Genomic DNA, 115,343 nt, shown 5'->3' with positions numbered 1-115,343 from the left:
ATACATGAAACTTCATCTATATTATCTAGTTTTTTTTCAAGCATATATTCACTTACTGCAATCATCTGCCTTTCTAAAGTATCTGAACTCCCAATAACCTGATTATAATTCATTTTTAAAAACAACTTAAGCAGCTTATCTAAATACTTCAAATTAGGTTCTTGGCTAATTTCCGATAGGTACACATTAAGTTTTTCAATAGCCTCTGAATATGCTCTATTATTTGCTATAAAATCAAATGTAATTACGTGTTCATCATTACTAGCCTCAAGCCAACAATACTCATTATTTATACTTTCTATTAGTTCCACCGAATTATTATTCATTACAGAAAAGACGCTTGAGTATGTTCTGATAGGTATTTCAAATTCTCTACAAGCATCTTCAAGATTTATTAAATTGGATATCTGGCTCTTCTTAAACCACTTATCACCCACTACAAAAACTTTACTTTCATCAACAATACCATTATTTTCCTCTAAATACTCAACAATAGCATCTGGGCTAGAAGAGAAAAGAATCATACGTTTTTCAGTATTATTTGCATTAGCAGGGTACGATATTTCCATTGAATCTTTGAGATAACCCACACTACATATTTGCCCAATAGTGTACACACGTTTTCCTAAATCTATTTGAGCAGTTAATATTTCATTCAATATCTTCTTTTCAACTAAAATGATAACGGATTCTTCGTTTGTCCAGCTTAAATTTTTAATACCAAAATAATTCCCGAAATCTTGCCTGACTTCAGGTATTTTTCGGCGTTTTGTACGATTAACTTTACTAGCTCTGTTCTCTAAGATTTCCCTTGAGAATATTGAAGTTACACCATCTTGTTTTCCGTAAACTAATTTAATCCGATAACCCGCACCCAATTCATCCTTTCCAAGATATTGATAGTATTTATTTTTAAATTGAATTTCTTGCCCAACTTGCAATTTATCTATATCAAGCTTTCTGCCATTGGACATGTTATCTAAATAATTTTGCAAACAAATAGCGACAATTAATTCTTTGTAATAACTACTATTTAGATATTGATACGTATAAGAGTTATTATCTTCACATTCCTCTATAGCCAAGAAATCGGATATCACTCTTTTTTTGTTCTTTGATATGTATCCAAATGGACTACTTGAAAATAACAAACTTTTTATACTTTTCATACACGCTCTCCTTATGAATCTATTAATTATAATTGTACAATAAATTAGATATTTCTGGAACACGTATTACAAACTTGGTATAATCTTTAATGGGGTGGTGTAATGTTAAATATAATTGATTTATTCTCAGGCGCAGGTGGTCTAACAGAAGGATTTAGGAATCCTCTTTTTTTCAATTTACTCGCTCATGTTGAGATGGATAGGGCAGCATGTAAGACACTTAAAGTCCGTGATGCTTACTATTATTTAAAAAAGAGTAACAAGCTTGATTTCTATTACGATTATATCACTGGAAAAATAACCCACAAGGAATTTATTTCTAAAATTCCGACAGAAGAAACTGCCAAGGTTATTAATCTTGGTATCACTGAAGATACTATGGATGAAATTTTTTCTAGAATTGATACAAATGCCAACGGAATGAAAGTACACGGAATAATTGGAGGCCCTCCTTGCCAGGCTTACTCCACTATTGGTCGTGCACGAAATGATAGAAATAAAAGCCAAGACGAACGCATTTATCTTTACAAATATTACATAGAGTTTCTTGAAAAATATAATCCAGATTTTTTTGTGTTTGAGAATGTAAAAGGCTTGCTTTCTTTTACAGATTTAGACGGAAGCAAGTTAATCGATAAAATTTTAAATGAATTTTCAAATATTAAGGAAAGAGGACATTATAAAATCAATGTCAAATTAGTTAATTGTTCCGATTATGGTGTTCCTCAAAATCGAGAACGGCTCATTATTTTTGGACAGAAATCAAAATTGGGTACTGGTGATTTCTTTAACTGGTTAGAAGAATTTAAAGAAACTCCTCCTATTGTTAATGAGCTATTTCGTGATATGCCAAAAGTTAAACAAGGGGAAACAAATAACAAATACTCTAGCCTTCAACCAATCGAATACGTTACTAAAAATATTCGGACAAAAAATGTACCAGCTACACAAAATATTTGTCGTCGTAATAACAAAAATGACTTGGAAATATACAAAATTGTAGCGAAAGAAAAACAGAAAAACAGAAACGTAAAATATTCTGATTTGCCGCAGGAGCTAATTACTCATAAAAAATCTAACATTTTTCTTGATCGTTTCAAAGCTATTAATGGGAAAGGCTTTAGCCATACAATTGTTGCTCATATCGCAAAAGATGGTCATTATTATATCCACCCTGACGTATTACAAAATCGTTCCATAACTGTAAGAGAAGCTGCAAGAATACAAACTTTTCCTGACGATTTTTTCTTTGAAGATTCACGAACAGCAGCATTTAAACAAATTGGCAACGCTGTTCCTCCCCATTTTTCAAAAGTAATCGGTAAAGCTATAGTAGAAAACCTTTATGGACTAAAATTTTTGCAAACATAGTAACGAAGTTGAGAAAAGTGAAAATAATTATCAATCAAAGACAGTTCTAAGCGAGCTGCTGTATCTATATTTGGGATATAAATATTTTTTTGCGAATAACTAGTATTAGAAAAGTACTTCGTGGGGAGAGATGGTACTCACATTTCGTTCTATTCTTTTCACCATATCCCTTAACAGCAAATTTTATATATAAACAGCTATTTGTCCTTTTTCTCTTTTTAGTAAATATTCCTTCTTTCAAGTAAGAATTAGTTTGAGCCATCGTGAATGAACTCTGTATGTTTTGTGTTTTATTGACTTTAACTATAAGTGCATTCATTATGGCTTTCTATTTTTTGCTGTTACATTTCATTTTACAATAAACCTATTTTTCAATTGAATTAGTATTGTGTATGTGCAACCTCCCGAGAGACACCTAGCCATCCTCCAGACACATATAGTATAATACCCCTATAAACTACTCAGAAAATGGTGATAATATGAGCAGCAATTTTTATTTCTTAAAAGAGAATTGGAACGTGCTTGCGAATTTAGGAGAAACAGCTGAGAAGAATGTACACCAAGATCCCCATACTACAATTATGAAACTTCGTTTGTTTGCGGAAACATTAGCACAGATAGTGCTAGCATCTGAAAATATTAATGAAGATAGAGGAACAAAACAGATTGATAGAATTAATAGGTTAAAGCGTGAAGGACTACTTGAACCTGAACTTGTTGATATGTTTCATATGTTACGAAAAAAAGGGAATAATGCTGTACATAATGCTAAGTATGGAGAAACAGATGAAGCAAAAATGTTGCTACAACTTGCATACCGCTTAGCTGTTTGGTTTATGGAAGTTTACGGTGATGACTGGAGTTTTGAACCACCTGAATATGTAGAGCCAATAGATGAACCCGCTGTTGATTTAGATCAAATGCAGAGAGAGCATGATGAAGAAGTTCAAAAGCTAGAAAAACAACTTGAACAAGTACGCTTGAAAGCAGAATCAGAGGGTGACAATGTAAAACAGGAGCGAAAGAAAAGGACGAAGAAGTTTGTTAAGCGGCAACATTTAACAGAAGCAGAGACTCGATCAATTATTGATGAAAAATTACGTGAAGCTGGTTGGGAAGCAGACACTTCTGTTTTAAACTATCGGAATTATGGAACACTACCCGAGAAAAATAAAAATATGGCTATCGCTGAATGGAAAGTAGAAGGCGGGCGTGTTGATTATGCTCTATTTATTGGTTTGCAGTTAGTTGGTTTTATCGAGGCAAAAGCACTAAGAAAAACGATTCCAAGTGCTTTGGAAAGTCAGACAAAAGTGTATGCAAAAAGAGCTATTCAAATTGATCAAGAAGTGATTACGCCTACAACTGGAGATTATAAGGTTCCTTTCTTATATGCGACAAATGGTCGTCGTTATTTAAAACAGCTACAGGAGGAATCTGGAATTTGGTTTTGGGATTCGAGAAAACCTAAAGAGTTTGCAAGGCCACTGGAAGGATGGCATTCACCTGAGGATTTGAAGCTTTTATTAAGTCAAGATGATCAACGAGCCAATGAGCGGTTAGAAGAACAAGATATGACAAAATTTGACCTTAGACCGTATCAGCAGCGAGCAGTATTAGAAGTTGAAAGAGCTTTAATAGATGGTCAGCGTCGCATGCTTGTTGCAATGGCTACGGGTACAGGGAAAACAAGAACTGCAATTGCATTAATGTATCGGTTAATTAAATCTAGAAAGGTTAGAAGAATTTTATTTCTTGTTGATCGAAGTTCGCTTGGTCAGCAAACAGAGAATGCTTTAAAAGATACAAAAGTTGAGGAGTTGGCATTCTCCGATATTTATGATGTGAAAACGTTAGAAGATATGAGCCCTGAAGAGGCGACAAAAGTCCATATTGCTACAGTTCAAGGCATGGTGCGTCGCTTATTTTACAGTACAGAAGCAAATAATATGCCATCCGTTGGTCAGTATGATTTTATTATTGTCGATGAGGCACATCGTGGATATACCAGTGATAAAGAAATGACCGAAGATGAATTGGAATTTCGTGATCAAGACGAATATATCAGTCAATATCGTCGTGTAATTGATTATTTTGATGCTGCTGTGCTCGGGCTAACAGCAACGCCAGCATTACACACGACGGATATTTTTGGAGTGCCAATTTTTAAATACTCCTATAGTGAGGCAGTGCTAGATGGGTTTTTAATAGACCATGAACCTCCATATTTATTTCAAACAAAACTTACAGAAGAAGGAATTCATTTTGAAAAAGATGAAGATGTAGAGGTGTATGACGTTGATGCAGGTGAAATTTCTTTAGAAAAAGTACCAGACGCCATTCATTTTGAGGTAGAGCAATTCAATCGTAAAGTAATCACAGAGTCTTTTAATCGAGCCATTCTCAATGAACTTGTACAGTATATTGACCCTACAGGTAAAGAGAAAACGCTTATCTTTGCGGCGACGAATCAACACGCTGACTTAATTGTACGTCTATTAAAAGAAGCATATCAAGAACTTGGTGATGAAATTGAAGATGATGCAATTATGAAAATTACAGGCTCTATTTATAAGCCGTTAGATGCTATTAGACGGTTGAAAAATGAACGTCTGCCAAACGTGGTTGTAACAGTAGATTTATTGACAACAGGAATTGATGTACCTGCTATCACAAATCTAGTTTTCTTACGTCGTGTTCAATCGAGGATATTGTATGATCAAATGTTAGGGCGAGCAACTAGGTTAGATCCAGAGATTGGGAAAACGCATTTTAATATTTATGATGCTGTTGGTATTTATGATAAACTACAACAATACACTGAAATGAAGCCTGTAGTTAAAAAACAAACAATGAAAATCTCTGAATTAGTAGGTGGCTTTGCTCAAGCTGAATCTGAAAAAGAAACCAGTTATTATCAAGAACAGTTAACAGCAAAATTACAACGTAAAAAACAGCGTTTAAATGATGAGGCAAAGCAAAAATTTGAAGAGTTAACAGGCGGCCAAACAATAGATGAATGGGTTCAAGAAGTAAAAGAATATACCCCTACAGAAGTACAAAATAATAGTATTCTTTTTGATTTTATGGAATCTTATCAAGTAGGAAGTGAAAAGCGTTATATATCAAATGAAGAGGACGAAGTTATTTCCGTTGAACGAGGGTATGGTGAGGGGAATAATAGACCTGAAGATTATCTGGATGGGTTCACAAAGTTTATTCAAGAAAATATCAATGAAATTCCTGCTTTGCAAGTGGTGTGTACAAGACCTCGGGATTTGACAAAAGAAGATTTACGTGAATTAATAGCTATTTTAGAAACGAAAAATTTCAAACAATCACATTTACAGTCAGCTTGGAAACAAACGAAAAACGAAGAAATTGCAGCTGATATTATTAGTTTTATCCGTCAAGCAGCATTAGGTGAATCTTTGGTTGACCATGAAACACGTATTAAAAATGCAATGCAAAAGGTCTATTCACTACACGACTGGAAGCCAAGACAGAAAAAATGGCTAGAACGGATTGAAAAACAGTTAATTAAATTCCCTGTTCTTGCTCCGACTTCAAAAGAAGCTTTTTCAGAAGAACCTTTTGCAAGTCAAGGTGGTTATAAACAAATGAAAAAAGAATTTGGTGAAGATATTGATATTGTCGTAACTACAATCAATGAAAACTTATATATTAGCTAGAAGCACATTTAATCCAAGCTCCTTCTTTCAAGGAGCTCTTATTTTCATTTATACTTATAAAAGACAGAATACGTTTATGGAGGATATTATGAACAATCAAGAAATCGTACAAAAGTTATGGAATTTATGTAACGTGTTACGTGATGATGGTATTACCTATCAACAATATGTAACTGAATTAACATACCTACTCTTTTTAAAAATGATGAAAGAGAAGGGCGAAGAAATAGAAAAGGTGATACCAGAAGAGTATCGTTGGGATAAACTGGTTGAAAAAGAAGGGACAGAGTTAAAAAACTTTTATCAGCATCTCCTTTTGGATCTGGGAAGCAGTAACAACAAAAGTTTACGCCTTATTTATGGGGATTCTTCAACAAGTATTACCGAACCTAAGAACTTGGAAAAAATTGTGAAATCTATCGATGCCTTAGACTGGTATAGCGCCAAAGAAGAAGGTCTTGGCAATTTATATGAGGGTTTACTCGAGAAGAATGCAAGTGAAACCAAGTCAGGAGCAGGTCAATATTTCACCCCTCGTGTTTTAATTGATGTCATGGTTCAACTAGTAGATCCTAAAATTGGAGAGCGTTGTAATGATCCAGCAGCTGGAACATTTGGTTTTATGATTGCAGCTGATCAATACTTAAAAAATAAAACAGATGACTACTTTGATATTGATCCGCAAGAAGCGGAATTTCAAAAAGGGGAAGCATTTAGTGGGATGGAACTGGTAAAAGGAACGCATCGTTTAGCCCTTATGAATGCATTGCTTCACAATATGGAAGGCCGAATGGAGAACGGTGACTCATTATCAAGTAACGGAAAATGGATGAAAAATTATGATGTTATTTTAACGAATCCACCTTTTGGGACAAAAAGAGGTGGAGAGAGTGTATCACGTGACGACTTAACTTTTGAAACATCCAATAAACAATTAAACTTTTTACAACTTATTTATAATGCATTAAAAGATAATGGAGAAGCACGTGCAGCGGTGGTTTTACCAGATAACGTTTTGTTTGAAAGTGGTGTTGGTTCTCAAATTCGTCGTGATCTAATGGACAAGTGTAACCTACATACTATTTTACGTTTACCGACAGGAATTTTCTATGCTCAAGGTGTGAAAACAAATGTTTTATTTTTCACACGTGAAAAGACAGATAAAGGTAATACCAAAGATGTATGGGTATACGATATGCGTACGAATATGCCTTCATTTGGGAAACGTAATCAACTTACAATGGCCCATTTTGAAGGTTTTATGAAGGCTTATATTGCTGAAAATCGTGAAGAGGTAAAAGATGAACGATGGAATAAATTTGGTCGTGAGGATATTGCAAAAAAGGATGACAGCTTAGATATTGGGCTAATTGCTGATGAATCTCTTTCTTCTTACGAGAATTTGCCAGAGCCGATTGAATCAGGAGAGGAAGCAATTGCTAAGTTGCGAAAAGCTATGGAATTACTTGGAGAAGTAGTTGAAGAATTAAGAGAGACTGAAGAAGTTAAGGTGAAGAATTAATGGTTAGGAAAAAGAAGACGATGGAAGAATTGTTGAAAGAAGCGTTGGTGCCTAAAAAAGAACAACCTTACGAAGTGCCGGAGAATTGGGTTTGGACAAAACTCCCTTTTTTATTTGAAATAAAGATGGGGCAGTCTCCAAAAGGAGAATACACGACAAAAGATTCAGGCTATACTCCTTTAGTTGGAGGGCCAGCAGACATGGGCGAAGTATATCCAAAAGTAAGTAGATATACAAAAAAGGTTACAAAGTTATCTAATGATGGTGAGCTTATTGTTTCTATAAGAGCAACTATTGGTAAAACAAATATCGCAGACGGGGAGTATTGTTTGGGTAGAGGAGTTGCCAGTATAAAATCTAAGGTTATTAGTGCTAGGTTATTAATGCAATATTTTAGCACTATAGAAAGTTATTTAAATGACATAAGTACAGGGACGACCTTTAGACAAATTTCAAGAAAAGGTATTGAAACTATTCCCTTCCCTCTTTCGCCATTAAATGAACAAAAAAGAATTGCCAATAAGGTTGAACGCCTATTAAATAAAATTGACGAGGCAAAGCAATTAATTGAAGAAGCTAAGGGGTCCTTTGAATTACGAAGGGCTGCTATACTTGATAAGGCTTTTCGGGGGGAGTTAACCACTACTTGTCTAGTTAATAGTTCAAGTAATGAGCATCCTTATTCTTTACCAGAAGGATGGAACTGGGAAGAATTTGATAATATTGCAAAAGTCTGTTCAAATTTAGTTAATCCTAATGACTACTTGAATTACCCGCATATTGCACCGGATAATATAGAAAAGTTTACAGGGCGATTATTGGAATACAAAACGATTGAAGAGGCCAGAGTAAAGAGTTCCAAGCACTTGTTTAAAAGGAATCATATTTTATATTCAAAAATTCGACCATATTTATCAAAGGTAACACTGGTAGATTTTGAGGGGTTATGCAGTGCTGATATGTATCCCATTGAGACTAACATTAATACTGAGTATTTATATTTCTATATGTTGTCCCCTTATTTTATAGAAAAGGCGTCGACTGCTGGTTCTAGATCAGTTTTACCTAAGATTAATAAAAAAGAGCTCGGAAAGATTCTAGTTCCAGTTCCCAGTGATGAAAAACAGACTGAGGTTGTTAAATTTATAAAATTAGCATTATCTAAGGAAATAGAAGCCATTAGTTATATACAAACAGCCACAGATAGTATTGAGTTATTAAAACAATCCATTCTCTCCAAAGCTTTTAAAGGACAAATGGGAACGAATGATCCGTCTGAAGAAAACGCCGTCGAGCTTCTAACAGAAGTACTCCAAGAAAAACTTTAACTTATTTTTAAATCAAGATGAGAAACTAATATTATTTCTCATCTTTTTCTTTATTTTAGAAACTTAAATTGCATAAACGAATCTTAGTATACTCTTATAGGAACAGCTGTATCATAAATGAATGGAAGTCTTATCAAGCAACATTAATTCTAGATGGAGCTTATTTAAAAAAGACATTGATTAATAGTCTGGATAAGTCCACACGATCATGTTTCTTTAACCACCTAAATCCCAGACTTCCTCTCCCCAATCACTTCCAAAAAATGAGACAACAACTTAATCTCCTCATCCGTTAACTTCCTTGCACTCTCAATCAATTTTATAATCTCCGCTGGTAATTCCGGCACAGACCCGAAAAATTCACTCAATGAAATATCCAATGCTTCACAAATCAAAGTCAATTTATCCAAAGAAGGAGCAGTTCTTCCATTTTCAATGTCACTTAAATAAGATTGTGAAATATATGCTTTTTTAGCCAAGCCATTAACGCTTAGATCTTTTGCTAATCTGAGATTTCGAATTCTTTTTCCAATCTCCATACTGCTGCACCTCCTATTACTCCTATTATAAGGTGTATAAAATGGATAAAATCAGTAAAAATAAAAAATAATAACGTAAATATCTATTAATATTATTGACATTATACTTATTTACGTTATTATTAGGGGTAATAGAAGGAACAGAAAATTCATATCATTTAGTATATCTACTGTTTTTTCAAAAATAAATAAGGTAGGTGATGGATCAAGAAATAAAAAGTGATAGTAACAAGCTGCGAAGAAAATGAATAGTTAGTGGAACTATATTTATTTTTTAGACCTATATGAAACCGGTTACATATAGGGGGAGGCTGAAATAAAAATGTTATTTAATGGCTGAAACATGTAAAGACGCACTTAATTCATACAAAAAGATGTGTCTTATTAAATCAATGCATTGTGCAGTCAGATTCAATAGAGAAGAGGATAGCATTAATTTATTTTTAGGAGGAGGGTTTCTAATGAAAAAAGAAAAGACAGGTTTTATTGGAGGAATTAAAGCTGAGTTTTCCACGATGGCACTGGTGCTTATACCAATTTGTGCAGGTATCAATTTAGTAGGCGGTTCGATTGCTGCAGCGCTTAAATTACCTTTATTTTTCGATTTAATCGGGACGGTTTTGGCTGCTGCTTTAGCTGGTCCGTGGGTAGCCGCAATGGTAGGACTATTAACAAATGTTTTTCTGGCGTTAGTATCGAATCCAATCTATCTGCCTTATGCGTTAGTGGGAATTATTGTTGGTCTTGTAACGGGTTACATGATTAAAGCAGGATTCTTTAAAAACGTTTGGAAGATGATTATTACAAGCTTAGTTGCAACAGCTATTTCTGTCGTAGTTGCTTCAAGTATTACTGTGTTCGTATTTGGCGGGGCTACAGGAGCAACCGGATCTTCTATTATTACAGCTGGATTAGTTGCTACGATGGGAAGTATTTGGCAGGGGGTTCTTACATCGGCATTGATAAATAATCTGATTGATAGAGGTATTGCATTCATTATTGCTTATATGGTTCTTAAAAAAATTCCAAAGAGTTTTGTCAGTAAGTATCAGCAGCCGTCGCTGGAATAAAATATCTATCGTTTAAGGAGGTGAAAGGTAACAATGGCAAAGAAATCAGGAACTTTTTACGAGCCTTTAGATTCTCCGATAGAAAGGCTGGATCCAATTACTAAATTTGTAGCGATATTTGCCCTTGGCTTGAGTTCTGTAGTCTTTCCAAGTGTTTTTATTGGATATGTAATCCTTCTGGGACTGTTCTTTGTAGCTTACAAGGCAAAGATACTGAAGAAATTCGCTAAATTTATTATTGGTTTTGCTATTCCGATTATGGTGATGCTGTTCTTTATACAAGGATTCTATAATCCAGATAATGTAACAATTATTGCTGATTTGGGATTTGCTCAATTGGGACTGGAAGGCATCTTGAAGATGCTGAATATTGTCGGGTCTCTATTAGTATTTTTGGGTTCATTTTATATCACTACAAAGACGACAGATACAGGCAGGATGGTCGCTTCTTTTCAAAGAGTCGGTATAACAGGAAAGGCTGGATATTTAATTTTAGCTACTTTAAATGTCATTCCGCAAATGCAAAAAAAGGTTTCCGTTATTCAGGAAGCACAAAATTCAAGAGGGTTAGAAACAAGCGGCAGTTTAAAAACCAGGCTGAAGGCGATTGTTCCTCTAATTGGACCGCTAATTATGGGTTCTTTGATTGATGTACAGGAAAGAGGCATGACTCTGGAGGTAAGGGGATTTGGTATGAAGGGGATAAAGCAGACAAACTTTGTACAGGCAGAGGAAGCTCCTGTTGATAAGAAAATAAAGCGGCTTTTTCTAATATATTTTTTACTCATCATTGTAGCTTCCATCATTATCAGATTTAACCTCATATAGGAAGGGGAGAGAATACTTTGGATTCCATTCTGAAAGTAGAAGGCTTATCTTTCAAATATAGTAACAGCAAGGAATATGCAATTCGTGATATTAGCTTTGAGGCGAAGCAGGGAGAAATCCTTTGTGTAGTTGGCGCCAATGGATCAGGAAAGTCGACGATATGTAATGCCCTAGTTGGTTTAATCCCCCATTATATTGATGGAGAACGGGAAGGGACCGTGAAAATTTTTAATGAAAATACAGCGGGTCTGAAAATGGGAGAGCTGGTTACGAAAATTGGTCTGGTGTTTCAAAATCCCTTTAATCAATTGTCTTATACCACCAGTACAGTAGAACAGGAATTAGCCTATGGGCTTGGTAATATTGGTGTACCAAGGGATGAAATGGTCTTAAGAATCCAAAAAATAGCTAAGCGGATGCGAATTGATAAATTCTTGCATAAGAATCCGTTAGAGTTATCTGGTGGTCAGGTTCAACGGGTGGCGTTAGGATCTTCTATCGTTATGGATCCGGATATTATCGTATTAGATGAATGTACCTCTCAGTTAGATCCGATGGGGAGCGAAGAAATCTTTGATATTATCAAAGATTTAAATCAGGACGGCAAAACAATCATATTAGTAGATCATGATATGGAAAAGGTTGCTAGAATAGCAGATCGGGTAATGGTGCTGCATGAGGGGGAGCTGGCAGCTATTGATACGACTAAAAATATATTTGGAAACCTGGCAATGGAAAACTATGCTATAGCCGTTCCTGATTTCACGCAGATTGGACTATCGTTACAAGACAATCATTTATACAATGGCGAGCCCATTATGAATGAGCAGGAAGCTATAGCTGCTGCAAAGAAGGTGCTATATTCATGAAAATCGAGATAAAAGATTTAATACACACATATCCCACCGGCGATACTGCCTTAAAAGGGATAAGTACAATCATTGAAGGAACAGAACCAGTGGCGATAATAGGCCAAAATGGCTCAGGTAAAACAACATTTGTGAAGCATTTAAATGGCATTTTACAACCGACTGGCGGAGACATTCTAATTAATGGAGAAAGTATCAAGGATAAGACGACAGCACAATGGTCTAAGCAGGTTGGGTATGTTTTTCAAAATCCCGATGATCAATTGTTTTTAAATACTGTAAAAAATGAATTGGAATTTGGACCTAAACGGATTAATATGCCAGCTGAGGAAGTGGATAGAAATATTGCTTACGCTGCAGAGCTATGTAAACTGCAGGATAGTCTGGAGGTTCATCCATTTGATCTGAGGCAGACGGAAAAAAAGTTCTGTGCCATTGCTTCCATTATTGCGATGGACCCTGACGTCATCATTTTTGATGAACCGACGATGGGGCAGGATGTGGAAGGATCTGAACGATTGGCAAATATAATTGATGATTTACGAAATAGAGGGAAGCTATGTATAACCATCTCTCATGATATGAAATTTGTTGTGAAAGAGTTTAGTAGAATCATTGTTCTTTGTGAAGGTGAAATATTGCTGGATGGCGATAAATATGAAGTACTTTCTCAGCCAGAGATATTAAAGAAGAGTTTTGTTACTCCGCCGCCGGTGACAAGAGTAAGTCAGCAGGCGGGTATTCAAAAGCCGATTTTCACCGTAGATGCGTTGGTTCATGAAATTATGAAAACTAGAAAAAAGGAGCTGAGTTCATGATTATACAGATTTATGGAATAAGAACAGTGGAAGATGCCAGGATGGTCATCGAGGAAGGTGGACACCATATTGGTGTTTCATACGGTAAAATCATGCGGACGCCGGGGCAGATATCCTGTGAACAGGCAAAGGAAATATTTGAGGGTGTTCAGCCATCCGCTGTCAGAATCGGACTGACCGTTGCAGAGGATATTGAGGAGATTATTGAAAATCTGGTTGTAACTCTACCTGATGTGCTGCATCTTTCTGGTGATATTGAAGCAATTAAACCAGACCAGATAGAAATATTAAAAGCTACATTTCCTGACTTGAAGATTATGCAGGCATTGCCGGTCCTTGCAAATACACCATTGGAAGAACAAAAGGTTATGGAATATGTGAGAGATTATGAAGGAGTATCTGATTTCTTCTTGATTGATACAAAAAATCCCGATGCTGATGATATCGGAGCGACCGGATTAACGCATGATATATATATTGATAAAGCAATTATCGAAAGTACATCAGTCCCTTGTATTATTGCCGGAGGGCTGGATGCAGCCAATGTGGCAGATGCGATTCAGGTTACAAAACCGTATGGTGTAGATTCATTCACTTCTACAAATTTTGGTAAGTCCGTTCCTGGAAAAGGTATAAAAGACCGTGAAAAGGTAAGAGCATTTGTAGAGGCGGTTCAAAATGCGCATAGCAGGCAGTGAGAAGAAGGTAGTTGTTGTGGGGGATGCAGCTGTTGATATTATCGTGCATTTCCCAAAGTTTTTGGATGATGAAGAAACGAAGGCAGTGTATAAAACCCCTTATTTAATTGGCGGTGGTACGGCAGCCAACACTGCTGTTTCTTTATCTAGGCTCGGTATCGAAACTTTTTTCATTGGTACAATCGGCGATGATCAGTATGGTCATCATATTGTAAAAGATTTGCAGAATGAAAAAATTAATACGAAATATATGATTTTAGATGAAGCTGTGAATACAGTCGGTGTGTTTGCCTTTATTGATAAAAGAGGAGAAAGGCTTTTATGGGGCTGGCCGAGGGAGAAGCAGGCATTTAAGAAAATCGATAGAGATAAAATAGATTTTGAAATGATAAAAAATGCAGATTGGATACATTCTTCGGGAATGGCTATCGTTGAAGAAGGGTCCTCGAGGGACACGATTATTGAGATTTTTAAGACTGCCTTTGAAGCTGGTGTACCCACTTCTTTTGATTTAAATCTCAGAGTAAAAGATGAGAGTTTAAATGAAGAATACAGAAATGCTGTCTTAGAGGTTATTAAAAACTGTAATTATGTTTTAGGGTCGGGTGAGGAAGAATTTTATTATCTTCATCCGAATGAAGATTGGAAAAAGAGTGTTAAGTCCCTGGCAGATCCTAATCGAACCATTATCGCTAGAATGGGACCTGATGGTACAATGGCTTGCTCCTATGATGAAACAATCATTGAAAACGCCTTTCAGGTGGACGTGGTAGATACTGTAGGTGCCGGGGATGTTTTTAATGGAGGTTTTATTGTTTCGATATTAAGCGGAAATACTTTAAAAGAAAGTCTGGAGATTGCTAATGCAGTATCAGGGTATACAGTCAGTAGAGAGAGTGCAAGGTCATCCCCGAATCAACAACAGCTGGAGACATTTATGAAAACACATAAGAAATATAACGAAATAAATTTATGAAAGAGGTGACGGAATAACAATGAAAAAAGTAATTTTAGATTGTGATCCCGGTCACGATGATGCCTTTGCCATTATGCTGGCAGCGAAGCATCTTGATGTGCTGGGTATCACAACGATTGGTGGAAATGGGACATTGGAAAATGTATCAAGTAATGCTTTAAAGGTGCTGGAAGTTATTGATAGAGGAGAGATTCCGGTATATGCCGGCCATGAAGGACCGTTAGTAAATCCGTTAGTAACAGCTCCTCAATTTCATGGAGAAACTGGTATGGATGGCCCTATTCTGCCAGAGCCAACAATAAAACTGCAGGAGCAGCATGCCGTAGATTTTATTGTTGAAACAGTACTGGCAAATAAGGAAATTACCTTGATTGCTACAGGGCCGCTGACAAATATAGCAAGTGCAATCAATAAAAATCCGCAAATTCTTGAAAATATAAAAGAAATCTGTATTATGGGCGGCTCTGTGACATTTGGTAATTGGACTCCGGCGGCCGAATTTAATATTTATGTAGATCCGGAAGCTGCTTCTAAAGTGTTTAACTCAGGCGCATTAGTCAAGATGACCGGCGTTAACTTGACAAGGCAGTGCATTATAACGGAAAAGGAATTGAAGGATTTCCAGGATATAAATACAAAAGCAAGTATTTTTGCTGCAGAATTAGTGGATTATTTTATCGGTGCTACTTTGAAATCAGCCAATGTACATGGGGCAAACCTCCATGATGCCTGTGCAGTTGCCTGGATCATTAATCCAGAGCTTATAAAATCGGTGCCAATGCATATTGATATTGAATTACATGGCGAATTGACCCGGGGGATGACAGTTTGTGATTATCGGCATTTAAGAGGATCAGAACCAGGAGTTGACTTAACGAGAACGCCGACAATGGATTACCGGGGTAAGGAACCCAATGCAGAAGCTGCTCTTGAACTTGATTTCGAAGGCTTCCTTGATTTATTAAACGATACATTAAGGGATTACAACTAAAATAATTTGAATAAAATCACAAAGAATGATGCAAAAGGATAGTTAATGAATAGCTTTCGTTAAGGTAGGTGCATATTTAGATGCTGGATTTCAGCCATCAAATAAAGACAAAGTTTGTTTTTGGAAAAGAAGCGGAGTCCCAAGTTGGCAGAGAACTGCAGAAGCTAGGAGTGCAGAGAGTTTTATTACACCGCACAGATGGTTTTCATTTAAGGGGGTTAATAAAAAATATTAAAGAAAGTTTAGCAGCTCATGATATTTTCTGTTGCGAATTAGGAGGAGTAAAACCTAATCCCCGGCTAGAGGTTGTGAGAGAAGGAATTAAGCTCGTCCGTGATAAAGATATTGATTTTATTCTAGCAGTGGGCGGAGGAAGTGTGATTGATTCTGCAAAGGCAATTGCTGCAGGTGCCGTATATGCAGGTGATATATGGGAATTATTTACTAACAAATCTTCTGTTCAGGGCGCTTTGAAGACAGGGGTTGTACTTAGCTATCCTGCTGCTGGAAGCGAATCCAGTAATGTCACTGTGATTAATAATACGGATACAAATCAGAAGCTGCTGGTAAGCTCTGAATATTTGACACCGGCCATTGTCTTTATGAATCCGGAATTAACCTATACCTTACCAAAACGTTTAGTTGCTGCAGGTATTGTGGATATATTTTCGCATATATGTGAAAGATATTTTGCTCCTGACACATACATTGGTGTTATCGATCGAATGGAGGAAGCAGCATTAAAAACATTGGTGAGCATTGGCGCGAAAGCTTTAGACAATCCTGAGGAGTATCAGTATCGTTCTGAACTTATGTGGCTTGCCACAATCGCTCAAAATGATACGCTTGGAGTAGGGCGTGTCCATGATTGGGGAACCCATGTTATCGCGAATGAGTTAAGTGCACTTTATGATAAAACACATGGAGAAACATTATCGGCAATTATGATTTCCTGGATGCAATATGTTTATAAACAGGATATTCACAGATTTGCCAGGTATGCACGAAAGGTCTTTGATGTCACTGCTAAGCAGGATGTAGAAGCACAGGCTTTGGAAGGTATCCGAAGGACGAAAGAATTCTTCAGGGAATTAAATATGCCGACGAATATGAATGAATTGGATATTCAAATTTTAGATGTTCAAAAATTGGCAGACAAAGTACAGTATGATAAACATACGGGTACGATTGGGAAATTTGCTATGCTGGATAAAAGGGATGTTGTGAATATTTTAAATGATGCTGCGAAGTGTTAGTTTGAGTGTTATAGCCGGTCTTTACTGCCTTTTGCAGTGGAGACCGGCTATTTATGATGATTTTAGTTAGCGGAGCTACAGTATGAGGAACAGCAGACAATTTGCTATATAATGCTAAACAAAGAAATCCTTGTTCTATCAAGAGCATGTTAAAGCCTCTATTTTCTTCAAAATAAGAATACCCCTGATATTATAAGCCTCAAATAGATCTCCCCTGTTACTTGCTGTATTGGAGTATAAAGCAGTTGAAAGATAAAGGGATTTACAAATAAATTAATCTGTGATTTCAGATGCCTGACTATAACTTGATTAAATTGGTAATTAATGAGTCTTTCATAAGTGTTTTTCTGCATTTTAATGAAATTACTTTCATAAAAACACAGAAAAAAGATACTTAACACAGTATTCCTTGTAAGTATATACATAGTTTTGATATAAGAATATAATAAAACACAGATTCCTAAATTGTGATTTACTTTTTGTAACCGAAATCATTTTACGATAGAAGAAATAGGTGATGTACGAATAAATAACTGTATGGAATTAGCTATTAATAAAAGCAACCTACTTAATAATAAAAGAGGGAAAGAAAGGCGGGGTTTCAAATGTCCCAAAAGAAGATTGTTGGAGTAACAGCTTGTTCAGCTGGTATAGCACATACGTATATGGCTGCAGAATCACTTGAGAAAGCTGGAACTGAAAAAGGATACCAAATCAAGATAGAAACACAAGGGTCAATAGGAGTGGAAAATGCTCTGACGGATCAAGAGATTGAAGAAGCGGATGTTGTTATATTAGCTGTAGAAATAAATATTGATATGTCCCGTTTTAACGGAAAAAGAGTCATGCGGGTCAGGGCATCTGAGGCAATCAAAAATCCTGATGAACTAATTGAAAACGCTTTGAATGAAGCAACAATATATGGAGAAAAAGGAGCAAAGGCCGGCTCTGTGACAATGGGTAAAACAGAAGAAGGCGGTTTTTTCCAACATATTATGGCCGGGATTTCATATATGATTCCTATGGTTATAGCTTCAGGTCTTATTTTAGCTATAGCGAATGTTTATGCCTTTCAACGTGATGAAGCAGGAAGAATCATCGAATGGGGATTTGATACTTCGACAGTTATGGGAGAATTGATGTCTCATTTATTTGATGTTGGGCAAGTTGGATTCTTATTAATGATACCGCTCTTTGCTGGTTTCGTTGCCAATTCCATAGCAGGTAAGCCTGCCATTGCCGCAGCAATGATTGGAACGTATATTGCTAATGATGCAGAAATGCTTGGAGCTGAGGCTGGCGGCGGATTTTTAGGTGCGATACTTGTCGCTTTTGCGACTGGTTATCTGGTTAAATTGCTTAAAAAGATTCCATACCCTAAATTGATTCAGCCAATTGTTCCAATTATGCTGATTCCATTGGTAAGTACGCTTCTCATATCGTTATTTGTTTTGTATGTGGTCGGAAATCCAATGGCATCCATGATGAACTTCATGTATGACGGACTGACAACCTTAAACGAAAATTATGCAGCTGCTCCTGTTCTAGTGGGTGTTATTATCGGAGCGATGATCGGGATTGACTTAGGCGGTCCATTTAATAAGACAGCGCTTGTATTTGGTACAGCAGTTTTTACGGATACTGTAGCGAAATACGGCATTGAAGGAGCGAATTTCGTTCCACAGACCGCAACACAAGCAGCGATTTCTGTTGCACCGCTCGGAATATGGTTAGCATCTATCCTATTTAAGAAAAAGTTTTCGCCGACAGAAAAGGTATCTGCGCACAGTGCGTTTGGTATGGGAATTGTCGGCGTAACAGAAGGAGCAATTCCTTTTGCAGCACAGGATCCTGTTCGAATGATAACAGCTTTTGTTGCAGGTTCAGCAGTTGCTGGCGGGCTTGCTGCCGGATTGGGTATTAAGTTTTATGGAGGAATCGGCTCTCCAATAGGTACGTTTATCGGTTATATCGAACAACCCATTCCTTTTATAACTTGGATATTTAGCGTTATGATGGGAGTACTTGTTACAGCGTTAATAATCGGTTTTACTAAAAAAAAGGTGGAATAAATGATGATGAATGATATTTTTGATGTAAATAATATTGAATTTAATTCTAATACAAAAACAAAAGATGAAGCATTACAGTTTATTGCTTCGTTTGCGGAAAATGCAGGGATTGTTAAATCTGCTAAAGCATACTATAAGGGCTTGAAAAAGCGGGAAAAAGAAGTAACTACGGGATTTAAAGATGGAATAGCTATCCCGCATAGTAAGCATAAGACTGTAATAAAACCAGCGTTGATGCTTGTGAAATATGATCATCCGATTGAATGGGAATCAATGGACGATAAGCCGGTTCATATTACCTTTGCATTGGCAATTCCTGAAGGTAAAAATCAGGAACATTTAAAGGTACTGAGTACGATTTCCAGGGCTTTAATTGATGAAGATTTTACTAACTCTATTTTAGCTGCTTCATCAAAAGAAGACATGTATCAATTGGTTCAGGGGAAATTAAGCGATTTAAACGATTAGGTATAGAGTAGGCAGGGTGTTAAAATGACAAATAAAATTCATGTAATAGCACATACACATTGGGATTATGAGTGGTACTTTACAAGTAATGAGTCATTCATACAACTATGTTATCATGTGGACGAAGTGATTAAGGCGTTGGAAGAGAATATTTTAGATTATTATATGCTTGATGGACAGATGAGTATAGTAGAGGATTATTTAGAAGTAAATCCAGAAAAAAAAGACAGGTTAATGTCTCTTATTCAAAAAGGAAAATTAAAGGTAGGACCTTGGTATACGCAATCAGATCAAATGATTATTCGCGGAGAATCTTTGGTCCGTAATCTTCAGCTGGGCATCGAACTGGGTGATTCACTCGGAGGAGCAGATAGATTGGGATATATACCAGATGCATTTGGTCAATCTATTGACATGCCTAAGATTTTTTCTCAAATGGGAATAGATAAATCTGTTTTTTGGAGAGGATTATCATCAGATAAGATGGAGCAACGAGAATTCTTTTGGGAGTCTGAGGACGGAAGCCGCGTTGTTGCTTATAATATAAAGGATGGCTATTTTGTCGGTGTTCAATTGATTGAATCGGATGATAGTGAATCGTTAATCAATCAAATTAAGAAGGATACTACATCATCCCATATTGCTCTTCCTGTAGGGGGAGACCAGAGGTATGTAGATATTAACTTGAAAGAAAGAATAGCAGACTATAACCAGAACATGGCGCATGATCAATTCGTTGAAAGTAATTATGATAATTTATTTAGTGAAATAGTAAGTGAAGAACGAGAGTTACCCTCCATTCAGGGAGAATTTTTAAATGCAGAAGTATCAAAAATTCATCGTTCGATCTATTCATCAAGGTATGATCATAAATATTTAAATGATAAAGTGGAACGCCGGTTAATTTATCAAGTAGAACCTCTGATGGCAATAGCTGATCGAATAGGAATTCCTTATAAAAAAGAACTGGTTGATAAAATATGGAAGCTGAATTTAAGAAATCACGCTCATGATAGTGCTGGAAGCTGTAATAGTGATAAGACGAATCAAGCTATTTTACAACGCCTTATTGATGCTGATCAATTATCCTATTCCGTTGTCGACTATTTGACGCGAAAGATTAGTGAATCCAGAGCTGAAATCAAAGAAAATCAGATTACTGTATTTAATACATTGCCAGTACGCAGAGAACAGATGATAAAGCTGAAGGTATCCTTGGCGCATGCTGATTTTGCCATTTATCATAAAGGAAAGAAAATAGCTTATGAAATAATCAGCGTGGAGAAACATTCAAATGACCCGGTTCGCAAAAAGGAAAATCCGTCCCCTGAATCTTATTATTTTGAATCAGAAATAGTACTTCCTATCGAACTTCATGCAATGGGTTATGAGGTATTAGATATTGTGGAAGGTGAAAAAGGAGCCGGCAGCACGCAAACAGTGGATGAAAATCCTTTACATCATATTGAAAACGACTATTACAGAATTAACTGTGTTGATGGGAAACTAAATTTATATAACAAAGTGTCTAATGTATTGTATGAAAATTTCCTGTTAGTAGAAAATTCTGGCGACGATGGGGATAACTATGATTATTCACCTCCGGAAAAGGACAAAATTATTTGCCTTGATTTTTCAGAGGGTCAGGTTCAATATGTTCAGGGTAAACTGGAAAGCTCGTTAAAAATATCAGGTGTCTTTACTATTCCGGTAAATCAGGATGAACGGAATCAGGAAGAATATAACGGAGAGGTTCCGTATGAATGCTGTATCACTTTAAGACAGGGAGCAGAGGGTGTTGATTTTCAGCTGGACATGGAGAATAAAGCCTTTGATCACCGTATGCGGCTAATTATTAATGGAGATGTGAAAGCAGATCAAAGTATTGCGGATACCCCATTTGGAACTATTTCCCGTCCTGTTATCGATCCCAATTTAGAATCCTGGCAGGAAAATGGATGGAAGGAAGAACCGACTGGTATTTACCCGATGCTGAATTTTGTTCATTTGCATGATGAGCAAAAAAGTATCACTGCTTTTTCCAAAGGTATCAAAGAGTATGAGATAATAGGGTCCAGTTCAAAAGGTATTGCGCTGACACTATTCAGGGCTGTCGGATATCTTGGGAAACCAGATCTGCTTAGACGTCCCGGAGTTGCTTCAGGCAATCAATTTAAATATATAGAAACGCCAGATAGCCAGCTGCAAAAAAAGCTCAAATTCAAATTTTCTTTTGTTGTAGGAGATACTTTTTCAGAAGCTGCAGCATTCACATATTATCAAAATTACGCTGTTTCTGTGCCTTACTATCAACACCAATCATTAAATCAATTTACAACGACGTTAAAATATTTTGTGATGCAGCCGCTATCAGAGACTGTTCCAAATAGTATTTCTTTGTTTGATGCAGCTAAGGTGAAGGATGTTGTCTTCAGCTCATTCCATAAATCGAGAGATGGAAAAGGATTTGTTATTCGTTATTTCAATCCCGCTGACAAAAAGATTGATGATGGCGGAGAAATGATGTGTCTTAAAGCAATCCAATTCTGGGGATTTACGAATATGGCAGAAACATTGAATGAGAATGATACTTATCAAAGTGAAACGATACAGTTAGGTGCTTTTAAACCGAAAGAAATTAAAACAATTTATATCCAATTTTCATAAAGCAAGGTCTTCTTTATCTTATCAAATATTAAAAATGATGGGTGATGTCAATTGTTAAATAGTGATATATTCTTAATCATTGAAAGTTCTAAATTAAAATTTACCGAAGTTGATCAACAAATTGCCGATTATTTTTTGAGTGGTAACCCGTCAATCAAGCAATCTGAATTAGCAAAAAAAATAAATGTATCGACAGCTTCCATCACAAGGTTTTGTAAAAAAACAGGGTTTGGTAATTACAAGGAATTTATATATTGTTATCGGAAAACATTAGACGAGCATTCCAATGATAAAAATAATATCACAAGCAATTTATTAATTCGTTATAACGAATTAATTACCGAAATTGATAAAACAATTGATATAGAAGAAATAAAAGCCGTATGCAGGTTAATTCAGCTCCATAAAATCATTCATATATATGGGTTGGGATTAAGTGCTATTGCAGGAGAAGATTTTAAATTTCGATTTACAAGAATCGGGAAATATGTAGAGGTTGTTCAGGATTATGATTCGATAGAAATGATTTCGTCTCTATTAGATCAGGATAATCTAGTTATATATTTATCATTACGAGGGGAAAACCAATATGTTATCCGTTCATTAAAGCGGCTAAAACAAAAAGGGGCAACCATTATTGTCATAACCTCAAACCGGTCAAGCGTCATGGATGAACTTGCAGATGTTACCTTATTAACATCTCAAATTAAAAATACAAATGAAGTTGGGCAGGTTTCTGGCCAACTTCCCCTATTAATTATTATCGATATGATTTATTCACAATATATTAGCATGTACAGAGAAAATGTAAGTAAGTGGATTGGAACAGAATACGCTTATTTGCATGGTCATAAGCCTGGTGAAAATAAATAATACACTTTATTAACAGGGCAAAATACGAAACAAATCATAACATTCGGGTGTCGGTTTCGCAATTATGCTGGACACTAAATGTAATAAAGATAGGAATAAAGGGGTGAGGACAGCAATGTCGAAGTATTATACATTTCCAAATAATTTTAAGTGGGGTGCAGCAGCTTCTGCTACACAAACGGAAGGCGCTTCCCAACAAGAAGGAAAGGCAAAAAACATCTGGGATTATTGGTTTGAAATAGAACCAGAACGTTTTCATGAAGGAGTCGGTCCTATGATGACGTCTGATTTTTATCGTCAGTTTAAGGATGATATTCAACGTATGAAGGCTGTTCATTTTAATTCATTCCGTACGTCCATTTCCTGGTCCCGTTTGTTGCCAGATGGAATCAATGTTAATGAAAAAGCAGTTGATTTTTATAATAATGTTTTTGATGAGCTTCTGAAAAATGATATTGAGCCAATTATTAACCTTTTTCATTTCGACATGCCTTTACACCTGCAGGAAAAAGGCGGCTGGGAAAGCTTAGAGGTCGTTGAGGCATTTAATCATTATGCAAAGACAGCTTTTGAGCTTTTCGGTGAAAAAATTAAACGATGGACAACCTTTAACGAGCCTATTGTTCCTGTCGAGATGGGATATTTAAATCATTACCATTACCCATGTGTCGTAGATATGAAGCGGGCTGTCGTGGTTGCTTACCATTCTATGCTGGCAAGTGCCAAAGCAATTAAAAGCTACCGTCAGTTGAATTTAGAAGGTGAGATTGGGATTATTTTAAATTTAACGCCATCTTATCCGCGGAGTGACTCTGAAGGGGATGTGAAAGCGGCGAGGATCGCTGATCTATTCTTTAACAGGAGCTTTTTAGATCCATCCGTTTTAGGGAAATATCCTGAAGAGTTAATAGAATTATTGAGAGACTATGATCTGCTTCCTGCAGTAAATGAGGGTGACTTAGACTTAATTGAAGATAATACGGTTGATTTTTTAGGTGTTAATTATTATCAGCCTAGGCGGATTAAAGAAAAAGAAACGCAAGTGGATTCTAACAATCTATTACCAGAAAGCTTTTTTGATTCATACATTTGGCCAGAACGACGGATGAATCCGTATCGTGGTTGGGAAATTTATGAAAAAGGAATTTATGATATCGCAATTAATATCAAAGATAACTACGGAAACATACCATGGTATGTTGCAGAAAATGGCATGGGTGTTGAGCATGAAGAGCGTTTTCTGGATAAGACAGGTATGGTTCAGGATGATTACCGGATTGAATTTTATGAGGAACATTTAAAATGGCTGCATAAAGGAATTATGGAGGGATCAAACTGTTTTGGCTATCATGTTTGGACGTTTATGGATAACTGGTCATGGTTAAATGCTTATAAAAATAGATATGGTCTATATCGCGTTGACCTTGATACACAGGAGCGTTCTTTAAAAAAGAGCGGTCAATGGTTCAGTCAGGTTGCTGAGCAAAACGGATTTTAAGTATCATCCCGGTAAACGGATGTTGATGATTTGATATTAATTATAGAGGTGTAGCTGGTATGACGAATATTCTTTCGTTTGATTTTGGAGGAACAGATATAAAGTATGGTGTGGTTGATACAGATGGAAAGATATTAACTAAAGGAAAAAAGCATACTCCCAAAACGCTTGAAAGTTTAATAGTGTTCATTAAAAATCAACTAAAGCAGTACTCAAACGAAGGTATAGAGGGAATAGCCATCAGCTCTCCCGGTTCTGTTTCAGATGAAGGAATTATTTATGGCTTCAGTGCTATTCCGTATATACACGGGCCAAATATTAAAAAACATATTGAAGCGGAAACAGGATTGACAGTTCATATCGAAAATGATGCCAACTGTGCAGCTCTTGCTGAGGTATGGAGAGGAGCGGCAACGGGAAAGAAAGAAGTGGCCGTAGTCGTGGTAGGCACAGGAATTGGAGGGGCACTCATTAAAAATGGCGCCATTCATAAGGGCGATCATTTACATGGCGGAGAGTTCGGTTATATGATTCTTGATTCAAATAACTTAGGCAGCGGAATGAATACATTTAGCGAAACGGCTTCCACATTTTCTATTAGAAAGCGTGTCGCTCAACAAAAACAAATTGATATATCATCAATAACCGGAGAACAAGTCTTTTTAAAGGCAGAACAAGGTGATGAAGTATGCAAACAAGCCATTTCAGAATTCTATAATATGCTTGCGATTGGATTATATAATATTCAATATATCTATGATCCGGAATTGATTTTAATCGGTGGAGGAATTAGTACCAGGGAAGATTTAATCCATCAGTTAAATAAAGAATTAGAATGGATTGAACGTAAAATTGATGCTGCTACATTGATTCCGGCAATTGATCGATGCTATTTTAATGCGGATGCAAACCTGATAGGCGCGGTATATCATTACTTACAGCAAACAAGCTGAACAAAATGTTCGGCTTGTTGATACGAATTATCAGCAGCCTTTAACAGGTAATGTTATTTATGGAGGAAATCAAATGTATCATGAACCCATTTTTTTAACACCCGTTTTTCAAGAACGTATTTGGGGTGGCCAAAAATTAAATACAGAATATGGTTACGAGCTTTCATATGAGAGAACAGGGGAGGCATGGGTTATTTCTGCTCATCCCCATGGACCAAATATTATTCAAAATGGCTCCTTAGCTGGCAAAACATTAGCTTATTTATGGGAAAACCACGGTGACTTATTTAATAAAGATAGAAGCAAAAACGAAGAATACCCGTTACTTGTAAAGCTTTTAGATGCAAATGATGATTTATCAGTCCAAGTTCATCCGGATGATATATTTGCTCGTCATGTCGAAGAAGTTCCCTATGGTAAAACAGAATGCTGGTACATATTAAGTGCTGAAGCCGATAGTGAGATTATTTTAGGGCATAATGCACAGACGAAAGAAGAAATGGAACAGATGATGGATAATGGCAAATGGGGTGAGCTGCTCCAGCGAAAGAAAGTTAGAGCCGGAGATTTTTTCTATGTGGCAAGTGGTACAATCCATGCGATCGGCAAAGGAATGATGATTCTTGAAATTCAGCAAAGTTCAGATATTACTTATCGAGTTTACGACTATGACCGGATGGATGACGAGGGTAACAAGCGTCAATTACAATTAGAACAAGCTAAGAAAGTCACTACGGTACCTCACGTATTACCTCATAATGAGCGTACCAAAGAAAAAACGCAAGGCTTGGTGAGTGAAAAGTTAGTTGAAGCACAATATTTTTCTGTATATCATTGGACATTAAAAGGCATGGTATCACGCCAATTAACAGAGGATTTCTTACAGGTTAATGTCCTAAAAGGCAATGCAGAAATTAAAGTAGGCGGGCAATCATTTGCTTTAAAAAAAGGTAGTCACTTTATTCTGCCTCATGGTGTACAAACGTATGAATTATCTGGTGATGCTGAATTTGTAGTTTCTCATGTTTGATGCATGTTCAGTAAGAAGGCTGGTTATTCTCCTTCCTGTATTTAAGGGTACGAGGCATGTTACAGCTTCTAATGAACGAGTGTTATCATTTTGCTGGGGACTTTTGATAATTTCTATTTGTAACCTTGAAAGAGAATTAAGAACTGCCCTAAAAGAAATCAAGATTTATAAATAAAAAAGAAGTAGAAAAAATCTGAATCTGAATTGATTCAGATTTTTTTGTCTGTCAAATTTATTAAGAGAGTCGGGGGTTACACGGTTTTTTATGCTGTTAGCCAATTTTATTGTCTGAACAAAACAGGAAACTCAAGTGATTATCTCGTTTCTAAATAATTTCCACTTGTATTTTTATTCCAAATTTTATTAATTTATTCCTTTAAAAATTCCTTCAGAAGCCGATATAAAAAAAGGCACTATCACCTCTCTTGGTTAACGTACAATCATAGCACCTGCGTTATCAACGTACACAAACCAGCCATCTTCGCACGAGACATATTATTTGATTCTGATATAACAATCTTACCCCAAGCAGAAATAGATAGAATCTCCAGTGCACAGCTTGAAGATAACAGCGTAGTGTTCCATTTTTTATATAAAGAAGGAGAAGACAATGAGGAATATATTTAATTTTAAAAGCATCAAAAGCAAGATTATAGCGGCATTTTCAGTAGTTATTTTATTAGTGTTTCTACTAGGTATATATAATTACTCAGCAATTAAGCAGATTAATCAGGATACAACAAATATTGTAGAAAACGACCTTCAGCAATTAATCGCAAACAAGGGCATGGAAACAACGATGGCTAACCGGATATCAACAGCCCGTGGTTATATATTAAGCGGGGACAGTACAATGAAGGACCGCTTTGAAGAATATACGGAACAGGGAATCGAATTTGAAGAATTAGCAAGAAGTGTCGGTGTTACAAAAGAATTTGACGATTTAATTAACGAAACGGTTGAGTGGAGGACAGCAATTGCTGATGAAGTATTTGCGGTATATGAGAATGGCGATCAGATGGAAGCCGTAGAGAATCTCAATGAATTGACCCCGGTCGTCCGTGAAATCATGGCTGGGTATGAAAAGCTGGCAGCTGATTCAGAAGAAGAAATAAACAACCATGGTGAAGGGATTATTGACAATGGGGAGCGAACATTGACCATTGTTATTATTGCTTCGACCTTGATTCTTATTCTTAGTATTGCATCAGCACTTATTACGGCAGGAGTCATTACAAAGCCGATTAAAACTGTAATGCATCGGATGAAGCTTATTGCGGGCGGAGACTTAAGCCAGGATAACTTACAAACCAATCACAGAGATGAAATCGGACAGCTGGTTCACGCTGCTAATGAAATGGCAAACAATACACGCGATTTGCTCACACAAATAAATACTGTATCTGAAACGGTGACGAATCAAAGTGAAGAATTAACACAGGCAGCAAACGAAGTAAAGGCAGGCTCTGATCAGGTAGCTATCACGATGCGGGAGCTGGCTACAGGCTCGGAAACACAAGCAACCAGTGCCAGTGACTTAGCATCATTAATGGGGACATTCTCGGCTAAGGTACAGGAAGTAAATGATAATGGCGAACGTGTGCAGGAGTACTCGAATGAAGTATTGGATATGTCAAATAAGGGCAGTGACGCAATGACAGCTACCACGGAACAAATGTCTAAAATTGACCGGATTGTTCAAGGGACTGTTGCTAAGGTAGAAGGGTTAGATGAACAGTCGCAGCAAATATCAAACCTTGTTTCCATGATTAAAGACATCGCAGACCAGACGAATCTGCTTGCGTTAAATGCAGCAATTGAGGCAGCAAGAGCAGGAGAGCATGGAAAAGGCTTTGCTGTTGTAGCAGATGAAGTTAGAAAACTAGCAGAACAAGTAGCTGTTTCGGTGAAGGACATTACAGGTATCGTCATGAATATTCAAAGCGAAACAAGCGCTGTCGTAGAATCGTTAAAAGGCGGCTATACGGAAGTGGAACTGGGAACAGATCAAATCAGGACGACAGGAAAAACTTTTCATGAAATTAATGAATCAATATCAAAAATGGCTGAAAATATTAATATGGTATCCGGTAACCTAGCTGATATAGCAGCGAATACCAAGGAAATGAACGAATCCATTGCAGAAATAGCTTCCATTTCAGAAGAAGCAGCTGCAGGGGTGGAGCAAACTTCTGCTTCGACCCAGCAGACGAGCGGTGCAATGGATGAAGTAGCGGGGAGTTCGGAGCAATTATCGAAGCTTGCTGAAGAGTTGAATGGATTAGTGAGGCAGTTTAAGCTTTAGGTGTTTGGATTTTCAAAAGAACTAACATGTATCTAAGTGTTGTAAATAGAAGTTATAAAGAGGTACTTATAGAGCTGATAAGTACCTCTTCATTAAAGGAATTACGGGAGGGCAAGAGAAATTTCCTGTGATTCCTTTTTTTGAATATTGCCAACTAGTTAGTCTAATGATACGATTTTTTTAATCAAACCAACATAGTCTTCAACGGAAATGTTTTTGTCGTATCAGGATCATGACTATCTATTTTCCTATTTATTTAAAATATAGATAATATACTCCAAGAAGATAATACAAGCTCTTTCTGTAACAGAATTTGTTTTCGATTAACATAATATTAGTTTTCAATGCTTAGATTCTCAAACTTGTAGAGGAGGGTGAAAATATGGAGATCGAGAGTAGATTACAAAAAAGACTTAGAAGGAATTATTGGTTCCTTAAGTTAATATTGCCTGCCATAATTCCAATTATCATTATATATTTTTGGATAGATTATATAGAAAATGAAAAGCTTCAAGGATTGGCATACATACTGGTAACATTGGCTTTAGTATACTGTACGGTGCTTTTATATTATGTCCAATATCAGGCTATTGCTATAAAAACAAAGGAAAAATTATTATTTTTGAAGATAAAAAATATCGATTTTAAATATGGGTTTCCTCAAAATTTTATCAGCAATCTGTCTGAAGGAGCATTGGAAGGAGAAAACGTTGATGAGTTAATATGTTTAAATGAATCACTAGATAAACTAAATGAGGAAGAACTACAAATAGCATTAGTAAACATTAAAATGTTCAATAATCATTTAAAGTATTTTAGTAGTGGGATATTTGCTTTGTCAGGTATCTTGGCAGGTCTGTTTTCTTTGGTGACACTAAATTATATAGTTAATTATATCTTTGTGGTTCTTGTTCTTGTCACCTTTGTGATTTCGGTTATTGGTATTAACATAACTTTTTACATTAAACAAAGGAATCTTTACTTTGTAATCCAAAATCTTATAGAAAACAACATTGAAAAACAGGAAAAAGAAGCAAAAGACGATGTATTGATGAATCAGAAGGAGATTCAGAGGCTGCTTGAAATATCTAAATCCCAAAAATAATATAGAAACACTCTCCTACTACCTAAGAGACTAAAAACGATTAATTTGTTAGAATAGTATCTATGTTATAAATTTTAAAACCCGGAGGTAGGAGAGCATGGAAGAAAAGGGCTTATTGTATAAAAACTTAGATGATACCTATGAAGAAATTGTTGCTATGAGAAGGTATCTGCATCAACATCCGGAATTATCTTTCCAAGAGGTGAAGACCCCGGAATATATCGCAGCATACCACGAAAAACTGGGACACCGGGTACGAACCAATGTAGGAGGAAATGGCGTTGTAGCCTATTTAGAGGGAGCAAATCCAGGTCCTACTGTAGCACTGCGGGCCGACTTTGATGCTTTACCTATTCAGGAAGAAACGGATCTTCCTTTCCAATCTGAGAATCAAGGGGTTATGCACGCCTGTGGACATGACGGCCATACAGCGACACTGCTGGGCTTAGCAAAGGTATTAAATGGAATGAAAGAAGATTTTGCAGGGACGGTTGTGTTTATTCATCAGCATGCAGAGGAAATGATCCCGGGTGGTGCAAGATCAATGATTGAAGATGGCTGCTTAGATGGTGTCGATGTCATTTTTGGTACGCATTTACAAGCTCAGGTTCCCCTTGGAGAAATCCGTTACCGGGTAGGTCCTCTTCAGGCGGCTGCAGATTTCTTTGATATTCATATTCAAGGTAAGGGCGGGCATGGAGCTTCACCTCACCAGACAAAGGATAGTATTTTAATAGGAAGTCAGCTAGTAAATAATTTGCAGCAAATAGTCAGCAGAAGAGTAGATCCATTAGATTTGGCAGTTGTTTCTATCGGATCCTTTGAAGCGAAGAATGCGAATAATGTGATAGCTGACACAGCACTCTTAAAAGGAACTGTCCGTACTTTTGATAAAGAAGTACAGGATTTGATTGAAAATGAGATGCAGACAATTGTTTCTTCTACCTGCGCATTATCTGGCGCGGAAGGTGTTTTAAATTACCATAGAGGTTATCCGGCTCTTGTCAATCATGCAGAGGAAACAGCCTTTGTTGCCGAATTGGCGAAGGAAGTACCGGGAGTTGAAGAGGTAACAGAATCACCGAAAATCATGGGAGGAGAGGACTTTTCTTATTATCTCCAGCATGTGAAGGGTACATTTTTCTTTACAGGGGCAGAGGTTACAGACAAGCAATCTTATCCGCATCACCATCCTAAGTTTGATGTTGATGAGAGAGGTCTGCTTATTGCGGCTAAGGTGATGGGGACAGCGGTGTTAGATTATATGGCTAAAAATAAATAGATAAATTAATGATAGAAGCACTCAGATTGGTTGAAGCCGTTTCTGAGTGTTTTTATCATTGTTAATAGTTTATTATAGTTACTATTTCTTCATCGTCTATAAATGTATAAATTATGGTGTGTATTAGCTGCTTTTTACGGAAAAAGATTGTGTTATACTATTCAAAAGAAAAGCGATTCCATTTTTTTAAACAGATAGTGCTGCTTGGTTAATAAAGCATACGTTAAGGAGAGACAGCAAATGAATCTGGAGGCACTTATTAATAAACATTATGAAGAATTAAATGATAATGATTTACATGTCGTCAGTTTTATCAGCCAGAATATTGATTTATGTAAGGATAAAACTGTCACAGAGGTCGCAAAGTACTGCAATGTTTCCTCTTCTACGGTTATACGGACGACTAAAAAACTTGGCTTTTATGGCTACAGTGAATTTCGCTACTTCTTAAAAGAAGAGGCAGAGCGAATGAATAAAGCAAATGTACAAAGCAATAATCATTATTTTAACAGCTCTAATTTACTAAAAGATGTTACAGAAACGATTAAACTTTTTGAGGAGGATAAGAGTTTAGAGGAGATATACCGGCTTATATTTAATGCAAAGCGCATCTTTGCTTATGGAACAGGGTATGGGCAGGACTTAATGTTAAAAGAGTTCTCAAGATGTCTATGGAATCACAACATATATCTTAATATTATTCCAAGCAAAACGGAGCTGGAGCTGCTCTCGAAGACAATCAATTCAGATGATTTAATATTGGTCGTATCCCTTTCCGGAAATATGAAGTCTATTGATTCTATGATTAGAAATATAGCAGTGAAAAATGTGCCTATGATTTCTGTTACTGTATTTTCAAGGAATGAATTAGCCTATACTGCTGATTATAACTTATACTACCAGGTTTCTAATATCAATAAAGTCAATCAGCTGAATGATTCATCCTTTTGCACATTAAACCTTATTCTCAGCTTGCTGTACGAAGGGTTTACAAATTATATGAAAGCTTAAATCAACCCTGCTGTATAGAAAAGATGCTTATGCTGGAAAAAATTTCTCTTCCGCATAAGCATAATTAATCTATCACATTTTAGAGTTATTTACATATCTCCATTACTAAATGAAGCATGACATTGATACCTTTCTCCAAGTCCTCATAATCTGTCCATTCATCTGGGTGATGGGAAATGCCATCTTTACTTGGAACATAAATCATATTCGTTGGAACAAAATCAGCCATCATCATGGCATCATGCCCTGTACCATTATTAATAATAGTATATTTATAATGCAGTTCTTCGCATATCCTTTTCATAATCTCTACGTTTTCTTTCAGCATAATACTTGGCGGTGTAGGATTACTATAGCCGATTCTGGCCATTTCAATTAATTCAGTTTCTACATTTGTCCGCTCAGTAATATCATCTAATGCTACTATTAATTGATCTCGTAAGTTTATATCTTGAAGCGTGTCGACATCAAAGGTTCTGACCTCCACTTTTGCCTGCACAAAATCGGGAACAAATTGATGGGAATTAGGTGAGATATCTAATTCGCCCACCATTCCGGTAATGCCTTCTCCTAAGGATTCGATAATCTGATTTACAGCTGTAATAAATTGTGATGCTGCAAGCAGAGCATCTTTTCGGTTTGCCATTGGTGCAGTGGAATCTGCAACCTCTCCGTGGAAATTGACCTTGTATCTTCCTATCCCCGGAATATATTCAATAAGTCCAATTCCTGTATTGGTGTTATCAAGGACTGGCCCTTGTTCAATATGCAATTCTATAAAATTTCTAATGGACTCCTTGTCTCGTTTTGCGCTTTTTAAATCTGGAATCAAACCGTATTCTTTCATTGCTTCCCGCTTGGTTTGACCATGTCTATTTGTAACTGTATCCAATTCTTTTTCTGTTAATGTGCCAACAAGTGCTCTGGAATTGGAGACACCTGTACTTGGACCAAATGTTTCTCCTTCTTCAGCATTCATAGCAATCATTTCAATCGGAAATTCATTTTCGATATTGTTTTCGTGAAAAACACGTAAAACCTCTAATGCAGCTATGGTACCTGCTGTTCCGTCAAATGCCCCTCCGTTAACAACAGAATCATAGTGAGAACCAATCATAATGACTGGAGCATTTGGATTTTTCCCCTCTCTGCGTCCAAAAAGTGTGGAAAATCCATCTTCCCATACGTTCAGTCCGATCTTCTCCATTTCATTTTTTAAATAGTCTTTTGCCATCTGATCTTCTTTTGAATAGGAAGAGCGTGTAACTCCTTCACCTGGTGTAGAGGTAAAAGCAGCTAATGTCTCGATATCTTTTATGATTCTATCCAAATTTACTTTCATCGTATCTTCTCCTTGTAATTAGTGTAATATCACTATATCCGCGCTAATCGTATCACTAGAAAAAAGACAGTACAATATTTGGAAGAGAAGTAGATTGAGTAATCACATTTTGAATAATCATTTATCACCGGAAGAAATATACGATAGGTGTAAATATTGATATAACAGCCTTCTTTATGGTGAATTCCTATTTGAAAAGCTGATTCAAGGATTTATTTTCGGTTTTGAGTTTACAAAAAATCCTTAGGATAACATATTGTTGACTGGATTAATTTCTCTTCTCTACCCTTTTTAATCGGTGTCCAGACAGTCTTTCTTGCATCTTGAAACAGCTTTTTAATGTTACCTGAATATTTAATCCGAATTTGAATGAAAAATCAGAAACAGGTTATGAATTTAAAAAGGGAAAAGGATATTGTTCAGGTCATTCGACGGTGATACAATCACTCTTGAATCGCGATGAAAAGGCTTTCTGTAAGCGCAGTTTCTCTAGAGAAGATATTATACAAATTAACAACTTATTTGGAGGCGGTTAACTAAGTTAAATCAATTAAAATAGATAATATGATTTTATAAGTGCCAGCCAGATAAACGGAGGTGTAGAATGTGAGAACAAAGATTCAAAAGTTTGGAAAGACATTAATGGGTCCTTTATCCATTATTATTGCTTCAGGATTATTATTAGGTATCGTTTCCATTTTGCAAAATCCATCACTTGTTGGTGAGACTTTTGCTAACGCTGCCATCATTCAAAACATTATTGGCGGGGTTCAGGCGATTGTTTCCATGATGTTTGCGCTGCTGCCAATTTTATTTGCTATTTCTGTAGCTACTGGAATGGCAAGAGAAGATAAAGAGATAGCTGGTTTTTCTGTAGTCATTGCATTTGTAATTTTCCATGTTGTTATTGGCTATTTCTTGAAGCTGAATGGCCTGACAGCAGAAACAACATCTGTTGAACACCTATTACAAGAAGGTATGAATCAGGTTCGGGCAGTGGAAATATCAAACGCTTATGAATTAATGCTTGGTGTATTTACCTATCGGATGGGCGTTTTTGGAGGTATTCTTGTTGGTTTATGGACTGCTTTTATTCATAATCGATACCATACGAAACAATTGCCTACTGCTTTCAGCTTTTTTAGCGGTAACCGTTTTGTTCCGATTATGATTATTGTAACGATTCCATTTATTTCATTCGCTGCTTATTTAATCTGGCCATACTTTAATACGGCTATCAATGGTTTAGGCGGATTAATCGGGCGGTCGGGTGCAATTGGAACATTTTTATACGGCTTTTCCGAGAGATTGCTTATTCCTACAGGGCTGCACCATGTTTTAAACCAATTAATCCGGTTCACTCCAATTGGCGGTACGGCGGTTGTAGACGGACAGACTGTATCCGGGGCATTATCTATATTTAACGCATCACTTGCTTCTGCACAGCCGGATATGGAAACATTAAGAGCTGCAACGCGCTTCTTAACACAAGGAACCCATGCTTTTATGGTATTTGGTCTCCCTGCGGCATGTTATGCAATGTATAAAACAGCTTATTTAAAAAATCGTCCAAAGGTAAAAGGAATGCTTCTTGCTGCAGCATTAACAGCTTTTCTGACAGGTATTACAGAGCCGATTGAGTTTGCTTTTATCTTTATTTCACCAGTTTTATGGGTGTTTCATGCATTTATGGCCGGTCTCTCATTCTTCCTGATGACAGTAATGGGTGTTGCTGTTGGGAATGCTGGCGGAGGCTTGATTGATTTAACGATTTTCGGTATTTTACAAGGAACCTATACGAGATGGTATTTAATTGTGCTTGTCGGTATTTTCTACGCTGTTGCTTATTACTTTGTGTTCAAATTCGTTATTGAAAAGATGGATGTCAAGACTCCAGGAAGGGCATCAGATTCGGAAGAAACAACTGAAGATACAAAACCGGAGGCTTCAACAAAAAATGGAGATAATCTAGGGGCACAAATTATGACTGCGCTTGGAGGAAAAGAAAATATTGTTGAGATCGATAATTGTATTTCCCGATTACGATTAGTACTAAATGATACTTCCATTGTTAATGAAGCTTTATTAAAAGAAACAGGTTCTATGGGAATCGTTAAAATTGATCAAAAGAATATTCAGGTTGTGTATGGAGGCAAAGTTGAACAGGCTGCACGAGCCTTGAAACAGGAAGTAAAGAAATAATCGATATAAAAAGGATTACAACGAAGGAGGGACGTTCATTAAAACAAGGTTGTTTTAATGATAAAAATGATGAAAACTATTTTTGTGAAAAACTATGAGGAAATGTCGGAAAAAGGGTATGAAATTATTAAAGATGTTATTGAAACAAAGGAACAGCCGGTAATATCAATGACGACAGGCGGTTCACCAAGAGGATTGTTTACTTTGCTTGTAGAAGGAGTAAATAACGGGCTGGATATCAGTCATACGGTTATGATGAATCTGGATGAATATATTGGTCCTAAGGACGCTGTTTATACAGTAAACACTTTTATGTATGAAAACTTTTATAACAAAATTAACACACAGCCGAAAGAGATCTTTTTAATTAATGGAGAAGCTGATAATAAAGAGGAAGAAATCAATAGATATAAAGAAGTGTTAAATACGTATTCCAGAGATGTTCAGGTGCTCGGATTGGGGACTAATGGACATATTGGAGCGAATGAACCTGGAACACCTTTTGATTCGACTATTTTCCTGGCAGAGCATGATGATTCTACCATTGAAAGTACAATGAGAGAATACAATATTGAAAGAGATCAAGCTCCGACAGAAATGATAACATTGGGTTTCACCGAGATTCTGGAAGCGGAGAAAGTTATCCTGCTTGTTTCTGGAAAGCGTAAAAGTGAAGCGGTGAAAAACCTTCTTGAAGGGGAGATTTCTACTGATTGTCCTGCTACTGCGCTCAGAGATAAGGATAATGTCATTGTTATTATTGATGAGGAAGCGGCTTCTTTACTGAATGAAGAGACGAAAAAAGGAAAATCAATTTAGATTGAAAAGATAATTGACATTAAAATAAAATGAGGCACATTCTGCTTGTTAGTGAAGCAGAATGTGCCTCATTTTGATTTGTCAGAAAACATGGTTGTATATGCTTCTGCTTTCTAGTTTAAACACCCTTCCTAATACGAGGAAATAGATTTAAATGTAATCGCTTCCCTTCGCTGATAAACTTGAACTATAAAAGAAAGGGGAAGTTGATTATGGCTAAAAAAGTATTATTAATCTGTGGAGCAGGAGCATCTTCTGGATTTATGGCTGCGGCGGCAAGAAAAGCTGCGAAGAAAGAGAAAGCAGATATCGAATTCAAAGCGAAAAGTGAGTCTGAGGTGCATAACCACTTAAATGAAATTGACTTATTATTAGTGGCACCGCATTTAAAATATATGATTGAAGAAGTGCAGGGAGCCTGTGAGGAAGCAGGAGTTAAAGCAGGAATTATCCCGCAGCGGGTTTACGGTGCCCTGGATGGTAAGGGACTGGTTAAGGTAGCAAAAGATTATCTTGAAGGCGGCGAGTAAAATGGAGGAAGTAACCAAAGACGAATTAGTATCCATTTCCATGCAGGTGATTCTTCATGCAGGAAATGCGCGCGAATTGGTATTTCAAGCAGTGAATAAAGCTTCAGAAGCTAATTTTGAGGAAGCATATCGATTAATCAAAGAGGCAAATGACGAAGTAGGAACTGCTCATCAGGCGCAAACAAATATGCTGCAAAAAGAAGCAGAAGGAATTGATATTCCATACTCGCCATTGTTTGGTCACGCACAGGATACCTTAATGACAGTAAAGACAGAAATAAATATGATGCAGGAAATGATTAAACTATATAAAGAACTGAAGGGGTGAAACAAATGGAACGTTTTATGGCCTGGATGACAGATAGTTTTTCACCAAGGATTAATAAAATTGCTAAGAACCCGTGGATTGCAGCAATTCAGGATTCTATTTTAGCTGCCATGCCAATGGTATTTATCGGATCCTTTGCAACAATTTTATCGATTGTAAAAGATTTCTGGGAAGGGTTTCCTGACTTCTCGATGATCAGCTCTTTTTCTTTCGGATTGTTTTCCCTGTTTCTAGCTTATCTTATTCCGGAAGCGATTATGAAGCGTAAAGGGCATACAGAGGTTTCAAAGCAGGCAGGGCTTGCAGGTATTGCCTTTTTCTTATTACTTGTATTTCCGCAGTTTACGGCAGATGGTATGATTCAATTTGATTTTAATACGCTGGGAACGGGCGGTATGATTGCGGCGCTTTTCTCCGGATTATTTGTAGGATTCATTATGAACCTGTTTTCCAAATGGAAAGTTATCGGTGAAGACTCAGCAATTCCTGATTTCGTTGCTGTCTGGTTCAATACATTAATCCCGATCATTGTGATTTTATTAATTGGGTGGTTATTTACATTCCAGTTAGAGATTAGCTTATACAGTGTGGTTAACTCAATCTTCGCGCCATTGATTCATTTGGGACAAGGCTTCTGGGGATTTGTGATTATCTTCTTTATCGGCTTTGCTTTTCTATACACCTTTGGTATTTCAACATGGGTTATTTATCCTGTTCAATCTGCTATTGCATTACCGGCTATTGCAGAGAATCAGGCTAACTTTGCGGCGGGCCAGGAAGTGACAAATATTTTCACAGCTGAGGCTGGTCAATTATTTTTAATTGGTGGAGGCGGAGCTACTCTAGCTCTATGTATTATGCTCGCTTTTATGGCGAAGTCACAGCGGTTAAAAATGATTGGGAAGGCATCGCTTATTCCATCTATATTCAATATTAATGAACCAATTGTATTTGGTGCACCAATTGCGTTTAACCCGGTTTTGATGATACCGATGTGGATTAATGGACTGGTAGGTCCGATATTAACCTGGATTGTTTTAAAGATAGGTCTGGTTCCAATTCCACATGAGCCGTTTCAACTCTGGTATTTGCCTGGCCCGGTTTTAAACTGGCTTGTAACAGCATCGATTACTGGATTGATTTACTTCTTTGTGATTTTTGCAGCTTCGTGGATTATTTACTATCCATTTTTCAAAATTTACGATAAGCAGGCTATAGAGCAAGATAAAGAATTATTAGAGGAAGGGGAATGATTGAATTGAGAAAAAATAACTATGCAAGCTTTCCAGAAGATTTTCTTTGGGGAGGTGCAATTGCTGCAAGTCAGGCAGACGGTGCCTATCAAGCTGATGGCAAAAAGCTAAACAGCTCAGATGTGCAGCCTTATTTAAAAGGAAAATCAAATGATGAAATTCAACAATTGGAAAAGCTGGGAATGACGTTGGAAGAAGTAAAGAAAAATGTAGCGGATACAAAGCAGTATTTTCCTAAACGTTTTGGAATTGATTTCTATCATACGTATGAGACTGATCTGGAACTCTTAGCAGAGATGGGTTTTAAAACCTTCCGTACGTCAATAGATTGGGCAAGAGTATTTCCAAATGGAGATGAGAAGGAACCAAACGAAGCAGCACTTGCTCATTATGGGAAAATGATTGATAAGATGAAGTCTTTAGGTATCGAGCCAATTATCACCATGCTTCATTATGAAACACCGATTCATATCACATTGGAGTATGGGGGCTGGACTAATAAAGCAGTAATTGAGATGTTTGAACGATACGGAAAAGTGTTATTAGATCGTTTGGGAGATCGGGTGAAATATTGGATTGTCATTAATCAGGTCAATATGGTGCAAATTGAGCCATTTCTTTCGCTTGGCGTATGCAGTGATCAGTATGAACACAAGGAAGAAGCAGAATACCAGGGCGTATATAACCAATTGGTAGCTTCAGCGAAGATTCGGAAATACGCAAAAACATTGCCGTTTGATTTGCAAATTGGCACGATGGTAGCTGATTGTACAGTATACCCATATTCCTGCAAGCCAAATGATATTATTCTTGCTATGGAGCATAACCGCATGCAGTATTTCTTTACGGATGTACAATTCCGGGGGGATATTCCAGTTTACGCAGAAAGATATTTTGTAGAAAATAATATTCATTTGGATATCACAGATGAAGAGCGGGCATTACTAAAAGAAAACACAATGGATTATCTTGGTATTTCCTATTATTTCTCACAAATGGTGAATGCAGAAAAGAATGTGAACAAAGCAGATTCTATTACGCCCAATCCACATTTAGATGCGAACCCATGGGGATGGAATGTTGATCCGCAGGGCTTATATAATACACTATCTCAATACTGGGATCGTTATGAAAAACCTATTGTTATCGCTGAAAATGGTTTTGGCATGTATGATGAATTAGTAGACGGAAAAGTACATGATGACTATCGCACCGTCTATTTAGCAGACCATATTGAACAAATCGGACGCGCCATTCAAAACGGGGCAGATGTTATCGGCTATTGTGCATGGGGACCAATTGATATCGTCAGCTGTTCTTCCCAGCAAATGTCCAAGCGCTACGGTTTTATATATGTTGATCTGGATGACGAAGGAAACGGAACAGGAAAACGAATCAAAAAGGATAGCTTTGATTGGTACAAGCAGGTTATTTCAACAAATGGTTCTGAAATATAAGCAGTAATAGAAAAAAGGGGTGGCTGACACCCCTTTTTTCTCTATAAGGAATGATTATTATGAACAACACAGAAATGCTCTTAGACTATTTAAGAAAACAGGCAGGAGAACAGTATGTATCTTCTAAAACATTGGCAGAGGCTTTAAGTGTCAGTGATCGTACGGTCCGGAATTATGTGAAAGCAATCAATGAAAAGCATCCGAATCTGATTGAGTCCAGCAGAGCGGGCTATCGCATCGAAGAAGAAAACAAACTGGTTCATAAAGACACGAACACTGCGAGTCATGCTGAGAGCAGACGTTTTTATATATTGAGGCGCCTGATTAAAAGGTCTGACCGCGGTTTGGATTTATTTGATTTAGCAGATACGTTATACGTTTCTGATGCAACGATACGGTCGGATATGGCTCAGCTTAATCAGTTAGTAAATAAGCATGGGCTGCAGATTACTCAGCAGCACCATCGGTATTTGTTAAAAGGAACTGAAAAGAACCGCAGAAAGCTGATGATTGATTTAATCGATTATTCGAAACCGACCAGCACCTCTTTAGAGCAGGAAATCCAGATGTTTTTAGGGGATATCTCCCTGCAAGCGTTAATGAAATTAAGTAAAGAAAGCTTTGAAAAATATGATATCCATCCCAATACGTATTTTTTCAAAAATTTTATTCTGCATTTAGCGATAGCTGTAGATCGCGCTTCAGACGATGAACAATTAGAGAAGAGCTCTTATCAAGTTGAAGACCGGACTGCTGTCAGCTTTCAGGTGGTAGAAGAAATAGCGGAGCGGCTGTACGAAAATCATCAGATCCGCCTTTCTCAAGCAGATAAGGACGAACTCTCTATCTTATTTGACGGACAATCCAACCCGGATAAGACACTGGTAAATAACTATACCAGTAATAATATCGCGAAAGCTTTAGATCATGCTATTCAGGAAATAAGCGGCGTTTATATGGTTGATTTTGAGAACGATTCATTTAGAAATCGGCTGCTTATCCATATTCAAAATCTCTATAACCGTTTATTACAAAATAAATATACAAGAAACTTAAGCGTTCTGAATATACGAATCAAGTATCCGATTATCTTTGATATCGCAGTCTATCTGGCATCCGTCTTAGCCAATGATCTGGATGTTGAAATTAATGATGATGAGATTGCATTTCTCGCCCTGCATATCGGCTCTTACCTGAATAGTCAGCCGGAAGAAGAGCAAAAAATTAAAACGATTATTATTACTCCTGCTTATCTATCACAGCAGACAGATATTCAACAGATTATTGAAAGAAATTTTGAGGATGATCTGGAAGTGGTAGGAGTTTATGAAGATATCAGTGAGATTAATGCACTTCTTTCACCAGAATGCATTATTACAACACTGGATGCTAACCAGGTAGAGAATGCCTTTGCCACGATTAATGCAGAAATCGTGAGTATACATGAATTTATAACAAAGCATGATATCGCATTAATCCGAAGACAAATTGAAGAAATCAAGCATCACAAATATGTCCGCTTTATAAAAAAGAAAATTCCGGAGCTTATTAAAGAGGAATTTTTAATCCATTTACAGGAAACGTTATCAAAGAAACAAATGATGCAGATAATCTCTGATGTATTTCAGCAAAATAGTTATGTACCAGTCGATTATTTGGAAAAATTAAATCAGAGAGAAAAAATTTCCGCTACTTCTTATCCAAGTGGAGTGGCTATTCCACACACAATGAAGTATGAGGCGGATAAGACAGGTTTAATGATATTGATACCAGACGCACCAGTCGATTGGGACAGCAATGAAGTAAAATTAGTTATCGGATTGGCAGTAAATAAACAGGATACACAAATGTTTAATCAGATCTTTCCTCGTATTATTGAGCTGGTTGCCGAATCTTATCATGTGAATTACCTGGCCGGGGCTAAAAATCGGGAAGTATTTATTGACCGATTGGTTGAGCTGATGGGATCTGGGGCATATTTTTTGGAATAGCTTATAAGTATTTAAATAAATTATCTACAAACTGAGCTTTTTTTATAAAAAAGCACTAAACTGTACCTAATTTCCTTCTTCGGTTCCTTTATTATGATTTATTGTGTTGTTAAACTATAAAGGATTCTAAAATATAGAATAAAGGAGAATTCGATGATATTAAGTGATCAATTGCAGAAAGAAAGAAAAAAGAAGAATCTAACTCTCGAAAATTTATCTGGCCTAATAAGTGAAGAGCTAAATTTAGTCTTCCACGTTAATACTTTAAAATCTTGGGAGTCAGGAGATACAAGTATAGATGTAAGGGTTTTACCATTTTTAAGCACTTTATATGGAGTATCTATAGAAGATTTAGTAGATGAACAAATTGAGCCGGAAGAAGATAGAGTAGAAAGATTTTTTCTTTTTGGGAAAGAAATTAGTGAATACTGTCAAGTGAGTAACTTGCAAGACTTTTTAAGAGGCTTTCAAATTGTTAATAAAGAAGATTGGATTATTGCCCCTAAATACGATTTAATTATGAGAATATATAGAGATTATTTAAAAAGAGAAGAGCTGTTTTCTAGTGTTTTTGATTCTTTGCGAGAAAATCTGCAATATTGGCTGGGGGAAGATGAACGGTGGAAATCAGGGGAATTATATATGAATATTTATGACGACTCAGCAGGTTATACAAGTATAGAAGATGAAAGAGATCCAATAAGTCCGATAAGTCATGGTGAATTACTTATAGAAATAGAAGCACTGATGAAAGACCTGAATGCATATCTTGAAATTTATGAAAGGGCAGGTTTTAAACGATGGGAATATCTTTAAAAATAAAATGTGAGAGAAAACGGTTAGGTTTAACCCAAGAATCTTTAGCAGAGAAGCTAGATGTGTCAAAAGAGTCCGTTGGAAGATGGGAAAGAGAAGAAGCTACTCCAACTTTGGATAATTGCTTACAGCTAAGAAATGTATTAGGAGTGACTCTTGATTATTTATTAAAGGATTCCATTGAAACTAAGTATAAATACGATGAGTACGTAAAATTAGGGGAGGCAATTTTGACATCTGTAGAAGAGGAGTTTCCTGTTGATTTTTTTAGTAAGTATTCTATTTTTTCTAAAGAATCAAATATGGTTCTTCCAAAAAGAAGTGTACAAATATTTCTTTCAACATTAGATGATGATGAGAAAAGAAAGGATATGTACAAAATTACTAAAGAATTTTTGTATAAATGGTATAAATTTAATAAAATTAATTATCTTCTTCCAAAAGAATTCAAAACGAACATGGCATTATTAAATATAGATATTTTTAGTTCAGATGAAATTGGAAAAATAGGAATGAAAAATGACATTTATCCTGAAAAGCCAGCTCTCTTTCTAAGAGATTTATTGCTTAATAGATTAGAAAAAAGATGTAATTTAAGTAAATATGAAGATCAAATTGAAGATTTTACTGCATACAAACTAACGTTAAAGAATGCAAATGGGGAGATATTTCATCCAGTTAGCAAGTATCGATAATATTAACAATCAACAAAATGAATACTTTTTTTGAACGATCAGAGTGTTACCTCATTTAAGATATAGAGAGTAAATCAGTATTATGCAAAAAAATACTGATTTGCATCCTATCCGTGTACCATAAGAACAATTTTCAAAATATGATATACTCATATTAATATAGTTTGGAGTTGGTCTTATGGAATCTGTACATGCACATATACAAAATTATTATGATAATCTTTCCAGTACAGAACAGTTAGCTATTGACTTTATTTTACAGTACGAGGACTTAGATAACTTAAAATTGAAAATTATCCAGGAAGCTTTACACGTCTCTGCTCCTACAGTTATTCGAGCGGTGAAAAAACTGGATTTTCGATCATTTACTGAATTTAAGTATGCACTCATCTCATCTATCCAGATACCACAAAATCGTAAAACGGAGAAAAGTTTTGAAAACGTAATCAATTCAATAAAGAATGATTTTAATCAAACCATGGAGATGATGAATAAAGAGAAGATTATGGAAATTGCATCTTCCATTTTAGAGAGCCGCAGAATTATTTGTGCAGGTATCGGGTCGAGTGCCAGTGTGGCAAATTCCTTCAACCGAAAACTGAAAAACTTGGGGTTATGGTCAAATAATTATGCAGAGGTTTTTCCTATTAGAGATATTCCTGATATTGTTCAAAAAGAAGATTGCATTATCGTCTTTTCATTAAGTGGTGCTGAAGAGCAAATTATTGATCTTGTCACCGCCTGTAAGGTAAAAGGATCCAGACTCATTGCAATAACTGGTTTGTCAACAAATCCGCTTACAAATCTGAGTGATATCTCTTTAATGACACACCAGTCAACACAAAAACGTAAAAAGCTGCGCTCCAGATTAATGCTTACTGTTGCAAGTGAAGTTATTTTTGAAACAATTCTCCTGATCCAGAACACGGAAAAAGCATGAAGACCCCGCAAACCATTTTCTATTGCGGGGTCTTCATGCTTTTAAGCAAATTTCATGGAAGTATTTCCTTTAAACCAAGTCTATTAAATCGCTGAAATGGTTAACAATCTTGTCTGCATGGTTTTTAACTCTTTGAGGAGCATGGGACATGCAATAAGATTCATCAGAGCATTCAAACATGCTGACATCATTCTCTGAATCTCCTATTGAAACGATAGAATAACCATACTTCTCTTTGATTAATTGCAGTGCGTGTCCTTTTGTGATATTACAAGGTGTGATTTCAATTCTTTTATCACCACTTTTACACATGGACAATTGGGGGAAAAGCATTTTCAGTTCTTCCAAAAGTGCATCGCAATTCTTTTCAGGGCGGATATTTATTTTATAAATTTTTTTCTTATTTAGCTCTTCAAAGAGATTTTGCGGTTCTATCAATTCCACATTCCATAACCTGCCAGTGTCCTCTGATTTATGTGTGCCAATTCGGTCTTTCCCATCTAAGGCGTCAAAGACGAGATTCTTTTGCTGAATGTAAGCAAGAATTTTTTTTAGAGAATCATCAGAGATAGCTTCCTCGAAGATAGTTTCTCCTTCTATTTCTATCATAGCTCCATTAAATCCAATCCGTATATCTGCATCAATTGCTGTTTGATTTTCGATATATTCGATTTCTTTTATAGAGCGTCCGGTTGCAATACCAATTTTCATCTTTTTCTGCAATATCTCTAATGTTTTCTGATCTTGAAGCTCTACCATTATCGAGTTTCTCACTAAGGTCCCATCTAAATCCGTAATTAAAATCTTTTTATTTTTCATATAGATCAATCCGCCATTTCCAATATGTCTAGAATTTCTATTTTTAATTGATTCGCTTTACCGCCATAAATGGACTGCATCTGCATACCGGATTTGGTAAATCCCATGGCATTTAAGTCATTTTTGATTGTTTCGCTGTCCACGAGGGAATCATCTTTTACTGTTATTCTTAGTCTGGTAATACAGGCATCTACAGAAACAATGTTTTCTGGACCGCCGTGAGCAGTTATTAAAGCTTCTGCCTGATCATGTAGGCTTAAAACACTGCTATTTGTAGCGGCTGTTTCAGAATCATTATCTTTTAATGTTTTGATTCCCATTTTTTTACGTGTCTCTTCTTTGCCATGCAAAGCAATTGTTGAAGTGTCATCCTCACGTCCTGGTGTTTTAAAATCAAATTTTCGGATAACAAAGGTAAAGACCATGAAATACATGAGAAAGCAGAAGACGCCAATGATAGGAAGCAGATACCAGTGTGTCCGTGTCCCCTGCAAGACACTAAAAATAATAAAGTTAATAAGACCATGTCCTGTGGGGGTTAAAAATGCTGCCCCGGCAAGATGTGCCACCAGCATGGTTGTTCCGGCTAAAATCGCATGAATTCCGTATAATACAGGTGCAATAAATAAGAAAGTAAATTCAATTGGTTCTGTAATCCCTGTCAAGAAAGCTGTTAAAGCTGCAGCAAGTAAAAGAGATCCCGCAATTTTTCTGTTTTTGGTTTTTGCAGTTACGTACATTGCCAGTGCTGCACCTGCTAATCCAAACATGTTAAAGATAAATTTCCCTGCCGAAAAACGTGTGATTAAAGGATCGATTGGCTCACTGCCAGCGAGAGCAGCCATGTAGGCGTTAATTGTACCGGCATATTCCTGACCGTTAATCATAAATACGCCACCCAGAGGAGTTGTACGTATCGGCCAGTTTATGCCGTGGTGCAGTCCAAATGGAAGTAATATACGCTCAATGACTCCGTAAGCAAATGTACCGAAGTAACCAGATTTTAAAATGGCAACAGATAACATATTAATACCAGATTGCAAGAGCGGCCAGATAAAGAAGAATCCGATAGCTGCTATAGCCATTACCGGCATAATTAATATAGGAACCAGGCGGGGACCGCTAAAGAAACCAAAAATCTGAGGAACCTGAATTTTAATAGCCCGCTTATGAACAAAATAAACAATAAGACCGGTGATAATTCCTCCAAAAACGTTTAAATCCATTGTTTGGATACCTAAAACCGTTGTCTGCATGCTTTCTGCCATGAGCTGATCAGAAGATGAATCTGCCAGCCGTCCACTGCTATCCAGCAGGAAATGCAATGTACTGTGCAGTATGAGAAATCCTAATAAACCAGATAAAGCAGCAGAACCTTTTTCATGTTTTGCCAATCCTACTGCGACACCAACTGCAAAAATAACAGGCAGGTTATTGAAAGCCACGCTTCCCAGCATATTTAGAAAACCCATAAAAAATTGGAGAATTTCATTTCCCATCCAAGGGTACATTTCAATGGTATTATCATTTGTAAATGCAGAACCTAATCCTTTTAAAATCCCTGCTGCCGGCAGAACTGAAACCGGTAACAAAAAAGAACGGCCAAAAGTTTCGAAACCACGAAGAAACTTGTTTCTTTTTGTCAGCTTTTGTGCTGTTTCCCCCATTTCTTTCATCCCCTTTTTATGAAGTACCATTTTATTTTAACATCAAAATGTAAGAAAAATATTTTTTGAATGGAAGTGACTGGAATAGAAAAAAAGTAGACTTTTAGTAAAAAATTACTCTGTTTAATGGATTTCAATCTGTAAGACTTTGAAAACACAATTGTTTTTACCAATACCTGGATAGATACGGAATCATTGAAAAAGTAACTGTTGACTGGCCGAGGAATTCAGGAGTTAACGAATCGGCTATGTATGGGGACTACTACTATATAGAAGCACTATATCGTTATATTTACTTTAATGAGTTGGAGAAGCTGGAACTACTTTACTAATGGAAAATAATTATAAACAGTTGGGATCCTCCAATATAAACTACCAGGCTCAAACGAGCTTTATCAAGCCTTTACGTTTGAGCCTGGTAGTTAATTTTCCCTGCTATCCTCTTCACAACGAAACAATCGTCAACCTAAGCAAAATAATTCCGCAAAAAACAGTAAAAATAAGCAGAAAGATAGCCGCTGTTTTCACAAAAGTAGTCAGCGAGTCCGCTGCATCAGCTCGGCGAAGCTTCCGCTTTGTTATAAAAACAACAATAGCCATCAGTATATTGCCCACAACAATTTGTGAAGCAAGCATGAAATTCAGTAATTTCCCTGCTTTTCCTTTTTTAGTTCTTTGTTCTTTTGGCATGGAGTTCAGCAGATGACCCCAAAATGGATTGATTAAACTGATCATCAACAAGATCGTAAATATCGGTTCTTCATTAAAAAAAGCTTGAAATCCTTTGCCGCTTGCTTGAACAAGTAAAACTAAATAAATGATATAAATAATTGGAAGAATGATAGTTAAAGTAAGTGTTGCGGTATACCATTTTGTGAGATTTTGGTGTGTTTCCACTAGGCTTTCTCCTTTTTTAATGAATAATCTAAGTAACCTCGATAAAGCAAGTCCAGAATAGAGAATAAGCCGATAAATGATCGATGCTCAAATCCATAAAATTTTCCCAGTTTGGTTGATTCAAAGTAGATGTTGTAGGTACAGAGCTCAGCCAGTTTATTATTGCGGAGGCTCGTGATAGAGAGCGTTGGAATGCCTAAGATGGATAATTGTTTGATTGTGTCCATCTGATGGTTCAAATCTCCACTTAATGAAATAATAATGACCAGGTCACGTTTGTCCATTCTGGAAAGGATAACATCAAATTCACGTTCAGCTGGAATGATGAATAGCTGTTTATCACAGGACATTAGATTCCGGGACAACTCTTCCAGTACATTTTTTTGTCCCCATCCTGTAGCGAAGCCATACAACGTATCTGCAGAATAAATTTGTTCATAGATAGGCTCCATCTGAATATTGTGGAACATTTTTCGGCTTATTTCAAATTCATTTACTTGAATTTCAAATAAATCTGTTTTCGGTTGGTTTTCTGTTATTGCCAGTTCTGACTTTAAGCTGTATTTAAACTCACTATATCCGCTGAACCCAAGCTTTTGGGTCATTCGTAATATAGAAGATTTAGACATTGCACATGTTTTGGCGAGCTCTAAAATGCTCATTTGACTGCATTCTTCTATATGGTGGAGGACATAGTTTAATGTATCCAAATCGCTTTCAGATAGCTTATCAAAATGTTTATTCATTAAATCCTTAATCATAATGAAAGACCTCCTGCTGTTTCATCGTATTATCTATTATAGAGCAGAAGCTTTCTTTAGAGAAAGGAAAATCAGGCGAATACCAGGATTGTATAGAATTGGTATTCGCCTGAAGGGTAATAATTAATGCAATTCCGGCCAGAATTCTTTATTTGCTTCCATCAATTCATCTAGAATTTGTTTAGCTACTTCAGCATTCGGCACAGTTTTGGAAACTGTAAGAGCTTGCCATAATTTCTGATAAGATTTTTCAATATATGCTTCAACTACTAATTTTTCAACAGCTGCCTGCTGCTCCATTAATCCTTTTTGAAATTGCGGGATATTACCCTGGGTAAGCGGCTCGTAGCCATTGGCGCCAACCAGACAAGGTACTTCTACCATGGCTGTTTCATCGAAATTGTTAATAGCACCTTTATTTTCCACAATTAAGAGCATTCTTTCGTGCCTGTTATATGCAATAGCACGGGCAAGGTCTACGATATAAGAAGCATGATCACCGGCTTTTATGGTAGTTCCTTCTGAAGTGCCGGCCTCTACGATACGGTTACATTCTGAAAAGATGTTCTTTTCTCTGCCTTCCATAACCATATTGGCGCGGGTATGATTTTTATCAGAATGTGCTACTTCCTGATTCCCATATAAATAATACTTCAAGTAGGTGTTTGGCAGCGTTTCTGAATCCAGTGCCTGTACATCTTTTGCCACCTGGAATGTGTGCTGCCAGCTTGTATCGCTATGCTGACCTACGTCATAGCCGTGTTCTTTGACATATTCAATAATACGCGGTTTTAAATCATTGCCTTCTTTATCACGAATATCTGTCCACCAGCCAAAGTGGTTCAGGCCGTAGTATCTGACGTCCATTTCTTTTCGTGATTCTAAACCAATCGCTTTTGCCATTCTGCTCTCGATACCAATTGGCATGTCACAAATATTAAGGATTTTAGAATTTGGCCGTAATCTTCTGGTTGCTTCAGCAACGATGGCTGCAGGATTGGAATAATTCAGCATCCAGGCTTCTGGTGAATATTTTTCCATGTAATCTAAGATTTCCAGAACACCGGTGATGGAGCGCATACCGTAGGCAATTCCGCCGGGTCCACATGTTTCCTGTCCAACAACATTATATTTCAATGGGATTTTTTCATCTTTTTCACGCATTGCGTATTTACCGACCCGGATATGTGCCATGACGAAATCGATATCTGAGAATCCTTCCTCTGGATCGGTTGTTGCTGTAAAATTAACTTCTGGTGCCATTTCTTTCACGATAATTTCGCAGGCATCCGCTACTATGCTCTGACGTTCTTTATCGTTATCATATAATTTTAATTGACGCAGCGGGAATTTATCCAGGTTATTCAACAATAACATGACAATTCCTGGTGTATACGTGCTTCCTCCACCTGCGATAGTTACGGAAAATTTCTTCATTCTAATCTCTCCCTTTTTCTTCATGATTTCTTAGTAAATCAAATTGTTCCCGAACCTGAGGTACTGATAATCCGACAATGACTTGGAAGGCTGTACCATTTCGAACAACTCCATGTGCTCCGCCAGATTGAAATGCGCTGTCAGGCTGTACCTTTTCAACATCCTTCACACTGACCCGCAGTCTGGTTGCACAGTTTGCAGCGGAAGCAATATTCTCACTGCCTCCGAAGGCATCTAAGAAGGTCTGCGCTTGGTCGGTATATTGATTGGCGCCTTCCATGGCAACGTGATTTGAATCTTTTTCAGTTGCTTTTTTTGCTTTATAATCTTTTTTCGAATATAGCTTTGCTTCTTCATCTGCTGCTTCTCTTCCCGGCGTTTTCAAATTAAATTTATTGATTAAGAAACGGAATACAAGGAAATAAATCAACGTGAATGTTAAACCTACTGCAATTTGAATAAGATAGGTCTGCCAATGATTATTAAATAAAGGTATCCAATTCTTCGACATCATTGATAGCGCTCCGCCGCCAAAGTCCCCGACGACCCCAAGAGCATACATAGTGGCCGACATTGTCGCTGCAATTAAAGCATGTACAACAAATAGAACAGGGGCCAGGAATAGGAATGTGAACTCTAACGGCTCAGTAATACCTGCTAATACAGCAGTCAATGTAATTGGAATAAGTAACGCTGCTACCTTTTTGCGATTTTCTTTTCTGGCAGTATAATAGAATGCCAAGGCAATTCCAGGTGCTGCAAACACTTTTGAGTTACCATGAAGAGCGAAACCACCTTCAGGAAATAGTGTTTTTAACGGCTCTGAAGATTGAGCAAACGTAACCATATTTTCTGCCCATACTCTTTGCAGACCACCTTCAACAATTGCCGGGCCAAAGTTAAATGGCACATATACGAAGTGATGCAATCCTGTAGGAATTAATAGCCTTTCAAGGAAAATATAGATCCAGACACCAAAAGTACCGGAAGTAGCCATAAACCCTTGCAGAGATGCAATTCCACTTTGTACGATTGGCCATAGCCACGAAGTCAATACTGCAAAAGGTATCATCACAAAGAATCCAAGGATAACAATGTAGGCAGAGCCCTGGAAGATACCTAACCAGTCAGGTAATTTTTTCTCGAAATATTTATCATGCAGCCATACAACAATTAGAGCAACGAGTATAGCTCCTAGAATATTGGTATCCAATGTTTTAATACCTGCAATCATTTTTAAGCCACTGTCACCGCCGACTTCCTGTGAAAAATCGACACCGAATGTTGGACCGAATTGCTGTAATAGCATTGATACAAAGTAATTAAAAGTTAAGTAAATAACTAATGCTTCCATGGCAACTCTTCCGCTTGCTTTTTTCGCAAGACCGATAGAAAGTCCAATAAGGAAGAGCAGCTCCATTTGGTTAAATATCGTCCAGGCTCCTTCTTCTAAAACGGACCAGATACTATACCAAAGCGTGCCTTCTGATGCAATATCTCCAACGATTAATGGATTTTTCATGATGATTGTAAAGGCGACTGATATACCGGCAAAAGCGAATAATGAAACCGGGGTAAACATTGCGCCGCCAAAACGCTGAAGCTTTTCCATCATAATCTGTAACACCTCTCTTTTTTTTACAATTTATAATTTTACTAAACACAAGGAAATTATTGCATGCTGGTGAAGCGGTTTCAATATGATAGACTGTTTTTGGTATATTAGTCAGGGATAGGGAACCTTCCCAAGACTGCGGGAAAATTCCCGGAGGAGATAGCAGATCGGGCGATTATGAGAACAGAGAAAGCGGAATAAGTGCGCACTGAAGGGAAGTCTTTGACCCAATATAAGTTATAAGTAATAATAAAAGAAACCACATCTAAAAGGAGGTCGCTATGCTTACAATCGGTTATATAGGAAATGGGAAAAGCACAAACAGATACCATTTGCCATTCGTACTGCAGCGAGAGAATATAAAGGTGAAAACAATTTACCGGAGAAATCCTGACCATGATAACTGGGATAAAATTAAGGGAGTGCATTATACTTCTGACTTAGATGAATTACTGCGTGATGAGGATATTCAGCTGATTGTGATTTGTACAAAACATGACAGTCACTATGAATACGCGAAGCTTGTACTAGAGCATAATAAGCACTGTCTGGTTGAAAAACCCTTTATGGAAACCTCAGAACAGGCAAAGGAAATATTTGCATTGGCAAAAGAGAAAGGTTTAGTTGTACAGGCATATCAAAACAGACGTTTTGACAGTGATTTTTTAACCGTTCAAAAAGTGATAGAAGAAGGGAAACTCGGGGACTTGCTGGAAGTGGAAATGCACTATGACTATTATCGTCCTGAAGTACCGGAGTCTGCTGATTCCTTTGACCCCAATTCGTCATTTCTATATGGACATGGCTGTCATACGCTGGACCAGGTCATAAGCTATTTCGGTAAGCCGGATGATATACGTTATGAGGTGAAACAATTGCTGGGGCAGGGAAGAATGAATGATTATTTTGATCTCGATCTATATTACGGCGGGTTAAAAGTATCTGTGAAATCCAGTTATTTCAGACTGAAAGAAAGGCCGAGCTTTGTTGTCCATGGTAACAAAGGATGCTTTATCAAAGAAACAAAGGATCGGCAGGAAGAGCACTTAAAGCTATTTTATATGCCTGATAATAAGGATTTTGGTATAGATACCATCCATCATTATGGTGTGCTGATCTATATCGATGAAGAGGGAATCATTCATGAAGAAAAGGTGCCGTCCGTCAATGGTGATTACGGAAGAGTATACGATGATGTGTACGAAGCTGTTATAAATGGGAAGGATAAAACCATTACGGATGAGCAGACGCTGCTGCAAATGGAAATGTTAGAGACGGGAATTAAAGATTTGAAGTAAACAGAAAGATGATACAACTGTATTATCAGATAAAAGTTGGATGGACAAGCTGAATTGCTTATCCATCCAAGTTTTTTAATGTGTAAAGATACATTATTTAGCGTGGGAAATAGTACTGACAGCAAAAAAGCCTGAAACGAAGATTTGCAGCGTTTCAGGCTTTGAGCTTCATTAAGAAATAACAAATCAGCCATTTTTAATCCAATTATCCTTAAGTGATTATTTATAAGATTCCAAAATAAGTTAAGGCAATTGTCAAAAGCATCATAATGACAATAATCATGGCGGCATGAGAGCCTTTTGTTTTCTTAAGAACATGGTATACAGCAATTGTAACTGCCAGACTTAAAACAGACGGCATAATTTGATCGAGCATTTCCTGAATAGCTATGACGTTCTCGCCAACTTCACCGGTGACACTGGATCCCGTTGATATTTCCAAGGGGGTCTGCACCTTGATTATCGTTGAAATGAGTGCACCGACGACCATCAGTCCGACGACGTTAGCCATCGTGGAAATCCTTTGAATTAAATTGCTTTCCTGGTTATCATTCAGGAAGCCAATACCCTTTTTATATCCAAATACAATAGCATAATATCTAAGGCCAATGTTCACGATATTATAAAGAATAAACATCAGAATAGGTCCAATAATACTTCCGCTGAAGGCCAAGGATGCGCCGATACTTCCGATGATTGGAACCCATGTGAATTTAATCAGACTGTCACCTAGTCCAGCCAGTGGACCCATGAGGCCGGTTTTCAGTGAATTAATTCCTTCTTTTTCATCCGGTCCTGTTGATTCCTCCATAGCAGCTGTTACTGCTAAAATTACTGCATCACAATTCACATGAGAATTATAAAATTGGGCGTGTCGATGCATTGCATCGGATAATTCCTCTTTATCGGTATATGTTTTTTCCAATACAGGAGCAATCGCACGCATGAATCCGACACCCTGTAATGTTTCATAGTTCAATGTGATTCGCATGGTGTTTAATCGCATGAACAACTTCCATAAATCTCTTTTAGTCAGTTTTTGTTCCATTACAGATCATACTCCTCTTCTCCTGTATTTTTGGATGATTCATTTGCTCCATTTGCGCCTGCTGCCGTTTTGCGGGTAATCATTTCATAGAAATATGCAAACACAATTGCAATTAAAGTCATTGGCAGAATATCCAAGCCTAAGTAGGCAGAGAGAACAAATCCGAGAACTAAGAACATCCAAAGCTCAAACTTTTTAAGCATGGCAAGCATTAGTAGGGCAATACCTACAGCCGGGATGATACTGCCGGCGGTTTCCAATCCGTTAATGACAAAGGTTGGCAAAGCGTCTACAGCAGACTGAATCGCTCCAGCTCCAAAATAGAGAGCTATAAATGTAGGGACAGCACGGGCTGCACCGGTTAATAATGCTGGAGGGTAGATTAACCAGACGGTCCCTTTTACATCGGCGTTGTCGGCCAGCCGTTTTGCCCAGCTATTTAATGAAACATTGATTGTTTGAATTAATACGAGTAATTGCTGTGCCAGAATAGAAGTCGGAATAGCTAAAGTAATTGCAGTTGCAACCGCTGTTTCGATACTTCCATTCGTGCTCATAATAGCCAATGAAGTACTGATAATTGTTCCTGTGATGAGGTCGGGTGCCATATATGCCCCTACATTTCCAATACCCATCCACATAATTTCAAGAGTTGCACCGATCGCCAGCCCCGCTTGAACATCTCCTAAAATAAAACCGATGATCGGAGCAATTAATAAGGGTCTACGGAACATTTTTGTACTTACATCATCAATTCCGAGAATAAAAGCTATTAGGGTAATCACAATAATAGTCATAATCATGACTAAATCACCTCATTCATTTTTACACGTGCTTCGCTGGGTACCATTTGAATAGTGATATCTATATCCTTTGCAAGTAATCTTTCAAAGGAAGCTTTTTCTTCCGGCGTCAGTGATACTGCTTTTGTATATTGGGTGCGTTCTGCATTTCCGCGCATTCCGCCAACATTCAGGCTTTCAATGTTATAGCCTGCATTAACCAGCTTCTCAACATCCAGCGGGGAAGAAAACAGCAGCATGGTGTTTCGGGAAAGCGGATTTTTTTGAATGACCTCCAGGAATTTTTCAGGTGAAAAAATATGCAATTTAATATTGCTGGGTGCACTCATTTTCAAAACATTTGATTGAATTTTATCATGTGCGACAGTTTCGTTTAAAATAATTACCTGCTCAATACTATGAACATTCACCCATGTAGTTACGACTTGGCCATGAATTAATCGGTCATCAATTCTACAAAATTTCACACTCATCTTCATCTTCTCCTTTGTTTAGTTGCTCTGTTATATTTGTAAAGCCCTCTTGATAGGTGTTTTTCAAGGATCCCGCAATTTCATCTAAACTTCTTTCCCGATTGCTTAATAAATCAAGCAGCATTGGCAGATTTAAACCGCTGACAGCTAAGACATTCTCTTCAGAAAGCACGATTCTTCCGCTCATGTTGGAGGGGGTTCCTCCAAAAATATCTACTAAAATAACGGTTCCTGCGCTGCGGTCTAATTTATTTAATTCTTCCGCAAGCTCCTTTTCAGCATCTGCCAATGTTAAGTCCATGCTTACTGTGACAACACCATAATTATCCTGCTCTCCAACAATCATTTCTGCGCTTTTCAATGCATGCTTGGCAAATTCTCCGTGACTTGCAACAAGTACTGCTACTTGGCTCATTTTGCAACACTCTCCTCCAGATATATCTCTCTCATTTTTTCTATTTGCTTTTCTGTCAGTCCAAAATGCTGAATCATATAGGTATCTACTGATTCATACATCTCTTTCAATCTATCAATGCTGGCCTTCACATATTCTTCTCTGGTTTCAATCATCGCCATGAGATAGTTTAAATAGTCTTGATTCGATGTTAAATCGCTGTAGTGCTGATATTTTAATTGGTTCCTTTCTTTTCTGATAATTCCTGTAAGAACATAATCCCGAATGATCTCTTCTTCTTTCACATTTAACAGCAGTAGCAGGAACATAGAGCCTAAGCCTGTCCGGTCTTTTCCTCCTCGGCAGTGATGAACAAGCGGAAGATTTTCGCTGTCTGCACATATTTGAAGAAATTTTCCATAAGCATTTTTGGCTTCATCGGAATCAATTAATTTACGGTAATCTTCAATGACATTTTCGCCTTTGCCATTAATGTATTTAGGATCAATCTCACCATTTTCTAAAGCGCTTACAAGTTTTACGTTTTCGCTATGCAAATCGATCGCATTGGCTGCTGCTTCCGAGAAGCTTGAATGTGGATCGCAATGATAAGTATTTGCTACAGTTTCTATTTCTACATTTGGATTTATGCTGCGTTCATGGTCTGAACGATAATCGACAATGGTTTTCAAATTCATTCTTTCCAGCAGCTTTACATCTTCTGCATCTAATTTTGATAATTGATCGCCGCGAAATAGCAGTCCCCATTTTGTAACTCTGCCATCATTCGTTTCATAACCGCCCATATCGCGGATATTAATTGCTCCATGTAATTGGATGACACGCTCTGAAAAGATATTGGTCTGAATATCATCGGATTTAATTAAAAAATAATAAGGTCCTTCCGCTACGGGTAAAGAAACGGTAAACTCACCAGTTGAGCTGGTGTCGAGTAATTTGTTGATTCGTTCTGCTTTCGGTTCTTTACCTACATATAACTGATGTTCTGATTTTGATGAATTTGCTAATTGTATTGTCAGCTGATTATCGTTCCTCTGTATTTCTATATTTGAAATTGTGTATGGTTGTTTGTATTCCCCCACAAAATACCTCCTTTAGTGCTGCTCAGAATTTATACATATCATAAACTATGATAATTATTATTTCAATATATAAATTACGATAATAATTACCAAAAATAAGCGTGAAAGCAGTCTCTTTGCAATTCATTTTGCAAAAGAGCCTTCTGTTTATTTAAGAAATATAAAGTGAAACTTCATTTAGTGGGGGATTTTCTTTTCATCCTCCACTGAATGTTAGTTGAACCAATCGGGCCGTTACTGGCTGTTGACCTCCCACCTAGAATATTTAATTTTTCTCTATTCTAGAAGTGGGAGTCTTATAGCCAGTTACACTGCGATAAAAAAAGAACTTGAAAATAATTTTCCTTTTCTCAAGTTCTTGCGCGAAATTTTTTAATATTTTTTATAAATCTCCAACAATTTCTCTTGTTTTGAGTGTTTTATCTTTAAATTCTTCATCCTCCAGAAGAAAGGTTGTAATAACATCCATTAAATAAACCATTGAAAACTGCGAGTTGGAAAATTTTTCATCATGGACAAAACGGGTATTATATACGTAAAACACCAGATCACTTAATTTAGAAACGGGGTTCTCAAAATAACCGGTGATAGAAACAATGGTTGCACCATTTTTTTTTGCTTCTGTAAGTGTTTCTACAATGGAATGAGTAGTGCCGCTGTTTGAAATAGCTATATATAGATCTCCTGGTTTTGCTATGCTGGCCTGCATAAGCATCCATAAAGGATCAGAATAACTTTTTGCCGTTAAACCCATCCGCATTAACCGGATGCTGAAAAGGTCTGCGGTAACACCAGAGCTGCTGATGCCGATGATATTAATATTGGAGGCCTGTTTTATTAAGGTTAGAAATTCTTTAATTTTATTTATATCAATTAGCCGCTGTGTATTTTTGATAACGTTTTGATAGTATACAAAGACTTCGTCTGCTATCCCATGTGTTTCCTGATTCTCTTTCGTTTCTGCTTTGGCATTAATGAGAAATTTCATATCAGAATAGTTATTACAACCAATTCTTTTTACAAATCTTGTAATGGAGGCATTAGATGTGCCGGTTCTGTTTGCCAGCTCCCCAATTTTCATATTATTAATCTCATGGCTGAAGCGCAGTATGTAGTCAGCAATTTTCTTTTCTTGTTTGGAAAAGTTCAGATAGTCCTCTTGAATCTTCATTAAAATATCCATGATTCTCTCCTTTCAACAGGTGCGCACTGTTCTTTAGTTATCATTATAACTTGAGTGGATATTTGCTGGAAAGATTAACGAAATATTTCATTTGAATGGGGGAAGAATTAATGTTTTTCTAAAAAATGATATATTGGTTATAGTAAAAAACGGAGGTGACAGTTTTGGAATTAAAACAATTACTTTATTTTAAAGAAGTGGCGAAGTATAAAAGCATTACAAAAGCTTCCCAGCAAATACATATTTCCCAACCGGCGCTAAGTAAGTCTATTAAGTCTTTGGAGGAGGAGCTTGGAACGATTCTGATTATCCGCACTAACAAGACGATCGACTTAACAGATGCGGGAAATATGGTGCTGGAATACACAAAGGAAATAACAGGGTTAGTAGATGAAATGAAATTGACGTTAGATGATTTGACTAATTTTGCAGTAGGACAGTTAAATATTGGACTGCCTCCTTTTATTGGAAGTCTGTTTTTCCCGAAGGTTATGAAGAATTTTCATCGCAGCTTTCCTAATATTAAATTAGATATTACCGAATATGGGGGAGCCAGAGTTGTAAAAAGTGTAGAAGAGGGAGAGTTTGAGCTTGGTGTGGCGGTACTTCCTATAGATGAACAGGTTTTCGATGTTTATCCTATCGTGGAAGAGGAGATGAAGCTGATTGTTCATAAGGATCATCCACTGGCTTTATTTAATGAAGTAGATGGAAAGGAGCTAAGGGATGAAGAATTTATCTTTTACCACGAGGAATTTGCCTTAAATCAAATTGTGCGAAATCATTTCTTTATTACGGCAGGCTTTGAACCGAAAATTTTATTTAAGAGTATGCAGTGGGATTTGATGTCGGAGATGGTAGCAGCCAATTTGGGAATAGCCATTTTACCACAGTCAATCTGTAACCGTCTGTTTACGAAGGATATTAAAGTTATTCGTCTTAAACCGACTATCTTATGGAAGCTGGCTGTCATTACGAAAAAAGGGAAGTACATTTCCAATGCAGGAAGGAAGTTTATTGATTTTATTTTAACGGATTCATTATAACTTGTAGTTATGAAAAGTATGATTAATATGTATTTTACGAATGATATAAAGGAGCGTAATATGGTTATTAGTTAATTTGAAATCAAGGATAAAGAAGGGGAAACGGATGAAAATAATGGGGGTTATTTTACAAATAGGTTTTTTACATGTTTTTCTCTTCTTAGGAATAGCATTAAAACACTTTATTCCTTTGCCAATCCCGTCTTCTATGATTGGGTTGTTTTTATTGTTTGTAGCATTGTGCTGCCATGTAATCAAGCTGGAATGGGTAGAGCAGGGGGCTAAATGGCTAATGGCTGAGCTGTTGCTGTTCTTTATCCCTTCGGCAGTAGGAATTGTGAATTATCAACAGATTTTCAGTATGCAGGGGCTGGGGATTATATTCCTGATTCTTATCAGTACGATGATTGTCATGGGTGTAACGGCCTTAACTGCAGAAAAAGTATCTGCCAGGAAAAAGGGGGAAGGGCATTGATTATTGCAGTATTTACTATTGTAACGTATCTGATTTATTTACTTTCTAAAAAGATTTATAAAAAAGTAACCATAGCTGCCTTTCATCCATTGCTGCTGGCGCCAATACTATTAATCGTGTTAATCACCATCACTCATGTATCTGCCAATCAATACTTGCAGGGCTCGAAACTGTTGTCGCACATGCTGGCACCAGCTACAGTTGCATTTGCAGTTCCTATTTATAAGAACTTAGCGATTATAAAAAAATATCTCGGAACAATTGCCGTCAGCATTACAATTGGAACACTTGTGGCTATGGTTTCAACATTTTTATTATCAAAGTTAATTCATTTGAGCGATGATTTTATTGTATCTATTCTTCCAAGATCAATTACAACGCCTATTGCAATGGAGGTATCTAAAGAAATTGGCGGACTGCCGGCATTGACAACGGTTTTTGTTATTATAACCGGGATAGCAGGCGGAATTGTCGGCCCTAAAGTGCTGAAGTGGCTATCCATCAAGACACCGATTGCGAAGGGGCTGGCTTTAGGAATGGGAGCACATGGCGTCGGTACGAGTAAAGCATTGGAATATGGAAAACAGGAATCTGTTTTTTCTTCATTAGCGATGATTTTTGCTGCCTTAATTACATTAGTTTGGGGTACCTTGTTAACGACCTTTATTTAGAATGAAAAGTGTTGTCATTTTTACATTTAAAACTATTATATCCTGGAATTTTTCAACGAATCAATATACAAATAAAGAAGTACCTCTGCCGACAGGATAAATCTATCTATTGGAAGGAGGTACTTTTTTCATACTTGAGGAGATAATCCAAGTTCTTTATAGGTATAACAAAAAAGCTAAAATGAGAAGTATTTAATGTCTCAGACCATATTGAACAGATACTCTTTCAATTATATAAAATTGATTGTATGATAATAAAGATAAGAAAAATCAACTATATTCAAAAAAATGTAATCGATTACTTTTGATAATGGAGGAAGTACTAATGGCTACTATACAGGAAGTTGCTAAATACGCAGGTGTTTCTGTTGCTACAGTTTCACGTGTGATTAATACTCCGGATAAGGTTAAAAAACAAACACTGTTTAAAGTTCAAAATGCAATCAGAGAGTTAAATTATGAACCAAGTGTTTTGGGGAGAAGCTTGAGAACTTCCCGAAGCGGATTGCTTCTGGTGCTCTTACCCAGTGTTTCCAATCCATTTTATGCGCAAATAATAAATGGTATTCAAGATAAAGCGATAGCATCCGGATATAATATTCTCTTATGTGAAACAGACTCAGATCCGGATAGAGAAGTTATATTCTTTAATATGATTAAGAATAAGTTGGCTGATGGCATTATCTCCATGGATCCTACAGTGAATAAGGAGAGCTTAATTGAGCTTTCTAATAAATACCCAATTGTACAGTGCAGTGAATATGCTAAAGATAATACCCTTTCTTATGTAACGATTGACAGTAAACGGGCAGCTTATCAAGCTGTTAAGCATTTGATCAAACTCGGGCATAAAAAAATAGGACTTATAAATTTTGATAAAAAGTTCCTTTACGCATCAGAACGTTATAGCGGATATGAAAAAGCACTAAAAGAGTTTGATTTGAAGGTTAAAGATGAGTGGATCTATAATACCAAGTATTTAAATTTTGAGTCTGGACAGCAGGCAATGAGAGTTTTGTTGAATCAGACTGATCGGCCAACTGCTGTTTTTGCTGTTTCAGATGTATTGGCAGTAGGAGCATTGAAGGAGTTACATATAAATCAGCTGAAGGTACCAGAAGAAATGGCTTTGTTTGGTTTTGATAATATTGAAATTTCGAATGTGGTATACCCTCCTCTAACTACAGTAGCACAACCGATGTATGATCTGGGGGCTATCTCAGCTCAGATGCTTATGAGCAAGATTAAAGGTGAAGAAGTAGAAAGCCGTGTTTTGGATCATCAGTTAATTATTCGTGAAACTACCTGAAGGTGACTTTACAACTGACAAATATTGTTAAAAAATGAAAAAATAGATAAATACGAATTTTTACTTGACATTATTTTTGAGTAAATATAGACTTTGAAGTAATCGATTACATTTTCTGAAATTGGGATGTAATCTATCTTTTATAGGTTAAGAAATCTAAAGTATATTTCGAGAAAAAGACATAATAGTCTTGATAGGTTGTATTAATTAAATGCTCAAATGTAATCGATTACAAAATATGAAAAGGGGATGCATATGACATTATCTATGGGATTGCAGTTATTTTCAGTACGTGATGAGTTGGCAAAGGATTATTTTTCTACATTAAAAAAGATTGCGGATATTGGTTATCAGAATTTAGAATTTTTTATTCATGATGCAGATAAAGAAATGAAAATAGAGGGTCTGGAAGCGAAAGATTTAAAAAATAGATTAGAAGAGCTGGGACTTAAAGCGATTTCCATGCATGTATCTCCTCTTACTGATGAAATTTTGGAAGAGGCAATTACTTATAATTTAGAGCTGGGAAGTGGAGGAATAGGCTGTTCTATTGCATTTTTCAGTAATAAACAAGAGGTCTTAGATTTTAGTAAAACACTAAATAAGTATGGACAAAAATGTAAAGAGAAGGGTCTTGATTTCTATTATCACAATCACTTCCAAGAGTTTCAAAAATTTGATGGAGAACATGTCCTTGATATTATATTAGAGAACACGGACCCTGAACTGGTTAAGCTTGAATTTGATACTTATTGGACATTAAGAGGTGGCGTAGATCCGGTTGACTATCTGAAAAAAGTAAAAGATAGATGTAAAATTATTCACCAAAAGGATATGCCATCATCAACGAATCCAGTAAACGCTTTTGAAAGTATAGATGAAAATACAGTAATTGATTTTGATGCTTTCATCCCATTTTCTCAGCCTGAGTACTTCACGGAAATTGGAGATGGAATGATGGATATTCCAGAAATCATTAAAACGGCGAAGGATATTGGAAGTGCAAAATATATTTTAGTAGAACAGGATTTAACAACGAGAAATCAACTGGAAAGTATTGAAATCAGTTATAAAAATTTAAAAAAGATGCTAAATGAATAGTTATTTTGGGGGCTGATGCAGTTGAATAAAAATAAGTTGAAAATAGCGATTATTGGATGTGGAGGTATAGCTCTCCAAAAACATCTGCCTGCTCTTGCAAAACTTAAGGATAAAACAGAACTGGTAGGCTTTTGTGATGTCATAGAAGAAAGAGCTGAACAAGCATTAAAAGAGTACGGAGGTACAGAAGCAAGAGCATATATCGATTATAAAAATATGCTTGAAGAAATAGATATTGATGTAGTTCATGTGTGTACACCCAATATATCTCATGCAGAAATTACAATTTACTCACTAGAAGCGGGTAAACATGTTATGTGTGAAAAGCCTATGGCTATTAATGCTAAAGAAGCGGAACAAATGCTGGAAACGGCACGCCGGACAGGAAAAAAATTAACCATAGGTTACCAAAATCGATTCCGTCAAGACTCCATGATATTGCATGAAGCTTGTAAGAACGATGAGCTTGGTGACATCTATTTAACAAAAGCACATGCGGTAAGAAGACGGGGTGTACCAACATGGGGCGTTTTCCCTGATAAGGAAAAACAGGGTGGAGGACCGCTAATTGATATTGGAACACATGCGTTAGATTTAGCGTTATGGTGTATGAATAACTATAAACCCAAAAGTGTATTTGGATCGACTTATCAAAAATTGAAAGATAGGCCTGAAGGAAACATGTTTGGTCCTTGGGAGCCGGAGTCATTTGAGACGGAAGATTCGGCTTTTGGTTTTATAAAAATGGAAAATGGTGCAACAATCTTTCTGGAATCTGCCTGGGCTATCAATATGGTAAATACCAAAGAAGCTCAGGTAACCCTTTGTGGTACAAAAGGCGGCGCAGAAATGTTCGGGGAAGCTTTTTTAGACAAGGGGTATGTTGTATTTAACAATGTTGCTCATAATCAGCTAGTGGAGACAAAACCTTCCGGAGCCGAAGGAGTATATGGATTTTCAGGTGAATCACTTGAACAAAGAGATGCCGAAGCAACACAATGGATTGACTGTATTTTAAATGATACAGACCCTTTGGTAAAACCAGAAGAGGCTTTGGTTGTTACACAGATTTTAGAAGCTATTTACAAGTCTGCCGAAACGGGGAAAGTTGTTGAATTAAGTTAGTCAATGTGTTCAGATACATTAATGATTCTTGTGTGTAGAAAATGAAGAAAACAAAGCAGAAACTAGCCCGAGAAAAATTCTATTTAATGGTTACTCGGGCTAGCTTTATATAAAAAACTTGTTATTAATTCTGAAAATTTTTAGGTGAAGGAAATAAATTTGGGAGAGGTGGGGAAAAGATTTGGCAGAATTAAATGTTAGTCCTGTGGCGGCAGAAACGGACAATGGAAAACCTGAGAAATTGGGAATGTTGGAAAAAGTCAGTTATGGTTTTGGCGATTTGGCTTCAAATTTTGTTTGGGGAATGACAACAAGTTATCTGCTTTTCTTTTATACAGATGTTTTTGGGATATCGGCTGCAGTAGTCGGGACACTTTTTCTAATTACAAGAATTTGGGACGCCGTGAATGACCCTATTATGGGGATTATTGTGGATAAAACAAATTCAAAACACGGAAAAGCCAGACCATATATATTATACTTAGCAATTCCGTTTGCAATTTTAAGTGTGCTGACTTTTATAACTCCTGATTTTTCAACTACAGGGAAAATAATTTATGCGTACATTACTTATTGTTTATTAGGTATGATTTATACAGGGATCAATTTACCTTATGGCGCTTTAATGCCTCTCATGACCAGAGACTCCATAGAGAAGTCCAAATTAGGCAGCTTTCGGATGATGGGGTTAGCTGCAGGATCGATTGCAGTTTCTGCGCTCACACTTCCACTGGTAGATCTATTGGGAAATGGTAACCAGCAGCTGGGGTTTCCTATTACGATGGCCCTTTATTCAATAGTCGCCATCGTTCTATTTATGTTTACTTTTAAATTTTGTAAGGAACGTTTTACAGAACCAGTTGATCAGGATAACCCGATCGTGTTTAGAAAAGCTGCTGTCAATATGTTCAAAAATATCCCTTGGTTGATGGTTGCAGTTAATTCCTTGATTTATTTCTTGCGTATAGGTTTATTTTTTGGAGTATTAATATACTATGTAACTTATGTATTAGAACAGCCGCAGATGGTTCCGTTGTACTTAACTCTGGCAAATGTTGCGAATTTTGTCGGAGGAGCAATCGCTCCGTTTATTCTTAAAAGATTGGGTAATAGAAATGGAAGTATTATTTTACTGACACTTTGTATACCCCTATTCATTATCATGCTTCTTTTGGAGAATGGGTCATTTGCTATTTTTACAACAGTGTTTTTCATCGCATTTACTTTTATTGGTGTTAATGGTGCTGCAAACTTTGCCTTATTAGCAGACTCTATTGATTATCAAGAGTGGAAATACGGTAAAAGAACAGATGGGTTACTGTATTCAGCTTATAGCTTTGCGACTAAATTCGGCATTGCTATTGGGTCGGCTGCAGTAGCATATGCTCTAGCGTGGGCTGGGTATGATCCTGATGCTATTACTGCGTCCGCTCAGGATATGATAAGAGTTATTATGTATGCTGGTTTGATTGTTTTGACTATTATTCAAATTATAGCTTTATTCTTTTATAAATTGGATAATTTTCATGCTGACATTGTTGCTGATTTAAGACAGAGAGACTAAAATTTATAGTATTATAGATTTTGATTGTAAAATACTCTGTTTTTTGTAAGAGTTGAGTATGGGCTTTTAAAAGTGATTAAGAAAGGATTTTAAAATATGCAAAAAATTAATGTAGGGATTATCGGTTGTGGAAATATTAGTTCTATTTATTTTGAGAATTTGAAAGCGTTTTATAACATGGAGGTATTAGCTTGTGCTGATTTAGATATTTTCAGAGCCAAGGAGAAAGCACAGGAATTTAGTATACCAATAGCTTGCACGGTTGAAGAACTATTAGCTAATCCAGATATTGACTTAGTAGTTAATCTGACAAATCCCAATGCGCATGCAGAAATCCATCTTAAAACGATTCATGCTGGTAAGCACAGCTATAGTGAAAAACCTTTAGCAACGGAATTAAAAGATGGAGAAGAGATTATGGATTTGGCGAGGGAAAAAAACTTGCTGGTAGGTGTAGCCCCGGATACTTTTTTAGGCGGGGGAATCCAGACGGCCCGTAAATTAATTGATGATGGGTGGATAGGTACCCCCCTTGCTGCTACTGCTTATATGATGTACCGTGGACCGGAAAGCTTTCATCCCAGTCCGGGATTTTTATATAAACAGGGTGCAGGACCACTATTTGACATGGGGCCTTATTATATAACTGCACTTGCAACTTTGTTAGGGCCGATAAAGAGTGTATCAGGTATGGCAAAGATATCTTCTCCTAAGAGAGTTATTACTGGTGAAATTAACTACGGTGAGGAGATAGATGTGGACGTGCCGACACATGTGGCCGGGTTATTGGATTTCCAAAATGGAGTGATAGGTACACTTATTACAAGTTTTGATGTTTGGGGAACTAGGAGTTCAAATATTGAAATCCATGGTACTACCGGCAGCCTTATTGTCCCAGACCCGAATAATTTTTCCGGTTCTGTCTATGTGAAAAAACAAGGTCAATTGGATTTTGAAGAAGTACCACTTACGCATAGCTTTAGGGGAAATAGCAGGGGGATAGGAGTCTTGGACATGGCGGATGCTATTATTAAGCAAAGGAAGCATCGGGCAGATGGACACCTGGGGCTTCATGTATTAGAAGCAATGCAGGGATTATATACTTCCAGCCAGGAAAGGAAATACTATGAAATGACATCAAAATTCGAGATGCCTGCTTCCCTGCCGATGGATATTTTAAAAAACGGAAAAGGTATTTAAATGTAAGCTGGTAAACAGGTCAGGTTTATCATTCTAATTAAAAACATCCGGACCTAAAACTATGTAAGCTCTTGTTTTAGGTCCAGATGTTTCTTCCCAATATTCATTTTGAGAATCATGGTTACATAATATACTTAAACCCCAGCCTTACCTCTCCTGAACCAGGCAATAATCGCTGCAATAATCAAAGCGAATCCCAGATAGCCCATCGTAGAATATACCTTTCCGACAAGTGTTGTAAATCCGGCAAAGCTTGACACAAATCCAAGTAATCCAATGATGACCACAGCAGGTTTATAGGCTTTACTATCAGGTGAGATAAATCGTACCGTAAAGGAATAGAACATACCAACTGCCGTATTGTACATCATTCCAAGGAGGGCGATGGCCATAAGGATGCCGACAACCGGGTGGATTTGTTCTGCTAATGCAAGTGTTGGCATGTCCATTCCTGCAACAACATCTATTTTCACGAACATACCAATATGAATCAGGATAATCAATCCGCCCAGCATAACGCCTCCTAAAATACCTCCAAGGCCTGCAACTTTACGGTCTTTCTCGCCGCCGCTCATGACGATTAGTAATGCTGCACCTGCTGCCAGATTATAAGATACATAGAGAAAGGCGCTTAACAGCCAGTTCGATGCTGCAGAAGTTTGTTCTTTTGCTATCGTATCTGCTTCAGCAAGGGATAAATCCATTGTGAAAATGGAATAGATTAAAATGATAAAGATGATCGCAATTAAATAAGGTGTAATTGCTGCGATGATGCCGATAATTTTTTGTGTGTTTAATAATAGTGTCAGAATAGTCAATGTCACCATTATGATGCTTCCTGCCATGGTGTTAATGCCAAACATTTGCTCAAAGGTGGATCCGGAGCCTGCAAACATAACAACGGCCACACCGAATAAGAAAAAGGTAATCAAGATATCCAATATCGCTCCAATATAACGTCCGCCTATATAATAAATAACGCCTTTATGGGAGGATGCCTGCAGGTCTGTTCCCAGCTGGGCAAAGGTGTAGCCTAAAAAGATAAAGAGGAGGGTGGCAATAATACCACCGACCGTACCCCAGATACCGAAACTGGTGAAATATTGCATCACTTCCTGTCCTGAAGCGAATCCAGCCCCGACAATAAGCCCAACAAAAGCACTTCCTATTTGAAAACTCTTTTTCATCTGACTATCTCCCCTATTTGTAATCTTTCTTTGCTACGGTGTAGGACTCTACAGCTTCCCGATCTACTTCATAACCAATTCCGGCTGCTGTTGGAACCGTGATATAACCGTTTTCTGCAACAACTTCCGGTGTGATAATATCTTTTTCCCAATAACGGCTGGAACCGGCGGTATCACCAGGTAAGATAAAGTTTGGCAAGGTTGTTAAAGCAACATTATGGGAACGGCCGATTCCAGATTCCAGCATACCGCCGCACCATACTGGAATACCGTTTTCTGCACAGTAATCATGAATTTTCTTCGCTTCAGTTAATCCGCCGACCCGGCCAATTTTGATGTTAATAATTTTTGTGCTTCCAAGCTCGACCGCTTTACGTGCATCTTCTAATGAGTGGATGCTTTCATCTAAACAGATTGGTGTTTTGAGTTCCTTTTGCAATTGCGCGTGATCAATAATATCGTCGGATGCTAAAGGCTGCTCAATCATAGTCAGGTCAAAGTCATCTAACTTTTTTAACAGGTCAATATCCTCTAAACGATAGGCAGAGTTGGCATCTGCCATAATGGCTGTGTCCGGGAATTTTTCACGTAATGTACGCATCACGTCTACATCCCAGCCGGGCTTAATCTTTACTTTCATACGTTTATAGCCTTCTTGAATGTAGCCCTCTACTAAAGTGACGAGCTCATCAATAGACTTTTGAATGCCGATACTGATCCCGACTTCAATTTTTTCTTTTGTTCCCCCTAATGCTTTTGCGAGAGGCTGGCTGGTCTGCTGTGCATAAATATCCCAGACGGCACCTTCGAGTGTAGATTTTGCCATATTATTTTTTCGGATGGCAGCAAAGATTTCATTTACTTCATCCGGGTGCTTTAATTCTTTATTTAAAATAAGCGGGATTAAAAAATCCTCCAGCATATGCCAGTTGGTCTGCAGGGTTTCCTCGTTATACCATGGTGCGTGGAAGGCAACGGACTCTCCCCAGCCGATAGTGCCATCCTCATCTTTTGCTTCCAGTAATAAAAAATCCCGGTTTGTAAAGGTGCCAAAGCTTGTTGTAAATGGTGCTTTTAGCTTCATTTGTAAATGACGGATAGTGATTTCTGTGATTTTCATGATTGATTTCCTCCAAGGTCTAATATTTCTTTTCTTACAAAAATATATTTTCCGTAGTTTTCATAGGTTTTCAGTCGTACAGCTGCGTAGCCCACTTTAAAAAGTTTCTGAAACAGCTCTCTTGTCTGCAGTCTCCAATCCATTGCCAAATCTTGACTTGCCGCTTTTAATCCTTGGAAGTCCTTAGGTACATTGATGGAATAGGAATATTCAGTCAATTCAGCTGGTTGTTTTTCTTTGTTAAAGACGGGTAAGCCTGCCTGGTTAAAGGTTAATTTATTTAGAGCTGTCGGGTTCTCCGGGTTCACCGATTGTTTTTCAATCACATATGGGCTTTTTAGATGCCAATGGATTTCAAAGCGGTCTGAAGGGAGTCCTTTATTAAAGCCATCCTGCATTTCGCCGTAACAATTTTGAATATAGGTGTTACAAATACCGTTGAGCTTGGTGAGATTGAGATAGGCATTACGTGTTTCCAGCGGATCATATGTCCACTTCATCATGTCATAGCCTTTCTGGATGGCAATCTCCCGCTGCCTTTGCTTCAGCTTTTCCCCGATGCCCCGGGAACGGTACGCCGAGTCAATACCAAGCATATGGGAGCATAGATAGCTTTTGCCGTTATTGAAGCCTGCAAATCCATAGCTGAATCCAATTAGCTCTCCATCTGCATAAGCTCCGACGATGATGCCGCCATTTTTGACTGCGGTAAGCGTCTGGTGGGTGGGAAGAGTTGCCATTCCCCACACCCTGCCTTCAAGGTCTTGTATTTGTTCCATTTCTGCCATTGTTTTCAGTTCTTTATATTGAATCATTTTTGTATCGCTTCTTTCTTTGTCTGTTGTAGTGCCAGGACAAGTGCCCGTGTAATAATTTCTGTTCCGGTCGGCAGGCGTTCTTGATTAAATGTCATTTTTGGATGGTGGAGTCCTGGTGTAACCCCGCATCCGAGACCAAGCATCGTTGTTTGCAGCCGGGGCTTGGAATACGTATAAAAATGAAAGTCTTCCCCGCCTGGTGTGACGACTTCCGGCGCGCAATTTTCTTCTCCTGCCACATCGATAATTGCCTGCTTCATAATGGATTTGGCTGTGTCGTCAACTTGAGCTGCAGCAATATGTGCATCTACTTTATAATCAATGGAAACATCATACAGTGTACTGACAGCTTTAACAGCTTTTTCAAAGCCTGCCGTCAAAGCCTCCATTGTTTCATTTGTTTGTGCCCGTGCATCAATACTGAATATGGCACTGCCCGGAATGATATTTGTAGATGTACCGCCTGCCTGTATTTGTGTCATTTTGATAGAAGCAGATTCAGCAGGACTGATCCAAATTCGCTTCAGTCCATCAATCAGTGCAGCTGCAGCCTCAATAGCATTCGCTCCCTGTTCGGGTCTTGCGCCGTGTGCTTCTACACCATGAATTTCTCCTGTGAACAGCTTAGCTGCACCATGATGGAGTGCTGGTGCATAGGCTCCGTCTTCTAATTCTATGAGTGGACGGACATGTGTGCCGAACAAATATTGGAGCGGATCGACAACACCTTGGTCAACAAAAGCTTTTGCTCCCTGTGCTTTTTCTTCGGCCGGCTGGAAAAGGACACGGACAGCTCCAGGAAGAGTTGGTTCGAGCTCTTTTAATAAAAGCACTACGCCGAGAGCGACTGTCATATGGCCGTCATGACCACATGAATGATTTGCCTGGAATTCTCCATTGACCTCTTGCCATAAAGCGTCTATATCGGTTCTGAACCCAACCTTGGGAGTCCCTTTCCCGATGTCTACATATAATCCTGTCATATTGCTGAAAGTTTGTGGCTTTAAACCCTGCTGGCGCAGAAAGTGCACCAGATATGCTGTGGTTTCTACTTCATTCCAGCTTATTTCGGGATTATCGTGCAGATGTTTAAAGATTGGCTGTAATCGTTCTGCTAATTTTTGATTTGTCATTCCTTTCAACTCCATCTATCAGAAATAAAACTATTATTAAAATCATCAAAGTTCACGCGCTGCTTATCATAATAATCCGGATCAAATGTCATCATTCCTGTTACCATTAAATTAAGGAAGGAAATAAGCGATGGCATTAAATCAATCGTTGATTTTTCTGTCTGCTCCAATATAAAAGAATGAGAGCAGTGCTTTTGGATTGGTGCCAGCTTGGAATCTGTTATAGCAAGCACAGTTATTCCCTGTTTATGAAGAGCTTCCGCGATATGAATCGGCTCTTTAAAGTAGCGGTGCAAGGAAAGAACGATTACGACAGAGTCTTCATCTATTTCCTGCATTGTCCGGATAAGCTCCGGTGTATCTGTTTGAATAATAGATACATTTGGCCGTAGAATATTTAATGTGAAATGCAGCCACTGGACAGGGAATTGGGATGCACCGCCACCGATAATATATATATTTTTTGCTTGATGTAATTGATGGGTTGCTTTATAAAATAATTCCTTATCTATTTGTTTAGCAATTCTGTCAATTTGCGCGATATCTTTTTCCATTGCTTTCTCGATCAGGTGCTGGTCGTTAAACAGTTTCTTTTTTGCTGAAAAATAATTCCCCAGCGTACTGACAGTATTTTGGTTAAAAACAAATAAAGTAATTTTCTTTTGCAGCTGCGCGTATCCCTCAAGCCCGAGTGCATAACAGAAGCGGATAACGGTTGTTTCGCTTGTATCGGCTTTCTTTCCAACCTCGGCTGCGGAATGTGTGCCAACAAAGGTTGGATTATTTAATACGAAGTTCGCTATCTTCTGCTGTTTCTTCGATAAAGTATTAAAATGCGTTTCAATTAAGTCTTTAATTGGCTGGATATCTTCCAAAAAGAAGTCCCCCCTTCAATTTTAAAGAAAAAGAAGTTTAAACTTTTTAAAACCTTAACATAAATACGGAAGGATAACAAGTAATTTTCAGAAAAAATAATATAGAGTTATTATTATGACAGGAAGTCCGGTTGCTGATGATTTATCTGGAAAGAAGCGATCTCAGGCTAGTTGAAGTATTTTTCCCAGCTGCTTATTTTTTAAGAAAGATGTATTTTTTGAAGATAAATTAATATTTATTACATTACGGGCCATTTTAGATAGAGGCCGTTTAACTCCGATTCTACAAATGAAGTGTTTAAACATTCCATTTTTCGGTTAAAGGAACATAGTTATACCAGAAAATAGCATACAGAAAATAGAGGTGAACCCAAATTGAGCGAAACAACAGAATATATAGGTCTGATAACTGCACCAGGTTATCCAGAAGAAATAGGAGCGAGGCTGCAAAATGAATTGCCATCACTGCTTGAGTATTATGTAAAAGAAGAAATAGAATGGAAAATTGATTATATAGAAGATCCCTTGCTTGGCGGGGGTGCAAATTCTAAAGAAATACTGGAGGCTACCAAGAAAAAGAAAGAGGAAAAGGAATGGGCTTATGCCGTCTGTCTGACTGATATTCCTCTATTTATAGACAATAGAATGATTGTTGCTGAAGCAAATGAGGATGAAAGTATAGCACTGATCAGTATGCCCAGCTTTGGATCAACCTTGATGATCAGGCGTTTGCGGGAATCGGTTATGCAGCTCGTTAATGAAATGTACTACGGAAGCTCAGAGGAGAATCGGGAAATTTCTGCATTGCGTATCGAATCAAAGCGGAGCAAACACAAAGGGATAAATGTAGGTGATCCCAAAAATTTGATGACGAGCAGATTCCTTGGCTGGTTGTCTCCGCTTAAGCGTGAAACACCGAATGATGGAGAAGAGGAATACCTGGATGTGCGTTTTACGGTAGGACGCAGAGGAAGTATTTCTATCCGTTTATTGGCTGGAATGGTACGGGCAAATCGGCCCTGGTCTCTGTTTCCGACATTTATGAAAATCCTGATTATTGCTTTTGCTACGGGTTCGTATGCACTTGTTTTTCCGACCCTGTGGCTGTTAAGTGAGCATTATACGATTTTCAGAATGTGTTTGCTTACTGTTTTTTCTATATTGGCGATGACGGTATGGATTATTTTGATTCATCGGTTATGGGAGAGAAAACGGGATCAGAATATCAGCTATGTGCGAAGACTGTATAATGCAACGACATTTTTTACTTTATTGATTACGGTGTGTATTTACTATGTGATGCTGTTTTGTTTATTCCTGGTCGGTGTATTTGTTTTTATTCCAATGGGAATGCTTGAGGATCAGCTTACAGGAGATCCAGGACTGATCAATTATTTCTACATTGCCTGGATTGCTGCCAGTGTGGCTACAGTTATTGGTGCACTCGGTACAGCACTGGAAGATGAGGATGTTGTGCTTAATGCGACTTATGGCTACCGGCAGAGGCAGCGTCAGGAGCGGTTGAAGAAGGAAAGAGAGCAGCAAGGTGAAGAAAATGAGAATGAATCACTGACGAAATGATGTGAAGAAACAAGAAGACGAGCTTTTATGGGCTGGTCTTTTTTTTGCAAAAGAAAATTATATAATTCATAGTAATAGAATCTTATTCTTCACGCTACCATACTCTTGCAGAAATACATTACCTCCAATAACAGCTGCATTGATTAAATTATAATTTAATCAATGCAGCTGTTTCTTTATCAGTACATGTTTCTATCTTCCCATCTTCCACTCACTAAACTTCCTGACAATAATATCAAAAACAATATAGAACGGCAGAAAGCTCGAGTTGTCTACTTTATTATACAGATAAAATGGTGTGCTGTTTACATAGATATTAAACATTGCATTTTGAGCCAGTAAATTATTTCGCAATGTCGTTACGCTGATATATTTAATATTTCTTGTTTTAATCATATGAATGATTTCATCCAGGTTTTTAGACTCCCCAGATAAAGAAATAATAAATAACAGATCGTCCTTATCAATTTCCCCAAGTCCATCTGTAAAGTCCCGTTCACTTCGCATTACCTGTGATTTCTTATGGAGCGACCATAATTGCCTCTGCACATCATTTGCTAAATCCAGCTGGGCTGTTCCAGTACCGTAAATATAAATATAAGGAGCGCGGTCAATCAGCTGGTTTAGCTGGTGAAAGTCCAATTGCTCCATGTACTTCATTGTCTGCTGTATATCTTGTTTGAGCAGCTCCATTAAATCCTGGGTTGTTTCCTCGGTGAAATTGTTTAATTTAATATAAGATTTTAAATCACTATAGCCGTCCAAGCCTATCTTTCTAGTAAGGCGATGGATGGAAGAAATGGAAGTATGGGCATAGTTAGCCAAATCCTGAATTTTCATCGTTTTCATTTCATTAATATGCTCATGAATTGTTTTAATAATATGTAAGTCGTTCTCATTTAAATCATCATAGTATTGGTTTACTAATTTATCTAAAATCATCTCATTCACCTCTTCTTCTGAAAATATTTTCAATCTATGAAAATATAATCTAATGTTACTACGCTATTTCTAAACGCGTCAAACCCATTGGAATTTGAAAGCGCTGCCTTTATATTGAAATTATAGATTAAAACAAAGGGGTTTTGTTTATGAATGCAATCAAGCGGTTTGGCAGTGCGATGATTGTTCCCGTTCTTTTATTTGCGTTCTTTGGTATCGTTGTCGGACTTGCAACCTTATTTAAAAATCCGGCTATCATGGGGAGCATCGCTGAAGAAGGTACGATGTGGTATAACATCTGGTCGCTTATTGAAAGTGGAGGATGGACGATTTTTGATCATATGGAGCTGGCTTTTGTGATTGGGTTGCCCATTTCACTTGCTAAGAAAGCGCAAGCACGTGCAACACTTGCGGCGTTGATGGTTTATCTGGTTTTTAACAATTATATCAATGCTATTTTAACACTTTGGCCATCTACCTTTGGTGTAGATTTATCCCAGGGAGTTGAACATTTAACAGGTGTAAAAGAGATTGCCGGTATTCCTACATTGGATACAAATATCATTGGGGCTATTGCAATATCCGGTATTGTTATTTGGATTCACAATCATTTTTATGATAAGAAATTGCCTGAAATGCTGGGTATTTTCCAAGGACTTGTATTCGTTACCATTATTGGCTTTTTTGTAATGATTCCTTTTGCTTTTCTTATTGCATTTGTATGGCCGTATGTTCAGCAGGGAATCGGCTCATTACAGGGATTCATTACACAGGCCGGTTATCTTGGTGTCTGGCTGTTTCATTTTCTGGAACGTGTTTTAATTCCAACGGGTCTGCACCATTTTATCTACACACCGTTTGAATATGGACCGGCAGCTGTCAACGAAGGGTTAAAGCCATACTGGATTACCCATTTAAATGAATTTGCTACCTCAACAGCACCCTTAAAGGATCTCTATCCATACGGATTCTTAATGCATGGAAACATTAAAATGTTTGGCTGTTTAGGTATTGCACTCGCCATGTACTATTCAACACCTAAAGAAAATAGAAAGAAAGTACTTGCGTTAATATTGCCTGCTACATTAACAGCAGTATTTGCAGGAATTACCGAACCGCTTGAATTTACATTCTTATTTATCGCACCATATTTATTTGTTATCCATGCGCTTCTTGGGGCGACCATGGTGACGATTATGAACATGTTTGGTGTCGTTGGTATGATGGGTTCCGGTTTTATTGAAATAGCTGCGTTGAACTGGATTCCACTCTCTTCCAATCATGGAGGAATTTATATAGTCCAGGCTATTGTCGGGTTTATCTTTGTAGCATTGTACTTTGTCATATTCAGATGGATTATTATTAAATTCGATATTGCCTTGCCAGGCCGTAAAAACGAGAAGGAGGTTAAATTATATACGAAACAGGATTATCAGAATGCGAAACAAAATGGCAGTCAGGAAGAGGGAGCTCCTAAATATGATTCTGAATATGAAGAGAAAGCGGTCTATTATTTAGAAGGACTTGGCGGCAAAGAAAATATTAAAGATGTCACAAACTGTGCAACACGGCTGCGTGTGACAGTCAAGGACCCTGATCTGGTCAAAGGAAATGATTACTTTACAAATAACCAAATGGCGCACGGAATAGCGCAAAGCGGTCAAAGTATACAGGTGATTGTTGGCCTGAGCGTACCACAGGTAAGAGATTATTTTGAAACGAAACTTTAAACATATATGAGGAGGAATTTTATTATGAAAAAATTTAATATTACAGTTGCTGGAGGCGGAAGTACATTTACACCGGGCATTATTTTGATGCTGCTCGACTATCTGGATGAGTTTCCGATTGATACGATTAAACTCTATGATAATGATGGAGAGAGACAAAAAACGATTGCAGATGCATGTGAGATTTTATTAAAAGAACGGGCACCGGAAGTAAGCTTACTGGCCAGCACAAATCCTGAAGAAGCATTTACTAACGTGGATTTTGTTATGGCACATATCCGGGTCGGCAAATATGCTATGCGTGAACAGGATGAGAAAATTCCATTGAAGCATGGGGTTGTTGGTCAGGAAACATGTGGTCCGGGCGGAATTGCTTATGGTATGCGTTCCATTCCGGGAGTGCTGGAATTGGTAGATTACATGGAAAAGTATTCCCCGGAAGCCTGGATGTTAAATTATTCTAACCCGGCAGCTATTGTGGCAGAGGCAACCCGTAAATTAAGACCAAACTCTAAGATCTTAAATATTTGTGATATGCCGATTGGTATTGAAGAATTGATTGCGAAAAACTTAGGGTTATCATCACGTAAAGAGATGGAAGTAGATTACTATGGATTGAATCACTTTGGCTGGTGGACAGATATCCGCGACAAGCAAGGAAACAGCTTGATGTCCAAGGTGACAGAGCATGTGAGTCAGCATGGTTACGCGACAGATGGAACGTCTGAGTTGGAACAGCAGGAAAGCTGGAACAGTACACTTAAAAAAGCAAGGGATGTTCAAGTGCTTGATCCTGCAACAGTACCGAACACGTATTTAAAATACTATCTGTATCCAGATTATGAAGTTGCTCATTCCAATAAAGAATATACACGTGCTAATGAAGTAATGGCGGGCCGTGAGAAATTTATTTTTGAGGAGTGTCAGGCAATTATTGAGAACGGGACAGCGGAGGAAACAAAGCTGACTATTGACGAGCATGCTTCTTACATCGTTGATTTGGCAAAAGCAATTGCCTTTAATACAAAGGAACGTATGCTGATGATTGTAGAGAATAATGGGGCGATTATTAACTTTGATCCGACAGCAATGGTAGAGGTTCCTTGTATCGTCGGCAGCAAGGGGCCGGAAAAACTGGTTGTCGGTGAAATCCCAAGATTCCAAAAGAGCCTGATGGAGCAGCAGGTTGGCGTGGAAAAATTAGTAGTAGAAGCGTTTGAAGAAGGCTCTTATCAAAAATTATGGCAGGCCATCACCTTGTCTAAAACGGTGCCGAGTGCAAAAGTAGCAAAGGATATTTTAGATGACTTAATCGAGGCGAATAAAGCATTCTGGCCGGAGTTGAAGTAAATTACAAGGAACAGGGCAATATGAGCAATCCCGCTCATATTGCCCTGTTTGATTTCTGGCATGCTATGCTTTAACCAGCATCAGGGATATAAAAATGAATCATTCAGCATATATTCCATAATATAGAAATCTTGACATCCGAATCCAACATGCTATGCTTCTCATTAGATAGACATTAAAAAGAGCTTTACAAAGGGGGATCCTGTAATTGGGAAAGAAAGTCTATGAAACATCGATTAAGAAAAATAGATTCAGTAAAAAGAAAATCCTGCTCGGCATACTTGGTTTTATAGTTATCCTTGGTCTTGCTGTTTTTTTATTTGCAAACGGATACATAAATAAATCTCTTCCGGAAACGGAGGGAACAGTGGAGCTTTCGATGCTTGAGAATGAAGTTACCGTGATAACGGATGAAGACGGAGTGCCGCATATTCAGGCGGATAATGCCCGGGATTTGTATATTGCACAGGGCTACATCCAGGCAGACCGGCGGATGTTTCAAATGGAACTTTCCCGAAGACAGGCGTCGGGAACGCTGAGTGAGGTGATTGGCGAGGATGCTGTTAGTCAGGATAAATATTTCCGTACACTCGGGTTAAGACGTGCTGCCGAGGAATCCTATGAGGTATATTCTGAAGAGTCCATAGAAGTTCTGGAGGACTTTGCTGCAGGTGTAAATGCTTATATAGAGGAAGCGAAGGCAAATAACAGCTTACCAATTGAATTTAAATTAATGGGGTTTGAACCGGAGGAATGGACGCCGGTGGATTCATTGACGATTGGAAAGTATATGGCATTTGATCTTGGAGGACATTGGGAACAGCAGGCATTTAATTATTATCTGCTGAATGAATATGATGAGGAAAAAGCATATGAATTATTCCCTGCCTATCCAGAAAATAGACCAACAATCATTAAAGATGGTGAGCTGGATATTGCGGCAAGCTTTGAGGATGCAGTTATTCCTCATCCTTTTAATGGCAGTAATAACTGGGTTGTCAGTGGGGATAAAACAGCGTCAGGATTGCCTCTTTTGGCAGATGATCCGCATCTTGGGCTGGCTACTCCATCCATTTGGCTGCAAATGCATTTGGAATCAGAGGATGGGCTGAATGTGAGCGGAGTTATTTTTGCCGGCGTGCCGGGGATTATTCTTGGTCATAATGATCAGATAGCATGGGGAGTGACCAATACGGGTCCAGATGTACAGCAATTATATATTGAAAAGCGGAATCCGGATAATGCCAATGAGTTTTTATATGAAGATGCGTGGGAAGAGGCAACAATCATTGAGGAGCCGATTAAAGTAAAGGATGGAGAAACAATTCATTATGAAGTGACAGAAACGCGTCATGGCCCTATTATTTCAGAGTTTGCCGAAGATACCGGGAAAGAGACAGTGCTTTCCTTAAAGTGGACAGCGCTGGATGCAAGTACGGAATTAGAAGCGATTATGGAGATGAATCGTGCAGCTGATTGGGAGGAATTTGAAGAAGGACTGGAGAAGTTTCTCGTTCCGGCACAAAATTTTGTGTTTGCATCTCAGGATGGCACCATTGCCTATAAAGCAAATGGCAAAATCCCGATTTATGAAGATGGAAAAGATGCTTTATTACCATTAAACGGCTGGGAAGCAGAGAATGAATGGCAGGATTTTATCCCATTTGATGAGCTTCCTGCTGTCGTGAACCCGGAAAAGGGCTTTATTGCAACTGCCAATAACAAGATTGCGCCGGATAACTACCCTTATCATATCAGCAATGTGTGGGCGCAGCCATACCGCTATGAACGGATTGAAGAAGTGCTGGAATCCGGCGATAATTTTACAGTGGAAGATATGCAGAATCTGCAAATGGATCAGACGGATTTAAGGGCAAGGGAATTTGTTCCTTTCTTCCAGGAAACATTGAGCGATATAGAATTGACGGAGCAGGAACAAAAAGCCCTAAAACTGCTGGCAGATTGGGATTTTACAGCAGATAAGGATAAGCCGCAGCCGCTGATTTTTGAGCATTGGATGCAGGAGATTCAAAATGAAATCTATGAAGGAAAAATTCCCGATACGATGAGAGACTTATTTTCAACAGAGTCCCAATCGATAGATAATATGCTGCGATTGGACAGAGATGGAGAGCAGTCAATCTGGCTGGATGAAAATGGCGGCGTAGAAAATGTATTGCATAGCTCTTTGCAAGCAGCCTTGGAAAAGCTGGAGGAAGATTATGGGGAGGAAATGTCTGCATGGACGTGGGGTGACTATCATCAAGTTCCATTCAATCATCCACTATCAGGGGTCAGCCCATTTTTAGCATTTTTCTTTAATAAGGAAGATGCTATCCCAGTTGGAGGAACTGGTGTGACACCAATGGCTGCCAGCTATAATTCAAAAACAGGAGAAGTAGATCACGGCGCTTCCTGGCGCTTTGTGATAGATGCTGATGATATGAATGCAGGATATCATATTGTTGGGCCCGGGCAGGACGGTCATTTCAGAAGTGAGTGGTATCATGATCAGATGAGTGATTGGGTTGAAGGGAATTATCATGAGACGAGGATGGATGAAGCGGATGGTTTGGAGTTAAAACTGGTTCCAGAGGAATGAATAATTCCGCCTGATTATAATTGACAATGAATATTACTTGTTTGAAAATTTGATATATTTACTATTGTTAACAGAGAGGATATTTGTTAAACTAACTTTACTTTTAAAATTACGGATAGGATGTGACGAAATGGAAAACGAGCCGAAGTTAGCTGCTTTTGTAAAATTGCATAACCTGATAATATATTATTCTGAATACAGGGATATGCCAGCGGAAGATGATTTTGATTTCTTTAAAGAAGTGGAAGAGTGCTGTAAAACTTTGGAGATAAATTACGAAGATTTTCTAAAAGAAATGGAGTTTTAGAATAGAATAAAAAATTATATAATTGTTGTTAAAGACAAAAAGCCAACTAGTTTTAGTTGGTTTTTATATTTTATTTTTCTGAAATTTGTGTATCATTCAGTTAACAGCAATTATTATATAATCTATAAGTTATAACAATAAATCATTTGAAAACGGAAGGAGTCAGCTGACTTGGACTTTAAAAGAATGGAACAGACTTTGAAAAATATTAATTCATTCAGTGAAGCAGGTGAAGGTATCAACAGACTGGCTTATACAGATGTTGAGCGTCAGGCTGCTGCTGAAATTGGAAGAATCTGCGAGCTGGAAGGGATGGCCGTTAAATTTGATTCTGTGGGGAATCTTATCGCCAAGCGGGAAGGGATGAATCCGGAGCTGCCAGCTGTTGCATTCGGCTCGCATATTGATAGTGTATACGAAGCTGGTGCATACGATGGGGCCTTAGGGGTTGCAGTTGCAATAGAAATTATACGCAGTATGAATGAGGCAAATATTCAAACAGAACATCCATTGGAATTAATTGTTTTTGCCTGTGAGGAGTCAGCAAGATTTAGTTTTTCAACATTGGGCAGTAAAGCAATTGCCGGTTTATTGAAAAAAGAAGATATAGCTGACTTACAAGATAAGGATGGTATTTTTTTGAGGGATGCCTTCAAAAAACACGGGCTTCATTTAGATAAACTTAGTGGGGCAAAACAAAGAAATGGAGCATATAAAGCTTTTTTTGAGCTCCATGTTGAACAAGGACCTGTATTGGAGGAAAAAAATATACCCATTGGTATTGTGACTGGAATAGCAGGTGCGACAAGATTTCAGTTAAATATAGAAGGAGAAGCTTCACATTCTGGAACAACTCCGATGAGTTACCGCAGAGATGCTTTTTTGGGGGCAGCTGAAATCGCGCTTGCAATTGAAAAAGCAGCCAAAGCTGAAAATCTGTCGGGACGGTTGCTACTGTTGGTGTTTGTGATGTAGAGCCGGGAGCGATGAACGTTATTCCTGGCAGGGTGAAGATGCAAGTAGATATTCGCGGGATTTCAGAGGAGTCGAAGAAAATGGTTATTCAAAAATTATTTCAATCGATAAAAGATACAGAGGAAAAACGCGGATTAATTATTCATCATATAAGAACAAACGATCAGGCTCCAGTCGTGTTAAGTGAAGAAGTTATCCAGGAATTAAGCAAAACCTGCGATGAAAATGAATATGCTTATCAGCTGATGCCAAGCGGTGCTGGACACGATGCCATGAATATGACAAAACTATGTCCGGTGGGGCTGGTATTCATCCCATCAGAAAAAGGATTGAGTCATAACCCTAAAGAGTATAGTTCGATAGAGCAAATTGCACCGGGAGCAATTATTCTAAAGAAGGAAATATTGAAATGGGCAGGAGTGGCAGATAGACCTGCGGAACAGAAGAAAATAGTGCAATAATAGAATTTATTTACAGATTCCAATAAAAAACTAAACTGCGTAGTAAGATAAGAGCCGTACGTTCTCTTAGTTACACAGTTTAGTTTTTCATCCCCCTCTAAGTCAGTGAATCAAGTCTCTTTTCCTCACTCACTGGATATAATTAACTCTGTCCTCACCTTATCAAATCGTTTCACAGTTTCTTCATCTGCCCTTTCGTCCGTTACAATATAATCAATCTCATCCAGCCCGGTAATATTTACAGTAACATTCCTTCCAAATTTGGAGCTGTCCGCAGCAACATAGACCTCCTGAGAAAGCTCAACAATCTTCTTGCGGGCAAGCGCTTCCTCCACGTTATAATCGGAAATTCCCTTATCCATCGTAATTCCGCTTGCGCAGATAAAGGCTTTCTGTATGTTTAATTGATGAAAGTTAAATAAGTAATCATAGGTTACAACAGATCGCTCATTTTTTCTGACTTTCCCGCCTATTACAATGAGTTCAACAGCGCTGTTCATTAATTCCAGAATGACAGGGACAGAGTTTGTAATGACTGTCAGGTTCCTTTTATCTTTAATATATTTTGCGATTTGATAAGTCGTCGAGCCGCTGTCTAAATAGATGCAGTCCCCATCCTCAATAAATGACTTACATTTTTTTGCAATGGCTGTTTTCTCATCCAAATGGGTGATCATCCGCTCTTCCATGGAAGCTTCACCGAACTTTGGCTCCGCCAATTTGACGCCACCATATATCTTTTTCAGTTTTCCTTGTTCGGCAAGGGTATTTATATCTCGGCGCAGTGTGTCTATTGAGATTTCCAGCTCTTCCTTAAGCTCCGGCATCTTCATTACTTTTTTAATCATTAATAGATCAATCATTTTCTTTTGTCTCTCAACTGGAAGCATTTTATCCTCCTCATAGTAACGTTTTGAATGGATTATTCTTTATATCCAGTTTACGGGTACTTTGCGATGTAATCAATCTATTTACATAAAATTTAGAATGAATTATGCCCAAGTCTAAGTATATTAAATTATAAAATGTGCATAAGTTATGCTTGATATGTTCATAATTTACATATTCTTAACACGATAAGGGATTTATCTTAATATTCGTTTTATATGATGGAGGTAACTCAGGAGGAGGTGGTCAGTTTGCTGGAACTGCAAAATATTAGTAAACAATTCGACCAGAAAGTTGTTTTAGAAAATATTGACCTGAAAATCAACAGCGGTGAAATTGTATCACTGCTTGGACCCAGCGGAAGCGGGAAGACAACCTTATTGAATATTATCTTGGGACTGACCAGGATTGACCATGGAAAAGTTATTTTTAATAACGAGGATTTGAGTAATGTAGATATGAAAAATCGTGGATTTAATATAGTATTTCAAGATTATGCGCTGTTTCCACATTTAAATGCATATGAAAATATTGTTTATGGGCTGCGTAATAAAAAAGATACTGCATCAGCGGAGGAGGTCAGGGAATATATTGAATTTCTGGAACTGAAGCCGCATTTGAAAAAGAGAATTGGTGAGTTGTCAGGCGGACAGAAGCAGCGGGTTGCCTTGGCTAGAACCTTAGTTACGAAACCGAAGCTGCTGCTTTTGGATGAGCCGTTAAGTGCATTAGACGGTGTGATCAAAGAATCGATTAAAGAAAGAATTAAATCAATTGCCAAGGAGTTTAACCTGACAACGATTATTGTGACACATGACCCGGAGGAAGCTTTAACCATATCGGATAAGATCTTGATTATTAATCAGGGAAATATTTCGCAGTTTGGCACACCATATGAAATTATTAATCAGCCGAAAAATGATTTTGTGAAAGATTTTATTTTAAGACAGCTGCAGATTAAACGGCAAAATATCTATAATTTATTTGGTGAAAAATATGCATAATGCAAAACCGGAAATGCGGACTATCTTTATCATTATCTTAATATTGTTTTTTGCCTTTCTGATAGCTCCGCTGCTTGCCTTATTTTTCCGCTCATTTGTCACTGACGACGGGGGAGCTGGGTTTTCAAATTATATGGAAGCTTTGTCAAATAACGCATTAATCAGTGCAATAGGCAATAGCATCAAGGTTTCAGGTGCGACAGCCATCATTACTACGACGCTGGCATTTACTTTAGCATATGCCGTCAATTGTACAAGAATCTATCAACCTCTAAAAAGTGCTGTGAAAGTCGGAATTCTTATCCCAATGCTGATTCCTACGATTACTTACGGGTTTGCAATTATGTATACCTTTGGAAATCAGGGATTATTGACAAAGCTTTTTGGCAGAAATTTATTTGAAATCTATGGATTTAACGGATTGTTAATTGGATATGTTATTTATACTTTGCCTGCAGCGTTCCTGTTAATCCATAATTCTTTCAAATATATTGATAAGAAATTTATTATTGTATCCAAGCTGATGGGAGACAGGACGTTAAGGAGTTTTCTGAACACTGTTGTCCGTCCATTATTAGGAGCTTTGGGAGGGGCATTCGTTTTATCCTTTATCCTCAGCTTCACAGATTTTGGGATACCGGCATCCGTAGGCGGAACATACGACGTTGTTGCAACGCAGCTTTATCAGGCAATGCTTGGCTCCATTCCAGACTTCAGTCAGGGTGCTGTGATTGCTGTACTGATGTTATTTCCGGCAGTCGCAGGTGTTATTCTATTGAACTATCTCGAAAGATTCAATTTTCATTATGATAAGTTCAGTGAAACAGAACTAACACCAAGTAAATTTAGAGACAGTTTCTTTGGAGTGACCGCCGCTATTGTCCTGCTGGCGATGCTTTCTGTATTTGCGGTAATGTTTATTACGCCATTTGTGACGGCATTCCCTTATGATTTAAGCTTTACATGGCAGCATATTACTGGCATCTTCCAGTCGAATGATCTGGTTTCGGTTTACAGGAATTCACTTATTGTCGCGGTTTTAACCGCTGTGTTAGGTACGGTTATCACGTACGGAGCAGCGCTTCTAAATGCGCGTACACCGATAAAAGGAAAACAAGCCGTCGATATTTTTTCGATGATTACGAATACAGTGCCTGGTATGGTGCTTGGGCTGTCCTATTTACTGCTCTTCAATAACAGCAGTTTAAAAGGAACCTTTCTCATTATTGTCTTATGTAATATCATGCATTACTTTACAACACCCTATTTAATGGCGAAAAATGCGTTGACAAAGATGAATCCGGGCTGGGAAACTTCAGGAGAATTGTTGGGAGATAACTGGATTAAAACGGTATATCGTGTTATTTTACCAAACTCTGTATCTACTGTTTTAGAGATGTTCAGCTACTATTTCGTCAATGCGATGGTAACAATCAGCGGCGTTATCTTCCTGGTATCTGCCCAGACAACTGTTGTAGCAAGCAAAATTAATGAACTGCAGCATTTTGCAAAGTTCAATGAAATATTTGTTTTATCAGTACTAATTTTCTTAACCAACTTATTGGTCAGAGCTGTGTGTGATGCTCTACAAAAAAGAACTGCAATCTATAAAAAGTGAGGGGAAATATGTTGAAATCAATGAAAAAGTTAATCCTGGGAGCAGGAATTGGTTTAGCGTTTGCCTTAGCAGGATGTGGCGCACAAGGCAGTGACGATGTCGTCATTTATACCAATGCAGATGAAGAAGCAACGTCAGCAATGGAAGCCGCATTAGATGATGCGGGCTATGAAGGGGAATATATTTTGCAGTCTCAAGGAACATCTGAATTGGGAGGAAAACTGCTGGCAGAAGGAGACCAGATCGAAGCAGATGTAGTTACAATGAGTTCTTATTTTCTGGACAGTGCTCAGGAACAAAATGATATGTTTGCAGATTTAACTTTTGAAACAGAGGCATTAGAGGAGCATCCTCCTTATTACACGCCCATTTTAGGAAATACAGGAGCTATCTTTGTAAATACGGAAGTACTGAAGCAGCGTGGCTTGGAAGCTCCAAAAAGTATTGCAGATTTAGCAAAGCCTGAATACGAAGGACTTGTATCCATTCCAAACATCGATGATTCTTCAACCGCATGGCTGATGGTACAGGCTGTAATCAGTGAATATGGGGAAGAAGGGAAGGGAATTTTCCAGAATCTGATTGCGAATGTTGGTCCGCATCTGGAAAGCTCCGGCTCCGCCCCAATCAGTAAAGTTCAGGCTGGGGAAGTGGCTGCCGGATTCGGACTCAGACATCAGGCGGTTGCAGCGAAGGAATCAGGAGCACCAATTGACTTTGTTGATCCGACAGAAGGGAATTTCTCACTGACGGAAGCAATAGCAGTAGTGAAAAAGGATGATGATGAGAAGACACAAAAGGCAATGGATATGGCAGAGGTTATCTCGACAGATGCAAGAGAAGAACTGTTAACCTACTATCCTGTTGCTCTTTATGAAGGAGAAACCGTTGACGAGGCACATAAGCCTGCACATTCAAAAACATTTGAGCAGCCATTGGATGTAGAGTTATTGGAACAGCATCAGGAATTCTTTAATTCTGCAAAATAAGAGGCAGGACGAGGCTATTAAAATGTTTTTATCGGAACGGAATCTTTAAACCTTCCTATTCTACAAAAAGGAGCGATATATTTTGGAACAATATAAATTATTAACACCAGGTCCACTAACAACAACCGCTGCAGTGAAGGAGGAAATGCTCTTTGATCGTTGTACATGGGATCAGGATTATAAGAATATTACCCAGAAAATCCGGACGCAGCTGCTTGATTTGGCAAAGGCTTCACCAGAGGATTATACAGCTGTACTGATGCAGGGAAGCGGTACATTTACTGTTGAATCTGTCATGACAACCGCAATAAATAAGAAGGAAAAAGCATTAATTATCACGAATGGTACCTATGGGGAACGAATTGTAGAAATGGCTGATTATATCGGTTTAAATTATAAGCATTACAGTGTGGCATATAATGCTTATCCCGATGAATTGGAATTAAGGTATATTTTAGAAAATGATATAACGATTACTCATCTGGTGATGGTGCATTGTGAAACAACAACAGGTATATTGAATCCGGTTGAAATGATTGCCGGACTTGCCAAGGCTTATCATAAGACACTGATTGTTGATGCAATGAGCAGTTTTGGCGGTATAGAAATGGATATTCCAGATCTGGGGATTGATTACTTAATCAGCAGTGCAAATAAATGCATCCAGGGCGTGCCGGGTTTTGGTTTTGTTATTGCCAAGCTGGACAAATTGCAGGCTTGTGAGGGAAATGCAAGCAGTCTCTCCTTAGATTTATATGACCAGTGGAAGACAATGAATAAGGATGGGAAATGGCGTTATACTTCGCCCACGCATGTGGTAGCAGCATTTTCTAAAGCAATAGATGAATTAATTGCAGAAGGAGGGATTCCGGCAAGATTTCAACGTTATCAGCGTAATAATCAGCTGCTGCGGGAGGGGTTAGAAAAGCTTGGATTCCGGGCTTATATACCGAATAAGAGACAGTCACCGATTATTACGACATTTCTGTTTCCAAATGATGTGTTTGCATTTGAAGATTTTTATCATTATGTGAAGGAAAGAGGCTTTGTTCTTTACCCTGGCAAGCTGACAGAAATCAATACGTTCCGAATCGGCAATATTGGAGAAGTTTATGAAGAAGATATAGAAAGATTATGCAATGTAATCCAAGAATATATGGGAGTGGTGGTTAAATGAATAAAGTAGAAGGCATCATCTTCGATTGGGCAGGAACAACAGTTGATTTTGGCTGTTTCGCACCGGTAAATGCATTTGTTACGGTATTTAAAAAGGCTGGAATAGAAGTAACCATTGAAGAAGCAAGAGAGCCGATGGGTCTGACGAAGATTGATCATGTCCGGACAATGCTGTCTATGCCGCGAATTTCAGCTTTATGGAAGGAAGAGTATGGACGGGAGTTTACGGAGCAGGATGTAGAGAATTTAAATGCTGACTTTGAATCTGCCCTCATGGAAACATTGGCGGCGTATACGGACCCGAAGCCGGAGGTACTGGAAACGATAGAGCAGTTAAGGAAGCAGGGCTTGAAAATTGGCTCCAGCTCAGGCTATACACAAAAGATGATGGAAGTGGTTGTTCCAGAAGCAGAGAAAAAAGGATATCGCCCGGACTTTTATATTACCGCTGACGGAACAGGCGGATTGGGACGACCATATCCGTATATGGTTTATCGAAATATGGAAGCTTTGAAACTGACAGCAGCCCGCCATGTGGTTAAAGTGGGAGATACTATTCCCGATATAGATGAGGCATTAAACGCAGAAGTCTGGTCTGTAGCGGTTGTTATCGGCAGCTCGGAAATGGGATTAAGTGAAGAGGAATTTGATGCGTTATCTGAAGCAGAGCAGGAAGAATTGATTATTGGCATAGAGAAGACTTTTATAGAGCATGGTGCTGATTATACGATTCGGACGCTTGGAGAGCTGCCTGGAATTATTGAGGAGATTAATCAGCGACTTCAGAAATAAGTACATTTTTAATTTTGCTAAATAGTGTATCTGTATAATATGATGAAAAACAGCTGTGTCGTACTTTTTACAAAGTATCAGACACGGCTATTTATTTTCTTTACGTATTTACATTTTAAACCGCATCTTTATCCGCTTGAACTTGATTACGGCCATTCTCTTTAGCGGCATACAAAATGCTTTGTCCGCCTTATTGAGGAGCTCCTCCAACGTGAATTCCTCGCCAGGTAAATCAGCTCCTGCTAACCCATGCTGATGGTAATAGTGAATCAGATAGTTTTACCTATTTTTTCTAAATAATACTATAAAATGCTTGAATGTCTGATGAGTATTATGTAAAAAATTAGAGTTTTTACAATCCTATTTACAATTAGTAGGCATTAAGCTACACTGTAAAAGAAAACTAAAATTTCTACAATTTTAAATTTTTACATAAAAATGGACGTTTAAGAAGCCCCGAATTAGAAACAGCCGGTCAAAATCGTAATGATCTTCATCGTAGCGAGCAATCTTAGTCCAAGCTCCTTCTTACCAGAACAAGTTGACAAGTCTCCATAGAATGTGGTGCCTCCAAGCGTGCTATACTCCGTTAAGAAAGCGGTTTCGTAATAAGGTTTTACCTCATCGTTTATCATCTAGGACATTAAGTATGCATGAAAAGATAATCCGTCAAATTGTATCAAAAGGGGAATTAGGAATGACTATATCCATGATAATGCACGAATTTAAAATGATGTTCCGGAGCAAAAAGAATATTTTATTTATTATCGCATTAATTAGTCTTATCGCAGCTTATTGTTTTTTAATTTTGCCTAATATGGAAACAGCTGATTCCTTTGATATAGAAGAGAAGGAGGCTGAGATGCAAAACCTGGGGGCCATGAGGCAAGGGATGATTGATAGAGGTGGAACAGGCTTTGGTGAAAAGACTGGAAACCCTTATGCCCAAAATACATATGACCTCCAAGTGAAAAGCAGGCTTATTTATGCCTTCAAGGATCAGAATTTTGGACGTTTTGTCCAACTAAAAATGAAGGATGATGCTTATGACACGCAAATTGCAAGCCTGGATTGGCAGCTGATTTCTGATGCACCTTATCCGAGCCTTGATATGGAACGCAATGTAAGCTTAACAAGTCAGCGTTTTCAAGGTTATCTAGATGCAAATGTGCCGATTACCTATGAAATGATAGAACAGAAAACGGCGCTGCAGACAGCTGTTAAGTTTATTCTCGATACGACAGCTGTGATCGTGCTGTTTTGTGCAATATATTTCAGCAGTGACATGATAACCAGGAATAAAGAACACCGCAGTGTCCTGCAGGGGATTCCGGTCGGCTGGTATCGTCTGATAAATGTGAAGTCATTGGCTGCTTTTATATATACCCTGTTAATTCTACTTGGTTTATTTTTAGTGGCGATGCTGCTTATCGCTATTCAGAATGGCTTTGGTTCGTTTAAGCTGCCAGTGCCGATTACATTGCCGAGCTCGGAGCCGGATGATTATTCGGGTTACCGGCACAGTGAGTTTGATAATATTACGATTGCAAAATTTCTGCTCTTGTCACTGGGTATCATGCCGATTCTTATGTACCTGTTCATCCGTTTAAATGCTATTTTTAGTCTATTATTTAAAAATCCCTGGATTGTTATCATGGTCAGTACAGTTCTCTTATTCTCAGAGAGAATCTACTATTCCAGGACAACAACCGAGCTTTTTGGAATCGAGCTGAGTTATTTCCCGCAGACCTACTTTGATTTTGGCCGGGTCATTTCGGGTGAAAAATATTACTTGGTGCATTTAGAATCTATTACCTATCAGCAGGGGATTATTGTCTTATTAAGCAGCATTGTCGTCCTGGAAATCATCCTGTTTGTTGTTTCCCGGATGATAACCAAGCGTAAGTTTTACCGTAAAGCAGCATAAGTGGAAGTTGCGTTTATTGAACAATGATGAGATCACATTGGCCAGAGAGGATAATTCATATGTTTTGGAAATTTAGCCTTTTTGAAATCAAGCTATTATTGAAAAATCGGAAAAGTGCCTTCATCGCTCTATTTCTGCTGCTCTTTTTCCCATTATTTTTTATGTACTACAGTCATGAAGAGCCGAAAGACTTAGCAGAACAGAAAAGAGAGGAGACACAGACCTCCTATGCTGTTTTTTATCATCTTGACCAGCAGCGTCATGATGTGCCTGAGGTAGCAGAGGTATTTGATTATCATTCACAGATTCAAAGCCTGCTCGGTATGCAGGTGTGGAATATTGGCAGTGGAAAAGATGGAGAGCAATACGTTGAGGAAGGCCTGGAAATCAATCAATTACGGCTGAAGGTGCATGAATTAGGAAATGAAGGTATCCCGGATTATTTAATCATCCCGAAGGAAGAGATATTAAAGGAAAATGCATTGCTGGAATATATTAAAGACAACAATTTACCAGTTGATTCGGAATCATTTATGACCAATAACTATTTTGCAGATGCCTTCGCGATGATGTCTGGCCTGGTGTTTCTTGTTATTATTTTAATCAGCGGAAATGAATTACTTGTTTATGAGCTAAAGCACCAATCGGTGATGCGTGGTCTGCCTTTAGCCTTTATGCGGAAGGTAACAGGCAAGGTGATGGTTTACAGTATATTTATTTATCTGTTTCTTCTGCTTGGATTTTCAATAGGCAGTCTGTATCTGTCTGGAAAAATGGAGGGGAATGAAATTTCCTTCCCAATACTTATTTATCAAAATGAAGCATACACAGCGATTTCAGCCAGCCATTATCTTCTTTATCTCTTTCTAGGGATGGCGCTGGTTACAATTTTATTATTATTGCTATCTATTCTATTAAACATGCTTTTCAAAAATGCTTTTGCCAATATACTGGTTGGGCTTGGTATTTATCTATTACCTGATATTGTAATGGCTGCCGGCTTCAATTTGAGCTTTTTACACCCGGTTAAATTTATTGATATGAGTAAGGTCCTGTCTGGTGAACTTGCTGTTGAACTCGGGAACAGCTTTATTGATTATTGGAATGCAATGGCTGTATTAGGTGGTATAAGTCTTCTCTTAATAGGTGTTATTTACGCTATTAATAAATTTGATTACCGGAGAATACCTAAGGATATGCCATTAGAAAAAACATTCTAAAGAGGACGTACTAAAATAAACGAAAAGAAAAGAGGTTTATCATGCTGAAGCTGGAAAATATTTCTGTAAGCTATAAAGATAAAGTGGTATTAGATAACCTTTCACTTACTGCAGAAAGCGGAGAAATTATCGGTTTAGTAGCTCCGAATGGCACTGGGAAAACAACCTTATTTCATGTGATTTCTAACTTTCTAAAGCCCAATAATGGTACAGTTATTTTTCATGACAAGCTGCAATATAAAACGGAAAGAAATGAAATAGCGATTCATAAACAGCTGACGACCTTTCCGGAACAGAGAGATTTGTTTGAAGAGCTGAGCGGTCTGGATCATATGAAGCTGTATGCCAATATGTGGAAGGGAAGCACAGCGCATGTACAGAAGATTTGTGAACATCTCCGTATGGAAGGGTATGTGAAAAGGAAGGTAAAAACATATTCACTGGGGATGCGTCAGCGATTATGCTTTGCCATGGTAGCCGCTGCAGATACCCCTGTTATGCTGATGGATGAATTAATGAATGGACTGGATGTAGAGAATGTTGCCCTTATTTCAGAATATTTGATACAGATGAAAAGAGAAGGAAAGCTTATATTTGTAGCATCACATTTGCTTTCTAATCTTGATTTATATGCGGACAGGGTTCTTTACTTAAAAGGCGGCAGGATTATTCATCAGCAGGATTTCAGCCGTACGGATGAGAAATTTATTAAAATAGATTTATCAGCTGAGCAGTATGGAGCATTAAAGGAGTCTTTGCCAGAGGACCATCTTTATATTGCAAACCACCTATGCTGTATTCCGATCGCAAATATGGATGAAGCAGAAAAGAATAGGTGGATTACCAGATTGTCAGCTTATGAAGATAAAGAATTAACAATTGGACCGCTTGGAACTGCTGAGTATTATGAGAAATACTATCATGAAGATGGAAAGCTGTAATGCTATGAGGAAGGAGCGTGGATGAAGTGAAACAAATATATTTCCTCATTGTTCTAATCTGCTTGTTTGTACTGATCGGCTGCAGTCAGCAATCCTCTAAATCTGAGAAGGTATTAAGCTATCAGGAAAATAGTGAAATTATTGGAGAAGAAAAAGAAGAGATTGTCGGTGAGGTCAGTGATACGATGTATGAATCCATTGACCGCAGTAATGCTGAAGCTGAAGAATTTATTATTGGTCCTGTCTCAAGAGAGGGAGAAGAAATTACTCCACCGGAAGGCAGATATAACGTCGGTTTCGGTTTTAGTGATGACTTTCAGTCCGGAAGGGTGCTCGTATATGATGAAGAGGATACGCTTCTTATCGAGGCATTGTTGGATGATGGTTATGGATTAAGAAGCATTACTGTAGATTTAAATGGTTCTCATACAGTTTATACGGATGGGGTTGAAGAGCTTATCCTGATTCCGAAAGAGACAAAAAGTTCCAATGAATTAACAACGGGTATCTCGGAAGTCGGGAAGGATATTGAACCTGGAAATTATTCCGTTGCAACAGACCTAGAGGATGGAATAGGCTATTTGGAGATTTTTGAAGAAGGAGAGCAGCCGCAGGTTTTTGAGGTTTTGATTAATCCGCTGGAGCCGGATATTGATGTTGAATTGAAGGAAGGGCAGAAGGTGAAGATTACCGGCTTTTTGTCTGGTTTGCAGTTTGAGCCGCAGTCTTAGGGGAAAGTGGATAAAGTTTAATTATTTTCATGTGAATTTCGAGTGGGTATTCAATGTTCTGTTATTGGGATTTGAATAAATTCGAAGTTCTTTTTTTGGAGAATAGTGTGCACATCTCCCGGCTAAAAAGAGAGATTGATCATAAATTTATGCAGCCGGGAGATAATGAATGTTAACCCTCTAAGCTAATTAACAATAACCTTCAGGGAGTAAATAATCACGAGATTTTGTGTAAGAAAGGCAATCACTGCTCCAAAAAATTTCGTCTTATAAAAAATAAAAGAAAGCCGCACTAAAAGTTCCACATGAAACAAGCCGGATTAATTAGAAACCGAAGCAGGAAAATCTTTCGCAATCAAATCATCCAATGAACAAACGCGTTGATAGTCATCTTTATATTGAATATGTGACGATTGAATCTCTGTTGGTGAAGTGACACCAGCAGCTGCTGATATACGAAAAAGGCTCTCACGGAGAGTAACGAGATAATTCAATGCCCGATAGGACTTCTCATCGACAACAAGCGCTTTTTGCAGCTTTGGATCTGTGGTTGCTACACCGACAGGACATCGATTGGTATGACAGATTTGCGCCATAATACAGCCGACTGTAATCATAAATGCCCGGGCAATCTGAACAAGATCCGCTCCCATGCCTAGAATGACAGCAATTCGGTCTGCCGTAAAAAGCTTTCCGGAAGCTATTAATTTAACACGATCGCGAACTCCGTATTTTTTCAATGTCTGGTCTGCAATGATAACTGCAGATTTAATCGGGAGACCAACCCGGTCTGCCAGTTCCTGAAACGTTGCGCCTGTTCCTCCTTCCGAACCATCTACCGTAATAAAGTCTGGGCCTGTACCTGTTTCTCTCATATAACTGGCAATGTCATCTAATGAGTCCGGACTGCCGATAACTAATTTAATGCCAACGGGCAAGCCTGTATGATTGCGGATCTGTTCGATAAAAGAGAACATAGAAGGAACATCGTTAAACTCATGAAAACGATTCGGACTGTCTATCTCCTGATAAGGGGCAACATTCCGGATAGAAGCAATTTTTTCTGTTACTTTTTCTGCGTCGACATGCCCTCCACGAGTTTTTGCTCCTTGTGCAAGTTTTATCTCAAAGGCTTTGACCTGAGCAATTTCGCTCTTTTTCTTTAGTAAATCCCAGCTGAAATCGCCAGCTTTTGTACGGACACCAAAAAGCCCGGGGCCGATCTGAGCAATGATATCTGTATTGCCTGCTAAATGATAATCCGACAGGCCTCCTTCCCCAGTGTTCATCCAGGAGCCGCCAGCCATGCCAATTCCTTTAGATAAGGCGGAAATTGCATTTTCACCTAATGCACCATAGCTCATGGCAGACATACCAATTACCCCTTTCGCACGGAAAGGTTCTCTGCAGGAAGGGCCAATAACTACTGTATGTTCGTCGTTTAAGAGCCACGGCTGAATTTGCTTATCCTCCAATTTTTCTTTCCGGCTCAATAAATTATCCTCTTGTACAGCATAAATTTTAGAATCAACCCATTGTGTATTATCAACAGCTAATTCTTCCTGTTGTTTAGGAAACATAGCATTTTTTACATAGAAATCCGCCTTCTCAAAATCACGGCGTGAGCCAAAGCCAATCATATTTTTCTGATATTTGGCAGGCATAATAATATCTCGATAATCATCACGGGAAAATGGTTTTCCAGAGGTGTCGTCATCAAATAAATACTGTCTGAGCTCTGGTCCGGATTTTTCCAGGATATACCGTATCTTTCCAAGCAACGGGAAATTGCGTAGAATGGCATGCTGTTTTTGTTTGCGATCCTTCCAGTATATGTAGGCAAATAAGACAAGCGGTATAATAATAATCGCTATTACCAGGATAATTAGTGCAAATAAGATGAAAACCCATGCTGAAAAATCCATTGTTAAATGACTCCTTTCTATATTTCTATAAAAATGTATATAAGGATTTAAAAGAAATGCATATAGAATTAATACCCATTTTGGAAAGGATTACACATAGTAGGAGGTGAAAAATGGTGAATGGAAACATAATTATTTAATGTATTTGTGTAAGAATTGGAATGCATTAGTGTTACTTCTGATAAATACACAATCAGATTTGACGATTCTAGTAATAAAAAAATGTGTAAGTAAGAAGGGGCTGAAACAAACTCCTTCATACTTACACAGCCTATATTGCACTTCCTGGATAATATAATCATGTCAAAATTTTATTTTTACCCCTCTTTCTATTTTTCGATTTCTAACGCTCTCTAAAGTTGGAATGGAGAGCTGTCCACCAAGCGTTTCCACAGAAATGGAAGAGGTCAGTGAAGAAATCAGTATAGTATCTTCTAAAGAATAATTATTATCTAAGCAGTAGGCAAAAGCACCGTGAAATATATCTCCTGCTCCGGTAGTATCCACAGCTTCTGTAATAAAAGCTGGTATATGATAAATATTTTCTCCCTTTTTGTAGATAGTCCCATCACTCCCGAGGGTAATTACAATTGTATTTGAGTTAATTTCCTTAAGTTTGGAAAAGGTTTCCTGCCAGGTTTGCTCATCATTCATATCAATAGTTACTCCGGAATATTGATAGGCGAAATCTTTTGAGCAAACCAGATAATCAACAGCTTCAATAACCTCTAAAAGCTCCGGTTTAAAAGTTCCTGCGTCCATGAGTGTAATTGCCTGCGGGTATCTTTCAACTGCTTTAAGAATACTTTCTTTTTCATGCCCATCAATGAGAATGACGTCTGGTGAGTGATCTGGCCAATTTATCTCAAAGTCTTCCTGAGGCAAAGGATTATTTAGAATGGTCCGATGTCCATTTTGCTGATTCACAATAATACAGCTGATACTGGTAGCCAGCTGATTATCTATTTTTAAGGAGGCAGTAGCAACCCCGGCGGCCTCTAATTGGCTTATGATTTTCTGCCCGAATAAATCTTCTCCAATACGTGCTATAAGTGAAGTTTTGCTTCCCCATAGTGCGCACAGATAAGCAGCGTTTGCAGCGGGTCCTCCCATACATTCTATTCTTTGTGGAATGCGGTATTTTTGATTTTCAACGATCGGTGTATCGGCTGGGAAAGTTATATCGTAAACTGCCTGGCCGATAGAAAGAATACTCATTTGATTACCTCCTGTCCATTCATATTGAGAATGTCATTACTAATATAATTGTACTCAATTTTGCAACGTAAATGGTTCCATAATATAAGGAATAAGAAAGCATTATGAAAATCTATTCATTTACTGATATATTCTATAATTGTCCGGGTAATGATGTTTAAAGGTATTCTGGAATAAACATCTAATCCTTTAATCTTCATAATATTTTCGGTATGTCCAAGAATGGTTATATCTGATAGTTCCTCTAATTTTGTTCCCGGTTTACAACAGATAGTAACCATTTTGGCATTATTAGTCTTAATAGCCTTTGCAGCACGTGCCAATTCAGGAGTAGTACTTTGAATTGTAATAAAAATGGCTAAATCTCCTTCTTTCACAATTTTCCCTGCATTAAGCATCCACATAACATCTTTTACAATCACCGTATTAAACCCAACCAGTTGTAAATACATTTGGAACTCCTCTGCTACCAGAGCTGTAAATCCTCTTGAAAAAATATATACGCGATTGGCGTTTTCTATGAACTTAATCGTATCGAGTATGGCTGTAGTGCTTATGTTGTCTATTGTCTGCGTGCATTCGCGGAAAGACTTTGCCAAAATTTTATTGACTTCATAAGGTGAATTGTTTTCCCCCTTTTTTTGTTTTTGTTCTGAAATTTTGAATTTCAGCTCTGAAATGCCTGAGAAGCCGCATTTTTGTATGGTTCTGGAAACAGTAGCTGAAGAGGTGAACGATTTTTCAGCAATGCTGGTAATCGACATCACCGGAATTTTATCTTCATTTTGATTTATATAATCTATTACAAGAGCTTCAGCTTCAGAAAGTCTTTCATAAATTTCTTTATCCAGCTGGATAATCATCTTAAATCCTCCTAATTCTGTAATCAGTAATCTATGAAAAATAAAAGAACTATATGATGAATAAGTTTTCAAAATCACCTGCTTTAACAGATTTTTTGGGAAGCGTTTTCATTAGATAAGCGTCTGAAAGCGTTTTAATTAATATATAATAAAACTAATAAATATACGTATATTTAGATATTATAACATTCGAATGTTTAGGTCTATTGCAAGAGTTTAGGAAGGATTTAAAGTAAATAAGCAGGTTGGAGGATAAATAAATCATGTATGTCACATTAAAAGAAGTTTTACAAGAAGCTGATGACTTAAATATGGCAATAGGGGCTTTTAATACGCATAATTTAGAAATGTTTCCAGCGATTATGAAAGCTGCCTATAAACAGAAATCACCAGTTATTGTTCAAGTCAGCAGTGGAACAGCTAGTTATATCGGCTATCAAAATCTGGTAGCTATTTGTAAATCAATGACAGAAGAATATGGTGTCGATGCAGTATTACACTTGGATCATGCTAAAAATTTTGATGATATCCGTAAAGCAATTGATTCGGGATTCAGCTCTGTTATGTACGATGGTTCTTCCTTTCCCTTGAAAGAAAATATTCTGGGGACAAAGCGTGTGGTAGAGTACGCTAAAGGATTTGGAGTAAGTGTGGAAGCTGAATTGGGAACAATCGGTGGAGCAGAGGAGGGTATTATCGTTAATCAAGATGAAGTGCAGTTAACGAATCCAAAGGACGCCGCTGATTTTGTAGAGCTGACCGGAATTGATGCGCTTGCGGTCGCTATTGGCACCAATCACGGGCAATATAAATCGAAAACATCTATTCATTTTGAACAGCTTGAGATGATCAGAGATGCAGTAAGTATCCCGTTAGTAATTCACGGAGGAACGGGTGTCAAAGATGAAGACGTCAAAAAAGTAATCGATTTAGGTATTAGAAAGTTTAATGTAGGTACGGAGTTATTAGTTGGGTGGAATCAAAAATCAAAGGAATTATACGATAAGAACAAAGAAAATGTATCAAGCAGAAATAATATTATTCCCGGATTAGAAACGATTGAAGAAATTGTTGAGAGGAAGATACAGCTATTCAAAAATATAGAAGGTTGAGGTAATACATCGTGAAGGCAGGTTTTTATGTTGGAGATTATAAATATGAAGTAAGAGAAATTCCAAATCGGGAACCAAAAGGGGCTGAGGTGAAAATTAAAGTTGCCTGGTGTGGCCTCTGTGGTACGGATATTCATAAATTTCAAGGGATGAATGGCGCAAGTGTGATCATTCCTCCCGTTATTCTGGGACATGAATGTTCCGGTATCGTTGAAGCGGTTGGACCCGATTGCACCTTGTTTAAACCGGGGGATCGTGTAGCCTGTGATCCTAGCTATGGATGTGGAAAATGTGATTGGTGTAAGCAGAGATTCCCTAATTTTTGCGATGAGCGGCACGGAGTAGCAAAGGGGTTTAGTGAGTATGTATACCCTCCCGAGAAAAATGTCTACCATATATCAGATTCACTTGATTTGAAAAGTGCTGCTTTTACGGAGCCATTATCATGCGCTGTCCATGGATTGGATTTAATAGAAATGAAAAGCGGTAAAACGGTTGTCATGTACGGGATGGGGGCAATAGGCTCTTTAATGCTGCAGTTGATCTGCCTTTCTGGAGCTGCCCAAATTATTGTAGTTGAGAAAGAAGCAGAGAAGCGGAAGCTGGCAATCGAGCTGGGAGCTTCAAAAGCAGTAAGTGATATGGAGATTGAAGAGATAAGTCAAGAAATAAATGTTGATTATGTAATTGAATGCATTGGCTTGAAAAGAACAATGGATCAGGCAATAAGAATAGCAGGTAAAAAAGGAAAGGTACTCTTATTTGGGTTAGGCAATCCAGATGAATATGTAAGCTTTAACCAATTTGAAGCTTATAAGAAGGAGGTAAGTATTTACACATCCTATTTAAATCCGCATACGTCTCAAAGAGCAATTAACTTATTGGAATCAGGAAAAATTGATACAGAGAAAATTATCAGTGCTGAACTTAATTTGGAGGAAATTGGAACCGAATTAAAGCACCTTTCACATTCAAAAAAAGGGAAAGTAATGGTTTATTTGAGCGGAGAATATTAAATTAATCCATTAGAGGGGTGAATCAAATGGTTTTATCGGGAATATTGGTGGCTTTACTGGCAACATTAGGGCAATGGTGGTTTTTTGGACCTATCACAAAGTGTCTGGTTTATCCATTAGTGACAGGAACGCTTGTCGGCGTTTTTATGGGTGACCCGATGCTGGGAATGTTAGCTGGGGCAAATATACAATTGATCTATCTGGGATGGATTTCCGCAGGTGGAACAATGCCTAGTAATACAATCGTTGCAGGTGTATTCGGTACTGCTATGACATTATTATCTGGAGCAGAGCCTACACTCGCTGTCACATTTGCCATACCATTCAGTATGTTTGGCTTATTGTTAAATCAAGTGTATATGACTGTGAATGCAGCATGGATTCATCGAGCAGATAAATTGCTGGAAAAAGGTAATCTGCGCGGGGTACGGCTGATGAATTATGTGCCTTCATTTTTTGTAGCCTTTATATTATATGGTGTTCCAGCCTACTTACTTGTTGTTTCTGGAAGTGGCTGGGCACAGAATTTAATAGAAACTGTTCCTGAAAGTGTTATCAGTGCTTTAGAGGTTGTCGGAGGTACTATGCCGGCTCTTGGTATTGCTATGTTATTGAATTATTTAGGAAAGAAAAAGCTCATTCCGTGGTTTATCGGCGGTTTCTTTCTTACTGTCTACTCAGGCTTGGGAATAACAGGGATCTCCATATTCGCAGCAGTTATAGCTATTATCTTATATTATAATAGCAGCAAACCCGCAGAAGAGAAGAAAGGGAAAACAGTAAAACGTCTGACTGTAGATAAAAAAATCACCCCTGTTACCGTTACTGAAGATGCTAATGCTTTACATCCGTCAGAGACATATACGAAAAGGTTATCAAAAGCAACCTTAGTTAAGACTTGGTTATGGTCTACCTCTGCTGAATCTTGTTATAATTATGAGAGACTGCAGGCCTTGGGATCCGCTAATCTCATGTTAACACCGATAAGAAAATTATATGATACGAAGGATGAGCAAGTAGAAGAGCTGAAAAAGTATATGATCTTTTATAATACGGAGCCGCATACAATTGGTCCGATTATTAACGGCATAGCTTGTTCGATGGAGGAAGCGCGTGCCAATGGACAGGATATAGGTGAAAATGATATTAACTCGGTCCGGACAGGATTAATGGGACCTGTAGCTGGAATTGGAGATACAGTTATGCAAGGAATTCTTTTCCCTGTTATCTTCGGGATTGGTGTTTCGCTGGCGTTGGAAGGAAGTTATTTAGGTCCAATCCTGGCTGTATTAATCTTTGAGTTACTCATTTATGGATGCGGTTACATGATGTTCTTCACTGGTTATAAGCAAGGAAAGACATCCCTGCTTAAAATACTGAAAAGTGGAACGATAGACCGTATCATTAATTCTTTTAGTATAGTGGGATTAATGGTAGTTGGGGCGTTAGCAGCCAGCCTGGTCAAAGTTATGACTCCTTTATCTATAGATATCGGAGAAGGAACGACAACCTTTCAAAGTGTTTTAGATTCTCTTGCACCAGGATTAATTCCATTAGGGATTACGCTATTTGTCTGGTGGATGCTAAAAAGAAAAGTCAATACCGGATGGATTATCATGGCAATATTTGTGCTGGGGATTGCCGGCTATTATTTAGGAATCTTAGGATATAACGGATAATAACGAGGTGAATATATGATCAATGTTGTATTAGTCAGTCATGGAGCTTTCTGCCAAGGGTTATTACAAAGCTTAAAAATGGTGGCAGGGGAGAACTTTGGCGTTAAAGCGGTATCTTTAAATGAAGGAGAAGCACCGGAAGAATTTCGAATAAAGCTGGAGGAAATTATCAAAGAAAATCATATAGATAGTGAGCAAGAAACCATTATATTATCTGATATACCAGGTGGTACTCCTTTTCAAAGCGCAGCTTATCTGGCGAAGAGATATAAAATTGGTTTGATCTCAGGAATGAATTTACCAATGCTGCTGACATTGTGTTTTGAAAAATCACGTCATAACAGCTTAGAAGAATTAGTTGATAAAGTGACAAGCGAAGGTTCCTTGGGAGTTCAAGCGAAATTATTTAAAGAAGGGGAGAAAAGTAAACGTGAAAAACTTAGTATTGACAAGAATCGATGATCGGCTAATCCATGGGCAGGTTATGACAGCCTGGATAAAAAATAGAGGAGCAGAGCAAGTGGTTATTGTAGATGACGCCACGGCAAATGATGAATACATGATTGAAGTATTGGAAATGGCTGTGCCAGAAGAAATAGCAATCGGCATTTTTACAAAAGAGGATGGTGTACGATTTTTCGAACAAGGTTTAGATGCACCTACTATCCTTCTGGTAAAAGGTCCGCAAGTCTTAAATTATTTAGTAGATAACGGTATAAATATTGATGAAGTTGATGTAGGCGGGATGGGAGCAAGAAAGGATAGAACGGTTTTATATAAAAATATTTCGACGAACGAGGGAGAAAAGGAACAATTTAATGAGCTCCTTGAAAAAAAGGTGAATGTATATATACAGGTAATGCCGCAGGATAACCCTGTCAGTATTTCCGAGTACTTGAGATAGGCAGTGTGAGAATATGAATACGGAGAGATTAGATGGAAAAGTATTTGTGATCACGGGTGGAAGCAGTGGAATGGGAGCTGCATTAGCTAAAGATTTTTGTAGCAGAGGTGCAAAGGCAGCTATTTTTGATCTTGATGAAGTAAAAGGAATAAAAGTCGCTGAAGAGATAAGAGCCTCAGGAGGAAATGCTGCATTTTTTCCATGTGATGTGACAAGTAAAAAGCAGATTCATGAGCGGGCGGATGAAGTGGAAGAGAAGCTTGGGTTGATTACTTCCTGGATTAATTCTGCAGGAGTTTCTAAAATGAAGCCATTTCTTGAAAGTGAAGAGGAATTTTGGAATTTAACATTAAATGTAAATTTGAAAGCGACATTCTTATGCTGTCAGATCGCAGTAGAAAAAATGTTGAAAAACGGAGGCGGGGAAATCTTGAACATGGCCTCCCTGTCTGGAAAAAAAGCCAGCTCCTGGCAGACAGTATATTGCGCAAGTAAATTTGGAGTAATGGGATTAACACAATCGATTGCGAAAGAGTTTGCAGACAAAGGCATTCGTATCAATTCCCTCTGCCCGGGGATTGTCCATACAGAAATGTGGGAAAAATTAAAATATGATTATGCAAAAAAAAGGGACATCGATCCAGATGAAGTGATGGATTATTTTAAGCAAAATATTCCGATGCATCGTTTAGTGGAAATAAAAGACGTTATCAACGCTGCTATCTTTCTCTTGACAGATAATTCTAGCTATTTAACTGGTCAATCTATTAATCTGGCAGGTGGTGAATGGATGGATTAGTAGGTTTCCAGGGAGGTTATCATATGAATAAATTAGACTTTAGTGGAAGAGAACAGCTGTATCATCAAATATATAGCTTACTATTCCAGGATATTATGAATGGTAAGTACCGTGTTGGAGATATGATTCCTGCTGAAAGTGAACTGATGGAATGCTACCAGGTGAGCAGAGCAACTGCCAGAAAAGCAGTGGAGCTGTTGGCGAACGATGGATTGGTCAAAAAAAGGAGAGGTATTGGAACATTTGTTACTGCCTCAAAGCCTAAAAATGATTTGAACAGGGTAATTAGTTATAGTAAGAAGAATCAGGCGGATTCAGCAATAGTAAGTAAGCATACGCTTGACGTGAATATTCAGCCGGCAGATGATGAGCTTGCATCAAGACTGAAGGTTGAGATAAAGACTCCTATAATTTGCTTGAAGAGATTACGGTGTGCGGATCAAGAACCTTCTTATCTGGAATTTAATTATTATGAGCAGGATTTTGTCCCAGAAGTATATAATAGAGACTTCTCAAAAGAGTCATTGAGAGCATTCCTGAAAAATTATTATAATATACAATGGTCCTATGCCAATCAGGAAATCTATTCTATTCTTGCTGAAGAGAAGCTTGCTGAACTCCTTCAAGTAAGTATAGGGAGTCCTATCATTCAAATAAAGCGGGTCTCCTATGATATTAATAATATACCAAGAGAATTTGTTTCTACATTTTACAGGGCAGACAGACATCACTTAGAAATCGAACTATCTATATAAGTAAAGGATAGATAAAATGAGTCAACTTATTCTAATAGGCGGTTATCCTGGAACCGGGAAAACCTATTTATCAAAAAAAATACAGCAGAGATTTCCTGTTTTTCAGATGTTATCAGTGGATGACATAAAAGAAGAGAATTGGGATTCGTTTGGTTTTAATAACCTGAAGGAAAAAGAAATACTCAATAAAAAAAGTATCGATGATTACTATGAAAAAATGGAGAAGCATTTTCAACAAAAAGATTATGTAATATCAGATTATCCCTTCAGTGCAAAGCAAAAGGACCGTTTGGAATATCTGGTTCAACATTATAATTATCAAGTAATGACGATTCGTCTGGTAGCAGATTTAGATGTTTTATATGCCAGACAGAAAAAAAGAGATTTGGAAGACAGCAGGCATCCGGGGCATTTGTTGACGGCTTACCATAGAGGAGAAGTACTTTCAGAGGATTTAAGAAAAAATAACGTGCTGGAGTACAATGAATTTATAGAAAGATGTAAAACGAGGGGATATGACCGTTTCTCTCTTGGGTATCTATATGAGATGAATGTCAGTGATTTTGCGGATATTGATTATGAAGCCTTGTTTTCAGTTATTTCAGAGTGTATTCAAAAGCGTAAATAGCTTTTTAAAAGTAATCATAGTATCTGAAGAACTTCGAAAAGGTTGTTACTGCTAAAGAGGCTGGTTTTGTTTCCGGCCTCTTTTCTTCTACTTATCCATTTGTAATTATACTCCTTCTGAAAAGCAATACCTCATTGGAGCCTGTAGAGTCTTCGGATATCTATTTAAAATCAGATCAATATCCAATTTTCCTCTTACCTATATTGTAATTGAATACAGAGGTGAATATGTTGAGAAACAATAAAAGAATTCTGATTATAGGAAGTTATAATGTAGGCTTGCATGCAGAACGGAGCGAACCCCCATACGGGGAGAAGCATTATTAGCGTAGAATTTTTTCGGAGAGTAATGGAGGCCAGGGTACTAACCAAGCGGTAGCAGTTTCAAAACTGGGAGGTGATGTATCTTTTATAGGATGTTTAGGCAATGATAAGTTTGGTGATGACGGTATTAACATGTTAAAAGAGCAAAATGTTGATATCAGCACCATTTTTAGAGCAAATAAGCATACAGGTGTAGGATTTATCCTATTAAAAAATAAAAGTGAAAATTGCATTTTGATGGACGGGTGCCCGTAGTCTTAGTTGTATTCACTGGAGGATGAAAAGAAAAAACTCATTGAATGAAGTCTCACTTTACCAGAAAAATTGCAGTTCAATCAAAAAAGAGTATGATAAAATAAAAACCAAAATTAAAACGTCATTTATATTCATAGATATACGTATCTCAGTGTATTGTTTCTCGATCGAAATCAATGCTCTATTAAGCGTAAACTCTTGTAATATAATTATTCATTTATTAGCGTCAATTCACTGGCATAAATATATACCCATTTAGTATAGAGTACAGGAGAGATATCGGATGAAATTAAAGAGAGTATGGGATAGGTACGCAGACGAAACCAAGTTTAATTTTTCAATTATTTCCGAATTCCTTGATGATTATGGTAAGGAGATGGTTTTGAAACCAGATACTGTTATTGTCTCCAGGGGTGATTTCCCGACACATGTTTACTTTATTAAAGAGGGAGTAGCTACTGGTTTAAGAGATTACGAGGATGGAAAGGACTATAATTATTTTCAGGTGGACCAGACGAACGGGAATATAGGACTGCTTGAAGTCATTTCCAGGAGGGAGCAGTATATTGCTACCATTACATGTTTAACTGAAGTAACATTAATCAAGGTTGATTCTGCAATGGTATATCAATTAATCATGTCCGATATTTCACTTTTGCGGAGGTGTTCTGTCCTGCTGGCGGAAGATTTATATAGCAGATCCGGGAATGACGGTCTGTTTTATCATTATCAGGGGATTGATAGAGTCCGGTATTATTTAACTCGATATTATGAAAATAAAGCGATGAAACAAGCAACGGATAGCATTTATATCAGTGATTATTATAAAGATATTGCCAGTCAAACAGGGATAAGTCTCCGCACTGTAGGGAGAAGTATACAAAAATTAAAAGCACTTGATGAGATAACCGGTTTGAACAGAAAATTAATGATGACAAAACAGCAGTATATTAAGATGAAAAAGCATATTTGGGTTAGTGAAGATAAGTGATAATATTATCAAATAGCCTATACCAGGATTAAATACAGCCGATTCACAAATTAGAACGGTTTCCACTCATCCCACTGCCATTTTACTTGAATTGTGAATATAAAAGTTACAGCTGAAAGGACATCTGACCTTTCAGTTTTTTTCTATAGGAGGATATACTGGGGTTAAACAAAGAGAACCTTCCAGGAAATGAGAACGCTTTAAGTATATTCAATTACAAATCTTTGGCAAGGGATCATCCTGGATGCCATTGATGGATATACATTATAAAATCTAATTAAAAAAGGAGCAGGATGATGAAAAGAGGGATAAAGCATGATTTCTCGTTGCTGGCACTATTACTAATTCCAGTAGGTGTTTCATTGAATGTGGTAGGATATCAATTATCAACGATTCTAAAGCTGCCTGTGTTTATTGATCAAATCGGAACTATCATGGTATCGATGATTGCAGGTCCATGGATTGGGCTTTTGGCGGGACTTTTAGGGAATGTTGTTAATGGAATGCTGAATCCAATTGCAATAGGCTTCAGCATTGTATCAGTAAGTGTTGGCCTTGTATCAGGATACTTTTCGAAATGGAGATTCTATACCAATATTTTCGGAATCATTATAGCTTGTGTTCTTTTGACCATTGTGCAGGCTTTTTCTGCAGCGATTGTAACTGTTTTTCTTTTTGGTGGTGTGACCGGTGCAGGAACAGATTTAATTACAGCAACATTTCTTGCGACAGGCAGGGAATTATGGAATTCTGTTGTGTCTACAAATCTCATTTCGGGAGCAGTCAACACCATTATTAATTTCGGAATCAGCTGGCTGATTATTAGAAAAGTACCAGACAGATTTTTAATTAAATTAAATTACGGAGCACCTTATATTAAGAAAGAGGTGAACGTAAATGGATAGCCGTATAGGGAATTTGTATCCTTCTTCCAAATTTACTTTTATAATACTGATTATTCTGTTGAGTATGCTTGTACCCGGATTTATATTCCAGTATATGATTTTTCTGTTCATCTTCCTGATAAGTCTCTTTTCAGGGACAGCGATAAAATTTTTATCAACATTTATGAAATCTATTCCAATCCTTATACTATTTATTTTTATCTTTCAGGTTTTTCTTATTGTGAATGAGGATTCTCAGCAAATATGGGCATTTATCCATTTCTCTCAAATAGGTTTAATGACAAGTTTAACGATGACATCCAAAATTGTTGCCATCAGTTCAAGCATTATTTGGTTTTTTCAGGTCACCCGAGTTAAAGATATCATTTATGCTTTAGAGCAATCAGGTGTTTCGCAAAAGGTAACCTTTGTGATTGCTTCTACGATTCAACTTATTCCTCAGATGCTGAACTTATCCAGGACAATTGCAGATGCTCAGAAATCACGGGGAATCGAAACGGAAGGAACCCTGTTCGTCAGAATGAAGGCTTTTATTCCCATGATTGGCCCTCTGGTTCTGTCTTCTATTCAGCAGATCGAAGAAAGGGTACTTGCTTTAGAGTCACGAGCTTTTTCTTCAAAAGCTAAAAAGACATCAATCTATGAGTTGAGAAAACAAAAAATCGATTATATTATAGTGATATTTTGTATACTTGTTCTTATTGTTTATATTGTTTGGAGGATAAAATTATGAGTATTATATCATTAATAAATATTAACTACACCTATCCTTTAGAAGAAAAACAGACCATCCATTCTCTTTCCCTGGATTTGGAAAAAGGATGTGTTTATGGCTTAACAGGGGCAAATGAATCCGGAAAAACAACAATATGCAATATCATCAGAGGTTTTATACCTGAGTTGTATAAAGGGGAATTGACTGGAGAGGTTATGATAAAGGGAAAGAATATCAATGATTATAACATTGGTGATCTGGCAACGATTATTGGCTATTCTTTCCAAAATCCTTTTACACAACTATCTGGAGTAAAGGATACTGTCTATGAAGAAATCGCCTATGGTATGGAGAATATTGGTGTCCCGCGTAGCAAGATGATCCAGAAAGTTGATGAGATCGTTAAAATGTTCCAGTTAGAAGACTTAATAGATAAAAATCCTTTTGAATTATCCGGAGGACAGAAACAAAGGGTGGCTATTGCATCAGTTGTTGCACTTGATCCAGAAATAATTATTTTAGATGAACCGACTTCACAATTGGATCCTAAAAGTACCGAAGATATTTTTGAAATCATTCAGTTATTAAAAAAACAAGGTAAAACAATCTTGCTGGTAGAACATAAGGTAGATTTACTGGCAGCATATTGTGATGAAATTTTATTAATCAGTCGTGGAGAACTTGTTATGCAGGGGCCGGTGAAAGAGATCCTGTCGAATCCTAAAGTAGTAGAGTATGGGGGACAGCTGCCTCAAGTTGCTTTATATTTCATCAAAAAAGCAAAGGCGAATGGTTCATCAGTAAGTCAAGTTCCATTAACGGTTCAAGAAGTTTATGATCACCTAAATAAGGATGGTGAAGTATAAATGTCTTACCTTTCTCTGAAAAATGTATCGTATTCTTATGCGAATGGGTATGAGGCTGTCCAAAATATGAATTTAGATTTCGATTTAGGTGAATCAGCTGCAATTATTGGACAAAATGGTGCTGGTAAAACAACAGCAGTTAAATTAATGAACAGGCTTCTGATACCAACAAAAGGAGAGGTGTTAGTCAATAACCTTTCTACAAAAGAAGCGACAACAGCAGAAATTTCTAAAATGATCGGCTATGTATTCCAAAACCCGGATGATCAAATTTTTCAAGATACTATTTATAAAGAAATTGCCTATGGCCTGAAAAATCAAAAGTTGGGATCAGATGTGATGAAGAACAAAGTGGAAGCTGCAGCCGAAATTTGCGGATTGAAAGAATCCTTAAATGAACATCCGTATAACCTGCCATATTCTAAAAGGAAATTCATCACCATTGCCGCAGTGTTGGCTACTGATCCAAATGTAATTATTTTAGATGAACCCACGGCAGGACAAGATAGAGAATCAACAGAACGCTTGGGCAAGCTGATTAGTCATTTAGCAAATCAAAACAAGACTGTTATTACAATTACACATGATATGGAATTTGTTGTGCGCGAATTTAAGCGAGTTATCGTTTTGGCAGATAAACAAAAAAGAAGAGATGCTTCGCCAAGAGAAATTTTCTGGGATGAAGAACTTCTGAGATTAAGTGATTTAAAACAACCGTTTATCTGTCAATTAGCAGATACCTTGGGATATAAAGGAATTCTCACGATAGAAGAACTTCTGGAAAGGGATAAAAATGAAACATATTATAATTGATTGCGACCCGGGACACGATGACGCATTAGCCATCTTAACTGCGATTGCTAATAGAAAGAAAATAAATATTTTAGGTGTGACAACTATTGGTGGAAATCAGACTTTAGAAAAAGTCACTGCTAATGCAAAAAATATATTGGAGTATGTTGATTCTAGTATCCCTTTAGCGACCGGACAAGCAGAACCGTTAACGAAAAGTTTACGTATTGCCCCGGAAGCACATGGAGACAGCGGGATGGACGGCCCATACTTTCATGGTGAAAAATACCCGATTGCTTCCGATAATGCTGTTCTATTTATGTACAATAAAATTATGGAGTGTGATCACAAGGTGATTTTAGTCGGGCTAGGTCCTTTGACAAATATAGCATTGCTGCTAAAAGTGTTCCCTCAGGTGAAAAATAAAATAGAATATATCAGCATCATGGGGGGAGGGCTGGATCATGGTAATATAACCCCCCTTGCTGAATTCAATATCTATGTAGATCCAGAAGCAGCGAAGATTATATTCCGCTCGGATCTCCCGATTGTCATGTCTGGATTGGATGTTACCGAAAAAGCAGAAATAACGGTAGAGGAAATTAAATCATTGCAGCATAAAGGCAGAGTGAGTCATCTGGCCTATGAATTGCTCCATTTCTATAATCAATCAGGGAGACAATTTGGCTTTACTAACAGTCCCATACATGATCTATGTGCTATCGCATATATATTAAATCCGGACATATTTTCTGGAAGCTTCTATTCAGTTGACGTTGTGACGGATGGAACCGCAAGAGGTTTAACCTTTGCTGATAAAAGATTCGTTTCCGATAAAACAAAAAACACGCTGGTGTTGGACGAAGTAGATAGAGATAAGTTTGTAGATTTGTTGGTGGGAGCCTTGGCAGTGTTGGATGGGGAGTAGTAGATTGGTAGTTGGAAAATTATAGGAGTCTGGGGCGAAATCCAGTGAAAACTGAAAAAGTGATTTTCTACTAAGATTAAGTAGGAAATCACTTTTTTAATATTATTGACTAGTTGTGTTCCATCCTCTTTACTTATTTGAAAAAGTATCCTTTACAAACCTATAAAAACCAATAACCATCCGCTTTTAATTGTTTAACAACTTGAGTGGCCAATTTACTGCTCTCCCACTGCCCGTTTTTAATTTGGGTTAAAGAACTTTCTTCATTTGCTCTTAATGTAGCTACTTTTTCAAGAATTTGTTCAGCTTCACTTGGAGGAATGACAACTATCCCATCTTCATCGCCTAATATAATATCGCCTGGATGCACGACCTGGCCTCCGCATGAAATATCAACATTTATTTCACCCGGTCCTTTTTTGTAGGGGCCTCTTCCTGTAATTCCAGCTGCAAATACAGGGAAATCCTCTGCTAGCAGGTAATCTACGTCACGTACACAGCCATCTACAATAAATCCAGCTATCTTTTTACTTTTAGCATAGGAATACATAATTTCTCCACAGACGCTATAGTTCATGTCCCTGCCGGAATCTGCCACAATGACATCGCCTGGCTCAGCCATTAACAGGGCTTGGTGAAATAATAAATTATCCGCAAGGGCAGCTTTAATAGTTACAGCCTGTCCGACTATCTTTCTCTCTGCACCCATTGGTCTAATATAGGCATTCATACTATACAGACGCTCCATGCAATCAGATACATTTGCACTATTACAATCTCGGAATGCTTCTATTAAAGTATCTTCCGTTCTTTGTTTATTATTTATAATTCGTTTTCCAATTGTCATAATATACTTCCTTTCTTTGATTTAAACTACTCTATATTTCGGTTCTTTATTTTCTAAAACTAATAGTACTTCTTGAACAATAGTCAAACCAACTAATTTTGTAGCTTCTTTCGTGTTTGCACCAATATGGGGTGTACCAATAAAATTTTCTAAATGGAGTAGAGGATTGGCGCCCGTTGGTGGTTCATTTAAAAAAACATCACTGGCAGCAGCAAAGATTTTTTTCTCTTTCAGCGCATTGTATAGAGCTGTCTCGTCAACGACTCCTCCTCTGGAAGTGTTAATTAAAATGGCATTTGATTTCATATGACACAGATTATCTTTGTTTATTAAATGCTTAGTACCATTGTTTAATGGGACACTGATAGATACAAAATCTGATAATTTCAAGAGATCATCCAGATTTTCTATTTTCTCAATTCCCAGCCCTTCGCATTGTTCTTTACTGATAATTGGATCGAATGCAATAACTCTCATGTTAAAACCATCTCTAGCTATTTTCGCTGTATTTAATCCAATTTTGCCAGCACCAACTAATCCTAATATTTTTTTGTTCAATTGATAGCCGATAAGATTTTTGGGTCCAATAGATGTTAATTGATTATTTTTTCCTTTTTCAAAACTTAAGCTAATCCGGCGGGCTGCGTTTGTCATCAGTGCAATAATTAATTCAGATACGGATTGAATATTCGCTTCCGGGGTATAGACTACTTTGACCCCATGTTCTTTAGCGGCTTTTATGTCTATAGAGTCGTAGCCAACACCGTGTTTTCCGATTACCTTTAATTTTGGAGCGCTTTCAATGAGTGAACGGGGGACAGAGAAAGTACGCAAAATAATTGCATCAACCCCACTTATCTCCTTTAAATCATTTGTAATATCAGCATGTTTTTCTAGAAGTTCTATAGCTTCTTCATCAATATATTCATTGAGAAAGACTTTATATTTTGCCAATAGACACACTTCCCTTCCATAATTTTAGTTGTTATATTTAATTATTTGATTTATAAGATTAGTGTAAATATTATATTTTATAATGTAAAATAGATATATAGGGTATTAAATAGCATTTTATTTCATATTAAGGAGGTATTAAAAATGAATTTAAATTTTATTCCAACATTTTTGACCATTGTTCGTAAAAAGTCTATCAGTGCAGCTGCCGAGCATATGTATGTTGCTCAGACAACTGTAAGCCAGCGTCTAAATGTTGCTGAAAAAGAGCTGGGTTTTAAATTAATCGAAAGAGGCAAAGGAATGAAAAATGTTGTTTTGACTCCTGCCGGTGAAGAATTTTTAAGATTAGCTGAACAATGGGAAAACATTTATAATGACTTGCAAATATTGAAAAAAGATGGTCCCAAGCTAGATCTCAATATAGGATCTGTAGATAGTTTTAATACATTCTTTTTGCATAATATCTATAAAGAGATCAATAATACTCCTTCAATATATCTTAATTGCCATACCCTTCATTCCAGTGAAATTTATGCCGGTGTTGATAATAAAACATTAGATATTGGGTATGCTTTGATTCATAGAAACTTTGAAAATGTACATGTCAGGAAATGCTTTGAATCTGATTTGGTGCTTATTCGTTCTGGGTCTCTTAAAAATGCAACAGTACATCCTCTAGAGTTAGATCCACAATATGAATTATTTATGCCATGGGGAGAAGAATTTAAAAGATGGCATAATTATTGGTGGGATCCTTTAAGCATTCAAAAAATTAGAATAGACGATATTCATTTGCTGTTAGATATTTTAAAGAATCCAGTATATTGGGCCATTGTGCCTGAATGGATTGCAGAAACATCTAGCCGGTATCATGATGTATCTATTCAACATTTTTCTGAAGCTCCTCCTCCGTATACTTGCTATGAGCTTACTCATAAAAATCCAAGCTCATCCAAGCATTCTGCAATCAATCATTTTCATACTTATTTTCAAAATGTGAAATAAAAGGAGATGCTGGTTACTGCAGTATCTCTTTTTTTCTAAAGAGAAGCTACAATTCCCATCACAATGAGCGTGAGAACACCACCGATTCGAGTCGTCACTTGTAAAAATGGATATAGCTGGATTCGATCACTTGCTTTTAATACAGCTATATCACCGGTTCCTCCCATATCTGCTAGAGCAAGTCCAGAAATAATGGAGGATTCAATAAAGTAAAAGCCGATTAGCCAGCCGGCAAATCCAGCAATAGTAGCTAAAACAATAACAATGATAGTAACTAAGAACATATGAGATGGGTTTAGTATTAAAGAAATAACCCGATTAATATCTATTAAACTTGCACTTATTGCAACAAGTATAGCTGGTACCCATAATTTAGTGATGAAGTTAAACCAGACTTCTGCTCCGATATTAATATAATCTGGAAGAATATTCGTTACTTTTAAGATAGCAGCTATGATGATAATCCAAACAAAAGTATGGAATGTAGGGATTAATTCACTTAATAGAGAACCGGATACATATAATCCGCCTGCTATCATCATTCCTATTCCGACATTACGGAGAGATTCTTTCAGATTTTTTTCTTCGCTATGTTGAAAATTATTTGCACCTTTTCTTAGTGGATTTCCCTCTCCAGAAAAACCTTTTACGAACATGTTTTTATTTCTTTTTCCTAAATAATTTAATATTGCAGCAAAAAGGATACAAATAATATTTGAAACCATCACCGCAGGAGCGAGAATATCGAAATAGTCTGCTGAAGTTCCGCCTAAGTTACTGGCATATATCTCTGATAAAGGGATAGCACCTGTTGTTATACCACTAGCCATAATCGGTGCAACCATCATTAAAATAGTATATTTAAACCCGAAACCGAATATTTGTCCTAGAATACCTGCGACTAACGCTCCCAGTAATATGGTTGCTAATAAAGGAATGAGCATTTTTACCGCTACGGTAATCAGAATTTCCTTCTTAATTCCTAATATACTTCCTACAATTAAGCCAGCTACAATAAAATCAGAGAAACCAAACTGGCTGTAAAAGCTTTCAGCCAGCTCCGACGTGTTTTCTGGCAGAACACCTGCGTATACTAAGATGGCGGGAAGCAGGATACAGAGAATAGTACCGCCGCCAAAGTCAGAAAAAATAGGGATTGAGTTACCTATCCAAATCAATAATCCACCTAACCCCATCATAATCATTAAGGAAGTAACAATATTTATCGGCATAAGGTCCATATAAAGAGTTGTAAAAACTGGTAATAAGATAATCAAGAATAACGGAAATTTAATTCCGTAGATTTCTTCATGAAAAATATTTTTCTTTTCCAGGGTATTTTTAGTCACTGTCATTTCATCATCTCCTTCTGTCTGGAATAAATAGTAAAAAATATCCAATTAAATGACAACGCTTTCTTTAAGCTGATCAGCTGATAACCAAATGAAAGATTATTCATACTATTAATCATAATATTAAAATTAATAATGTAAAACGAATAAAAATTGTATTTAATAGCACTTTTTTTGCTATATAGAAGTGGAGATCAATATATTTTTGAATTTGGAATGTATTATTTCCGTTAGAGATGTCTATCTATACTAAAAATAAGAGAAGTATTAAACGTTAGCTTAGCTAAAGAGGAGAGTTGCTTAAAGAAGGACCGACAGTAATGAAAAAGCATTGTATTTTTACAAGTATTTGTATTACATAATGTTACTAGAAACACAATCTTATGTATCTTCTAAAGCAATTGCAACAGGTGTTTTATATGATGGAGATATATGGGATTTTTACACGAACAAAACAGCTCCTGTAGAAACATTACCGGTTGGTGTTGTTTTAACAATCGCTGCAGCTGGAAGTGAAGGAAGCGGAAGCTCTGTTATTACTAATGAGGATGGATGGTATAAGAGACCGTTGGATACAGATGTCATCAAGCCGGCATTTTCTATATTAAATCCAGAATTAACGTATTCTTTACCCAAATATCAAACTATGTGCGGTGTGACAGATATTATGTCGCATATTATTGAAAGGTATTTTACAAACGTCAGCCAAACAGATTTAACCGACAGATTATGTGAAGCAACTCTAAAAACAGTAATAAATAACGGGCGAATCTTATTAAGAAATCCTGATAATTATGCTGCCAGAGCTGAAATTATGTGGGCAGGAACCCTGGCGCATAATGGTTTATTAGATACTGGACGAATTGGAGACTGGGCTACACATATGATTGAGCATGAGGTGAGCGGAATTTATGATATAACCCATGGTGCTGGTTTGGCAGCATTATTTCCAGCCTGGATGAAATATGTAAAAGATGAAAACTTAGATAGGTTTGTTCAATTTGCGGTCAGAGTTTGGGATGTTGATCTTGCCTTTGATAATCAGGAAGCAATCGCTTTAGAAGGAATTAGACGTTTTGAGAAGTTCTTAAGTGAAATTGGTATGCCGACAAAACTGCCACAATTAGATATTCCTGATGATAGATTTAACGAAATGGCAAGAAAATGTGTTGAATTTGGACCGGTGGGTAATTTAAAAGAATTAAATGAAGCGGATGTTCTCCAAGTATTAAAACTTTCGTGTTAGCTTTATTTAGTAAGCAGTTTTACAAAGTTTACTTTAGCTCACTAGCATTGCATTAATTATGTCTAATAATACAAAATAATCCTAATTTTCGGTTTTTACTGTTTTAAGCCATAAAAAAATCCTTTATAATGAATTGGTCAGG

At 37.5% G+C, this 115,343-nt stretch carries 104 protein-coding genes (1 of these 104 running past the window's edge); 76 read left to right on the top strand and 28 right to left on the bottom strand.

Annotated elements, in window-relative coordinates; all coding sequences use genetic code 11:
* On the bottom strand, positions 1-1,169 hold the 5' portion of the coding sequence (locus IEX29_RS11155) for a hypothetical protein (protein WP_188734546.1). The gene continues 1,246 nt to the left of window position 1, outside the view; the window shows 1,169 of its 2,415 coding nt (coding positions 1-1,169); the start codon lies at positions 1,167-1,169; the stop codon falls past the left edge of the window.
* A 102-nt stretch (positions 1,170-1,271) separates the two neighbouring features.
* Between IEX29_RS11155 and IEX29_RS11150 the strand changes: the two genes are divergently transcribed.
* The 4 genes from IEX29_RS11150 (at position 1,272) to IEX29_RS11135 (ending at position 9,082) form a co-directional block, all read left to right on the top strand.
* Complete coding sequence (locus IEX29_RS11150) at positions 1,272-2,540, top strand: DNA cytosine methyltransferase (protein WP_188734545.1); 1,269 nt, start codon at positions 1,272-1,274, stop codon at positions 2,538-2,540.
* 479 nt (positions 2,541-3,019) lie between these two features.
* Positions 3,020-6,232 carry a type I restriction-modification system endonuclease gene (hsdR, locus tag IEX29_RS11145; RefSeq protein ID WP_188734544.1) on the top strand — a complete coding sequence of 1,071 codons (3,213 nt, stop codon included), beginning with the start codon at positions 3,020-3,022 and terminating at the stop codon, positions 6,230-6,232.
* An 88-nt stretch (positions 6,233-6,320) separates the two neighbouring features.
* Complete coding sequence (locus IEX29_RS11140) at positions 6,321-7,754, top strand: class I SAM-dependent DNA methyltransferase (RefSeq protein WP_188734543.1); 1,434 nt, start codon at positions 6,321-6,323, stop codon at positions 7,752-7,754.
* A gap of 20 nt (positions 7,755-7,774) precedes the next feature.
* A complete protein-coding gene (locus IEX29_RS11135; RefSeq protein WP_188734542.1) occupies positions 7,775-9,082 on the top strand; it encodes a restriction endonuclease subunit S in 1,308 nt (435 codons plus the stop codon).
* A gap of 224 nt (positions 9,083-9,306) precedes the next feature.
* Here the strand turns inward: IEX29_RS11135 and IEX29_RS11130 are convergent, their stop codons facing one another.
* Positions 9,307-9,621, bottom strand: a complete 315-nt coding sequence (locus tag IEX29_RS11130; RefSeq protein WP_188734541.1) for a helix-turn-helix domain-containing protein — start codon at positions 9,619-9,621, stop codon at positions 9,307-9,309.
* A 461-nt stretch (positions 9,622-10,082) separates the two neighbouring features.
* Between IEX29_RS11130 and IEX29_RS11125 the strand changes: the two genes are divergently transcribed.
* The 19 genes from IEX29_RS11125 (at position 10,083) to IEX29_RS11035 (ending at position 32,391) form a co-directional block, all read left to right on the top strand.
* Positions 10,083-10,691, top strand: a complete 609-nt coding sequence (locus tag IEX29_RS11125) for an ECF transporter S component (protein ID WP_156986238.1) — start codon at positions 10,083-10,085, stop codon at positions 10,689-10,691.
* Positions 10,692-10,724: 33 nt separating this feature from the next.
* Positions 10,725-11,519, top strand: a complete 795-nt coding sequence (locus tag IEX29_RS11120) for an energy-coupling factor transporter transmembrane component T family protein (protein WP_188734540.1) — start codon at positions 10,725-10,727, stop codon at positions 11,517-11,519.
* 17 nt (positions 11,520-11,536) lie between these two features.
* Positions 11,537-12,388 carry an energy-coupling factor ABC transporter ATP-binding protein gene (locus IEX29_RS11115; protein WP_188734539.1) on the top strand — a complete coding sequence of 284 codons (852 nt, stop codon included), beginning with the start codon at positions 11,537-11,539 and terminating at the stop codon, positions 12,386-12,388.
* The gene (locus IEX29_RS11110; protein ID WP_188734538.1) at positions 12,385-13,206 is read left to right on the top strand and encodes an energy-coupling factor ABC transporter ATP-binding protein; all 822 of its coding nucleotides are present in this window, start codon (positions 12,385-12,387) and stop codon (positions 13,204-13,206) included. Before IEX29_RS11115 ends, IEX29_RS11110 begins: the two co-directional genes overlap by 4 nt.
* The gene (locus IEX29_RS11105) at positions 13,203-13,904 is read left to right on the top strand and encodes a phosphoribosylanthranilate isomerase (RefSeq protein WP_188734537.1); all 702 of its coding nucleotides are present in this window, start codon (positions 13,203-13,205) and stop codon (positions 13,902-13,904) included. The genes IEX29_RS11110 and IEX29_RS11105 overlap by 4 nt, the downstream gene beginning before the upstream one ends.
* Entirely contained in the window at positions 13,885-14,880 is a 996-nt protein-coding gene (locus IEX29_RS11100; RefSeq protein WP_188734536.1) for a carbohydrate kinase family protein, read from the top strand. Before IEX29_RS11105 ends, IEX29_RS11100 begins: the two co-directional genes overlap by 20 nt.
* Before the next feature lie 19 nt (positions 14,881-14,899).
* Complete coding sequence (locus IEX29_RS11095) at positions 14,900-15,871, top strand: nucleoside hydrolase (RefSeq protein ID WP_188734535.1); 972 nt, start codon at positions 14,900-14,902, stop codon at positions 15,869-15,871.
* A gap of 80 nt (positions 15,872-15,951) precedes the next feature.
* Positions 15,952-17,127 carry an iron-containing alcohol dehydrogenase gene (locus tag IEX29_RS11090; protein WP_188734534.1) on the top strand — a complete coding sequence of 392 codons (1,176 nt, stop codon included), beginning with the start codon at positions 15,952-15,954 and terminating at the stop codon, positions 17,125-17,127.
* A 605-nt stretch (positions 17,128-17,732) separates the two neighbouring features.
* The gene (locus IEX29_RS11085) at positions 17,733-19,199 is read left to right on the top strand and encodes a PTS fructose transporter subunit IIC (protein ID WP_188734533.1); all 1,467 of its coding nucleotides are present in this window, start codon (positions 17,733-17,735) and stop codon (positions 19,197-19,199) included.
* Complete coding sequence (locus IEX29_RS11080) at positions 19,200-19,667, top strand: PTS sugar transporter subunit IIA (protein ID WP_204799029.1); 468 nt, start codon at positions 19,200-19,202, stop codon at positions 19,665-19,667.
* A 24-nt stretch (positions 19,668-19,691) separates the two neighbouring features.
* A complete protein-coding gene (locus IEX29_RS11075; RefSeq protein ID WP_188734532.1) occupies positions 19,692-22,334 on the top strand; it encodes a glycoside hydrolase family 38 N-terminal domain-containing protein in 2,643 nt (880 codons plus the stop codon).
* A gap of 51 nt (positions 22,335-22,385) precedes the next feature.
* Entirely contained in the window at positions 22,386-23,207 is an 822-nt protein-coding gene (locus IEX29_RS11070; RefSeq protein ID WP_188734531.1) for a MurR/RpiR family transcriptional regulator, read from the top strand.
* 115 nt (positions 23,208-23,322) lie between these two features.
* Positions 23,323-24,705 (top strand): 6-phospho-beta-glucosidase GmuD, encoded by a 1,383-nt coding sequence (gene gmuD, locus IEX29_RS11065; RefSeq protein ID WP_188734530.1) that lies wholly within the window; start codon positions 23,323-23,325, stop codon positions 24,703-24,705.
* Positions 24,706-24,764: 59 nt separating this feature from the next.
* Positions 24,765-25,658, top strand: a complete 894-nt coding sequence (locus IEX29_RS11060; protein ID WP_188734529.1) for an ROK family protein — start codon at positions 24,765-24,767, stop codon at positions 25,656-25,658.
* Positions 25,659-25,731: 73 nt separating this feature from the next.
* On the top strand, positions 25,732-26,688 hold the full coding sequence (manA, locus tag IEX29_RS11055; protein WP_188734528.1) for a mannose-6-phosphate isomerase, class I: 957 nt from the start codon (positions 25,732-25,734) through the stop codon (positions 26,686-26,688).
* 610 nt (positions 26,689-27,298) lie between these two features.
* Positions 27,299-28,993 carry a methyl-accepting chemotaxis protein gene (locus IEX29_RS11050; RefSeq protein ID WP_188734527.1) on the top strand — a complete coding sequence of 565 codons (1,695 nt, stop codon included), beginning with the start codon at positions 27,299-27,301 and terminating at the stop codon, positions 28,991-28,993.
* 382 nt (positions 28,994-29,375) lie between these two features.
* Entirely contained in the window at positions 29,376-30,098 is a 723-nt protein-coding gene (locus IEX29_RS11045) for a hypothetical protein (RefSeq protein WP_188734526.1), read from the top strand.
* 97 nt (positions 30,099-30,195) lie between these two features.
* Positions 30,196-31,380 carry a M20 family metallopeptidase gene (locus tag IEX29_RS11040; protein WP_188734525.1) on the top strand — a complete coding sequence of 395 codons (1,185 nt, stop codon included), beginning with the start codon at positions 30,196-30,198 and terminating at the stop codon, positions 31,378-31,380.
* A gap of 240 nt (positions 31,381-31,620) precedes the next feature.
* Complete coding sequence (locus IEX29_RS11035) at positions 31,621-32,391, top strand: MurR/RpiR family transcriptional regulator (protein ID WP_188734524.1); 771 nt, start codon at positions 31,621-31,623, stop codon at positions 32,389-32,391.
* 85 nt (positions 32,392-32,476) lie between these two features.
* On the opposite strand, the gene IEX29_RS11030 is transcribed toward IEX29_RS11035, so the two are convergent.
* The gene (locus tag IEX29_RS11030; RefSeq protein ID WP_188734523.1) at positions 32,477-33,733 is read right to left on the bottom strand and encodes a Zn-dependent hydrolase; all 1,257 of its coding nucleotides are present in this window, start codon (positions 33,731-33,733) and stop codon (positions 32,477-32,479) included.
* A gap of 365 nt (positions 33,734-34,098) precedes the next feature.
* Here IEX29_RS11030 and IEX29_RS26680 point away from each other — a divergent pair, with 365 nt between their 5' ends.
* The 11 genes from IEX29_RS26680 (at position 34,099) to IEX29_RS10980 (ending at position 44,764) form a co-directional block, all read left to right on the top strand.
* A complete protein-coding gene (locus IEX29_RS26680) occupies positions 34,099-34,269 on the top strand; it encodes a hypothetical protein (protein WP_229720182.1) in 171 nt (56 codons plus the stop codon).
* A gap of 70 nt (positions 34,270-34,339) precedes the next feature.
* Positions 34,340-35,935 carry a PTS transporter subunit EIIC gene (locus IEX29_RS11025; protein ID WP_188734522.1) on the top strand — a complete coding sequence of 532 codons (1,596 nt, stop codon included), beginning with the start codon at positions 34,340-34,342 and terminating at the stop codon, positions 35,933-35,935.
* 57 nt (positions 35,936-35,992) lie between these two features.
* Positions 35,993-36,754: a glucosamine-6-phosphate deaminase gene (locus IEX29_RS11020; RefSeq protein ID WP_229720181.1), complete on the top strand. Its 762-nt coding sequence runs from the start codon at positions 35,993-35,995 to the stop codon at positions 36,752-36,754.
* A gap of 212 nt (positions 36,755-36,966) precedes the next feature.
* Positions 36,967-37,284, top strand: a complete 318-nt coding sequence (locus IEX29_RS11015; protein WP_077602690.1) for a PTS sugar transporter subunit IIB — start codon at positions 36,967-36,969, stop codon at positions 37,282-37,284.
* 1 nt (position 37,285) lies between these two features.
* Positions 37,286-37,612, top strand: coding sequence for a PTS lactose/cellobiose transporter subunit IIA (locus IEX29_RS11010; RefSeq protein WP_188734521.1), 327 nt, complete (start codon positions 37,286-37,288; stop codon positions 37,610-37,612).
* A 5-nt stretch (positions 37,613-37,617) separates the two neighbouring features.
* Positions 37,618-38,865 (top strand): PTS sugar transporter subunit IIC, encoded by a 1,248-nt coding sequence (locus tag IEX29_RS11005; RefSeq protein WP_188734520.1) that lies wholly within the window; start codon positions 37,618-37,620, stop codon positions 38,863-38,865.
* The gene (locus IEX29_RS11000; protein WP_188734519.1) at positions 38,862-40,322 is read left to right on the top strand and encodes a glycoside hydrolase family 1 protein; all 1,461 of its coding nucleotides are present in this window, start codon (positions 38,862-38,864) and stop codon (positions 40,320-40,322) included. Before IEX29_RS11005 ends, IEX29_RS11000 begins: the two co-directional genes overlap by 4 nt.
* A gap of 59 nt (positions 40,323-40,381) precedes the next feature.
* Entirely contained in the window at positions 40,382-42,313 is a 1,932-nt protein-coding gene (locus tag IEX29_RS10995) for a BglG family transcription antiterminator (protein WP_188734518.1), read from the top strand.
* 153 nt (positions 42,314-42,466) lie between these two features.
* A complete protein-coding gene (locus IEX29_RS10990; protein WP_188734517.1) occupies positions 42,467-43,129 on the top strand; it encodes a helix-turn-helix domain-containing protein in 663 nt (220 codons plus the stop codon).
* Positions 43,114-43,824 carry a helix-turn-helix domain-containing protein gene (locus IEX29_RS10985; RefSeq protein WP_188734516.1) on the top strand — a complete coding sequence of 237 codons (711 nt, stop codon included), beginning with the start codon at positions 43,114-43,116 and terminating at the stop codon, positions 43,822-43,824. Before IEX29_RS10990 ends, IEX29_RS10985 begins: the two co-directional genes overlap by 16 nt.
* A 178-nt stretch (positions 43,825-44,002) precedes the next feature.
* On the top strand, positions 44,003-44,764 hold the full coding sequence (locus IEX29_RS10980) for a MurR/RpiR family transcriptional regulator (protein ID WP_188734515.1): 762 nt from the start codon (positions 44,003-44,005) through the stop codon (positions 44,762-44,764).
* 69 nt (positions 44,765-44,833) lie between these two features.
* Here IEX29_RS10980 and IEX29_RS10975 read toward each other — a convergent pair whose 3' ends face one another.
* The 6 genes from IEX29_RS10975 to IEX29_RS10950 form a co-directional block, all read right to left on the bottom strand.
* Positions 44,834-45,583: a Cof-type HAD-IIB family hydrolase gene (locus IEX29_RS10975; RefSeq protein WP_188734514.1), complete on the bottom strand. Its 750-nt coding sequence runs from the start codon at positions 45,581-45,583 to the stop codon at positions 44,834-44,836.
* Between the two features lie 5 nt (positions 45,584-45,588).
* Complete coding sequence (locus IEX29_RS10970; protein WP_188734513.1) at positions 45,589-47,250, bottom strand: PTS transporter subunit EIIC; 1,662 nt, start codon at positions 47,248-47,250, stop codon at positions 45,589-45,591.
* Positions 47,251-47,694: 444 nt separating this feature from the next.
* Positions 47,695-48,147 carry a hypothetical protein gene (locus tag IEX29_RS10965; protein WP_188734512.1) on the bottom strand — a complete coding sequence of 151 codons (453 nt, stop codon included), beginning with the start codon at positions 48,145-48,147 and terminating at the stop codon, positions 47,695-47,697.
* On the bottom strand, positions 48,147-48,908 hold the full coding sequence (locus tag IEX29_RS10960) for a MurR/RpiR family transcriptional regulator (protein WP_188734511.1): 762 nt from the start codon (positions 48,906-48,908) through the stop codon (positions 48,147-48,149). The genes IEX29_RS10965 and IEX29_RS10960 overlap by 1 nt, the downstream gene beginning before the upstream one ends.
* A 123-nt stretch (positions 48,909-49,031) precedes the next feature.
* Positions 49,032-50,345: a 6-phospho-alpha-glucosidase gene (locus IEX29_RS10955; RefSeq protein WP_188734510.1), complete on the bottom strand. Its 1,314-nt coding sequence runs from the start codon at positions 50,343-50,345 to the stop codon at positions 49,032-49,034.
* Between the two features lies 1 nt (position 50,346).
* Positions 50,347-51,960 (bottom strand): alpha-glucoside-specific PTS transporter subunit IIBC, encoded by a 1,614-nt coding sequence (locus tag IEX29_RS10950; protein WP_188734509.1) that lies wholly within the window; start codon positions 51,958-51,960, stop codon positions 50,347-50,349.
* A 281-nt stretch (positions 51,961-52,241) separates the two neighbouring features.
* Between IEX29_RS10950 and IEX29_RS10945 the strand changes: the two genes are divergently transcribed.
* Positions 52,242-53,258 (top strand): oxidoreductase, encoded by a 1,017-nt coding sequence (locus IEX29_RS10945; protein WP_188734508.1) that lies wholly within the window; start codon positions 52,242-52,244, stop codon positions 53,256-53,258.
* Between the two features lie 223 nt (positions 53,259-53,481).
* Here IEX29_RS10945 and IEX29_RS10940 read toward each other — a convergent pair whose 3' ends face one another.
* The 6 genes from IEX29_RS10940 to IEX29_RS10915 all read right to left on the bottom strand — a co-directional run bounded on the left by IEX29_RS10940 (position 53,482) and on the right by IEX29_RS10915 (position 58,262).
* Positions 53,482-54,306: a PTS system mannose/fructose/sorbose family transporter subunit IID gene (locus IEX29_RS10940; RefSeq protein ID WP_188734507.1), complete on the bottom strand. Its 825-nt coding sequence runs from the start codon at positions 54,304-54,306 to the stop codon at positions 53,482-53,484.
* Positions 54,306-55,109, bottom strand: a complete 804-nt coding sequence (locus IEX29_RS10935; protein ID WP_204799030.1) for a PTS mannose/fructose/sorbose/N-acetylgalactosamine transporter subunit IIC — start codon at positions 55,107-55,109, stop codon at positions 54,306-54,308. Before IEX29_RS10935 ends, IEX29_RS10940 begins: the two co-directional genes overlap by 1 nt.
* 2 nt (positions 55,110-55,111) lie before the next feature.
* Positions 55,112-55,582, bottom strand: a complete 471-nt coding sequence (locus IEX29_RS10930; RefSeq protein ID WP_188734506.1) for a PTS sugar transporter subunit IIB — start codon at positions 55,580-55,582, stop codon at positions 55,112-55,114.
* On the bottom strand, positions 55,563-55,997 hold the full coding sequence (locus IEX29_RS10925; RefSeq protein WP_188734505.1) for a PTS sugar transporter subunit IIA: 435 nt from the start codon (positions 55,995-55,997) through the stop codon (positions 55,563-55,565). Before IEX29_RS10925 ends, IEX29_RS10930 begins: the two co-directional genes overlap by 20 nt.
* Positions 55,994-57,079 carry a tyrosine-protein phosphatase gene (locus IEX29_RS10920; protein ID WP_188734504.1) on the bottom strand — a complete coding sequence of 362 codons (1,086 nt, stop codon included), beginning with the start codon at positions 57,077-57,079 and terminating at the stop codon, positions 55,994-55,996. Before IEX29_RS10920 ends, IEX29_RS10925 begins: the two co-directional genes overlap by 4 nt.
* 382 nt (positions 57,080-57,461) lie before the next feature.
* A complete protein-coding gene (locus IEX29_RS10915) occupies positions 57,462-58,262 on the bottom strand; it encodes a MurR/RpiR family transcriptional regulator (protein WP_188734503.1) in 801 nt (266 codons plus the stop codon).
* Positions 58,263-58,426: 164 nt separating this feature from the next.
* On the opposite strand from IEX29_RS10915, the gene IEX29_RS10910 reads away from it, so the two are divergent.
* The 8 genes from IEX29_RS10910 to IEX29_RS10875 all read left to right on the top strand — a co-directional run bounded on the left by IEX29_RS10910 (position 58,427) and on the right by IEX29_RS10875 (position 66,753).
* A complete protein-coding gene (locus IEX29_RS10910) occupies positions 58,427-59,308 on the top strand; it encodes a LysR family transcriptional regulator (protein WP_188734502.1) in 882 nt (293 codons plus the stop codon).
* Between the two features lie 106 nt (positions 59,309-59,414).
* On the top strand, positions 59,415-59,783 hold the full coding sequence (locus IEX29_RS10905) for a CidA/LrgA family protein (protein WP_188734501.1): 369 nt from the start codon (positions 59,415-59,417) through the stop codon (positions 59,781-59,783).
* Positions 59,780-60,454, top strand: coding sequence for an LrgB family protein (locus IEX29_RS10900; RefSeq protein ID WP_188734500.1), 675 nt, complete (start codon positions 59,780-59,782; stop codon positions 60,452-60,454). The genes IEX29_RS10905 and IEX29_RS10900 overlap by 4 nt, the downstream gene beginning before the upstream one ends.
* A gap of 325 nt (positions 60,455-60,779) precedes the next feature.
* Positions 60,780-61,763 (top strand): LacI family DNA-binding transcriptional regulator, encoded by a 984-nt coding sequence (locus IEX29_RS10895; RefSeq protein WP_188734499.1) that lies wholly within the window; start codon positions 60,780-60,782, stop codon positions 61,761-61,763.
* 255 nt (positions 61,764-62,018) lie between these two features.
* Positions 62,019-62,864 (top strand): sugar phosphate isomerase/epimerase family protein, encoded by an 846-nt coding sequence (locus tag IEX29_RS10890; protein ID WP_188734498.1) that lies wholly within the window; start codon positions 62,019-62,021, stop codon positions 62,862-62,864.
* 21 nt (positions 62,865-62,885) lie between these two features.
* Positions 62,886-63,989 (top strand): Gfo/Idh/MocA family protein, encoded by a 1,104-nt coding sequence (locus tag IEX29_RS10885; RefSeq protein WP_229720179.1) that lies wholly within the window; start codon positions 62,886-62,888, stop codon positions 63,987-63,989.
* Positions 63,990-64,170: 181 nt separating this feature from the next.
* Entirely contained in the window at positions 64,171-65,553 is a 1,383-nt protein-coding gene (locus IEX29_RS10880; RefSeq protein WP_188734496.1) for an MFS transporter, read from the top strand.
* Positions 65,554-65,649: 96 nt separating this feature from the next.
* Positions 65,650-66,753, top strand: a complete 1,104-nt coding sequence (locus IEX29_RS10875; protein ID WP_188734495.1) for a Gfo/Idh/MocA family protein — start codon at positions 65,650-65,652, stop codon at positions 66,751-66,753.
* Positions 66,754-66,887: 134 nt separating this feature from the next.
* On the opposite strand, the gene IEX29_RS10870 is transcribed toward IEX29_RS10875, so the two are convergent.
* The 5 genes from IEX29_RS10870 to IEX29_RS10850 are packed head-to-tail and all read right to left on the bottom strand — an operon-like array spanning position 66,888 to position 71,886.
* Positions 66,888-67,940: a YkvI family membrane protein gene (locus tag IEX29_RS10870; protein WP_188734494.1), complete on the bottom strand. Its 1,053-nt coding sequence runs from the start codon at positions 67,938-67,940 to the stop codon at positions 66,888-66,890.
* 13 nt (positions 67,941-67,953) lie between these two features.
* Entirely contained in the window at positions 67,954-69,060 is a 1,107-nt protein-coding gene (menC, locus tag IEX29_RS10865; RefSeq protein ID WP_188734493.1) for an o-succinylbenzoate synthase, read from the bottom strand.
* Positions 69,057-69,875 carry a GNAT family N-acetyltransferase gene (locus tag IEX29_RS10860; protein WP_188734492.1) on the bottom strand — a complete coding sequence of 273 codons (819 nt, stop codon included), beginning with the start codon at positions 69,873-69,875 and terminating at the stop codon, positions 69,057-69,059. Before IEX29_RS10860 ends, menC begins: the two co-directional genes overlap by 4 nt.
* Positions 69,872-71,011 (bottom strand): amidohydrolase, encoded by a 1,140-nt coding sequence (locus IEX29_RS10855; protein WP_188734491.1) that lies wholly within the window; start codon positions 71,009-71,011, stop codon positions 69,872-69,874. Before IEX29_RS10855 ends, IEX29_RS10860 begins: the two co-directional genes overlap by 4 nt.
* A 5-nt stretch (positions 71,012-71,016) precedes the next feature.
* Positions 71,017-71,886 carry a MurR/RpiR family transcriptional regulator gene (locus IEX29_RS10850; RefSeq protein ID WP_188734490.1) on the bottom strand — a complete coding sequence of 290 codons (870 nt, stop codon included), beginning with the start codon at positions 71,884-71,886 and terminating at the stop codon, positions 71,017-71,019.
* Positions 71,887-72,261: 375 nt separating this feature from the next.
* Here IEX29_RS10850 and IEX29_RS10845 point away from each other — a divergent pair, with 375 nt between their 5' ends.
* Positions 72,262-73,467 (top strand): hypothetical protein, encoded by a 1,206-nt coding sequence (locus tag IEX29_RS10845; protein WP_188734489.1) that lies wholly within the window; start codon positions 72,262-72,264, stop codon positions 73,465-73,467.
* A 192-nt stretch (positions 73,468-73,659) separates the two neighbouring features.
* Here the strand turns inward: IEX29_RS10845 and IEX29_RS10840 are convergent, their stop codons facing one another.
* Positions 73,660-74,409: a MurR/RpiR family transcriptional regulator gene (locus IEX29_RS10840; protein WP_188734488.1), complete on the bottom strand. Its 750-nt coding sequence runs from the start codon at positions 74,407-74,409 to the stop codon at positions 73,660-73,662.
* A gap of 149 nt (positions 74,410-74,558) precedes the next feature.
* Here IEX29_RS10840 and IEX29_RS10835 point away from each other — a divergent pair, with 149 nt between their 5' ends.
* From IEX29_RS10835 to IEX29_RS10810, 6 genes are all read left to right on the top strand, one after another.
* Positions 74,559-76,139 carry an alpha-glucoside-specific PTS transporter subunit IIBC gene (locus IEX29_RS10835; RefSeq protein ID WP_188734487.1) on the top strand — a complete coding sequence of 527 codons (1,581 nt, stop codon included), beginning with the start codon at positions 74,559-74,561 and terminating at the stop codon, positions 76,137-76,139.
* Positions 76,140-76,163: 24 nt separating this feature from the next.
* Positions 76,164-77,489 (top strand): 6-phospho-alpha-glucosidase, encoded by a 1,326-nt coding sequence (locus IEX29_RS10830; RefSeq protein WP_188734486.1) that lies wholly within the window; start codon positions 76,164-76,166, stop codon positions 77,487-77,489.
* 208 nt (positions 77,490-77,697) lie between these two features.
* Complete coding sequence (locus tag IEX29_RS10825; protein WP_188734485.1) at positions 77,698-80,091, top strand: penicillin acylase family protein; 2,394 nt, start codon at positions 77,698-77,700, stop codon at positions 80,089-80,091.
* A 130-nt stretch (positions 80,092-80,221) separates the two neighbouring features.
* Positions 80,222-80,398 carry a hypothetical protein gene (locus IEX29_RS10820; RefSeq protein ID WP_188734484.1) on the top strand — a complete coding sequence of 59 codons (177 nt, stop codon included), beginning with the start codon at positions 80,222-80,224 and terminating at the stop codon, positions 80,396-80,398.
* Between the two features lie 171 nt (positions 80,399-80,569).
* The gene (locus IEX29_RS10815; protein WP_188734483.1) at positions 80,570-81,373 is read left to right on the top strand and encodes a Zn-dependent hydrolase; all 804 of its coding nucleotides are present in this window, start codon (positions 80,570-80,572) and stop codon (positions 81,371-81,373) included.
* 11 nt (positions 81,374-81,384) lie between these two features.
* Positions 81,385-81,834, top strand: coding sequence for a M20/M25/M40 family metallo-hydrolase (locus IEX29_RS10810; RefSeq protein WP_229720178.1), 450 nt, complete (start codon positions 81,385-81,387; stop codon positions 81,832-81,834).
* 125 nt (positions 81,835-81,959) lie between these two features.
* On the opposite strand, the gene IEX29_RS10805 is transcribed toward IEX29_RS10810, so the two are convergent.
* A complete protein-coding gene (locus IEX29_RS10805) occupies positions 81,960-82,724 on the bottom strand; it encodes a DeoR/GlpR family DNA-binding transcription regulator (RefSeq protein WP_188734481.1) in 765 nt (254 codons plus the stop codon).
* Between the two features lie 249 nt (positions 82,725-82,973).
* Between IEX29_RS10805 and IEX29_RS10800 the strand changes: the two genes are divergently transcribed.
* From IEX29_RS10800 to IEX29_RS10760, 9 genes are all read left to right on the top strand, one after another.
* Positions 82,974-83,726 (top strand): ABC transporter ATP-binding protein, encoded by a 753-nt coding sequence (locus IEX29_RS10800; protein ID WP_188734480.1) that lies wholly within the window; start codon positions 82,974-82,976, stop codon positions 83,724-83,726.
* The gene (locus IEX29_RS10795) at positions 83,719-85,344 is read left to right on the top strand and encodes an ABC transporter permease subunit (RefSeq protein WP_188734479.1); all 1,626 of its coding nucleotides are present in this window, start codon (positions 83,719-83,721) and stop codon (positions 85,342-85,344) included. Before IEX29_RS10800 ends, IEX29_RS10795 begins: the two co-directional genes overlap by 8 nt.
* Positions 85,345-85,364: 20 nt before the next feature.
* On the top strand, positions 85,365-86,333 hold the full coding sequence (locus IEX29_RS10790; RefSeq protein ID WP_229720177.1) for an extracellular solute-binding protein: 969 nt from the start codon (positions 85,365-85,367) through the stop codon (positions 86,331-86,333).
* 82 nt (positions 86,334-86,415) lie between these two features.
* The gene (gene phnW / locus IEX29_RS10785) at positions 86,416-87,510 is read left to right on the top strand and encodes a 2-aminoethylphosphonate--pyruvate transaminase (RefSeq protein ID WP_188734477.1); all 1,095 of its coding nucleotides are present in this window, start codon (positions 86,416-86,418) and stop codon (positions 87,508-87,510) included.
* Positions 87,507-88,301, top strand: a complete 795-nt coding sequence (gene phnX, locus IEX29_RS10780; protein WP_188734476.1) for a phosphonoacetaldehyde hydrolase — start codon at positions 87,507-87,509, stop codon at positions 88,299-88,301. Before phnW ends, phnX begins: the two co-directional genes overlap by 4 nt.
* A gap of 697 nt (positions 88,302-88,998) precedes the next feature.
* The gene (locus IEX29_RS10775) at positions 88,999-90,228 is read left to right on the top strand and encodes an ABC transporter permease subunit (RefSeq protein WP_204799031.1); all 1,230 of its coding nucleotides are present in this window, start codon (positions 88,999-89,001) and stop codon (positions 90,226-90,228) included.
* A gap of 59 nt (positions 90,229-90,287) precedes the next feature.
* Positions 90,288-91,448, top strand: a complete 1,161-nt coding sequence (locus IEX29_RS10770; RefSeq protein WP_188734474.1) for a hypothetical protein — start codon at positions 90,288-90,290, stop codon at positions 91,446-91,448.
* A 41-nt stretch (positions 91,449-91,489) separates the two neighbouring features.
* Positions 91,490-92,389, top strand: a complete 900-nt coding sequence (locus IEX29_RS10765) for an ABC transporter ATP-binding protein (protein ID WP_188734473.1) — start codon at positions 91,490-91,492, stop codon at positions 92,387-92,389.
* 26 nt (positions 92,390-92,415) lie between these two features.
* Complete coding sequence (locus IEX29_RS10760; RefSeq protein ID WP_188734472.1) at positions 92,416-93,120, top strand: hypothetical protein; 705 nt, start codon at positions 92,416-92,418, stop codon at positions 93,118-93,120.
* Positions 93,121-93,440: 320 nt separating this feature from the next.
* Here IEX29_RS10760 and IEX29_RS10755 read toward each other — a convergent pair whose 3' ends face one another.
* From IEX29_RS10755 to IEX29_RS10745, 3 genes are all read right to left on the bottom strand, one after another.
* Positions 93,441-95,045 (bottom strand): FMN-binding glutamate synthase family protein, encoded by a 1,605-nt coding sequence (locus IEX29_RS10755; RefSeq protein WP_188734471.1) that lies wholly within the window; start codon positions 95,043-95,045, stop codon positions 93,441-93,443.
* A 303-nt stretch (positions 95,046-95,348) separates the two neighbouring features.
* Complete coding sequence (locus tag IEX29_RS10750) at positions 95,349-96,263, bottom strand: carbohydrate kinase family protein (protein ID WP_188734470.1); 915 nt, start codon at positions 96,261-96,263, stop codon at positions 95,349-95,351.
* A gap of 116 nt (positions 96,264-96,379) precedes the next feature.
* Complete coding sequence (locus tag IEX29_RS10745) at positions 96,380-97,126, bottom strand: MurR/RpiR family transcriptional regulator (RefSeq protein WP_188734469.1); 747 nt, start codon at positions 97,124-97,126, stop codon at positions 96,380-96,382.
* A 263-nt stretch (positions 97,127-97,389) separates the two neighbouring features.
* On the opposite strand from IEX29_RS10745, the gene IEX29_RS10740 reads away from it, so the two are divergent.
* The 15 genes from IEX29_RS10740 to IEX29_RS10670 all read left to right on the top strand — a co-directional run bounded on the left by IEX29_RS10740 (position 97,390) and on the right by IEX29_RS10670 (position 109,794).
* Positions 97,390-98,238: a class II fructose-bisphosphate aldolase gene (locus tag IEX29_RS10740; RefSeq protein ID WP_188734468.1), complete on the top strand. Its 849-nt coding sequence runs from the start codon at positions 97,390-97,392 to the stop codon at positions 98,236-98,238.
* 11 nt (positions 98,239-98,249) lie between these two features.
* Positions 98,250-99,254, top strand: a complete 1,005-nt coding sequence (locus tag IEX29_RS10735; RefSeq protein ID WP_188734467.1) for a zinc-dependent alcohol dehydrogenase family protein — start codon at positions 98,250-98,252, stop codon at positions 99,252-99,254.
* A gap of 26 nt (positions 99,255-99,280) precedes the next feature.
* Positions 99,281-100,933 carry a PTS system mannose/fructose/sorbose family transporter subunit IID gene (locus IEX29_RS10730; RefSeq protein ID WP_188734466.1) on the top strand — a complete coding sequence of 551 codons (1,653 nt, stop codon included), beginning with the start codon at positions 99,281-99,283 and terminating at the stop codon, positions 100,931-100,933.
* Between the two features lie 15 nt (positions 100,934-100,948).
* Positions 100,949-101,395: a PTS sugar transporter subunit IIA gene (locus IEX29_RS10725; RefSeq protein ID WP_188734465.1), complete on the top strand. Its 447-nt coding sequence runs from the start codon at positions 100,949-100,951 to the stop codon at positions 101,393-101,395.
* Positions 101,364-101,837: a PTS sugar transporter subunit IIB gene (locus IEX29_RS10720; RefSeq protein ID WP_188734464.1), complete on the top strand. Its 474-nt coding sequence runs from the start codon at positions 101,364-101,366 to the stop codon at positions 101,835-101,837. The genes IEX29_RS10725 and IEX29_RS10720 overlap by 32 nt, the downstream gene beginning before the upstream one ends.
* A gap of 13 nt (positions 101,838-101,850) precedes the next feature.
* Positions 101,851-102,636 (top strand): SDR family NAD(P)-dependent oxidoreductase, encoded by a 786-nt coding sequence (locus IEX29_RS10715; protein WP_188734463.1) that lies wholly within the window; start codon positions 101,851-101,853, stop codon positions 102,634-102,636.
* Between the two features lie 23 nt (positions 102,637-102,659).
* The gene (locus tag IEX29_RS10710; protein ID WP_188734462.1) at positions 102,660-103,391 is read left to right on the top strand and encodes a GntR family transcriptional regulator; all 732 of its coding nucleotides are present in this window, start codon (positions 102,660-102,662) and stop codon (positions 103,389-103,391) included.
* 16 nt (positions 103,392-103,407) lie between these two features.
* Positions 103,408-104,019: a P-loop nucleotide/nucleoside kinase family protein gene (locus IEX29_RS10705; protein WP_188734461.1), complete on the top strand. Its 612-nt coding sequence runs from the start codon at positions 103,408-103,410 to the stop codon at positions 104,017-104,019.
* 332 nt (positions 104,020-104,351) lie between these two features.
* Positions 104,352-104,597 carry a PfkB family carbohydrate kinase gene (locus tag IEX29_RS27230; protein WP_188734697.1) on the top strand — a complete coding sequence of 82 codons (246 nt, stop codon included), beginning with the start codon at positions 104,352-104,354 and terminating at the stop codon, positions 104,595-104,597.
* 283 nt (positions 104,598-104,880) lie between these two features.
* Positions 104,881-105,588, top strand: a complete 708-nt coding sequence (locus tag IEX29_RS10695; RefSeq protein ID WP_188734460.1) for a Crp/Fnr family transcriptional regulator — start codon at positions 104,881-104,883, stop codon at positions 105,586-105,588.
* 293 nt (positions 105,589-105,881) lie between these two features.
* Positions 105,882-106,493, top strand: a complete 612-nt coding sequence (locus IEX29_RS10690) for an ECF transporter S component (protein ID WP_229720176.1) — start codon at positions 105,882-105,884, stop codon at positions 106,491-106,493.
* Positions 106,486-107,226, top strand: coding sequence for an energy-coupling factor transporter transmembrane component T (locus tag IEX29_RS10685; protein WP_188734459.1), 741 nt, complete (start codon positions 106,486-106,488; stop codon positions 107,224-107,226). The genes IEX29_RS10690 and IEX29_RS10685 overlap by 8 nt, the downstream gene beginning before the upstream one ends.
* Positions 107,223-108,074: an energy-coupling factor ABC transporter ATP-binding protein gene (locus tag IEX29_RS10680; protein ID WP_188734458.1), complete on the top strand. Its 852-nt coding sequence runs from the start codon at positions 107,223-107,225 to the stop codon at positions 108,072-108,074. The genes IEX29_RS10685 and IEX29_RS10680 overlap by 4 nt, the downstream gene beginning before the upstream one ends.
* Positions 108,075-108,887: an energy-coupling factor ABC transporter ATP-binding protein gene (locus IEX29_RS10675; protein ID WP_188734457.1), complete on the top strand. Its 813-nt coding sequence runs from the start codon at positions 108,075-108,077 to the stop codon at positions 108,885-108,887. It abuts the gene before it with no gap.
* Entirely contained in the window at positions 108,868-109,794 is a 927-nt protein-coding gene (locus IEX29_RS10670; protein WP_188734456.1) for a nucleoside hydrolase, read from the top strand. Before IEX29_RS10675 ends, IEX29_RS10670 begins: the two co-directional genes overlap by 20 nt.
* Positions 109,795-109,954: 160 nt before the next feature.
* Here IEX29_RS10670 and IEX29_RS10665 read toward each other — a convergent pair whose 3' ends face one another.
* Both IEX29_RS10665 and IEX29_RS10660 read right to left on the bottom strand, forming a co-directional pair.
* Entirely contained in the window at positions 109,955-110,641 is a 687-nt protein-coding gene (locus tag IEX29_RS10665; protein ID WP_188734455.1) for an RraA family protein, read from the bottom strand.
* A 21-nt stretch (positions 110,642-110,662) separates the two neighbouring features.
* Positions 110,663-111,595, bottom strand: coding sequence for a hydroxyacid dehydrogenase (locus IEX29_RS10660; RefSeq protein ID WP_188734454.1), 933 nt, complete (start codon positions 111,593-111,595; stop codon positions 110,663-110,665).
* A gap of 144 nt (positions 111,596-111,739) precedes the next feature.
* On the opposite strand from IEX29_RS10660, the gene IEX29_RS10655 reads away from it, so the two are divergent.
* Positions 111,740-112,603 carry a LysR family transcriptional regulator gene (locus IEX29_RS10655; protein WP_188734453.1) on the top strand — a complete coding sequence of 288 codons (864 nt, stop codon included), beginning with the start codon at positions 111,740-111,742 and terminating at the stop codon, positions 112,601-112,603.
* A 35-nt stretch (positions 112,604-112,638) separates the two neighbouring features.
* On the opposite strand, the gene IEX29_RS10650 is transcribed toward IEX29_RS10655, so the two are convergent.
* Complete coding sequence (locus IEX29_RS10650) at positions 112,639-113,958, bottom strand: 2-hydroxycarboxylate transporter family protein (protein WP_188734452.1); 1,320 nt, start codon at positions 113,956-113,958, stop codon at positions 112,639-112,641.
* A 358-nt stretch (positions 113,959-114,316) separates the two neighbouring features.
* Between IEX29_RS10650 and IEX29_RS10645 the strand changes: the two genes are divergently transcribed.
* Positions 114,317-115,201, top strand: a complete 885-nt coding sequence (locus tag IEX29_RS10645; RefSeq protein WP_188734451.1) for an iron-containing alcohol dehydrogenase — start codon at positions 114,317-114,319, stop codon at positions 115,199-115,201.
* The last annotated feature ends 142 nt before the right edge of the window (positions 115,202-115,343 follow it).

The organism is Oceanobacillus neutriphilus (genome assembly GCF_014645515.1).
Taxonomy (GTDB): domain Bacteria; phylum Bacillota; class Bacilli; order Bacillales; family Amphibacillaceae; genus Oceanobacillus; species Oceanobacillus neutriphilus.
Note: the sequence above shows the minus strand (reverse complement) of the source record. Positions and strands in the feature narration are given on the sequence as shown.

Excerpts from the sequence above, each read along its gene's own strand:
- IEX29_RS11150 (WP_188734545.1), top strand. The coding sequence starts at position 1,272 with ATGTTAAATATAATTGATTTATTCTCAGGCGCAGGTGGTCTAACAGAA.
- hsdR (WP_188734544.1), top strand. The coding sequence starts at position 3,020 with ATGAGCAGCAATTTTTATTTCTTAAAAGAGAATTGGAACGTGCTTGCG.
- IEX29_RS11140 (WP_188734543.1), top strand. The coding sequence starts at position 6,321 with ATGAACAATCAAGAAATCGTACAAAAGTTATGGAATTTATGTAACGTG.
- IEX29_RS11135 (WP_188734542.1), top strand. The coding sequence starts at position 7,775 with ATGGAAGAATTGTTGAAAGAAGCGTTGGTGCCTAAAAAAGAACAACCT.
- IEX29_RS11130 (WP_188734541.1), bottom strand. The coding sequence starts at position 9,621 with ATGGAGATTGGAAAAAGAATTCGAAATCTCAGATTAGCAAAAGATCTA.
- IEX29_RS11125 (WP_156986238.1), top strand. The coding sequence starts at position 10,083 with ATGAAAAAAGAAAAGACAGGTTTTATTGGAGGAATTAAAGCTGAGTTT.
- IEX29_RS11120 (WP_188734540.1), top strand. The coding sequence starts at position 10,725 with ATGGCAAAGAAATCAGGAACTTTTTACGAGCCTTTAGATTCTCCGATA.
- IEX29_RS11110 (WP_188734538.1), top strand. The coding sequence starts at position 12,385 with ATGAAAATCGAGATAAAAGATTTAATACACACATATCCCACCGGCGAT.
- IEX29_RS11105 (WP_188734537.1), top strand. The coding sequence starts at position 13,203 with ATGATTATACAGATTTATGGAATAAGAACAGTGGAAGATGCCAGGATG.
- IEX29_RS11100 (WP_188734536.1), top strand. The coding sequence starts at position 13,885 with ATGCGCATAGCAGGCAGTGAGAAGAAGGTAGTTGTTGTGGGGGATGCA.
- IEX29_RS11095 (WP_188734535.1), top strand. The coding sequence starts at position 14,900 with ATGAAAAAAGTAATTTTAGATTGTGATCCCGGTCACGATGATGCCTTT.
- IEX29_RS11090 (WP_188734534.1), top strand. The coding sequence starts at position 15,952 with ATGCTGGATTTCAGCCATCAAATAAAGACAAAGTTTGTTTTTGGAAAA.
- IEX29_RS11085 (WP_188734533.1), top strand. The coding sequence starts at position 17,733 with ATGTCCCAAAAGAAGATTGTTGGAGTAACAGCTTGTTCAGCTGGTATA.
- IEX29_RS11080 (WP_204799029.1), top strand. The coding sequence starts at position 19,200 with ATGATGATGAATGATATTTTTGATGTAAATAATATTGAATTTAATTCT.
- IEX29_RS11075 (WP_188734532.1), top strand. The coding sequence starts at position 19,692 with ATGACAAATAAAATTCATGTAATAGCACATACACATTGGGATTATGAG.
- gmuD (WP_188734530.1), top strand. The coding sequence starts at position 23,323 with ATGTCGAAGTATTATACATTTCCAAATAATTTTAAGTGGGGTGCAGCA.
- IEX29_RS11060 (WP_188734529.1), top strand. The coding sequence starts at position 24,765 with ATGACGAATATTCTTTCGTTTGATTTTGGAGGAACAGATATAAAGTAT.
- manA (WP_188734528.1), top strand. The coding sequence starts at position 25,732 with ATGTATCATGAACCCATTTTTTTAACACCCGTTTTTCAAGAACGTATT.
- IEX29_RS11050 (WP_188734527.1), top strand. The coding sequence starts at position 27,299 with ATGAGGAATATATTTAATTTTAAAAGCATCAAAAGCAAGATTATAGCG.
- IEX29_RS11045 (WP_188734526.1), top strand. The coding sequence starts at position 29,376 with ATGGAGATCGAGAGTAGATTACAAAAAAGACTTAGAAGGAATTATTGG.
- IEX29_RS11040 (WP_188734525.1), top strand. The coding sequence starts at position 30,196 with ATGGAAGAAAAGGGCTTATTGTATAAAAACTTAGATGATACCTATGAA.
- IEX29_RS11035 (WP_188734524.1), top strand. The coding sequence starts at position 31,621 with ATGAATCTGGAGGCACTTATTAATAAACATTATGAAGAATTAAATGAT.
- IEX29_RS11030 (WP_188734523.1), bottom strand. The coding sequence starts at position 33,733 with ATGAAAGTAAATTTGGATAGAATCATAAAAGATATCGAGACATTAGCT.
- IEX29_RS11020 (WP_229720181.1), top strand. The coding sequence starts at position 35,993 with ATGATAAAAATGATGAAAACTATTTTTGTGAAAAACTATGAGGAAATG.
- IEX29_RS11015 (WP_077602690.1), top strand. The coding sequence starts at position 36,967 with ATGGCTAAAAAAGTATTATTAATCTGTGGAGCAGGAGCATCTTCTGGA.
- IEX29_RS11010 (WP_188734521.1), top strand. The coding sequence starts at position 37,286 with ATGGAGGAAGTAACCAAAGACGAATTAGTATCCATTTCCATGCAGGTG.
- IEX29_RS11005 (WP_188734520.1), top strand. The coding sequence starts at position 37,618 with ATGGAACGTTTTATGGCCTGGATGACAGATAGTTTTTCACCAAGGATT.
- IEX29_RS11000 (WP_188734519.1), top strand. The coding sequence starts at position 38,862 with ATGATTGAATTGAGAAAAAATAACTATGCAAGCTTTCCAGAAGATTTT.
- IEX29_RS10995 (WP_188734518.1), top strand. The coding sequence starts at position 40,382 with ATGAACAACACAGAAATGCTCTTAGACTATTTAAGAAAACAGGCAGGA.
- IEX29_RS10990 (WP_188734517.1), top strand. The coding sequence starts at position 42,467 with ATGATATTAAGTGATCAATTGCAGAAAGAAAGAAAAAAGAAGAATCTA.
- IEX29_RS10985 (WP_188734516.1), top strand. The coding sequence starts at position 43,114 with ATGGGAATATCTTTAAAAATAAAATGTGAGAGAAAACGGTTAGGTTTA.
- IEX29_RS10980 (WP_188734515.1), top strand. The coding sequence starts at position 44,003 with ATGGAATCTGTACATGCACATATACAAAATTATTATGATAATCTTTCC.
- IEX29_RS10975 (WP_188734514.1), bottom strand. The coding sequence starts at position 45,583 with ATGAAAAATAAAAAGATTTTAATTACGGATTTAGATGGGACCTTAGTG.
- IEX29_RS10970 (WP_188734513.1), bottom strand. The coding sequence starts at position 47,250 with ATGGGGGAAACAGCACAAAAGCTGACAAAAAGAAACAAGTTTCTTCGT.
- IEX29_RS10960 (WP_188734511.1), bottom strand. The coding sequence starts at position 48,908 with ATGATTAAGGATTTAATGAATAAACATTTTGATAAGCTATCTGAAAGC.
- IEX29_RS10955 (WP_188734510.1), bottom strand. The coding sequence starts at position 50,345 with ATGAAGAAATTTTCCGTAACTATCGCAGGTGGAGGAAGCACGTATACA.
- IEX29_RS10950 (WP_188734509.1), bottom strand. The coding sequence starts at position 51,960 with ATGATGGAAAAGCTTCAGCGTTTTGGCGGCGCAATGTTTACCCCGGTT.
- IEX29_RS10945 (WP_188734508.1), top strand. The coding sequence starts at position 52,242 with ATGCTTACAATCGGTTATATAGGAAATGGGAAAAGCACAAACAGATAC.
- IEX29_RS10940 (WP_188734507.1), bottom strand. The coding sequence starts at position 54,306 with ATGGAACAAAAACTGACTAAAAGAGATTTATGGAAGTTGTTCATGCGA.
- IEX29_RS10935 (WP_204799030.1), bottom strand. The coding sequence starts at position 55,109 with ATGATTATGACTATTATTGTGATTACCCTAATAGCTTTTATTCTCGGA.
- IEX29_RS10930 (WP_188734506.1), bottom strand. The coding sequence starts at position 55,582 with ATGAGTGTGAAATTTTGTAGAATTGATGACCGATTAATTCATGGCCAA.
- IEX29_RS10925 (WP_188734505.1), bottom strand. The coding sequence starts at position 55,997 with ATGAGCCAAGTAGCAGTACTTGTTGCAAGTCACGGAGAATTTGCCAAG.
- IEX29_RS10915 (WP_188734503.1), bottom strand. The coding sequence starts at position 58,262 with ATGGATATTTTAATGAAGATTCAAGAGGACTATCTGAACTTTTCCAAA.
- IEX29_RS10905 (WP_188734501.1), top strand. The coding sequence starts at position 59,415 with ATGAAAATAATGGGGGTTATTTTACAAATAGGTTTTTTACATGTTTTT.
- IEX29_RS10895 (WP_188734499.1), top strand. The coding sequence starts at position 60,780 with ATGGCTACTATACAGGAAGTTGCTAAATACGCAGGTGTTTCTGTTGCT.
- IEX29_RS10890 (WP_188734498.1), top strand. The coding sequence starts at position 62,019 with ATGACATTATCTATGGGATTGCAGTTATTTTCAGTACGTGATGAGTTG.
- IEX29_RS10875 (WP_188734495.1), top strand. The coding sequence starts at position 65,650 with ATGCAAAAAATTAATGTAGGGATTATCGGTTGTGGAAATATTAGTTCT.
- IEX29_RS10870 (WP_188734494.1), bottom strand. The coding sequence starts at position 67,940 with ATGAAAAAGAGTTTTCAAATAGGAAGTGCTTTTGTTGGGCTTATTGTC.
- menC (WP_188734493.1), bottom strand. The coding sequence starts at position 69,060 with ATGAAAATCACAGAAATCACTATCCGTCATTTACAAATGAAGCTAAAA.
- IEX29_RS10860 (WP_188734492.1), bottom strand. The coding sequence starts at position 69,875 with ATGATTCAATATAAAGAACTGAAAACAATGGCAGAAATGGAACAAATA.
- IEX29_RS10855 (WP_188734491.1), bottom strand. The coding sequence starts at position 71,011 with ATGACAAATCAAAAATTAGCAGAACGATTACAGCCAATCTTTAAACAT.
- IEX29_RS10840 (WP_188734488.1), bottom strand. The coding sequence starts at position 74,409 with ATGATTTTAGATAAATTAGTAAACCAATACTATGATGATTTAAATGAG.
- IEX29_RS10835 (WP_188734487.1), top strand. The coding sequence starts at position 74,559 with ATGAATGCAATCAAGCGGTTTGGCAGTGCGATGATTGTTCCCGTTCTT.
- IEX29_RS10830 (WP_188734486.1), top strand. The coding sequence starts at position 76,164 with ATGAAAAAATTTAATATTACAGTTGCTGGAGGCGGAAGTACATTTACA.
- IEX29_RS10820 (WP_188734484.1), top strand. The coding sequence starts at position 80,222 with ATGGAAAACGAGCCGAAGTTAGCTGCTTTTGTAAAATTGCATAACCTG.
- IEX29_RS10810 (WP_229720178.1), top strand. The coding sequence starts at position 81,385 with ATGAACGTTATTCCTGGCAGGGTGAAGATGCAAGTAGATATTCGCGGG.
- IEX29_RS10805 (WP_188734481.1), bottom strand. The coding sequence starts at position 82,724 with ATGCTTCCAGTTGAGAGACAAAAGAAAATGATTGATCTATTAATGATT.
- IEX29_RS10795 (WP_188734479.1), top strand. The coding sequence starts at position 83,719 with ATGCATAATGCAAAACCGGAAATGCGGACTATCTTTATCATTATCTTA.
- IEX29_RS10790 (WP_229720177.1), top strand. The coding sequence starts at position 85,365 with ATGAAAAAGTTAATCCTGGGAGCAGGAATTGGTTTAGCGTTTGCCTTA.
- phnX (WP_188734476.1), top strand. The coding sequence starts at position 87,507 with ATGAATAAAGTAGAAGGCATCATCTTCGATTGGGCAGGAACAACAGTT.
- IEX29_RS10775 (WP_204799031.1), top strand. The coding sequence starts at position 88,999 with ATGACTATATCCATGATAATGCACGAATTTAAAATGATGTTCCGGAGC.
- IEX29_RS10770 (WP_188734474.1), top strand. The coding sequence starts at position 90,288 with ATGTTTTGGAAATTTAGCCTTTTTGAAATCAAGCTATTATTGAAAAAT.
- IEX29_RS10765 (WP_188734473.1), top strand. The coding sequence starts at position 91,490 with ATGCTGAAGCTGGAAAATATTTCTGTAAGCTATAAAGATAAAGTGGTA.
- IEX29_RS10755 (WP_188734471.1), bottom strand. The coding sequence starts at position 95,045 with ATGGATTTTTCAGCATGGGTTTTCATCTTATTTGCACTAATTATCCTG.
- IEX29_RS10750 (WP_188734470.1), bottom strand. The coding sequence starts at position 96,263 with ATGAGTATTCTTTCTATCGGCCAGGCAGTTTACGATATAACTTTCCCA.
- IEX29_RS10745 (WP_188734469.1), bottom strand. The coding sequence starts at position 97,126 with ATGATTATCCAGCTGGATAAAGAAATTTATGAAAGACTTTCTGAAGCT.
- IEX29_RS10740 (WP_188734468.1), top strand. The coding sequence starts at position 97,390 with ATGTATGTCACATTAAAAGAAGTTTTACAAGAAGCTGATGACTTAAAT.
- IEX29_RS10730 (WP_188734466.1), top strand. The coding sequence starts at position 99,281 with ATGGTTTTATCGGGAATATTGGTGGCTTTACTGGCAACATTAGGGCAA.
- IEX29_RS10725 (WP_188734465.1), top strand. The coding sequence starts at position 100,949 with ATGATCAATGTTGTATTAGTCAGTCATGGAGCTTTCTGCCAAGGGTTA.
- IEX29_RS10715 (WP_188734463.1), top strand. The coding sequence starts at position 101,851 with ATGAATACGGAGAGATTAGATGGAAAAGTATTTGTGATCACGGGTGGA.
- IEX29_RS10710 (WP_188734462.1), top strand. The coding sequence starts at position 102,660 with ATGAATAAATTAGACTTTAGTGGAAGAGAACAGCTGTATCATCAAATA.
- IEX29_RS10705 (WP_188734461.1), top strand. The coding sequence starts at position 103,408 with ATGAGTCAACTTATTCTAATAGGCGGTTATCCTGGAACCGGGAAAACC.
- IEX29_RS10695 (WP_188734460.1), top strand. The coding sequence starts at position 104,881 with ATGAAATTAAAGAGAGTATGGGATAGGTACGCAGACGAAACCAAGTTT.
- IEX29_RS10690 (WP_229720176.1), top strand. The coding sequence starts at position 105,882 with ATGATGAAAAGAGGGATAAAGCATGATTTCTCGTTGCTGGCACTATTA.
- IEX29_RS10685 (WP_188734459.1), top strand. The coding sequence starts at position 106,486 with ATGGATAGCCGTATAGGGAATTTGTATCCTTCTTCCAAATTTACTTTT.
- IEX29_RS10680 (WP_188734458.1), top strand. The coding sequence starts at position 107,223 with ATGAGTATTATATCATTAATAAATATTAACTACACCTATCCTTTAGAA.
- IEX29_RS10675 (WP_188734457.1), top strand. The coding sequence starts at position 108,075 with ATGTCTTACCTTTCTCTGAAAAATGTATCGTATTCTTATGCGAATGGG.
- IEX29_RS10670 (WP_188734456.1), top strand. The coding sequence starts at position 108,868 with ATGAAACATATTATAATTGATTGCGACCCGGGACACGATGACGCATTA.
- IEX29_RS10665 (WP_188734455.1), bottom strand. The coding sequence starts at position 110,641 with ATGACAATTGGAAAACGAATTATAAATAATAAACAAAGAACGGAAGAT.
- IEX29_RS10655 (WP_188734453.1), top strand. The coding sequence starts at position 111,740 with ATGAATTTAAATTTTATTCCAACATTTTTGACCATTGTTCGTAAAAAG.
- IEX29_RS10650 (WP_188734452.1), bottom strand. The coding sequence starts at position 113,958 with ATGACAGTGACTAAAAATACCCTGGAAAAGAAAAATATTTTTCATGAA.
- IEX29_RS10645 (WP_188734451.1), top strand. The coding sequence starts at position 114,317 with ATGTTACTAGAAACACAATCTTATGTATCTTCTAAAGCAATTGCAACA.